General features: G+C 43.2%; 105 protein-coding genes and 6 tRNA genes. 43 read left to right on the plus strand and 68 right to left on the minus strand.

Going from position 1 to position 115,343, the window contains the following annotated elements; translation table 11 throughout:
• Positions 1 to 125: 125 nt before the first annotated feature.
• From fusA to Aso01_RS08490, 4 genes are all read right to left on the minus strand, one after another.
• Positions 126 to 2,264: an elongation factor G gene (fusA, locus tag Aso01_RS08475; RefSeq protein WP_004935414.1), complete on the minus strand. Its 2,139-nt coding sequence runs from the start codon at positions 2,262 to 2,264 to the stop codon at positions 126 to 128.
• Between the two features lie 181 nt (positions 2,265 to 2,445).
• Positions 2,446 to 2,916: a 30S ribosomal protein S7 gene (gene rpsG / locus Aso01_RS08480; protein ID WP_004750610.1), complete on the minus strand. Its 471-nt coding sequence runs from the start codon at positions 2,914 to 2,916 to the stop codon at positions 2,446 to 2,448.
• 160 nt (positions 2,917 to 3,076) lie between these two features.
• Positions 3,077 to 3,451 (minus strand): 30S ribosomal protein S12, encoded by a 375-nt coding sequence (gene rpsL / locus Aso01_RS08485; protein ID WP_004648013.1) that lies wholly within the window; start codon positions 3,449 to 3,451, stop codon positions 3,077 to 3,079.
• Positions 3,452 to 3,635: 184 nt separating this feature from the next.
• Positions 3,636 to 5,030: an EcsC family protein gene (locus tag Aso01_RS08490; protein ID WP_004935412.1), complete on the minus strand. Its 1,395-nt coding sequence runs from the start codon at positions 5,028 to 5,030 to the stop codon at positions 3,636 to 3,638.
• A 298-nt stretch (positions 5,031 to 5,328) separates the two neighbouring features.
• On the opposite strand from Aso01_RS08490, the gene Aso01_RS08495 reads away from it, so the two are divergent.
• Positions 5,329 to 6,555, plus strand: coding sequence for a beta-ketoacyl synthase N-terminal-like domain-containing protein (locus tag Aso01_RS08495; protein ID WP_004935411.1), 1,227 nt, complete (start codon positions 5,329 to 5,331; stop codon positions 6,553 to 6,555).
• Positions 6,556 to 6,861: 306 nt separating this feature from the next.
• The gene (hemJ, locus tag Aso01_RS08500; protein ID WP_004935408.1) at positions 6,862 to 7,314 is read left to right on the plus strand and encodes a protoporphyrinogen oxidase HemJ; all 453 of its coding nucleotides are present in this window, start codon (positions 6,862 to 6,864) and stop codon (positions 7,312 to 7,314) included.
• Positions 7,315 to 7,337: 23 nt separating this feature from the next.
• Here hemJ and Aso01_RS08505 read toward each other — a convergent pair whose 3' ends face one another.
• Positions 7,338 to 8,465, minus strand: a complete 1,128-nt coding sequence (locus Aso01_RS08505) for an acyltransferase family protein (RefSeq protein WP_039909850.1) — start codon at positions 8,463 to 8,465, stop codon at positions 7,338 to 7,340.
• A gap of 244 nt (positions 8,466 to 8,709) precedes the next feature.
• Between Aso01_RS08505 and Aso01_RS08510 the strand changes: the two genes are divergently transcribed.
• The 3 genes from Aso01_RS08510 (at position 8,710) to Aso01_RS08520 (ending at position 11,102) form a co-directional block, all read left to right on the plus strand.
• The gene (locus Aso01_RS08510) at positions 8,710 to 9,414 is read left to right on the plus strand and encodes an IclR family transcriptional regulator (RefSeq protein WP_228127971.1); all 705 of its coding nucleotides are present in this window, start codon (positions 8,710 to 8,712) and stop codon (positions 9,412 to 9,414) included.
• 97 nt (positions 9,415 to 9,511) lie between these two features.
• Positions 9,512 to 9,904: a GlcG/HbpS family heme-binding protein gene (locus Aso01_RS08515; RefSeq protein WP_004935400.1), complete on the plus strand. Its 393-nt coding sequence runs from the start codon at positions 9,512 to 9,514 to the stop codon at positions 9,902 to 9,904.
• A gap of 4 nt (positions 9,905 to 9,908) precedes the next feature.
• Positions 9,909 to 11,102: an MFS transporter gene (locus Aso01_RS08520; protein WP_004935398.1), complete on the plus strand. Its 1,194-nt coding sequence runs from the start codon at positions 9,909 to 9,911 to the stop codon at positions 11,100 to 11,102.
• A gap of 33 nt (positions 11,103 to 11,135) precedes the next feature.
• Here the strand turns inward: Aso01_RS08520 and Aso01_RS08525 are convergent, their stop codons facing one another.
• Entirely contained in the window at positions 11,136 to 11,795 is a 660-nt protein-coding gene (locus Aso01_RS08525) for an HAD-IA family hydrolase (protein ID WP_004935395.1), read from the minus strand.
• A gap of 98 nt (positions 11,796 to 11,893) precedes the next feature.
• Here Aso01_RS08525 and Aso01_RS08530 point away from each other — a divergent pair, with 98 nt between their 5' ends.
• Positions 11,894 to 12,661 carry a hydroxymethylpyrimidine/phosphomethylpyrimidine kinase gene (locus tag Aso01_RS08530; protein ID WP_004935392.1) on the plus strand — a complete coding sequence of 256 codons (768 nt, stop codon included), beginning with the start codon at positions 11,894 to 11,896 and terminating at the stop codon, positions 12,659 to 12,661.
• Between the two features lie 120 nt (positions 12,662 to 12,781).
• Here Aso01_RS08530 and lysM read toward each other — a convergent pair whose 3' ends face one another.
• The 6 genes from lysM to Aso01_RS08560 form a co-directional block, all read right to left on the minus strand.
• Complete coding sequence (gene lysM, locus Aso01_RS08535) at positions 12,782 to 13,258, minus strand: peptidoglycan-binding protein LysM (protein ID WP_004935389.1); 477 nt, start codon at positions 13,256 to 13,258, stop codon at positions 12,782 to 12,784.
• 180 nt (positions 13,259 to 13,438) lie between these two features.
• Complete coding sequence (gene acpP / locus Aso01_RS08540) at positions 13,439 to 13,675, minus strand: acyl carrier protein (protein ID WP_004935385.1); 237 nt, start codon at positions 13,673 to 13,675, stop codon at positions 13,439 to 13,441.
• A gap of 85 nt (positions 13,676 to 13,760) precedes the next feature.
• The gene (gene fabG / locus Aso01_RS08545; protein ID WP_004935382.1) at positions 13,761 to 14,495 is read right to left on the minus strand and encodes a 3-oxoacyl-ACP reductase FabG; all 735 of its coding nucleotides are present in this window, start codon (positions 14,493 to 14,495) and stop codon (positions 13,761 to 13,763) included.
• Positions 14,492 to 15,478, minus strand: coding sequence for an ACP S-malonyltransferase (gene fabD / locus Aso01_RS08550; RefSeq protein WP_004935379.1), 987 nt, complete (start codon positions 15,476 to 15,478; stop codon positions 14,492 to 14,494). Before fabD ends, fabG begins: the two co-directional genes overlap by 4 nt.
• A gap of 154 nt (positions 15,479 to 15,632) precedes the next feature.
• Positions 15,633 to 15,818, minus strand: a complete 186-nt coding sequence (rpmF, locus tag Aso01_RS08555) for a 50S ribosomal protein L32 (RefSeq protein WP_004922151.1) — start codon at positions 15,816 to 15,818, stop codon at positions 15,633 to 15,635.
• Between the two features lie 72 nt (positions 15,819 to 15,890).
• Positions 15,891 to 16,451: a YceD family protein gene (locus Aso01_RS08560; RefSeq protein WP_004935375.1), complete on the minus strand. Its 561-nt coding sequence runs from the start codon at positions 16,449 to 16,451 to the stop codon at positions 15,891 to 15,893.
• Positions 16,452 to 16,547: 96 nt separating this feature from the next.
• Between Aso01_RS08560 and Aso01_RS08565 the strand changes: the two genes are divergently transcribed.
• Positions 16,548 to 17,210 (plus strand): elongation factor P hydroxylase, encoded by a 663-nt coding sequence (locus Aso01_RS08565; protein WP_004935372.1) that lies wholly within the window; start codon positions 16,548 to 16,550, stop codon positions 17,208 to 17,210.
• A 101-nt stretch (positions 17,211 to 17,311) separates the two neighbouring features.
• Positions 17,312 to 17,929, plus strand: a complete 618-nt coding sequence (locus tag Aso01_RS08570; protein ID WP_004935370.1) for an L-threonylcarbamoyladenylate synthase — start codon at positions 17,312 to 17,314, stop codon at positions 17,927 to 17,929.
• A gap of 21 nt (positions 17,930 to 17,950) precedes the next feature.
• On the opposite strand, the gene Aso01_RS08575 is transcribed toward Aso01_RS08570, so the two are convergent.
• Positions 17,951 to 18,661 (minus strand): GNAT family N-acetyltransferase, encoded by a 711-nt coding sequence (locus Aso01_RS08575; RefSeq protein WP_004935367.1) that lies wholly within the window; start codon positions 18,659 to 18,661, stop codon positions 17,951 to 17,953.
• 305 nt (positions 18,662 to 18,966) lie between these two features.
• On the opposite strand from Aso01_RS08575, the gene Aso01_RS08580 reads away from it, so the two are divergent.
• The 3 genes from Aso01_RS08580 to rluB are packed head-to-tail and all read left to right on the plus strand — an operon-like array spanning position 18,967 to position 21,322.
• Complete coding sequence (locus tag Aso01_RS08580; RefSeq protein ID WP_004935364.1) at positions 18,967 to 19,758, plus strand: segregation and condensation protein A; 792 nt, start codon at positions 18,967 to 18,969, stop codon at positions 19,756 to 19,758.
• Positions 19,755 to 20,345 (plus strand): SMC-Scp complex subunit ScpB, encoded by a 591-nt coding sequence (gene scpB / locus Aso01_RS08585; protein WP_004935361.1) that lies wholly within the window; start codon positions 19,755 to 19,757, stop codon positions 20,343 to 20,345. Before Aso01_RS08580 ends, scpB begins: the two co-directional genes overlap by 4 nt.
• Positions 20,346 to 20,386: 41 nt before the next feature.
• Entirely contained in the window at positions 20,387 to 21,322 is a 936-nt protein-coding gene (gene rluB, locus Aso01_RS08590; RefSeq protein ID WP_004935357.1) for a 23S rRNA pseudouridine(2605) synthase RluB, read from the plus strand.
• A 174-nt stretch (positions 21,323 to 21,496) separates the two neighbouring features.
• Here rluB and bioD read toward each other — a convergent pair whose 3' ends face one another.
• The 5 genes from bioD to Aso01_RS08615 form a co-directional block, all read right to left on the minus strand.
• The gene (gene bioD, locus Aso01_RS08595; protein WP_004935354.1) at positions 21,497 to 22,138 is read right to left on the minus strand and encodes a dethiobiotin synthase; all 642 of its coding nucleotides are present in this window, start codon (positions 22,136 to 22,138) and stop codon (positions 21,497 to 21,499) included.
• Positions 22,135 to 22,902 carry a malonyl-ACP O-methyltransferase BioC gene (gene bioC / locus Aso01_RS08600; RefSeq protein ID WP_228127988.1) on the minus strand — a complete coding sequence of 256 codons (768 nt, stop codon included), beginning with the start codon at positions 22,900 to 22,902 and terminating at the stop codon, positions 22,135 to 22,137. Before bioC ends, bioD begins: the two co-directional genes overlap by 4 nt.
• The gene (locus tag Aso01_RS08605; RefSeq protein ID WP_004935349.1) at positions 22,893 to 24,050 is read right to left on the minus strand and encodes an 8-amino-7-oxononanoate synthase; all 1,158 of its coding nucleotides are present in this window, start codon (positions 24,048 to 24,050) and stop codon (positions 22,893 to 22,895) included. The genes bioC and Aso01_RS08605 overlap by 10 nt, the downstream gene beginning before the upstream one ends.
• Positions 24,037 to 25,329 (minus strand): adenosylmethionine--8-amino-7-oxononanoate transaminase, encoded by a 1,293-nt coding sequence (bioA, locus tag Aso01_RS08610; RefSeq protein WP_004935346.1) that lies wholly within the window; start codon positions 25,327 to 25,329, stop codon positions 24,037 to 24,039. The genes Aso01_RS08605 and bioA overlap by 14 nt, the downstream gene beginning before the upstream one ends.
• Before the next feature lie 95 nt (positions 25,330 to 25,424).
• A complete protein-coding gene (locus Aso01_RS08615; protein ID WP_004935343.1) occupies positions 25,425 to 26,144 on the minus strand; it encodes an alpha/beta fold hydrolase in 720 nt (239 codons plus the stop codon).
• A gap of 146 nt (positions 26,145 to 26,290) precedes the next feature.
• Between Aso01_RS08615 and Aso01_RS08620 the strand changes: the two genes are divergently transcribed.
• Positions 26,291 to 26,851 carry a peroxiredoxin gene (locus Aso01_RS08620; protein ID WP_004935340.1) on the plus strand — a complete coding sequence of 187 codons (561 nt, stop codon included), beginning with the start codon at positions 26,291 to 26,293 and terminating at the stop codon, positions 26,849 to 26,851.
• A gap of 46 nt (positions 26,852 to 26,897) precedes the next feature.
• Here Aso01_RS08620 and Aso01_RS08625 read toward each other — a convergent pair whose 3' ends face one another.
• The 3 genes from Aso01_RS08625 to Aso01_RS08640 form a co-directional block, all read right to left on the minus strand.
• Positions 26,898 to 27,659, minus strand: coding sequence for a BapA/Bap/LapF family prefix-like domain-containing protein (locus tag Aso01_RS08625; RefSeq protein WP_004935337.1), 762 nt, complete (start codon positions 27,657 to 27,659; stop codon positions 26,898 to 26,900).
• Positions 27,660 to 27,842: 183 nt separating this feature from the next.
• Positions 27,843 to 28,307 carry a heteropolymeric bacterioferritin subunit Ftn gene (gene ftn / locus Aso01_RS08630; RefSeq protein WP_004935333.1) on the minus strand — a complete coding sequence of 155 codons (465 nt, stop codon included), beginning with the start codon at positions 28,305 to 28,307 and terminating at the stop codon, positions 27,843 to 27,845.
• Positions 28,308 to 28,564: 257 nt separating this feature from the next.
• Complete coding sequence (locus Aso01_RS08640; protein WP_228127970.1) at positions 28,565 to 29,335, minus strand: PDZ domain-containing protein; 771 nt, start codon at positions 29,333 to 29,335, stop codon at positions 28,565 to 28,567.
• Positions 29,336 to 29,474: 139 nt separating this feature from the next.
• On the opposite strand from Aso01_RS08640, the gene Aso01_RS08645 reads away from it, so the two are divergent.
• On the plus strand, positions 29,475 to 30,530 hold the full coding sequence (locus Aso01_RS08645) for an SDR family oxidoreductase (RefSeq protein ID WP_004935329.1): 1,056 nt from the start codon (positions 29,475 to 29,477) through the stop codon (positions 30,528 to 30,530).
• Between the two features lie 145 nt (positions 30,531 to 30,675).
• Here the strand turns inward: Aso01_RS08645 and ligA are convergent, their stop codons facing one another.
• The 5 genes from ligA to Aso01_RS08670 form a co-directional block, all read right to left on the minus strand.
• Positions 30,676 to 32,706 carry an NAD-dependent DNA ligase LigA gene (ligA, locus tag Aso01_RS08650; RefSeq protein ID WP_004935327.1) on the minus strand — a complete coding sequence of 677 codons (2,031 nt, stop codon included), beginning with the start codon at positions 32,704 to 32,706 and terminating at the stop codon, positions 30,676 to 30,678.
• Positions 32,707 to 32,785: 79 nt separating this feature from the next.
• Entirely contained in the window at positions 32,786 to 33,757 is a 972-nt protein-coding gene (locus tag Aso01_RS08655) for a cell division protein ZipA C-terminal FtsZ-binding domain-containing protein (RefSeq protein ID WP_004935325.1), read from the minus strand.
• A gap of 1 nt (position 33,758) precedes the next feature.
• Entirely contained in the window at positions 33,759 to 37,208 is a 3,450-nt protein-coding gene (gene smc / locus Aso01_RS08660) for a chromosome segregation protein SMC (RefSeq protein WP_004935321.1), read from the minus strand.
• Between the two features lie 95 nt (positions 37,209 to 37,303).
• Positions 37,304 to 38,011, minus strand: a complete 708-nt coding sequence (locus Aso01_RS08665) for a GntR family transcriptional regulator (RefSeq protein WP_004935317.1) — start codon at positions 38,009 to 38,011, stop codon at positions 37,304 to 37,306.
• A 210-nt stretch (positions 38,012 to 38,221) separates the two neighbouring features.
• Complete coding sequence (locus Aso01_RS08670; RefSeq protein WP_004935314.1) at positions 38,222 to 39,022, minus strand: sulfite exporter TauE/SafE family protein; 801 nt, start codon at positions 39,020 to 39,022, stop codon at positions 38,222 to 38,224.
• Positions 39,023 to 39,052: 30 nt separating this feature from the next.
• Here Aso01_RS08670 and Aso01_RS08675 point away from each other — a divergent pair, with 30 nt between their 5' ends.
• Both Aso01_RS08675 and Aso01_RS08680 read left to right on the plus strand, forming a co-directional pair.
• On the plus strand, positions 39,053 to 39,823 hold the full coding sequence (locus Aso01_RS08675; protein WP_004935311.1) for a biotin--[acetyl-CoA-carboxylase] ligase: 771 nt from the start codon (positions 39,053 to 39,055) through the stop codon (positions 39,821 to 39,823).
• Entirely contained in the window at positions 39,820 to 40,557 is a 738-nt protein-coding gene (locus Aso01_RS08680; RefSeq protein ID WP_004935308.1) for a pantothenate kinase, read from the plus strand. The genes Aso01_RS08675 and Aso01_RS08680 overlap by 4 nt, the downstream gene beginning before the upstream one ends.
• Before the next feature lie 44 nt (positions 40,558 to 40,601).
• Here the strand turns inward: Aso01_RS08680 and ffh are convergent, their stop codons facing one another.
• Complete coding sequence (ffh, locus tag Aso01_RS08685; protein WP_004935305.1) at positions 40,602 to 42,011, minus strand: signal recognition particle protein; 1,410 nt, start codon at positions 42,009 to 42,011, stop codon at positions 40,602 to 40,604.
• 145 nt (positions 42,012 to 42,156) lie between these two features.
• Between ffh and Aso01_RS08690 the strand changes: the two genes are divergently transcribed.
• The 3 genes from Aso01_RS08690 to Aso01_RS08700 all read left to right on the plus strand — a co-directional run bounded on the left by Aso01_RS08690 (position 42,157) and on the right by Aso01_RS08700 (position 45,731).
• Positions 42,157 to 42,966, plus strand: a complete 810-nt coding sequence (locus Aso01_RS08690) for a cytochrome C assembly family protein (RefSeq protein WP_004935303.1) — start codon at positions 42,157 to 42,159, stop codon at positions 42,964 to 42,966.
• Between the two features lie 94 nt (positions 42,967 to 43,060).
• Positions 43,061 to 43,993 (plus strand): tRNA dihydrouridine synthase, encoded by a 933-nt coding sequence (locus Aso01_RS08695; protein ID WP_039909844.1) that lies wholly within the window; start codon positions 43,061 to 43,063, stop codon positions 43,991 to 43,993.
• A 307-nt stretch (positions 43,994 to 44,300) separates the two neighbouring features.
• Positions 44,301 to 45,731 (plus strand): outer membrane protein transport protein, encoded by a 1,431-nt coding sequence (locus tag Aso01_RS08700; RefSeq protein WP_004935298.1) that lies wholly within the window; start codon positions 44,301 to 44,303, stop codon positions 45,729 to 45,731.
• A 52-nt stretch (positions 45,732 to 45,783) separates the two neighbouring features.
• Here the strand turns inward: Aso01_RS08700 and thrH are convergent, their stop codons facing one another.
• The gene (gene thrH, locus Aso01_RS08705) at positions 45,784 to 46,401 is read right to left on the minus strand and encodes a bifunctional phosphoserine phosphatase/homoserine phosphotransferase ThrH (protein WP_004935295.1); all 618 of its coding nucleotides are present in this window, start codon (positions 46,399 to 46,401) and stop codon (positions 45,784 to 45,786) included.
• Between the two features lie 182 nt (positions 46,402 to 46,583).
• Between thrH and Aso01_RS08710 the strand changes: the two genes are divergently transcribed.
• Together Aso01_RS08710 and Aso01_RS08715 are read left to right on the plus strand one after the other, a co-directional pair.
• Complete coding sequence (locus tag Aso01_RS08710) at positions 46,584 to 47,318, plus strand: phosphoadenylyl-sulfate reductase (RefSeq protein WP_004935291.1); 735 nt, start codon at positions 46,584 to 46,586, stop codon at positions 47,316 to 47,318.
• Between the two features lie 171 nt (positions 47,319 to 47,489).
• Positions 47,490 to 48,896 (plus strand): WS/DGAT/MGAT family O-acyltransferase, encoded by a 1,407-nt coding sequence (locus tag Aso01_RS08715; RefSeq protein ID WP_004935288.1) that lies wholly within the window; start codon positions 47,490 to 47,492, stop codon positions 48,894 to 48,896.
• A 56-nt stretch (positions 48,897 to 48,952) separates the two neighbouring features.
• Here the strand turns inward: Aso01_RS08715 and Aso01_RS15865 are convergent, their stop codons facing one another.
• The 6 genes from Aso01_RS15865 to Aso01_RS08740 form a co-directional block, all read right to left on the minus strand.
• Positions 48,953 to 49,126, minus strand: a complete 174-nt coding sequence (locus tag Aso01_RS15865) for a PA1571 family protein (protein ID WP_004935285.1) — start codon at positions 49,124 to 49,126, stop codon at positions 48,953 to 48,955.
• Between the two features lie 137 nt (positions 49,127 to 49,263).
• A complete protein-coding gene (rng, locus tag Aso01_RS08720) occupies positions 49,264 to 50,718 on the minus strand; it encodes a ribonuclease G (protein ID WP_004935282.1) in 1,455 nt (484 codons plus the stop codon).
• Positions 50,719 to 50,757: 39 nt separating this feature from the next.
• Complete coding sequence (locus Aso01_RS08725; protein WP_004935278.1) at positions 50,758 to 51,324, minus strand: Maf family nucleotide pyrophosphatase; 567 nt, start codon at positions 51,322 to 51,324, stop codon at positions 50,758 to 50,760.
• Complete coding sequence (gene mreD, locus Aso01_RS08730) at positions 51,312 to 51,803, minus strand: rod shape-determining protein MreD (protein WP_004935277.1); 492 nt, start codon at positions 51,801 to 51,803, stop codon at positions 51,312 to 51,314. The genes Aso01_RS08725 and mreD overlap by 13 nt, the downstream gene beginning before the upstream one ends.
• The gene (gene mreC, locus Aso01_RS08735) at positions 51,790 to 52,647 is read right to left on the minus strand and encodes a rod shape-determining protein MreC (RefSeq protein ID WP_004935273.1); all 858 of its coding nucleotides are present in this window, start codon (positions 52,645 to 52,647) and stop codon (positions 51,790 to 51,792) included. Before mreC ends, mreD begins: the two co-directional genes overlap by 14 nt.
• Before the next feature lie 18 nt (positions 52,648 to 52,665).
• The gene (locus Aso01_RS08740; RefSeq protein WP_004935270.1) at positions 52,666 to 53,706 is read right to left on the minus strand and encodes a rod shape-determining protein; all 1,041 of its coding nucleotides are present in this window, start codon (positions 53,704 to 53,706) and stop codon (positions 52,666 to 52,668) included.
• 130 nt (positions 53,707 to 53,836) lie between these two features.
• Between Aso01_RS08740 and gatC the strand changes: the two genes are divergently transcribed.
• Genes gatC through gatB form a run of 3 tightly spaced genes read left to right on the plus strand, consistent with a single transcriptional unit; the run spans position 53,837 to position 57,166 of the window.
• The gene (gatC, locus tag Aso01_RS08745) at positions 53,837 to 54,148 is read left to right on the plus strand and encodes an Asp-tRNA(Asn)/Glu-tRNA(Gln) amidotransferase subunit GatC (RefSeq protein WP_004922268.1); all 312 of its coding nucleotides are present in this window, start codon (positions 53,837 to 53,839) and stop codon (positions 54,146 to 54,148) included.
• 52 nt (positions 54,149 to 54,200) lie between these two features.
• On the plus strand, positions 54,201 to 55,679 hold the full coding sequence (gatA, locus tag Aso01_RS08750) for an Asp-tRNA(Asn)/Glu-tRNA(Gln) amidotransferase subunit GatA (RefSeq protein ID WP_004935268.1): 1,479 nt from the start codon (positions 54,201 to 54,203) through the stop codon (positions 55,677 to 55,679).
• Entirely contained in the window at positions 55,679 to 57,166 is a 1,488-nt protein-coding gene (gene gatB / locus Aso01_RS08755; RefSeq protein WP_004935265.1) for an Asp-tRNA(Asn)/Glu-tRNA(Gln) amidotransferase subunit GatB, read from the plus strand. Before gatA ends, gatB begins: the two co-directional genes overlap by 1 nt.
• Positions 57,167 to 57,194: 28 nt before the next feature.
• Here the strand turns inward: gatB and Aso01_RS08760 are convergent, their stop codons facing one another.
• The 4 genes from Aso01_RS08760 to Aso01_RS08775 all read right to left on the minus strand — a co-directional run bounded on the left by Aso01_RS08760 (position 57,195) and on the right by Aso01_RS08775 (position 61,344).
• A complete protein-coding gene (locus Aso01_RS08760) occupies positions 57,195 to 58,607 on the minus strand; it encodes a hypothetical protein (RefSeq protein ID WP_004935262.1) in 1,413 nt (470 codons plus the stop codon).
• Between the two features lie 249 nt (positions 58,608 to 58,856).
• Positions 58,857 to 59,375: a hypothetical protein gene (locus tag Aso01_RS08765; protein ID WP_004935259.1), complete on the minus strand. Its 519-nt coding sequence runs from the start codon at positions 59,373 to 59,375 to the stop codon at positions 58,857 to 58,859.
• Between the two features lie 81 nt (positions 59,376 to 59,456).
• Positions 59,457 to 60,227: a hypothetical protein gene (locus Aso01_RS08770; protein ID WP_004935256.1), complete on the minus strand. Its 771-nt coding sequence runs from the start codon at positions 60,225 to 60,227 to the stop codon at positions 59,457 to 59,459.
• 37 nt (positions 60,228 to 60,264) lie between these two features.
• Positions 60,265 to 61,344, minus strand: a complete 1,080-nt coding sequence (locus tag Aso01_RS08775) for a DUF1176 domain-containing protein (protein WP_039909839.1) — start codon at positions 61,342 to 61,344, stop codon at positions 60,265 to 60,267.
• Between the two features lie 131 nt (positions 61,345 to 61,475).
• On the opposite strand from Aso01_RS08775, the gene Aso01_RS08780 reads away from it, so the two are divergent.
• Positions 61,476 to 62,231, plus strand: coding sequence for a DUF4850 domain-containing protein (locus tag Aso01_RS08780; protein ID WP_004935249.1), 756 nt, complete (start codon positions 61,476 to 61,478; stop codon positions 62,229 to 62,231).
• Here Aso01_RS08780 and Aso01_RS08785 read toward each other — a convergent pair.
• Positions 62,221 to 63,144 (minus strand): LysR substrate-binding domain-containing protein, encoded by a 924-nt coding sequence (locus tag Aso01_RS08785; RefSeq protein WP_004935244.1) that lies wholly within the window; start codon positions 63,142 to 63,144, stop codon positions 62,221 to 62,223. The genes Aso01_RS08780 and Aso01_RS08785 overlap by 11 nt on opposite strands.
• Before the next feature lie 103 nt (positions 63,145 to 63,247).
• On the opposite strand from Aso01_RS08785, the gene Aso01_RS08790 reads away from it, so the two are divergent.
• The 3 genes from Aso01_RS08790 to Aso01_RS08800 all read left to right on the plus strand — a co-directional run bounded on the left by Aso01_RS08790 (position 63,248) and on the right by Aso01_RS08800 (position 64,677).
• On the plus strand, positions 63,248 to 63,817 hold the full coding sequence (locus Aso01_RS08790) for a chromate transporter (RefSeq protein ID WP_004935240.1): 570 nt from the start codon (positions 63,248 to 63,250) through the stop codon (positions 63,815 to 63,817).
• Positions 63,814 to 64,341, plus strand: coding sequence for a chromate transporter (locus Aso01_RS08795; RefSeq protein WP_004935238.1), 528 nt, complete (start codon positions 63,814 to 63,816; stop codon positions 64,339 to 64,341). The genes Aso01_RS08790 and Aso01_RS08795 overlap by 4 nt, the downstream gene beginning before the upstream one ends.
• A 144-nt stretch (positions 64,342 to 64,485) precedes the next feature.
• Entirely contained in the window at positions 64,486 to 64,677 is a 192-nt protein-coding gene (locus tag Aso01_RS08800) for a hypothetical protein (RefSeq protein WP_004935236.1), read from the plus strand.
• Between the two features lie 63 nt (positions 64,678 to 64,740).
• On the opposite strand, the gene sbmA is transcribed toward Aso01_RS08800, so the two are convergent.
• A complete protein-coding gene (gene sbmA / locus Aso01_RS08805; protein WP_004935232.1) occupies positions 64,741 to 65,943 on the minus strand; it encodes a peptide antibiotic transporter SbmA in 1,203 nt (400 codons plus the stop codon).
• 269 nt (positions 65,944 to 66,212) lie between these two features.
• Here sbmA and Aso01_RS08810 point away from each other — a divergent pair, with 269 nt between their 5' ends.
• The gene (locus tag Aso01_RS08810; RefSeq protein WP_004935223.1) at positions 66,213 to 66,791 is read left to right on the plus strand and encodes a DJ-1/PfpI family protein; all 579 of its coding nucleotides are present in this window, start codon (positions 66,213 to 66,215) and stop codon (positions 66,789 to 66,791) included.
• Positions 66,792 to 66,805: 14 nt separating this feature from the next.
• Here the strand turns inward: Aso01_RS08810 and Aso01_RS08815 are convergent, their stop codons facing one another.
• The 3 genes from Aso01_RS08815 to gltS all read right to left on the minus strand — a co-directional run bounded on the left by Aso01_RS08815 (position 66,806) and on the right by gltS (position 70,743).
• Complete coding sequence (locus tag Aso01_RS08815) at positions 66,806 to 67,756, minus strand: patatin-like phospholipase family protein (protein WP_004935221.1); 951 nt, start codon at positions 67,754 to 67,756, stop codon at positions 66,806 to 66,808.
• A 137-nt stretch (positions 67,757 to 67,893) separates the two neighbouring features.
• Positions 67,894 to 69,369: an alanine/glycine:cation symporter family protein gene (locus Aso01_RS08820; protein ID WP_034440484.1), complete on the minus strand. Its 1,476-nt coding sequence runs from the start codon at positions 69,367 to 69,369 to the stop codon at positions 67,894 to 67,896.
• A gap of 138 nt (positions 69,370 to 69,507) precedes the next feature.
• The gene (gltS, locus tag Aso01_RS08825) at positions 69,508 to 70,743 is read right to left on the minus strand and encodes a sodium/glutamate symporter (protein WP_004935218.1); all 1,236 of its coding nucleotides are present in this window, start codon (positions 70,741 to 70,743) and stop codon (positions 69,508 to 69,510) included.
• Positions 70,744 to 71,117: 374 nt separating this feature from the next.
• On the opposite strand from gltS, the gene Aso01_RS08830 reads away from it, so the two are divergent.
• Positions 71,118 to 71,822, plus strand: coding sequence for a nitroreductase (locus tag Aso01_RS08830; protein ID WP_004935216.1), 705 nt, complete (start codon positions 71,118 to 71,120; stop codon positions 71,820 to 71,822).
• Between the two features lie 60 nt (positions 71,823 to 71,882).
• On the opposite strand, the gene Aso01_RS08835 is transcribed toward Aso01_RS08830, so the two are convergent.
• Positions 71,883 to 73,094, minus strand: coding sequence for a multidrug effflux MFS transporter (locus Aso01_RS08835; RefSeq protein WP_004935214.1), 1,212 nt, complete (start codon positions 73,092 to 73,094; stop codon positions 71,883 to 71,885).
• Positions 73,095 to 73,240: 146 nt separating this feature from the next.
• Here Aso01_RS08835 and yccS point away from each other — a divergent pair, with 146 nt between their 5' ends.
• The 4 genes from yccS to Aso01_RS08855 all read left to right on the plus strand — a co-directional run bounded on the left by yccS (position 73,241) and on the right by Aso01_RS08855 (position 79,765).
• The gene (yccS, locus tag Aso01_RS08840) at positions 73,241 to 75,415 is read left to right on the plus strand and encodes a YccS family putative transporter (protein WP_004935212.1); all 2,175 of its coding nucleotides are present in this window, start codon (positions 73,241 to 73,243) and stop codon (positions 75,413 to 75,415) included.
• A 91-nt stretch (positions 75,416 to 75,506) separates the two neighbouring features.
• Entirely contained in the window at positions 75,507 to 76,067 is a 561-nt protein-coding gene (locus tag Aso01_RS08845; protein WP_004935210.1) for a YcxB family protein, read from the plus strand.
• Positions 76,068 to 76,226: 159 nt separating this feature from the next.
• A complete protein-coding gene (locus tag Aso01_RS08850; RefSeq protein WP_004935207.1) occupies positions 76,227 to 78,848 on the plus strand; it encodes a PepSY domain-containing protein in 2,622 nt (873 codons plus the stop codon).
• Between the two features lie 110 nt (positions 78,849 to 78,958).
• Positions 78,959 to 79,765 carry a YdcF family protein gene (locus tag Aso01_RS08855; protein ID WP_042065369.1) on the plus strand — a complete coding sequence of 269 codons (807 nt, stop codon included), beginning with the start codon at positions 78,959 to 78,961 and terminating at the stop codon, positions 79,763 to 79,765.
• Here Aso01_RS08855 and Aso01_RS08860 read toward each other — a convergent pair.
• The 9 genes from Aso01_RS08860 to Aso01_RS08900 form a co-directional block, all read right to left on the minus strand.
• On the minus strand, positions 79,762 to 80,226 hold the full coding sequence (locus Aso01_RS08860; RefSeq protein ID WP_004935204.1) for a DUF2750 domain-containing protein: 465 nt from the start codon (positions 80,224 to 80,226) through the stop codon (positions 79,762 to 79,764). The two genes, Aso01_RS08855 and Aso01_RS08860, sit on opposite strands and share 4 nt — an antisense overlap.
• An 83-nt stretch (positions 80,227 to 80,309) precedes the next feature.
• A tRNA-Val gene (locus Aso01_RS08865) sits at positions 80,310 to 80,385 on the minus strand.
• Positions 80,386 to 80,483: 98 nt separating this feature from the next.
• Positions 80,484 to 80,560 (minus strand) — tRNA-Asp (locus tag Aso01_RS08870).
• A 38-nt stretch (positions 80,561 to 80,598) separates the two neighbouring features.
• Positions 80,599 to 80,674, minus strand: a tRNA-Val gene (locus Aso01_RS08875).
• A gap of 21 nt (positions 80,675 to 80,695) precedes the next feature.
• Positions 80,696 to 80,772: transfer RNA gene (locus Aso01_RS08880), tRNA-Asp, on the minus strand.
• 46 nt (positions 80,773 to 80,818) lie between these two features.
• Positions 80,819 to 80,895 (minus strand) — tRNA-Asp (locus tag Aso01_RS08885).
• Positions 80,896 to 80,919: 24 nt separating this feature from the next.
• Positions 80,920 to 80,995 (minus strand) — tRNA-Val (locus Aso01_RS08890).
• Between the two features lie 190 nt (positions 80,996 to 81,185).
• Entirely contained in the window at positions 81,186 to 81,695 is a 510-nt protein-coding gene (gene elsL / locus Aso01_RS08895; protein WP_039909836.1) for a cell wall-recycling L,D-carboxypeptidase ElsL, read from the minus strand.
• Complete coding sequence (locus Aso01_RS08900) at positions 81,682 to 82,095, minus strand: YbaN family protein (protein ID WP_004935198.1); 414 nt, start codon at positions 82,093 to 82,095, stop codon at positions 81,682 to 81,684. The genes elsL and Aso01_RS08900 overlap by 14 nt, the downstream gene beginning before the upstream one ends.
• Before the next feature lie 141 nt (positions 82,096 to 82,236).
• On the opposite strand from Aso01_RS08900, the gene Aso01_RS08905 reads away from it, so the two are divergent.
• The 3 genes from Aso01_RS08905 to dapE all read left to right on the plus strand — a co-directional run bounded on the left by Aso01_RS08905 (position 82,237) and on the right by dapE (position 84,633).
• Positions 82,237 to 83,106 carry a DUF1853 family protein gene (locus Aso01_RS08905; protein ID WP_004935195.1) on the plus strand — a complete coding sequence of 290 codons (870 nt, stop codon included), beginning with the start codon at positions 82,237 to 82,239 and terminating at the stop codon, positions 83,104 to 83,106.
• 131 nt (positions 83,107 to 83,237) lie between these two features.
• On the plus strand, positions 83,238 to 83,381 hold the full coding sequence (locus Aso01_RS08910) for an entericidin A/B family lipoprotein (RefSeq protein WP_088459345.1): 144 nt from the start codon (positions 83,238 to 83,240) through the stop codon (positions 83,379 to 83,381).
• Between the two features lie 118 nt (positions 83,382 to 83,499).
• Positions 83,500 to 84,633 carry a succinyl-diaminopimelate desuccinylase gene (dapE, locus tag Aso01_RS08915; protein ID WP_004935190.1) on the plus strand — a complete coding sequence of 378 codons (1,134 nt, stop codon included), beginning with the start codon at positions 83,500 to 83,502 and terminating at the stop codon, positions 84,631 to 84,633.
• A gap of 42 nt (positions 84,634 to 84,675) precedes the next feature.
• Here dapE and Aso01_RS08920 read toward each other — a convergent pair whose 3' ends face one another.
• From Aso01_RS08920 to pilG, 5 genes are all read right to left on the minus strand, one after another.
• Entirely contained in the window at positions 84,676 to 88,965 is a 4,290-nt protein-coding gene (locus Aso01_RS08920) for a hybrid sensor histidine kinase/response regulator (protein ID WP_004935189.1), read from the minus strand.
• A gap of 67 nt (positions 88,966 to 89,032) precedes the next feature.
• Positions 89,033 to 90,487 (minus strand): hypothetical protein, encoded by a 1,455-nt coding sequence (locus Aso01_RS08925; protein ID WP_004935184.1) that lies wholly within the window; start codon positions 90,485 to 90,487, stop codon positions 89,033 to 89,035.
• A gap of 42 nt (positions 90,488 to 90,529) precedes the next feature.
• The gene (locus Aso01_RS08930) at positions 90,530 to 91,060 is read right to left on the minus strand and encodes a chemotaxis protein CheW (RefSeq protein WP_004935181.1); all 531 of its coding nucleotides are present in this window, start codon (positions 91,058 to 91,060) and stop codon (positions 90,530 to 90,532) included.
• 1 nt (position 91,061) lies between these two features.
• On the minus strand, positions 91,062 to 91,433 hold the full coding sequence (locus tag Aso01_RS08935; protein ID WP_004935180.1) for a response regulator: 372 nt from the start codon (positions 91,431 to 91,433) through the stop codon (positions 91,062 to 91,064).
• Between the two features lie 26 nt (positions 91,434 to 91,459).
• A complete protein-coding gene (pilG, locus tag Aso01_RS08940; RefSeq protein WP_004935175.1) occupies positions 91,460 to 91,843 on the minus strand; it encodes a twitching motility response regulator PilG in 384 nt (127 codons plus the stop codon).
• Positions 91,844 to 92,167: 324 nt separating this feature from the next.
• On the opposite strand from pilG, the gene Aso01_RS08945 reads away from it, so the two are divergent.
• The 4 genes from Aso01_RS08945 (at position 92,168) to Aso01_RS08960 (ending at position 98,823) form a co-directional block, all read left to right on the plus strand.
• Positions 92,168 to 92,725 (plus strand): hypothetical protein, encoded by a 558-nt coding sequence (locus tag Aso01_RS08945; protein ID WP_370685103.1) that lies wholly within the window; start codon positions 92,168 to 92,170, stop codon positions 92,723 to 92,725.
• Between the two features lie 58 nt (positions 92,726 to 92,783).
• On the plus strand, positions 92,784 to 93,890 hold the full coding sequence (locus Aso01_RS08950; RefSeq protein ID WP_004935169.1) for an efflux RND transporter periplasmic adaptor subunit: 1,107 nt from the start codon (positions 92,784 to 92,786) through the stop codon (positions 93,888 to 93,890).
• A 16-nt stretch (positions 93,891 to 93,906) separates the two neighbouring features.
• A complete protein-coding gene (locus Aso01_RS08955; protein ID WP_004935165.1) occupies positions 93,907 to 97,008 on the plus strand; it encodes an efflux RND transporter permease subunit in 3,102 nt (1,033 codons plus the stop codon).
• A 102-nt stretch (positions 97,009 to 97,110) separates the two neighbouring features.
• Entirely contained in the window at positions 97,111 to 98,823 is a 1,713-nt protein-coding gene (locus Aso01_RS08960; protein ID WP_004935161.1) for a proline--tRNA ligase, read from the plus strand.
• A gap of 51 nt (positions 98,824 to 98,874) precedes the next feature.
• On the opposite strand, the gene Aso01_RS08965 is transcribed toward Aso01_RS08960, so the two are convergent.
• The 5 genes from Aso01_RS08965 to Aso01_RS08985 all read right to left on the minus strand — a co-directional run bounded on the left by Aso01_RS08965 (position 98,875) and on the right by Aso01_RS08985 (position 105,098).
• The gene (locus tag Aso01_RS08965; protein ID WP_081401048.1) at positions 98,875 to 99,942 is read right to left on the minus strand and encodes a hypothetical protein; all 1,068 of its coding nucleotides are present in this window, start codon (positions 99,940 to 99,942) and stop codon (positions 98,875 to 98,877) included.
• A gap of 15 nt (positions 99,943 to 99,957) precedes the next feature.
• On the minus strand, positions 99,958 to 102,213 hold the full coding sequence (locus Aso01_RS08970) for a DUF6160 family protein (RefSeq protein ID WP_004935155.1): 2,256 nt from the start codon (positions 102,211 to 102,213) through the stop codon (positions 99,958 to 99,960).
• Positions 102,214 to 102,225: 12 nt separating this feature from the next.
• Positions 102,226 to 102,852 carry a hypothetical protein gene (locus tag Aso01_RS08975; protein WP_004935152.1) on the minus strand — a complete coding sequence of 209 codons (627 nt, stop codon included), beginning with the start codon at positions 102,850 to 102,852 and terminating at the stop codon, positions 102,226 to 102,228.
• 14 nt (positions 102,853 to 102,866) lie between these two features.
• Complete coding sequence (locus Aso01_RS08980; protein ID WP_034440477.1) at positions 102,867 to 104,246, minus strand: hypothetical protein; 1,380 nt, start codon at positions 104,244 to 104,246, stop codon at positions 102,867 to 102,869.
• Between the two features lie 258 nt (positions 104,247 to 104,504).
• Entirely contained in the window at positions 104,505 to 105,098 is a 594-nt protein-coding gene (locus Aso01_RS08985; protein ID WP_004935147.1) for a LysE family translocator, read from the minus strand.
• Between the two features lie 422 nt (positions 105,099 to 105,520).
• On the opposite strand from Aso01_RS08985, the gene Aso01_RS08990 reads away from it, so the two are divergent.
• Complete coding sequence (locus tag Aso01_RS08990) at positions 105,521 to 106,075, plus strand: DUF2062 domain-containing protein (RefSeq protein WP_174428798.1); 555 nt, start codon at positions 105,521 to 105,523, stop codon at positions 106,073 to 106,075.
• A gap of 25 nt (positions 106,076 to 106,100) precedes the next feature.
• On the opposite strand, the gene Aso01_RS08995 is transcribed toward Aso01_RS08990, so the two are convergent.
• The 3 genes from Aso01_RS08995 to Aso01_RS09005 all read right to left on the minus strand — a co-directional run bounded on the left by Aso01_RS08995 (position 106,101) and on the right by Aso01_RS09005 (position 108,962).
• A complete protein-coding gene (locus tag Aso01_RS08995; RefSeq protein ID WP_004935140.1) occupies positions 106,101 to 106,970 on the minus strand; it encodes a 5'-methylthioadenosine/S-adenosylhomocysteine nucleosidase in 870 nt (289 codons plus the stop codon).
• Between the two features lie 174 nt (positions 106,971 to 107,144).
• Positions 107,145 to 108,344 carry an iron-sulfur cluster carrier protein ApbC gene (gene apbC, locus Aso01_RS09000; RefSeq protein ID WP_004935137.1) on the minus strand — a complete coding sequence of 400 codons (1,200 nt, stop codon included), beginning with the start codon at positions 108,342 to 108,344 and terminating at the stop codon, positions 107,145 to 107,147.
• A gap of 156 nt (positions 108,345 to 108,500) precedes the next feature.
• Positions 108,501 to 108,962, minus strand: coding sequence for a hypothetical protein (locus Aso01_RS09005; protein ID WP_004935133.1), 462 nt, complete (start codon positions 108,960 to 108,962; stop codon positions 108,501 to 108,503).
• 808 nt (positions 108,963 to 109,770) lie between these two features.
• Between Aso01_RS09005 and tsx the strand changes: the two genes are divergently transcribed.
• Positions 109,771 to 110,616, plus strand: coding sequence for a nucleoside-specific channel-forming protein Tsx (gene tsx, locus Aso01_RS09015; RefSeq protein WP_004935130.1), 846 nt, complete (start codon positions 109,771 to 109,773; stop codon positions 110,614 to 110,616).
• A gap of 181 nt (positions 110,617 to 110,797) precedes the next feature.
• On the plus strand, positions 110,798 to 112,867 hold the full coding sequence (metG, locus tag Aso01_RS09020) for a methionine--tRNA ligase (protein WP_004935127.1): 2,070 nt from the start codon (positions 110,798 to 110,800) through the stop codon (positions 112,865 to 112,867).
• A gap of 59 nt (positions 112,868 to 112,926) precedes the next feature.
• Here metG and Aso01_RS09025 read toward each other — a convergent pair whose 3' ends face one another.
• The gene (locus Aso01_RS09025) at positions 112,927 to 113,802 is read right to left on the minus strand and encodes an alpha/beta hydrolase (protein ID WP_004935124.1); all 876 of its coding nucleotides are present in this window, start codon (positions 113,800 to 113,802) and stop codon (positions 112,927 to 112,929) included.
• Between the two features lie 13 nt (positions 113,803 to 113,815).
• Entirely contained in the window at positions 113,816 to 115,141 is a 1,326-nt protein-coding gene (locus Aso01_RS09030; RefSeq protein ID WP_004935123.1) for an MFS transporter, read from the minus strand.
• Positions 115,142 to 115,343 lie beyond the last annotated feature (202 nt).

Consider the following 115,343-nt stretch of genomic DNA (forward strand, 5'->3'; position numbering starts at 1 on the left):
TGGCTTATTACGTTCAAACTTAGCCTTAGCCATGAGTTTTTCCTTTATAAACTGCTCATGAGGGTCACTCATGAGCGCTTGGTTTTTTAACTAAAAATTAGTTTGGGCTTATAGTAATCGAAAGATTACTCGTCGTCACCTTTTTTACCGCCAGATTGGAATTTCGAAATGATGCCTTCTGCCACGTTGCGTGGAGTTTCAGCATATTTAGCAAATTCCATAGAGTAAGTCGCACGACCTTGAGACATAGAACGCATTTGAGTCGCGTAACCAAACATCTCTGCTAGTGGAACTTCTGCTTTAATTGCTTTTGTTCCGCCAGGAAGATCGTCCATACCCTGAACCATACCACGACGACGGTTTAAGTCACCCATGATATCGCCCATGTAGTCTTCTGGAGTTTCAACTTCAACTTTCATGATTGGTTCAAGAAGGATAGGATCTGCTTTCATGAAACCATCACGGAATGCATAAGAACCTGCCATTTTGAACGACAATTCATCAGAGTCGACGTCGTGGTAAGAACCGTCAAATAGAACCGCTTTAACGCCTACAACTGGGTAACCAGCCAAGACACCGTTCTTCATACGCTCTTGAATACCTTTGTCAACTGCACCGAAGAATTCTTTAGGTACTACACCACCTACAACTTCTTCAGCGAATTCGTATTCTTTACCAGCTTCTTCAACATCAAGCGGCTCAAGACGGACATAGACGTGACCGAATTTACCTTTACCACCTGTTTGACGAACGAATTTACCTTCTTGCTCAACAACTTTTTTGATTGTTTCGCGGTATGCAACCATTGGCTTACCAATGTTTGCTTCAACACCGAATTCACGCTTCATACGGTCAACGATGATGTCAAGGTGAAGCTCACCCATACCCGCAATGATCGTTTGACCAGATTCTTCATCTGTACGAACGCGGAATGATGGATCTTCTTTCGCCAAACGACCTAAAGCAATTGACATTTTTTCTTGGTCAGCTTTAGTTTTTGGTTCAACTGCCAATGAAATTACTGGCTCTGGGAATTCCATACGCTCAAGTGTAATGATGTTTTTCTCATCACACAGTGTATCACCTGTGGTAACGTCTTTAAGACCTACACACGCTGCGATATCACCCGCACGAATTTCGTCAAGATCCTGACGTTCGTTTGCGTGCATCTGTACAATACGACCGATACGCTCACGCTTCGATTTAACCGGGTTGTATACTGGGTCGCCTTGTTTAAGAACGCCTGAGTAAACACGGATAAACGTCAAGTTACCTACGAATTTGTCGTTCATGATTTTGAACGCAAGTGCAGAGAACGGTGCTTCGTCAGATGCTTCACGAGTTGCTTTAGTTTCAGCTTTATCGTCTAGAACACCTTCGATTGCCTTAACTTCTGTAGGAGAAGGTAGGAATTCGATAACTGCGTCCAACATACGTTGAACACCTTTGTTCTTAAACGCAGAACCACAAAGCATCACTTGAATTTCAGATGCCAATGTACGCGCACGTAGACCTGCGATGATGTCTTCTTTAGAAAGATCACCTTCTTCTAGGTACTTGTCCATTAACTCTTCAGACGCTTCAGCCGCAGCTTCAACCATGTTGGTACGCCATTCGTTAGCAGTATCAACGAGGTCAGCAGGGATTTCGCCGTATTCAAACTTCATACCTTGAGAAGCTTCGTCCCAGATGATCGCTTTCATTTCGATCAAATCAACAACACCAGCGAATGTATCTTCTGCACCGATTGGCACAACGATTGGCACTGGGTTACCGCCGAGGCGAGTTTTCATTTGTTCAACAACACGGAAGAAGTTTGCACCTGTACGGTCCATCTTGTTCACGAATGCTAAACGAGGTACTTGGTACTTGTTCGCTTGACGCCAAACAGTTTCAGACTGAGGCTGAACACCACCAACTGCACAGTAAACCATGCACGCACCGTCAAGAACACGCATAGAACGTTCAACTTCGATTGTGAAGTCTACGTGTCCCGGGGTGTCAATTACGTTGATACGGTGTTGGTCAAACTGGCTGCCCATACCAGACCAGAAACAAGTTGTTGCAGCAGAAGTAATGGTAATACCACGTTCTTGCTCTTGTTCCATCCAGTCCATTGTTGCTGCACCGTCGTGTACTTCACCAATTTTGTGAGATACACCTGTGTAGAACAAAATACGTTCAGTCGTTGTAGTTTTACCTGCGTCGATGTGCGCAGAAATACCGATGTTACGGTAGCGAGAAATCGGGGTTTGACGAGCCATGATGACTTACATTCCTAAATATATTGTTTAAAACAGGACGCACCAACATGAAATTGATGCGCTCGAACACTCAAGGTGGGCAACTTAAATACCCGCAAATCCCCCACTTGGGTAAAGTGCGATGTTAAATCGAGATGCAGTACGCATGAGTATTCTCCTGATGAGGGACTGTTTTATCCGCTTAGAAACGGTAATGAGAGAAGGCTTTGTTCGCTTCAGCCATACGGTGCACGTCTTCACGTTTTTTGATCGCAGCACCTTTGCCTTCAGCTGCATCAAGCAACTCGCCAGCAAGACGTAAAGCCATAGTTTTTTCAGAACGCTTAGCAGCAGCATCTACTAACCAACGCATAGCCAAGGCAGTACGACGGGATGGGCGTACTTCCATTGGTACTTGATAAGTAGCACCACCAACACGGCGTGCTTTTACTTCGACCATAGGACGAACTTTTTCAAGCGTCGCTTCAAAAAATTCTACTGGGTCTACTTTATTTTTTTCTTGAACGCGTTCTAAAGCACCGTAAACGATACCTTCAGCAACAGACTTTTTACCGTCTTGCATAACGTGGTTCATGAATTTAGCGATTGTTTGGCTGCTGAATTTAGGATCTGGAAGGATCTCACGAGCAGCGACTACGCGACGTCTTGGCATTTTAAAACTACCTATAAATATGACACTTCAGGATGATCCAGCAGATTGTGCAAGTGTCATGCACGCTACGCTGGCCTTACTATACGTCGCTTGAATTTCAAACATTAAAGAATTCAAACAAGCGAAACGCTAAAGGATTTCGGCTTTATCGAACTAAGAATTACTTCTTAGGACGTTTAGTACCGTATTTAGAACGAGACTGGTTACGATCTTTCACACCAGCACAGTCTAAAGAACCACGAACGGTATGGTAACGTACACCTGGTAAGTCTTTAACACGACCACCACGGATAAGAACAACACTGTGCTCTTGTAGGTTATGGCCTTCACCACCGATGTAGCTAGATACTTCAAAACCAGAAGTTAAGCGAACACGGCAAACCTTACGCATTGCTGAGTTAGGTTTTTTAGGTGTAGTAGTATAAACACGTGTACAAACACCACGACGTTGTGGACAAGCCTTCAACGCAGGAACTTTGGATTTTTCAATCAAAGTTGTGCGACCCTTACGGATCAACTGATTTGTTGTTGCCATATGGCAATTCTCCCGTTAATTGAAAACCTCAAAAAGAAAACACCTCTTTTTGAGGGCATGCAATTGTAAGCCAAGATGTAAAAATGGTCAACATCGGCAGCGTTAGCAAATGTTGACCATCTCTTGACTTGCGCACGTTTTCAGACAGCAGAAAATAAACGCTTTTGTTGACGGTTTAATGACATTAAGGCGTTTTCGGTTTCGGTGTTCTTTTACGTTTAGGTTTTGCAGGTGCTGCTTCTGTCTCATCAAACGCAGCAACCTCAGTACCTTCTTCAACTTCCGTTGTTTTTAATGCGGGTTGTTGTGGCTCACTCTCTTCATGAGGCTCGACATAGTGATCGGCAAGATGTTCAATTTTTTGCTGTACTGCATCGTCAATTTCAGCTTCAGTCTGAGCAGCTTTTGGAGCTTTTCGAGTGACTTTAACTTTGGCCACTACTGGATTTTCAACAGATACTTGTTCAGTCTCAGCAGCTATCTTGGTTTCTTCCGTATTTTGTTGTGCAGCTTGAGGCTCTTTAAGGGGTACTGCTTTAAATAATGACGCCTCAGCATGATATGCCTGTAAAGGGGTTAATTGCTCATCGGGATGTTCGAGCAAGTAATGACGAGCTCCACCAAAAATGGCTTGTGCTTTATTACCTGCATCTTCAATCAGTTTCCAGCTATATATTCCACCTAGCGCAGCACCGGCGACAGGCGTTAATTTCCCGATAGCAGAAAAGCGAGATACCCCATTCAACCAGCTAAATTTTGGTTCGCCTGTCTCATCTACAAACCATTTTTTAATGGCTTCAGCATCATTACTTGAGCCTAAAAGTTGCTGAAACTGACCAATATCATGTGTTTGTAACATCGACTTCAAGGTTTTGAGCGCAAGCAACAAGGTTTGCTTTTCTGCGATCAGACTCAAATCAATTTCTTTAAAAACAAACTCGACGATATCTTGCTGAGTAGAATCACTTAAATTAAACCCGTGCGCATGACCCGTTTGATAGATAGTACGTAGCGCCAGAAGCAGTGATAATGGAACATCGAGAGCCGCTCCAGCAACACCAGTTGCGCCACTGAATGCTCCTTGTGCGATTGCAATCAGTTTATTTTGCTCAATAAAGGCATGACTCAATCGTTGCGAGCGGTCTGGATTGGTGGTCAGATCTTCAATGCGCTTAACCCCAGCCTCTTCAAGTACACGTTCTAGCGAACTGGTTTGCGCCGTAAAGTCATTAAGGCGGTCAAAAAGATAGTCGGCAATCTTGTCTTGGAAATCTGGCGATAGAAAATTTGCAACACTATAGACCCGGCCGTAATGTCGACCTAAAAGCTGATGTGATACTTTCGGCAAGTGCTGACGCAACATCTGCTGAGGATTATCATACTTTTCAATTTCAAACGCGCCCTTGATTTGTGATTTTCCTTCTACGGTACGTGACTGATCCACATTGGAATTCATCTTGGAAATTGTGCCGGGAGCAACATGATTTAAGACATCCAAACCCGAAGAGCTGAGCTTTTTAGCCACTCCAAAGGCTGCCGACAACAGGCTCTGGCTTTGATTATTATTAGAATTGGTCATCAAGTACCTCTATATTCTGTTTCTTTCATTTAATGCTAAATACTAGGTGGAGTACGGATTTATCTCAACTTTAATCTGTTTCTTTTAGTTAATTGCTGTACACCACGATGCCTGATGCTGAAACATAGCACAGTTAGGAATACATATAAGATTTGCCATAAGAATTAAAAAATCATTCTGTTATTATGAATGCAATTTTAAACAATCAGCTATTGCGCCTGACGGTTGCACCCGATTGGTCAAATTTTTTGGCGCACTGAAACAAACTCAAGACTATCACCATATAAGGGATACTTAAATGAAACGTGTTGTAATTACTGGTATGGGTATTAACTCATGTATTGGTAACACTCTAGAAGATGTCACTCATTCACTCCAAAATGGAATCTCAGGCACACGTTTTAACCCAACTTATGCAGAACTCAACTTTAAAAGCCATGTGAGTGCAGCTGCAGAACAAGATTTTGACAATATTGATCGTAAACTCAAACGCTTTATGGGTGTTTGTGCAATGTATGCCTATAACTCAGCAGTTGCTGCGGTTGAGCATGCAGGTTTGACTGCTGCGGACCTTGAAGGCAATCCACGCTACGGTATCGTAGGTGGCAGTGGCGGCGGTTCAACTGCATCTGTTGTTGAAATGCAGGAGTTACTTGAAACTAAAGGCGCACGTAAAGTGGGGCCTTTCTTCGTACCACGTAACATGACCAACACCATTACCGCGAACGTTGGTGTTGCATTCAAACTTCAAGGCGTATCTCACTCGATTGCCAGCGCATGTGCAACATCTGCAGATGCAATTGGTTATGCGTATAACCTCATCCAATTAGGTAAACAAGACCTGATTCTTGCAGGTGGCGGTGAAGAAGATCACTGGTCTCAAAGCTTGTTGTTTGATGCGATGGGCGCGCTTTGCTCAAAGTACAACGACACACCTGAAACTGCTTCTCGTCCATACTCGGCTGACCGTGATGGTTTCGTGATTGCTGGTGGCGGCGGTTTCTTGGTACTTGAATCACTTGAACACGCTCAAGCACGCGGTGCTAACATTTTAGCTGAAGTTGTTGCTTATGCAGCGAACGCAGACGGTGCAGATATGGTTGCTCCAAGCGGTGAAGGTGCAACACGCTGTATCTTGATGGCACTTGATGAAGCCAAGCAACACGGTGTTGAATCGATTGACTATGTCAATACACATGGCACATCAACCCCTGCTGGTGATATTACAGAGCTTAAAGCAATGGAACGTGCCTTCGGTGAAGGTAAAGTTCCTGCATTCAGCTCAACCAAATCTATGACTGGTCATAGCTTGGGTGCAGCAGGTGTTCACGAAGCGATCTACTCAGTCCTAATGCTTCAAAATGAGTTCATTGCACCAAACATCAACGTGACTGAACTCGACGAAGGCGCAAAAGGCTTCGACATCGTACTTGAAAAGCGTGATACCAAGCTTAACTCGGTAATGAGCAACAGCTTCGGTTTTGGCGGTGTGAATGCTTGCTTAATTTTCAAAAAATGGAATTAATGCCATTTTTGCAAAGCCGATTGGCCTTCTTGAAGTAACATATATGTATAAAAAAGCGGAACAATGGTTCCGCTTTTTTATTGAGCCTACTCACAATACGACTACATTAAAATTCAATCATCACGCTTGCTGAACGATATCTCAACGTCGATATAAGCATAAGGCAGGTTGCCATTATCCTCTTGAAAAATTCAATCCAACATTGAATACTGTCCATATTCGCTGGGTGCAAACCTTATGATTTCATTTCGTTTTGTTACGTCAAATCATCAGCTTTCCACCATTGTCTTAATTTAAGGAATTGTAATGGATGCTCCATCAGACGCATTTTTATGGGTCAAAGCATTACACATTATTGCGGTAGTGTGTTGGTTCGCTGCCTTATTTTATCTACCTCGACTCTATGTTTATCATGCCATGAGTGAAGATGAGATTAGTCATCGTCGCTTTGAAATTATGGAACGTAAGCTGTATCGCGGTATCATGTGGCCATCCATGATTGCAACGCTGATCACGGCTCACTTTTTAGTAGATTGGGGCGATGCCACTCGGCATTATCATGAAGCGCTTTGGTTTTATATTAAAGTGGGGTTGGTGGGACTGTTGGTTATTTATCATTTTGTGTGCGGGTATTATCGTAAAAAACTGATTGGAAATGCGCATTACAAATCACACAAATTCTGGCGTTATTTCAATGAAATGCCGACACTGATTTTATTTGCTGTCGTTATACTGGTGGTGGTTAAACCGCAGTTTTAAATAGCAAAAATTACAATAAAGCCTCAGTCGATCTGAGGCTTTTTAATGACCCATTTATCCCGAATCTTTTGGTTTAATGGCGACGAATAATATTTTTCGATTAACCAGCTCAAAATAAAAGTCACAATCAAAAAAACAATAAGTAGCATGATTTTTTGATCTGGCAAGGTTGCTTTTGGAATATACATCACCTTGATTAACCCTAAAACAATCAAGTGAAACAGATACATCTCATAGCTGCGCTGCCCGATCCAAACCAATATTTTAGAAAAAAAGGTTAAGTTTTTAGCTTGCTGCGGTTGGATAGAGCAAAATATTAATACTGCACTTAATAGCGCAAATACACTTATACTCCATGTACTCACCTCTTTGATCGGCGCATAACCATATAAAGCAATCATCAGAGCAATCACAATAAAAATGACAAGCTGAATATTTCTGAATCGAATTGATATTTTTTGTGCCAGCAGCGCAGTAAGACACCCGATTGCAATCCCATCAAAACTTGAGAAATAATGATACAAATATGCACCGCTTTCTTCGCCCGCATGTAAGAAGCGAAAGTATGGGGCATAGACAATGATCAATATAAGAAATAAAACAAAAAATTTAAATTTACTTCTGCCCAGTATCAAACATAAAAGCGGAAAAGCCAGATAAAAAACTTCCTCAACCGAAAGCGACCACAGCACTCCTAGAGCATAATTGACCCAACCATATTCGATAATTAAAAGATTCATCCAAAAGGTCAATGCAGCAAAAACAGTAAGGTGATAAGAAACCTCTATACCAATGGGTGCCTGATTCAGAAAAGGTTGCAATCCGAAACTTCCCAATAGTGTAACCATGGATATCAGCAGAACTAAACAAGGAACAATACGAGCAATACGCCGCAGATAAAAATTCCGAATATTGATTTTGGATAAATGGCCTTCTCGACTCAAAGTATGCTGAGTAATAAGAAAACCTGAGATAACAAAAAAAAGCGTGACGCCATAATTACCGTTTCGAGCAACTAAAGTACTTAAAGGTTCACCCAAAACCGACATACCCAGCCAAGTGTCATGCAGTTTATAGGGAATATTAAAATGATGGAGTAGCACCAACAAGATAGCTACTCCTCTTAATATATCAATCCGATAATTTCTCATTATTCCTCATTAACAACTAAGTAATTTTTATCTCAAGCTAAATTTGAAGATATTTGATGGTAAATCAGAAGAATTTACAACCCAAAGTTTCAAATGAACTCACGATTTACATTCAATTTTAGCGTTCTGGTTTTGCTTGTTTTTCGCTTTTTTAAACGATTGAATTATTAAGTGATACTATGTTTTTATATGAATGATCCCCTATTGACCCATTTTTAGAAATTGCCCAATTGGTCTAATGCTTATGATTAATGAAAGCCGTAGTATTCAATCATTAGAACGCGGTATGCTAATACTTGAGTATATTGCACAACAGCATGGAACAGCTCAATTATCAGATATTTCAAAAGCGCTTAACTTATCAAAAAGCACAGTACATGGTTTACTCAACACCTTGGCTGCTTTAGGTTATATCTCACGCGAAGGTACAGCCTACACATTAGGATTGCGCTTAAATAGCCTATCCAAACAGATTATTCATGTTAGTCAAAACATTAAGGAAAACTATTGGCCTCTTATGCAATGGACCGCTAAGTTAAGTGGACAAACCTGTTATCTTGCTTGCCCTTGTGGATCTAAAGAGTATTTATATTTAGCTGCACTAAATCACAATGAAGAGTTTGATATTAAAAAACAATTTCGTAGCCCTCGAGAAAGCTTAACTGCTTCTGCAATTGGTAAAGTAATTCTGGCCAACTCGCTTGATCTTAGACGAAGCCTAGCTCGCGCAAATTTATTAAATCCCCAAATCGTACTCGAACTAGAGCATATTCAAAAAAACGGTTATGCCATAGATTTTGAAAACGCAGAGGTTGGTTTAAATTGCTTTGCAATTCCACTTTTTCAAAATGGTAAATTGATTGCAGCTTTAGGAATCTCTGGCAAAAGTCAGTACTTTACGCCCGAAAAAATGTTTAAGATTCTTCCTAAACTTCTGCAAAAAATTTGAGATGATCAAACTTTTTCATCTAAATGATCTCTTCCATATTTTCCTAAAAACTGTTCTGTCAGAATCATTTGGTCACTGAAGATCAAAGGAGTTCATCATGATTTTAGAACAGCTATTTCAACAAAAACTAATGAAAGCTTACACCCTTGCTCAGCAACAAGGTTTCGCAGTTTCCATCAGTATTGTCGATGCCTCAGGTTTATTGAGACAATTTATTCGTATGGAGGATGCAGTTGCTGGAAGCATTGATGTATCGATTAAAAAGGCTCGAACAGCAGCACTATTTGGAATGAATAGTCTTGACTTTGGTCAAATGGCTCAACCTGGAGGCCCCATCTACAGCATCGAATCTAGCAATGGTGGTTTAATCAGTTTTGGTGGCGGCGTTGTGATCTATCACGACGATGATCATTCCTTGATAGGTGCTATTGGAGTTGCTGGTGCAACCTTAGAAGCAGATCAGACGATCGCAGCAGCTGCAGCTGCATAAAACCATGAGAACATCAAACATACATGCAGGTATTCGGGCTTTAGCGATTACCTCATTTGCCATTGGACTTGCCGAATTTATCATAGTCGGCGTGTTACCCACTATCGCTCAGGAGTTTAATACTTCAATTAGCACCACAGGAAAGCTAGTCGGATTTTATGCACTCGCGCTCGCAGTAGGTACCCCAATATTAATTTTGTGTTTAAGCCATTTAAATCGAAAAATTGTTTTGCTGAGCTTGGTTGCTTTATTTATTGTAGGTAATTTAATTTCTGTGTTGGCAACTAATTATCTATTTTTATTAGCTGGCAGAATGATCACCGCTGTTGCACATGGTAGTTTTTTTGCATTAGGGGCAAGTATTGCTACACATCTAGTTGCTAAAGAGCAAGCAGGGCGTGCCATCGCCACTATGTTTTCAGGATTGACCCTCGCGATGGTCCTTGGCGTTCCAATAGGTAGTCTGATTGGGAATTTATGGGGTTGGCGTATCCCTTTATATGCGGTCATTATTTTTGCAATAATTGGCTTTATCTTTACTTTAAAAGAGATTCCAAATATCTCTTTGAGTGAGAAATTTAATCTCAGATTGCAACTTTCCACCCTAGCTCAGCCATGCATCTTGTTAATGTTGGCTTTAACCGTTTTTAGTTTTGGTGCAAGTTTTACAACATTTACTTTTATCAATCCTGTTCTTGTCCAAATTACAGGATTTACTCAGGAAACTGCCAGTTTATTATTGATTGTTTTTGGATTTGCTACATTTCTTGGAAATCATGCTGGAGGTCATCTTACAGTTAAAATAGGCTGGCAAAAAAGTTTACTTTGGTTCTGCTGCGTTTTATTTATTACTTTTGCAGCTTTATACGTGTGCATGACCAGCAAGATATTCATGATTGGACTTATCTTCATTTGGGGGATACTGGCCTTTGGTTTATCTCCAGTCTTACAAGCAGGTGTTTTATCGATCGCACAACGATACAGGCCTAGATCTATCGATTTTGCTTCTGCATTAAATATCTCTGCTTTTAACTTAGGTATAACCCTTGGAGAAATATTGGGTAGCTTTATGATTTCTCAAATCAAAATGAATTACACCCCCCTTGCTGGGGTATTGATGATCTGCCTTGCATTCATGTGTTTATGGCAACTCAACACGCTAAATAAAACACAAAGCATAGATCAAAATCTTCATTAAAACCCACAGATGGACGCTTTAAGTTTGATCAGGTTAATTGTTGCTTATCACACTCAAAACCTGATCAAAACGTTGAATACGATATTTTGGCATTGCCAAATCTAGTTCTTGTGCAGATCCATAACCATATTCCACCGCAATGGTCTCAATTCCATTACGACGCGCACCTAAAATATCGTGCTCGCGATCTCCAACCATGACACATTCGGCAGCATCAAGCTGCTCTTGCTGCAAAATATAAGCAATCAGGTCACCTTTATTGGTACGCTCACCTGTTAACTCGCTTCCATAAGGATGCGTGAAATAGCCAAGCAGTCCGAAATACTCCAATATGCGTACTGCATAGACGTGTGGTTTTGCAGTGGCCAAATATAGTCGATAGCCTTCCTCTTTAAGCGCTGCTAGCGTCTGAGCCACATGTGGATAAAGCTCATTTTCAAATAACCCCACCACTGAAAATCGCTCACGATAACCCTGTAAAGCCTGCTCTGCTCGCTCATGCTCTGGCTCAACATTTAAAATTTTTGCCAATGATGCCTTAAGTGGTGGACCAATGATCCAGTCAATATTTTCACTTTCAGGCAACACACAACCTACTTTATTTAGCCCAAAACGTGCTGATGTCGTGATTCCGACTTTTGGATCAGTTAACGTGCCATCAAGGTCGATCAAAATATTTTTAATGCTGCTCACAATTCATACTCAAACAATGTCAGATGAAAAAATAGGGTCGAGAGTTTTTTTAAACTTGCCTATACTACCTCAAATTCAATATTTTAAGGATGATCGTCGTGCGTCCAACCGTTCTTTGTTTTTCTGGTCTTGATCCTTCTGGCGGCGCTGGATTACAGGCCGATATTGAAGCCATTGGTCAAAGTGGCGCACATGCAGCAATCGCCTGTACAGCACTCACCATTCAAAATTCGCAGCAAGTCTTTGGTTTTGAAGCAACATCGAAAGAGTTACTCCTTGCACAAGCAAATGCCGTTGTGGGTGATTTACCCATTCGATGTGTAAAATCGGGTATGCTCGGTACCACTGAAAATATTGCAGCATTGGCTGAGTTTTTACGTGCGCATCCTAACTATCAGTATGTACTTGACCCGGTACTTGTGGCCAACAGCGGCGGCTCGCTGGGCGATCAAGCCACATTGGTGAAAGCCTTTGTTGAACTCATTCCACTGGCAACCGTTATTACACCAAATACTGTCGAACTGCGTGCCCTGACGGGATTAGACAACATTGAAGATGCGACTCAAAAGCTATTTGATTTAGGTGCGCAGGCGATTTTGGTGAAAGGCGGCCATGAAGCAACACCAGATCATATTCGCAATCAGCTCTTTGTAAAAGGTGAACTGGTTGCAGAAAGTACCTGCCCTCGCCTAGAAGGTGAATATCACGGATCAGGATGTTCATTGGCCAGTTTTATAGCAGGACGTCTGGCTTTGGGTGATGAGCTTAAAATCGCGGTTCAACATGCGGAAGTGTGGTTATTTGGTGTGCTTAAAAATGCCGAAACTCCCGTTCCAAATGGGCAAAAGATTCCAAAGCGGTTTTAAGCATTATAATGTGCGCTGTAGATGGAGCTTAAAATTACGTTACAAGCATAGCAAGCTATAGCCATAATGCAAAAAGGGCGCAATTTAATTGCGCCCTTTTACTTAGTTACCTATCACACCTTAAGCAGGAATACGCAGTACCTGTCCTGGAAAAATATCGTCTGCGTCCTTAAGTAATGGTCGATTCGCTTCAAAAATTTTATTGTAGTGATTTGGATCACCATAATATTGTTTTGAGATTTTAGATAAATTATCGCCCGATTTTACCGTATAATATTGGCTTTCTGGTTCTGGCACTTCGACTGTCATTTGATCATCCACTTTCGCCACATGATCGATATTTCCCACAGCCAGTACAATTTTTTCTTTATCGGCCTGACTTTTCACCTTACCCTGAATCGTGGCCAGATCGGTAGTACTGTTATAGTTGATCACCAAGCCCTGCACACCTAGACCAAGTTGCTGTACATGCGCCAGTAACTGATTAGCAATTTGCTGGGCTGTGGGTTCGTGAGGTGTAGCGGCTGGTGTTGATGCTTGTTCGACGTGTGCCTGATTCTTTTTTCCAATTCCTTTAACAAAATCAAAAAGACCCATCATTTTCTCCTGTTGTTTTTTTCATTAAGCAAATAAACGCCTTTCTAGTAAAACTGAAAATCACTCTGATTTAAGTGGTGATTCCCTTACAGCAAGTAATAAAATGTAAATTGCATCACATATCTTAAATCACACACATAAAAAAACCACCTTGCGGTGGCTTTTATCAACATCAATTAATTAACCAAGTTTTTTGGTTACATAATCAATTGCTGATTGAACAGTTGTGATTTCGTTTGAATCTTCATCAGGAATCGTGATGTCGAAGTCATTTTCGAAAGACATAACAAGTTCAACTAGATCTAGAGAGTCAGCGCCCAAATCATCCATGAAAGATGCTTCGTTTTTGATCTCTTCTGCTTTCATACCAAGTTGTTCAGCAACTGCTTGCTTAACACGTTGTTCGATATCGCTCACAGGAATTCTCCTCATTGCTTGTGGCGTTTTAAATGCCGTTAGTGTAATTGAATATTGGATTTTTTGAAAGTTAATACATCAGCACTTAGGCCATGTATAAACCACCATTTACGTGTAATACCGTGCCAGTAATGTAACTTGCCTTATCGGAAGCCAAATAACTTACTGCATTTGCGATATCTTGTGGTTCACCAAGACGACCCAAAGCGACTTGATCACTCATCTTCTTGCGCAAATCTTCACTCAGCGCATCAGTCATTTCAGTCGCAATAAAGCCAGGTGCGATACTGTTCACCGTAATCTGGCGGCTACCCATCTCTTTTGCAAGGCTGCGGCTAAACGCTTCAATACCGGCTTTAGCGGCTGAATAGTTGGCTTGGCCTGGGTTTGCAAAATGTGCAACCACCGAACTGATATTGATAATACGGCCAAAGCGAGCTTTGGTCATACCCTTCAATACGCGCTTAGAAAGACGATAAACCGCTTTCAGATGAATATTTAGAATGTCGTCCCAGTCATCTTCGCTCATACGCAGCAAGAGATTGTCACGCGTAATACCCGCATTGTTGACCAAGACCAAAACTGGACCATAATTTTGTTCGATGTTTGAAACAACTGCTTCAATTTCATCCAAGTTACGTACGTCTAGGGTGAGGCCTGTACCTTGCTCCCCAAAACTTTCAGATAATTTTTGAGCCCCAGATTCGCTGGTTGCTGTACCAACGACAAAGAAACCGTCTTGAATAAGTTGCTGGGCAATCGCTGCACCAATGCCACGGCTCGCGCCTGTTACCAATGCAACTTTACGTTGTTGTGTCATGCAATTTTTCCTTCAGCCACTAAAACTGCATTTAGGGCATCTTCCATGCGACTATTCGTATCGATCGCAAATGCTTTTTCAATATTTGGTAAACGTTTTGCCAGATTGCTTAATACCGTACCCGGGCCACACTCAACAATGTACTGGATGCCTTGATCCTGTAAATATTGCATGGTGCGTGTCCATTGCACAGATTGATACAACTGCGCAGTTAATGCTTGACGTAATTGAGTCACGTCAGAGGCAATTCCTGCGTTTACATTTTGTATTACAGGTAGGCTTGGTAGCTCAATGGCAGTTTGTTCCAATGCTTCAGCAAATTTTTCTGCCGCAGGCTTCATTAATGAACAATGCGAAGGTACCGAAACAGGCAGTGCAATCGCTTTACCCGACTGCTCTTTTGCAAGCGTCATGACTTGATTGACCAATGCTGCCGAACCTGCAATCACTACCTGACCTTGAGCATTGTAGTTTGCTGCCTCGACAGAGCCTTCACCTGCTGCTGTCACTTGCTTACAAAGCTCAATAACTTGATCGTCTGCCAAGCCCAGAATTGCCGCCATAGCGCCCACACCCTGAGGGACTGCGCTTTGCATCAATTTACCACGCAGATTGACCAATTTGGCCGCATCGCCGAGCGACAACGCACCCGCAGCCACCAACGCACTGTATTCGCCAAGTGAATGGCCTGCAAGGTATTTAGGGGCCAAACCGCCTAAATCCAGCCAGACACGCCATAACGCAATACTTGCCGTTAATAGTACCGGCTGAGTGTTTTCGGTTTGATCAAGCCCTTCGCCACTTTGTGCGATATGCCACAAATCAAAACCGACTGCGTCAGAAGCCTCCGCAAAGGTTTCTTTCACACCACTAAACTGCTCTGCAAGTTCAGCGAGCATGCCGACTTTTTGCGAACCTTGACCAGGAAATACAAATGCAGTTTTCGTTGCTTGAGCGACTTGATCGAGTCGTTTAGCAGACATATAAAAATCCTTTATTTCGTCTTTGCTTAATTTCTAAGGCGGAAATTTATCATTATTCTATAGATTTTATAATTGCGAAAAACAACAAAAAAAGGGAGCTTTCGCTCCCATTTTTTCTACATTAAAGCCTTAAGCTCAATGCAAATTCACTAAATTACTCAGCGTCAGCTGCTTTAGCGAATAATTGACGACCACGGTAGATACCATCTTTAGTCACGTGGTGACGGCGATGAGTTTCACCAGTAGTTTGGTCAACTGTTAATGCATTCTCGGTTAAAGCGTCATGTGAACGGCGCATGTCACGGCGAGAGCGACTTTTACGGTTTTGCTGAACGGCCATGATGGCTCCTTACAAAGATCGAAAAAAATGGATCAGAACAAATTCAGTTATCTCAACCAACAAGTATAACACTTATGAGTTAAGTTTACCTTTCAAACTTGCTAAAACATCAAACGGATTATCACGTTTTTCTTCAACAATGTCCTGAACGGTAGGCTGATGTTTATGTTCACAAGCATCATGCTTGGGAGACAAAGGCATCAACAGTAACAGTTCATCTTCTAGTAATGAGAGTAAATCAACAGTCGCAGGAGTGGTAAAATCACCCTTTGTTGACGATTCACTTTCACCTAAAACGATGAAATCAGCATCCTCATCCAAGCGCTCTATCAGTGACTCATCATCGATCAAGGCAAGATGGAAATCTGAAACAAGAGGAATTTCCACTGGCTCCAGACAACGCTGACATTCTAGCGGAACTTTTGTTTCAACATGACCATCAAACCATACAACGCGATAATACGCATCCATTGATAGTTTACAGTCTATATAGATCAATTGATCATTAATTGATCCAACAGCTTCACGAGCAATACGAGCAAAGCGAGACAATGGCAGTGTTCCTGACCATGTAAAGCCTTGTTCAGCCCATTTATACGGCTCAATCTGTGCCGGAAAGGTATTTGCTGACATAATTAAGGCGGCAATTCTACAAATTCATCAGTACTCTGTCAAAGATTAAGATACAATTTTGTACCAAATCTGACAGAACTCGGGGTAAATTAAGCAATGCACCTGTTGCAGCCGCAACCTGAAGTAACAACTTCATCACTTGTTCGCACCCATCTCACGTGTGATTCTGCCTTGTCGATAGACACAGTGCAACTCTCACCATGGAGAAATTTACAAACTGAGCAGGATCAGGTGGACTGGCTTATTTTACACTTTAATCACTGGTTTTCCCATCAAAATGTGACTTTAGTGAAAGGTGAAGCAGAACCTGAGTATTTTCCTGCATCAAATCATACGCCTGCGCGTATTCAGTTTGCGCATGGCTTCTTTAATAGTGCCTTGCATGAAATCAGTCACTGGACGATTGCCGGCGCCAAAAGACGCTTATTGCCAGATTTGGGCTATTGGTATGCTCCTGATGGCCGTACAGCCGAGCAGCAAGCGCTTTTTGAACAGGTCGAAATCAAACCGCAAGCCATTGAATGGTTATTTGCGCAAGCGTTTGGGCGTAAATTTAGAGTATCTCTAGATAACTTAACTGGCGATGGTGGTGACGGCTCGCGATTTAAAGACAATGTCTTTCTTCAGGTGCAAAAGTTTTTTTCAGGCGAGACCAAAATTCCTGCCGATGCATTGCATTTTATTCAATGTATTTGTATGACCACTCGAGACGGTGAGCTTCTTGGCGCACATGAATTTTTACGCAACGCACTGGATTAGATTACATAATCTCTACTTGTGGTCACGCATTCGACGTAGCACATATGCTTAAATGTAAACACTGACTTTAAAACAATAACAGAATCAAGGAGTATCCAGATATGTTGCATTTGCATATACATCCAGACAATCCGCAAGCACGCTTAATTCATCAAGCAGTGGAGCGTATCCGAGCAGGCGATGTGGTGGTCTACCCGACTGATGCAGCGTACTCGATTGGTTGTCAAATTGGAAATAAATCGGCAATGGAGCGAATTGCTCAAATCCGTGGCTTAGGCCCAAAACATCAATATGCCATTATGTGTTGTGATTTATCCGATATTGCCACCTATGCCAAAGTGGATAACGCGATGTATCGTCTACTTAAGACCAACACACCCTCGATCACGACTTTTATTTTACCTGCAACCAGCGAAGTCCCTAAACGCTTGATGCACCCCAAGAAAAAAACCATTGGCTTACGTATTCCAACCAATCCAATCTGTCAGGCCTTACTTCAAGAACTGGGCGAACCGATCTTGACCAGTACCCTGATATTGCCGGGGCAAGACGATCCACTCGATGACCCTTATGATATTGAAAACCAGCTCGCTAAGCGTGTCGATGTCTTCATTGATGGTGGTTTCGGTACGCTCACTACCACCAGTATTGTAGATTTGTCGGGAGAAAATCCGGAAGTTGTACGCCGAGGTGCCGGCGATGTCAGTGCTTTTGAATAAGCACTGACATGCTGATCAGTCTTAAATCTCCTGACTCGCACATTCTTCCAAACGTCTTTTTTGTTTGCCCAATTTGTCGAAGTTCAGCGGATCAAGCCATTGCAAATAGGTGTTTTGACGCTTTGGCCACTCAATATCAATCATTGAAAACCAAGCGGTATCACGATTACGCCCTTTAGTCACCCGATCTTGCCGGAACAACCCCTCATACGTAAATCCGAATCTAAGTGCTGCATTTTTTGAAGGTTGGTTAAGGTCATCACACTTCCATTCCACGCGACGCATACCTTGTTGAAAGCAATCTCTCAACAATAAGAAGATCGCTTCAGTAGCAGCGGGTGTTTGTTTTAATCGGTGCGAAAAGTAAACATTACCAATCTCGACTGCTGCATGCTGAGCGCGTAAATTAAGCAGTGCAACCCAACCAACCGCCTTGCCCTCTACGACAATCCAATAATGATGAGAAGGTTCAAAGCCAAACTTAGACCTCAGATTTTGCTCAAGTTCAGCCTCACTTTGTGGTGCTTCATAAGGCAAATACGTCCAACACCTTGCATCAGGCTCTGAATTCACGCATGTCCAGAGCTGCTTGGCATAATCTAAAGTAAATGTATCTTTTTCAATGGGCAGCAAATCGACATAGTTTCCCGTAAGTGTATGGGCTTTAAATTGAATCGGGACAGCGAGCGCTACCGCATCACCCACGGGCTGACCAAATTGATTCGATTTCATCTTTAGTCCTTGAAATGTGTTTTATATGAATATGTTTTTGCATTGAGGATCAAAAAACTTAAGACCAACATGCTAAATAAGTAGTGTAAGCAGTTAAATCATGTCACCAATTCACAAAGATGGCATCAACAATGTGCCTCTTCATCGATTTAATTTTGGATTTTATTCTTTTAGGCAATGTATTCGATACCAAATTTAGATTAGAATGGCGCATATTTTATTTACTTCTCCTTTTTAAGTAGCGATTATACGTTACTTACGAAACACTTTCATGCCTTTGAAAATTCGCGTGGCCTAATATTGTAATGAATCAAGCTTTACCTTCTTCAGAAGATCACCTTCCCAATATTCGTGTATTGGATGAATGGCAAGCGTCTATTCCTGAAGATCTTTATATTCCGCCTGCTGCATTTGAAATATTACTCGAACATTTCGAGGGCCCACTCGACTTTTTAATTTACCTGATTCAAAAAAACGGTTTCGATTTATTGCAGGTTGATATTGCCCCAATTGCCACGCAATATTTGGCTTACATGGACGCCATGAAATCGCTGGATATCGAACTGACTGCCGACTATATGGTGATGGCGGCATTACTTGCAGATTTAAAATCGCGCCTTTTGCTTCCAAAACCAACGACGCTCTCTATTGAAAAAGACCCTAAACAAGCGCTGATTGATCGTTTAGAAACCTATTTGCGCGTCAAAAAAGCTGCCGAACGTCTTGGACAGTTTCCTGTTTTGGAGCGTGATACCTTTCATCCGAATGTCGGATTAGGTGTGATTGCGCCGATATATGAAGGCTATGATGTACAAAGCCTTCACGATGCATTGTTTTGTATTTTTAATCGTCCCGAACCAGTGACGCATACCGTTGCGCAAGAACCTGTTTTACTTGAAGAGCGTATTGCATATATTGAAGCACAGGTTCAATCGGGTGAGATTTTAAACTTTGTCTCACTGTTAAAGCCACAACAGGGGCGCATGGGCATGGTGGTCACGTTTATGGCCATTTTAGAACTGACGCGCCAGCAAAAAATTAAAATCATCGCTTCTGGTGTAGAGGCACCGCTCGCAATTCAAGGAGCTCAGATATGACCATAGACCAAAGTGCTGCACTGTCTTTTGAAGATATTCATCATGAAGTCTTGTTGCAAATGGAAGCCATTTTGTTTGCAAGTGACGCGCCTGTTTCACTGGCACGTTTAAAAGAAGCATTTAACAATCAATACAGTAAGCAACAGCTTCGGCATTTTCTACAACAACTTGCCGTGTTGCAGCATGGTCGTTCTATTGAATTAATAGAGACTGCTCAGGGTTTTAGGTTTCAGGTTCGCTCAAAATATCGTAATATAATTGCGCAAGTTTGGCCTGAACGTCCAACAAAGTTGTCTCCCTCCCTTCTTGAAACGATTGCGGTGATTGCGTATCACCAGCCTGTGACACGTGCGGATATTGAACAAATACGGGGCGTCTCAAATAACAGTCAGATTTTAAGGCTGCTGTTTGAATGGAACTGGATCAAGGAATCTGGTTTTAGAGACTTGCCCGGAAGACCTGCGTTGTTAATTACAACGCCTCAATTTTTGAATGCGTTTGGCCTAGTCTCACTGGGTCAATTGCCTCCCCTGCAGGATGCCAAGGACGCGTTTATGGGTTTGGATGTACATGCACCCAAATCATAAATCGGTGAACTGTTGACAATTATTTCTAAGGTTATGCTGTCATGAGTGAAAAATTGCAAAAAGTATTAGCGCGAATTGGTTTAGGTTCTCGCAGATATATGGAAGAGGTCATTGCCGCGGGTCGCGTCAGTGTGAATGGCCAAATTGCTCAAGTTGGTGAACGGATTGAACCAGGCGATGAATTAAGGATTGATGGTCGTAAGGTACAATTTCAGATCGAAGACGAAATTCGTCGTCGCGTACTGATCTATTACAAACCAGAAGGTGAAATCTGTTCTCGTAACGATCCAGAACAGCGTCCAACCGTGTTTGATCATTTGCCACAAATCGCCAATGATCGCTGGGTGATGGTGGGACGTCTCGACATCAACAGTACTGGGTTATTATTGTTTACAAACGATGGTGAACTGGCCAACCGCTTGATGCACCCCTCTAATGAAATTGAACGCGAATATGCCGTACGCGTCATGGGTGAAGTGACCCCTCAAATTCGTCAGACCTTACTCAATGGTGTCGTACTTGATGATGGTCCAGCGAAGTTTGAATCTTTTTCTGAGCTCGGTGGTGACGGAATCAACCGTTGGTATCAGGTGGTGGTTAAAGAAGGCCGTAACCGCGAAGTTCGTCGTTTGTTCGAATCTCAAGGGCTTAAAGTCAGCCGCCTGCTTCGTACCCGCTACGGTTCAGTTATTTTACCGCGTGAATTGCGTACTGGCCGCTGGATGGAACTCGACAAAGGCGATATCGATAGCTTAACCAAACTGGTTGAACTCAAACCACGTCAAGGCACTGGCTTATACGGTATGGCAAAACGTCGTACTGAACGTATGGCCGAAAAGCCGATGGCAGCGCGTCGTGGCGGCTATTTACGCCAGCAAAAGCGTGACACCAGCGAAACTGAAAACACACGTGAAGGCGGCATGAAAAATACTCGTCGTCCAGCACCGAACTATCAAAAAGGCTTTAAAAAGATGTAAGTCTTAGTTGCTAGGTTGTGCAATAAACGTTAAAAGCCAATGTAGAACGCTACATTGGCTTTTTTTATAAATCAATCAAACAGAATGGCTAAATATACAGCGCAAATCACTTTTTATATGTCGTCTGTTCTGTAGATATTTTTACGTTTTAAAATATAAGCTATAAGATACAAATTAAAACTTTGGAATATCAATCCACAGCGCCTCTGGGAAATGTTGCTGCAAATAATGTTTTAAATAAACTGCCGTATCTTGTGAAATCAACGGATCTTTGGATTCATCGTTTAGGTTGTACGCCAACGCATAGAGTGTGAGTCCGTGTTGCTTGAGCGCTTCAAGACTCAGTAAGGTATGGTTGATACTCCCCAAGCGCCCAGAACTCACTAAAATAACTGGAAATTTTCTCTTCACAATATAATCAATGGTGAGCAACTGATCGGTTAACGGCACCATCAAACCGCCTGCACCTTCAAGCAAGACCGTATCAAAGCGTTGCATCAACGTTGCTGTAGCGTGTTCGATTTTATCAAAATCGATCTCACGACCATCGATTTTTGTCGCCAGATGTGGCGATGCCGGATAGCTAAAAATCTCGGGCATGGTCAGCTTTTCAAGATCTTCAGGCAACAAGCCGGTTTGCATAATTTCACGATGCTTTTGAATATCTTCAGACAGTTCTTGATTGCCTGTTTGAATGAGCTTTTGCGTGATCACACGCTGGCCTTCGCTGCTCCATTTTTTTGCCAGATAACCCGTGGCAAAGGTTTTACCAATTTCGGTATCGATACCGCTGACAAAATAAACCGATGCTGTCATGTTGTTCTCCGTGCCAAGCAGTAAAGCGGATGATAGGTCAAAGGATATAGACCTTCATTATTTTGAAATTGCTGATAATCCTGATAAAACTTTTGTAAGGTGCCTTTGGTCCAGTGCGGCTGATTACCTTGAGTTGTTCCTGTCACGCCGGTCAGTTTCAGGTGCTTGAGCACTGCCTTGGGGGTATCAAAATACATCTCAAGCAGTTGATCTTCCAGATAGACACACTCAAAGCCAGCATGCTGTAACTGCGTTTGCCAATCTTGACGCGACCAATAGCTTAAACCTTGCCCGGTTAATTGCTTAATTTGGGTGAAATTTAATGGAGCAAAACTTGATAGGCACAGCCAAGCGCCGGGTTGTAAGGCATCATGACAGCGCTGTAGCAGTTGGGGCAAATCATGCACCCATTGCACTGCTGAACTAGAAATCACTGCGTCGAGTGCAGTAGGTAAATCGATATGTTCGATGTCGCCTATGCACCATGTGATCGGCTGTTCATCGAGAAAATGCTGTTGTACATCGGCATACAAATCGTTGAGGTACAACCGACTAATCGCAAAATTGGCCAATACATGGTGCGTGAGATTGCCCGAGCCACAACCAATTTCAAAGACATGTGGCAATGCTACTGGACAATATTGTTGCATCAGCTCAGCCAATTTCTGACTAATCGCTTTTTGAACGACTGCTTGCTCGACATAGCTTTGCCCTGCTTTGGCAAAACGCTGTGCTATGCGTGTTTTATCTAATTTCACAAACAGCTCACCAATCGATCAAGATCGTGTAATTGAATCATTGAGGTTAATGAAATGCGTAAGCGTGCGCTATGCTGCGGCACAGTAGGTGGACGTACAGGCATGGCATAAAAACCACAATCTTGCACACGTTTCGACTGATCAACGGCAGCCTGACTTTCGCCCACAATAATTGGCACAATATGGCTACTCGATGGACTACTATACCCCTTTGCAACCACAGCGCGTTGTAAATGCTCGCTGATTGCGGCCAAATGTGTACGTTGCTGCTGTGCATGTAACATCTTCGACCAGACAAAATGTGTCCAAGCGATGCTAATTGGGGGCAAGGCGGTACTAAAAATCAGTGGTCGCATGGTATTAATCAGATAAGTTCGTAAGATCGGATCACAAATCAGATAACCGCCCACTGAAGCCAGTGCTTTGCCAAAAGTCCCGACCAAGCAATCAATCTCTTGAATCACGCCGTATTGTTCTGCACAGCCTAAACCTAATTCTCCCCGAACTCCTATCGCATGGGCTTCATCTACATAGAGCATGGTTTTGCTAAAGCGTTTTTTGATGCTCACCAGCGCTTTTAGGTCGGTTTCATCACCATCCATACTAAAAATACTTTCAGTGACAATAATAATCCGATCAAACTGATCATCATCATGATATTGAGTCAGCAGCTTTTCTAAATGAGCTAAATCATTATGACGATAACGAACGTACTTGGCTGATGAAAGCCGAATACCGTCAATCATACTGGCATGTACCAGCTTATCGGCTAAAATCAGGGTCTTGGCATCGGCCAAAGCAGGCAAAATACCAATATTCATATGATAGCCACTGTTGAACAAAAGCGCGGCTCTGCCACCAAAGGCCTCACTCAAGGTATGTTCAAATTGCTCATACTCAGCAAAATTTCCAGTCAGTAAACGCGAGGAAGAAGAGCTAAAGTAACAGCGCGCTAACGGCTGTAAATCTAAAAATGCTTCACGCAAGGTCAGATCGGCAGCCAGACCCAAATAATCATTTGAAGATAGATTTAGCATTCGTTGCCCAGCAATCTCGATATAGGCATCTTGCTGCTGATTTGGCTTAAACTGACGCAGATTCCCGCTTTGCTTTAATTGCTCGAGTTGCTGAGCATAATGATCAAGCAACGCCATAATGTACTCCCTGTTCCATTTCACGCACTACCTTGATCATATTTTGGAGCAACTGTTCTAACTCATGCGTTGTAATCACATACGGCGGCATTATGTACACCAATTTACCAAATGGCCGAATCCAGATACCAAGCTCTACAAAGCGCTGCTGTAATTCACGCATGTTGACATTATATTTTAGCTCTACGACACCAATTGCACCCAAAATACGCACACTGGCGACATGGTCTAGCTCCGCAAGCGAGTGAAGCTGCTGCAACTGTGTTTCAATACGGCGAATATTGCTCTGCCAGTCTTGCTCAATCAGCAACTGGGTACTTTTGTACGCCACCGCACACGCCAGTGGATTTCCCATAAATGTAGGCCCATGCATAAATACACCAGCCTCTCCCTGACTGATGACCTCAGCAACATGTTTACTGGTCAAGGTGGCGGCCAGACTCATATAACCACCCGTTAATCCTTTACCTATACACATGATGTCTGGCTCAACTTGAGCATGCTCCCATGCAAAGAGTTTGCCTGTGCGGCCAAATCCTGTCGCAATTTCATCAAAAATGAGTAGTACATGATATTTATCACAGAGCTGTTTGAGCTGGCGCAAATATTCGGGATGATAAAAGCGCATTCCCCCCGCACCTTGAACAATCGGTTCAATGATAAATGCCGCTAACTCTTGATGATGAGCCTCAAGCATCTGTTCGACCACGTGCATTTCTTCTGGATTCCAGTCTGCATCGAAAGGCGTCTGTGGCGCCGGCACGAAGATACGTTTTGCAAGACTGCTACCAAAAATTTGATGCATACCCGTCACGGGGTCACACACCGACATCGCGTTCCATGTGTCACCATGATAACCAGAGCGCGTTGTAATGAAATTGGTTTTTTGCGACAACCCCTGAGCAGTCCAGTATTGCACGGCCATTTTAAGTGCGACTTCTACCGACACCGACCCAGAATCGGAATAAAAGATTTTATCTAAGCTTGGCGGCGTTATTTTTAACAGGATTTTGCCCAGATTGATGGCAGGATCATGGGTAAAACCACCAAACATGATGTGTGACATCTGATCGAGCTGGTCTTTGGCTGCCCGATTCAATTCAGGATGATTATAGCCATGAATGGTGCACCACCAAGATGACATACCGTCTATTAATTGACGCCCGTCATCAAGCTCAATAGTAACACCGTAAGCACGCTTAACCTTAAAAGTTGGCAATGGATTCATCATCGAGGTATACGGATGCCAGATATGTTCCAAATCAAACTGATCCACCACAGATGACTCCTTATTGCTTAAATACTTCAATCGCCACCATGTTAAACCTGCTCGGTTTAGAAATAAATTGCGAGAACCATCATTTCGGCTAAAGCTTAGACCGATGTTTGAATAAATTTTTCAATTTCCTTGCAAGTTCCAATCACTTTCGTAAATGGAAAACTATGTGCAGCATCGTGAAAAGTAATTACTTTAATTTTTTCTGAAGCTAAATACTGCATTTTTTCAACAATTTGGCAAGGAACTAATGCATCTTGCCTTGCAAACACATGAAGTTGATTTCCCGAATAGCTTTTTAGTGTATCGACCAGATTGAGTTGTTCCAGGAGTTTTAATCCTTGTTGAAGCAACGAAATGGGTTGTGCCCGTAATAAACTTTGCATAAAAGTCCAATCTTGTTTTGCACTTGTAACGCCTTTGGTGACCAGCAATCCAAATCGCTTGAGCGTACTTGCCGGATCATGCAGAAATCCAGCTTTAAACGCTGCAAATGTCTCTTGTGGCATAGCACATTCCCAGTTTGGCTGTGCAACAAAACATGGATTGCTCGCGAGTGTGATCACAGGCAACGTGTCTCCTGTCTCTTGTTGTAACGCATGAGCCAAAAGCAAGGCAAGTTGGCCACCTAATGACCAACCTATTATTACATCGGCAGTCTTTGCCTGTTGAACCCGATCTTGCATCACAACAGGATCGAATGCATCAAAGATATTCATTAATGTAACCGTATGACCGCACTGCTGTAATTGCTGTTGAAGCGGCTTAAGTAGCCCTGTTCCACCACCCCAACCTGTAATGAGTAAAATTTGAGCCATTTCAAAACTCTAAGCACAAAATAACAATTTGACCCAGTATAAAAGAGTTATAAACGATGACCATGGCATAATCACATCAACACTACAGCAATCGATCTTCATCACTGCTAAAATACAGGCATTAAAAATAACAATTCTGGTTTATCATGATGAAAACTATCGCTTTATCAATCGCACTGGCACTGGCAGGTACAGTCACAACATCTACGATTGCCGCAAATCCTTTGAGTTCATCCAATCAAGCCGAGAAACAATGGGTCGGCCAGCCTGCCCCTGCATTTAGATTACAGGATCAAAATGGCAAATGGCACAGTTTGAATGACTACAAAGGTAAATGGGTGGTGTTGTATTTCTATCCAAAAGATAATTCTCCGGGCTGTACGCAAGAAGCCAATCAGTTTAAAGCGTTATACCCGCAATTTTTAAAGTCTAATGCTGTGGTGTTAGGCGTGAGCCTAGATGATGTCAAATCACATCAAAAATTTTCGGAAAAATTAGGGCTTAATTTTCCAATTTTAGCCGATAACAATCATGAACTTGCGAGCAAGTTTGGTATTGTACGTAATCTGGGCATTGTAAAAATTGCCAAACGTGAAAGTTTTCTGATCGATCCGAAAGGTACTATTGTATATCACTACACCAGCGTAGATACCCAGACCCATGCCAATGATGTCTTTAATGATCTTAAACGCTTTCAGGCGAAATAACTGTGTTTTCAAGTCATGCGAGGTGGGTACAAAGCCCACCTTGTCTTTATACAATGACAGAGTTGCTACTGATTAGATCTGTATAAAGATCGGTGCTGCTGGTATAAATCTCTAATGATGAAATGCTGGCAGTCGATGTTGTAGAAGAAGCATCGCTTTGATCTAAAATTTCACTGACTAGTGTAGCGACGTCATCACTGCTTGAATCTGTATTTGAAGTTGATGGCTCGCTCTGATCTTGTGCTGAATTGTCAGTTGCTGTTTCATCATCTGATTGAGTCGATGAAGATTCAGATACGACAACGACCGTATTTTCACTGCTATTAGTTGTGTTTGGTGCAGCCTCATTATTATTTTCTTCATGATCTTTATCTTTATGATCATGCGCCCAAAGCGCAATACCCCCTGCGGTTAAAGGAACGACTGCCCAAGACCAAACTGGCTCCATCGCCATTCCACCGCCGTGATACATCAGTGCATCAGTAGATTCAACACGCTCAAATATCAACTGCGGCTGAGAATTGCCTTGTGCCTCAATAAACTGCACCCAAGTGAGTTTCTGTGATTCATCTTGTAATACTAAGCTGTTCTGATTGGTTGAATGCTCGTTAAAAAACTGATCGATAATGATAATTTCACCATCTTTAAGCTTGATAATCATGCTTGTGCCGTCTTTGACGATTTCATCAATTTGATCCGAAGGTAAATTGGCAACAACTACAGAAGCTTGGTCAAGTTTTAATGAATTGTCTGAAAGCTCTTGCAAGACTTTATGATTTTCTTTACCAATCACACGGATTAAAGGCATTGATCTCCCCCCAATTAGAATTAAATGAATTCAAATAGTTAGATAATATAATTTGAGGTCTATTAAATACTGAAAAATAAAAAAAAAGAAAGGGATGGTCGAATAGCGAGATATAGCAATTTAGTTTTGGTTTTTATGAAGAAAAATAAAATAAAAACTCAGCCGGAGCTGAGTTCAAGAGTCTTACATTTGAGACTGAATATAATTTTGAAGGCCCATCAGTTCAATTAAACGAAGCTGTTTTTCAAGCCAATAGGTATGATCTTCTTCGGTATCCGACATTTGCGCACGAAGCATATCACGCGTCACATAATCAGCTTTTTCTTCACAGAGCTTCACGCCATCAGCAAGTTTCTGGCGAACATGATATTCCAAGGCCAAATCGGCTTTCAAACAAGTAACGACATCTGTACCCACCTCAATGTCATCACGATGCATGTTTGGTGTTCCCTCTAGGAACAAAACACGACGAATGATGGCATCGGCATGCGAAGCTTCTTCTTGCATTTCGTGATCGATACGCTCATAAATTTTACTCAAACCCCAGTCTTCATACATTCTGGAGTGAATCAGATATTGATCACGAGCAGCCAGTTCGCCACCGATCAACATGTTGAGATAGTCTATGACTTCTGGATTGCCACGCATTTCAATTCTCCCATATTCTTTGGTTATTATGCGCAAACTGCACATGAATTGCAAAGCTTTTACACCTTAACTCACTGATTTTTATAAAATTAAAATGATAAACATACGCATTTACAGTTCGAGTTATCCTATTTTGTTGATTGAAATGAGTGGTTTGCGATCATTTTCTAGCAAAAATTTAAATGGTAGACCTTGATCTAAGAGCGTTTATCTTTTTGTAACAAAACACAATGCTTCTTATTTCATAATAGTATTTATTAAAGAATGATAATTTCTTTCATTATTTTTTCTCCTTTTCGTAAAATTTCCAGCTGTATATTACCCTTCTTTAAGTAATTTGAGATATCAACAAAATGATTAACATCCCGAACTTCAATATCATTTATTTTTAATATAATGTCATTCTCTACAAGCCGGTTAAATGCTGGAGACGAGTTCTTAATGACTTTTACTTTTATACCCTGTGTATAACCTACTTTTGATTGATCTGTATCTGATAAATCAACTGGATAAATACCTGTAATTGAGTCAAATTTGTAAAAGTAACTCACCTTATATTTTTTTTGAGGATTATATACAGGGACACTTTCTGTTAATCCATTTGAAGTATTACTTCCAAAAAAATGATCATTTGATCTTTGGTTTTGCGAATTCTGTGGTGCAGGATTTAAAAAAGTATAATATCCATACATATTTTCTGATGGCTGATCACTAAATACGACGATTGATGCACCTAACATATCGGCACGTTTTTCCATATCTGAAACGATATATTCATAACCTTTAGCGCTATCTTGTACATCGAACTTTTTAGATTGTATAGGTACAAAACCTTCATTTAATAATTGGAGTGTGGTTGCGTCAAAGTCTTCGGTTTTAAATACTTTGGCTTTGACAAACTTGGAGCGGTCGTGCTTTTTAAAAAATGGAATAGGTATATAAATGTTTGCGAAGCTTCCGTTGGTTAAAGCAACAATAATTAAAGCTGTGATCAGTTTTTGAAAGATCAATCGAAATTTTTTATTCATTTTAGACATTTAAAGTGTAGATTATTATCATCACATAAATTAACAATTGATTGATAGAATGTCTATAAATGATGCAGCAAATATTTTAAGATAATTCTATAAAATTCAATCTTTTCAAAAATATTAATCTGGCGGAAATATGAATAAAAACACACCTATTCTTGTCACAGGTGCGACTGGATATGTCGCTGGTTGGATTATCGAGCGACTATTAGGTCAAGGCTTTACAGTTCATGCCACAGTAAGAGATCCATCCCAGACTCAAAAACTTCAACATCTCGTAGACATTGCAGAAAAATCTTCTGGGCAAATTCATTTTTTTAAAGCAGATCTTCTCGATCAAGGTGCTTTCGATACAGCGATGCAGGGCTGCGAAATCGTGATTCATACCGCATCACCCTTTGTGATCACCAATTACAAAGATGCCGTAAAAGATATTATCGAGCCAGCAGTAAAAGGCACTGAAAATGTGCTTGAGTCGGTCAATCGTACAGCCTCGGTGAAACGCGTCGTGGTGACCTCAAGTATTGCCGCTACCTATGGTGATGCCATCGAAATTAAACAAACGCCACATAACGCATTTGATGAAAGCTGCTGGAATACAACCAGTAGCGAAACCCATCAGCCTTACTCTTATTCTAAAGTTGCTGCCGAACGTAAAGCATGGGAAATGGCTGAGCAACAAGATCGTTGGTCTTTGGTATGTATCAATCCGGCATTGGTGATGGGGCCTTCTCTGACCGCTTCTAGCCAGTCTGGAAGTATTGAGTTACTACAACAGTTTGCTAACGGTGTGACCTTGTTTGGTGTTCCGCCTATGTGGAACGGTATCGTCGATGTACGCGATGTAGCCGATGCACATGTGGCTGCTGCACTCAATGATGATGCACACGGACGATATATTGTTTCTGGCGGAAGTTTAAGCCTTTTGGAAATGGGTAAAGCACTGACGCAATGTTTTGGTTATCGCTTTCCATTTCCGCATTTTACTGTGCCTAAAAAAGCATTTTCGCTGATTGGGCCATTGCTTGGATACTCTCGTGAATTCATCAAACTGAATATGGGCTATCCAATATATTTTGATGCAACACGAAGTCAAAAAGAACTCGGAATTCGCTATCGCAACATAGAAGCAAGTGTCTGTGAACATTTTCAGCAATTACTTGATGATGGTGTCATTAAAAAACGAATCTAATTTTTCGAATAAGCAAAAAGTAGTTGTACCTCGTTTTGGCAAAAAAAGGCAGTCCAAAGACTGCCTTTTTTAATAATGCTTGTTTTAATGATGCTCGAATCAATCATCCAATATAGATTCAAGAGCCATAAGCGGTGAGATACCTTTAAGCGTTGTATTGCGCTAAAAATGCTAAAAACTCATCTTCATTCATCACTCGAACTTGCAGTTTTTCTGCTTTGTCGAGTTTACTACCCGCTTTCTCACCCGCCACAACACATTTGGTTTTACTCGATACACTTCCGCTCACACGCGCACCCAATGCCTGCAAGCGCTGTGTGGCTTCGTCACGCCCCATGGTACTTAACGTCCCCGTAACCACCCAGCTTTCACCATTGAGTGGCTGACGTGTCGGAGCAATCGGTGCATCCCAGTGAATTCCCGCTGCCAGTAGGCGTTCAATAACTTCGACATTGTGCTCTGCCAAAAAGAAATCGTAGATCCATTCTGCGGTAATATCACCGACATCTGGCGTTTTTTTCAGCATGTCGACATCGGCCTGTTTCAAGGCATCCAGTGTCTGGAAGGTATTGGCCAGCATTCGGGCCGTTGTTTCGCCCACACCTCGAATACCGAGTGCATAGATAAAACGTGCCAATGTGGTTTTTTTACTGGCTTCAATCGCATCAATCAAGTTTTGTACAGATTTCTCACCCATTTTTTCAATGGTGAGCAATTTTTCACGGTGCTCGTGTAAATGATAAATGTCTGCAACATCTTTAAGTAAATCAAGATGCAGCAATGACTCCACCCAACGGTCTCCCAAGCCTTCAATGTCCATGGCTTTACGTGATACAAAATGACGAATGGCTTCGATACGCTGTGCGGCGCAGTACAAACCACCCGAACAACGCGCCAGTGCTTCACCTTCAGGCATCACCACAGGGGATGAACATACCGGGCATTGTGTTGGTAAATGCACTTCAACTGCATTTTCAGGGCGAAATTCTGGCCAGACTTTCTCCACCTTTGGAATCACATCTCCACTACGATATACACTGACCCGATCGCCAATACGCACATCTAAACGGTGAATTTCACCGATATTATGCAGTGTCACGTTAGATACCGTCACGCCACCCACCAAAACAGGCGTCAGACGTGCCACTGGCGTCAGTGTTCCAGTACGCCCAACCTGCCAGTCAATATTTTCGACTGTGGTCATGGCAACTTCTGCAGGAAACTTATAGGCGGTGGCCCAGCGCGGCTCACGGCTTAAAAAGCCCAGTTGCTGCTGCTGTTTCAGATCATCGACTTTAATGACCATGCCATCAATTTCAACTGCCAGTTGAGGCCGCTCTTGCTGTATTTGCTCGTAGCGCTGCTGGACTTCCTGAATCGATGAGCACAGAAACTGACGCTCCGCAATCTCAAAACCCAGCGCTGTTAACCATTGCAAGCTTTCATGCATACTGGTCAAGCCATGTGCAGGCTCACACTGTGCAATACCATAGGCATAAAATGCCAAGGGACGCGATGCTGCAATACTCGGATCAAGCTGTCGTAAACTTCCAGCTGCGGCATTACGCGGGTTTGCAAATGTTTTTTCACCCTTGGCCTCGTTGGCCGCATTTAAACGTTCAAAACCGAGCTTTGGCATCAAAACCTCACCACGCACTTCTAAGAAGCGCGGAACAGGCTGTGAACTATGATGTAAATGTTTCGGTAAATTGCGAATGGTTTTCACGTTTTGGGTAATGTCTTCACCTGTTTCACCATCGCCACGTGTGACCCCACGCACCAGTTTTCCATCTTCATACCACAGTGAAATCGCCAGACCATCCAGCTTTAGCTCGACATCATACTGAATCTGTTGATTGGGCAAGCGCTCTTCAATCCGGCGTGCAAAAGCAAATAAATCTTCTTGATTAAATACATTCCCCAGCGACAGCATCGGAACTGTATGCGTTACGGTTTGAAATTTTGTTAATGCCTGCCCACCTACGCGATTGGTGGGTGTATCTGCCTGTACCAGATCAGGATGATCGGCCTCAAGTGCTTTAAGCTGATGAAACAACTGGTCATATTCGTTATCGGTAATGGTGGGTTGATCCATCACGTAATAAGCATGATTGTGTTTTGCGATTAATTGAATCAGCTGCCGCATCTGCGCAACAATATCAGCAGGTTGCATCATAAAATTTCACCATATAAAAGGGCGGAAACATCCGCCCTCAATTTTGTCGTATTGCTTATCAGTATAAAAGATTTTTAGCTTAAACTGATGCCTGTGATGAACGATAGTCAATCACATGGTGACGCCAGTGTTCTTTCAACTGTGGTGTCAGTTCATTGTTGTTTTCATCATACACTTTACCGTCAATTTCTCGGGCAACCAGACCTGCAATACTTGCCATCATGTCAAAGCCAGTGAGCGCATTGTTATGCGGCAGTGCCAAGAAAAAAGCCAAACCTTGTACTTGCTCGACCGATAATGCTTCAAGATCAAAACCTGCCGGACCGTTATCGGTCATGCGAAGTACAGAGAACATGAGCGGGCTTGGTTCATCGGTTTTTTCATAACGATGAAAGCAAGAGAGTTCACCAAAACGTAAACCATATTTCAGCAATACTTTTAGCGTTTTATCGCCCGAAAGCGCACGGCGCGGATTTGGATAAACATTCAGTGCCAAAATTTGTTCCGCTGTAGCTAAAGCACTTTCGTCATCAAACTGTTGTTGCTGAGATAAATGCACATCAAGAAGGCTACTTTCGCCGTCAAATTCTGCAATTTCAACCGTTGCAACATCTGGATTAAGCTTAAGTTCAGCCTCCTTAGGCTCTGGCTGAGTTTCAGGTTTCACCGCAGATTCAGTCACTGGTGTCGTGGCGGTAGATTCTGTATTAAGCGGCTGGAGCACCACGACATCGGACTGTGTGGCAGCTGGAGCAGCAGACGCTGGTTCTGCTGGATTTGCTTCTGTCGCTACAGACGCAGATTTTGGATCATCTTGCTCATCTGGAATCGCCTGCAATGTAGGCTCTCTACGCTCGTTTTGTTCAGGCGCCTGAGCAGGAAGCTGATCTCGCACATGACGCGGAATGATCGGCTGATTACTTTGAGAGTCAATGTGTAATTCACTTTCGAGAGAAGGTTCAGCGGGTGTTGATCTTTTAAGCAGTAGTTTTAACCCAATAATCATGATGATCACGGCTACAACAATACCCACAATCGTGGTGACTTCCATACTATGACTCCGTAACTAACCCGTATTCTTTTGCTTCTTCCAAATTAACGGTAACTAATTTAGAGGTGCCCGGTTCTGGCATGGTGACCCCCAGTAAATCAGTTGCCATTGTCATTGCAAGTTTATTATGTGTAATGTAAATGAATTGCACGTGCTCAGATAGTTCTTTTACCAAATTACAAAAGCGTTGTACATTGGCGTCATCTAGCGGTGCATCCACTTCGTCCAGCACACAAAAAGGCGCCGGATTTAATCGAAAAATTGCAAATACCAATGCCAAAGCGGTTAATGCTTTTTCACCGCCGGAAAGCAGCGCCAGCGAACTGTTACGCTTACCTGGTGGTCGTGCCATTAGTTTTACACCCGATTGCCAGTCATCTTCAAGACTTAATGCAGCCTCACCGCCATTAAATACCTTTGGAAACAGATCTTGCAGTTCGTGATTGACTCGATCAAATGTGGTCATAAACAGTTTACGGGTTTCTAAATCAATGCTTTTCATGGCATCTTTGAGCTGATTGACCGTGTTTTCCAAATCTTGCATCTGATGATTCAATTCATCGAAACGTGCAGAAACCTCTTCATACTCTTGAGAGGCTGCTAAATTGACTGCACCGAGTTTTTCAAACTGCTTGAGGGTTTTATCGAGCCGTTGCTGATGCGACTCAAGATCAATTTTTAGGCCGGTACATGTTTGTGCATTGAGCGCCTCAAGCTGTTCTTGATAGTGCGCCAAATCCGATTTTGTGGCCTGCCATGCCAAACGTTTTTGTTCCAGCGCAGCACGGATCTTCTCATCTTTTTGCTCAGTATCATGGCGCTGCTCAGTCAGTGTCTGCTGTTTTTCCTGAACATGATTCAACTCCAGTTGCCACTCTTTCCACTGCTTTTGCAGGGCTTCAGTTTTTTGAAACTGCTCGGAAAACTCGGTTTCTAACGCGGGCAGCTCCAGTTGTACCGGATCGACAAATTTTTTCGCTTGCTCCATTTGTGCCACAATCTGCTGCATTTGCGTTTTTAAAAACGATAGATCTTTTTCAAGTAGCTCAATTTGCTGCTGGGTCTGTGCCAACTGACGACTGCATAACTCACGTGTTTGCTGATGCTGCTGTAATTGCTCAAATGCCTGCTCTTTTTGCTCGGTGAGCGTTTCCCACTCGAGTTGCTGAATTTTATATTGCGGCAAATGTGCATCTAATTTCAACTGTAGAGCGTGTAAGTCGATCTCCAGATCATCACGCTGCATGGCATCTTCTTCAAGCTGCTGCTCAAGCTGAGTTAGCTGTTGCTGTAGTTGCTGTTGTTGCAGGACATACGCTTGTGCGGAAGCATGTTGGCGTGCAATTTCAAGCTCAGTTTTTTGCACAAGCGGCCGTAGATCTTTGAGCTCACGCTGAATCTGCTGCATATTTTGCTGCTGCATCTCACATTGCTGCTCAAGCGTTTGCCACGCGTTCATCAGCGTTTCACGCTGAGCGATACATTGCGGTAATTCATGGGCTATTTCTTCGAGCCGAATACGGTGACTGAGCATGCCACTGCTCTGACTTTGATGGTCATAATCTAGACCAATCATCCAGTCTCTGGCCACATGATAACCGTCGAGCGTCAATAAACTCTGCCCCACACTCAATGAGGATTGCAAAGCTAATGCAGCATCTAATGTGGCAATGATCCAGATATCATTCCAAAGTGAGAGCTGCGGTGCTTCAATCCAGTCTGCCAAAGCGACTAAGTTGGCAAATGATCTCTGCGGCGCCATAGTTACCGGACGAACCTGACGGGCAATTTCACTTTGAAAGGGTTGATGTTGATCTAAATAATGCGCGTCCATCCAGCGGTTATACAGTTTCTCGATCAAACTAGCGTATGAACGCCCCGCTTCTTTGAGTTGTAATACTTGTAAAAGTTGCGTGCTACCTACCTGAGATTTACTACTTTGCTTGGTTACCAGTTGTTGCAGATTTTTCTGCTCTGTTTGCAACACCTTGATTTGTGTTTCAAGCGGATCGAGCTGGGCTTTTTGCTGCGCCTGTTGCGCGTGCAACTGTGTAAGTACAGCATTTAGCTCATCTCGTTTTTGCTCAAGCGCAAAAACCTCATGCTGCTGCTGTTCAAGTGCATGCTGTAATTCACGTTGTGCGTTATCTTGCACCTGTGATGAGATATGCGCAAGCTGCTGCTGTAAGGTCTGTTTTTGCTGCTGGGTACGATCAATCGATTTTCCCAGTTGCTCCATTTGAGCTGTCATTTGAGACTTTTGCTGTTGATACTTTTCAATCTGGGCTTTGAGTTGCTCAAATTGCGATTGAACCTGTACATGCTGTGTCTGTAAATCGGCATAACGCTGCTCAGCCTGTTGTGTATCGGCTTCAGCTTGATGCCAGTCAGTATTTTGCTGCTCTATCTGTTCATGTAAATGTTCAAGTTGAATATCACTCAGCTGGATACGCTCTTTGGTTTGCGCTTTTTGTTGCTCAAGTTGGCCAAGCGTTACGCTATTTTGCTGAAACAAACTCTGTTTTTGTTCCAGCACCATTTTAAGCTCAGCAGATTTTTTTTCGGCAGATTGCCATTCGGTTTGCAGGGGTGTCGATTGTTGAATTAAGCGCTGAAACAAGGCACTGGTCGATTCAAGATCATGTTCGATAGTATTGAGTTCTGAGCGAATCAGTTTAAATTCTTCGCCTAATGCGTTCATCTGCACGGTATATTCTTGTTGTAGGTGCAGGCTTTGTTCAGATTGAAAGGATAAAATTTCAATTTTGAGCGTTTTGATCTCTTGTTCAAGCGTTTTATATTGAATAGCTGCTTCGGCTTGACGCTTAAGCGTTTTGAGCTGACTTTTTAACTCAAGTGCAATATCGTCCAGCCGTGCCAAGTTCTGCTCGGTATGTTCAAGATGTTGAAGCGTTTCACGGCGGCGTGCCTGATAACGTGAGACACCTGCGGCTTCTTCAATAAATACACGCATTTCTTCGGGTTTGGCATCAATCAGGCGGTTGATCATGCCCTGCTCGATGACAGCATAGGAACGCGGCCCAAGGCCTGTTCCCAAGAAAATATCGGTAATATCACGACGACGACAGCGCGTACCATTTAAAAAGTATTCGGACTTTCCATCGCGATTCACCTGACGGCGTACTGCAAGCTCCGAATAGGCATTGTAGGTGCCGCCTAATTTTCCGTAGGTGTTTTCAAAACGTAATTCGACACTGGCCATTCCCACAGGTTTACGTTTTGCCGTTCCGGTAAAAATCACATCCTGCATGCTGCCGCCACGCAATTGACGGGCATTGGATTCGCCCATCACCCAGCGTATGGCATCGATTACATTGGATTTACCGCAACCATTAGGCCCCACAACCGCTGTACGGTTGGCTTTAAAGTGCAAAGTGGCACTATCAGCAAAAGATTTGAAGCCCGCAAGTTTTAAACTGCTTAAACGCATAGTGTCTCAATCAATCCAGAAATATGATGTCTATTATTTATACATGCCTCAATGCAGGCACATATCTCATCATCTGGTGTGGATACTTGAAACGATTAGCGCGTCGAAGAACGACGTGAACGGCGCGCCCATGCCAGTTCGATCTGTTTCATGCGCGTCAAGGAGTCCAACACCAAGTTACGCAAGTGTCGGCAAAAATCTTCCATAAATAAAGTGGCTTGATGTGATTTTCGGATTAAAATTGCATCAATCACCAGCTTAAACAGCGCAAAAGCCTCCTGTAACTCGCGTCGGGAGGTATTTAAGGTTAAAAAATAACTACGGCGCAACGAGGGCAACAGCTCTTTATAAAATTTCATTAAATAGGGATTTCCCACGATATCATGCTGGGCAGCCAAATAGTCGAAAATGCCATCGTAAAATTTTTCGGTGTCACCTGCTTTAACTTGCTCTTCAAGCTGCACAAGCAAATGTTGTAATTGCTCTGCTTCATGTCCGCGCCAGCTTTCACTCAGGCGCTGCACAATGTGCCCCAGTACCAACACACTGCTGTCAAATAAAGCTTTGACTTGCTGTGAGGACATTTCGGACACGATCGCACCGCGACGCGGAAAGATGTCAATCAGATGCGTACGCTCAAGCAGCAACAAAGCCTCACGCACTGAGCCACGACTCACGTCAAGCTCTTTAGCAATGCGAAGCTCCTGAATACGCTCACCTTCGACCAATTCCCCTACAATAATTTGCTCACCGATCCGTCGTGCAATGTGTTCTGAAAGACTGTCTACGTCATCAAGATTCATGGCTCACCTTTTTTCATTTTTTATTGGACGCACTTGTGCCAATCCTGCATGGTGTTTATTGTTTTTAACTGATTTGAATCTAATATTGCTATGTCTTTGTCTAACAATTTTATTGCATTTTAAGCCAATTGCCGTCTTTTACAGGATGACTGTGCATTTCTGTATGCGCTGCGCCATTTAAAAAAGATCAATCAACTGGCTCAGGTTTAATTAAGATAAGCCTTGATAAATAAAGTAAATGCCTACCGTGGTCAATAAGCAAGCAAAACATTTTTTTAACATGGCAGGCGATAACTGATGTGCCACACGAGCCCCCAATTTGGCAGTGATAAAGCTCATGATACTGATGCCCATAAACGCATAGAGATGAATATAGCCAATTGCATTCGGAACAGAAACGTGCTGTTGATAACCAAACCACATAAAGCCAAGTGCCCCCGCAATGGCAATCGGTAAGCCACAGGCAGCCGAAGTAGCAACTGCCTGCTGCATCACCACGCCATTTTTATTCAAATAAGGTACGGTCAGGCTGCCACCGCCAATTCCGAAAATAGCGGAAGCCACACCGATGCCTCCCCCTGCCAGAATTTGCATGGCGCGTGACGGCAAAGATTGTGTCTGGTCAACCACAGTATGAGCGCCTTTAAACATTTTAAATGCTACCCAAATTGCAAAACTGCCAATAATCATTTGCAGATGCGGACCAGACAATAGATCGGCAATTCCCGCTCCAACCAATGATCCGATCACCAGCCCAGGCGCCATATTTTTAAATACATGCCAGAGTACCGCACCTTTTTTATGATGTGCCATCACAGAGCTGATCGAGGTCACAATAATGGTCGCCAGAGACGTACCCACCGCCATGTGCATGATCACGGTAGGATCATACTGAAGCTGATGAAACACCACGTATAAAATTGGAATAATAATTAACCCACCACCTACACCAAATAAGCCTGCGGCAAATCCAGCGATTGCACCAATAGCCAGATATATGATTAACTCCATAAATAATTTTCCACTTTTCTCAGATTCAACATGGATTTAGAGACACGTATACTCAGACAACGTCTTTTAGACGCACAGCAACTGCCAGAAATTCTTCTTCTCAAAGAAAGCACCACATCGACCAACGATGATGTGCGTGAGCTTGCGCAAAAAAATGTTGCAACTGCATTGGTGTGCAGCCAGATTCAGACCCAAGGACGGGGCCAGCACCAGCGCGAATGGATTTCACCCAAAGGTAACATTTATTTAAGCACACTGGTCAATACTCAAACAACGCTTGATGGCCGTCTGGCACTTGAAATTGCATTAAATATCTTACAAATGCCAGCTTTAAGCGAGCTTAAATTACAGGTGAAGTGGCCGAATGATTTATATAGCCTACAAGGTAAATGGGGAGGTATTCTGGTCGAGCCGTTATCACCTCATCAGGCGATTGTTGGCGTAGGCATGAATCTGGTCACACCCATGCAGTTGCCGACTGATCAGGCAGTTACTTCGCTGAGCGATTTGGGGCTACTTCAGGCAGACCGGACAGAGCTGATTGCGCAGCTCTACCTTGCTATTCAAAATGCCAAGGACTGGTTTGATCATGGCTGCTATAACCTCGACCAGCGATTTAACCATTATGCTGCCTTTATGCACCAGGCCATCCGTTTTGAGCATCATCAGGGTCACATTACGGGTAGTTTTGAAGGTATTAACAGCGAAGGTGCGGTGATGGTGCATGATCAAGAGGGCCTGAAGCATTTTTATCAAGGTCGTATGCGTCTGATTCAGCATGAAGATGGATCGGCGCTATGAAACAGTTATGGCTCGATATCGGCAACACCCGATTAAAATACTGGATCACTCAAAACGGTGAGACGATTGAACATGCTGCCGAGCTGCATTTGCAATCACCTGCGGATTTACTGCTCGGCCTTATCCAGCACTTTAATCATCAGAAAATTCAGCGTGTCGGTGTCTCTTCGGTACTCGATGCAGAAAATAATGCCCGTATCCAGCAAATTCTCGCCCGATTAAATATTCCAATTGTCATGGCTCAAGTGCATGCCGAGTACGCACAACTCAAATGTGGCTACGAGCAACCTGCCCAGCTTGGAATCGATCGTTGGCTACAAGTTCTGGCGGTTGCCCAGCCTGATCGAAATGTATGTGTGATTGGCTGCGGTACCGCTCTGACGATCGATTTGGTTCAAGGCCACCAGCATTTGGGTGGCTATATTCTGCCGAATTTATATTTGCAGCGTGATGCGCTGATTCAAAATACCAAAGGCATTAAAATTCCAGATTCTGCCTTTGATGATCTTGATCCGGGACACAACACCATAGATGCCGTACATCACGGGATTTTACTGGGATTGGTCAGTACAATTGAAGCCATTATGCAGCGTACACCGCAGCAATTGGTTTTAACGGGTGGCGATGCGCCTTTATTTGCTAAATTCTTACAGCATTATTCCCCACAAATCGAATCTGATCTTTTACTCAAAGGCTTACAGCATTATCTACAGCATCAGCCCGCTTGTACCTAAAGCATAAAAAAGGCGCCGTAGCGCCTTTTTTATGCTGTTTAAGCTTATTTCTTGTCGTCTTTTCCGCCAAACAATGGTCCGACACCACCGCCACCGCCAAACTGCTTTTGCAGATTGCCGAATGAACGCATCATTTTGCTCATGCCAGACGGATTGGCAAATTTTTTCATCATTTTTGCCATCTGACTGTGCTGTTTAAGCAATTTATTGATTTCAGAAACATCCATACCACAACCAGCCGCAATACGTTTTTTACGGCTTGGATTGATAATATCTGGATTTTTACGCTCTTTAGGCGTCATCGACTGAATAATGGCTTCCATTTTCTTGACTTGCTTTTCAGGATTGGCCTGCTCAATCGCCTGCTGGATACCTGAATTGCTCATGCCTGGAAGTTTATCCAGAAAGCCCATCATGCCGCCCATTTTTTTCATCTGTTCAAATTGCATTAGCATGTCTTCCAAATTGAAAGTACCGCCCTTTTGCAATTTTTTCGCCATTTTTTCGGCTTTTTCTTTGTCGATTTTGCGCTCGACTTCTTCCACCAGTGACAAAACATCACCCATGCCAAGAATACGCTGTGCGATACGTTCAGGATGGAACGGCTCGAGAGCATCGAGCTTCTCGCCCATACCCAAGAACTTAATCGGTTTACCAGTAATTGCACGAACAGAAAGTGCTGCACCACCGCGTGCATCACCGTCGGTTTTGGTCAAAATCACACCCGTCAATGGTAAAGCATCGTTAAATGCTTTCGCAGTATTGGCAGCATCCTGACCAGTCATGGCATCGACCACAAACAAGGTTTCTGTCGGTTTGATCGAGGCATGTAATGCTTTAATTTCGCCCATCATGTCTTCATCGACATGTAAACGACCTGCGGTATCGACAATCAGTACATCGGCAAACTGAATTTTGGCTTGCTCAATGGCACGGTTGGCAATATCAATCGGCTTCTCATTGGCATTCGATTCAAAAAAGATCGCGCCAACTTCGCCCGCTACCGTCTGTAGCTGCTTGATCGCAGCCGGACGATATACGTCGGCAGATACCATCGCGACTTTTTTCTTTTGGCGTTCTTGTAAAAAACGTGCAAGCTTTGCAGCCGTGGTGGTTTTACCCGCACCTTGCAAACCGGCAAGTAACACCACCACGGGTGGTTTTGCCGCAAGATCGAGGCTTTCATTGGCCTCACCCATCATTTTGGTCAGTTCGTCATGCACAATTTTGACGAATGCCTGCCCAGGGGAAAGCTGAGTCATCACTTCCTGACCCAATGCCTGTTCCTTAACTTTCGCGATAAATTCACGAGTTACAGGTAACGCAACATCAGCTTCAAGAAGTGCCATACGTACTTCACGTAAGGTATCTTTAATATTGTCTTCGGTTAGCTGCCCTGAGCCAGTAACATTTCTTAAACTCTGCGTGAGTCGTTCTGTTAAGGTATCAAACATTGCAAAATCCGCTAAAAATGGCCAGTTGCAAAAAAATCTTTCTCAAAATAGAAAATTTATGCATAAGATGCTATAGGATACTGTAGTTCGCCGCGAATTTATATCTCATCTAGATGAATATTCTAAATCCCGAAAAAGGTTTGACATGATCAGTCTCCCGTTGGTTTATACCATTTTGGCACTTATTGCGTATACGACCTCATTCTGGTATCTGTTTATGCACTTGATGTCAAAACATAATCCCAACTCTTGGCTTATTGGCAGTGTGGTCAGTTTAGGTTTGGCGTTGCATGCAGCTGTTTTATATAACAGTATGCTGACTCCGCTTGGAATCAATTACGACGTATTTAACCTTATTTCATTTACTTCAGGTCTCATGCTACTCATGAGTCTGATTTTTAGTACGTTTCGGCCTATTTTGGCACTGAATCTCATCGGAATTCCCGTGGCAGCCACGGGTCTTATTTTAGGCTATGCGTTTAGTCGACCAGATCAGTTCATTGAAAGGCACAGCCTCGGTCTAGACCTACATATTATCTTGTCTCTATCTGCCTATGCTGTACTGCTGATGGCAACCATTCATGCAATTTTGCTTTGGTTTCAAGATCGCGAACTCAAAAAGAAGCAAAAACATCGCTTCTGGGTGAATCTATTGCCTCCGTTTCAGGCCATGGAATCCTTGTTATTCGATTTGCTGCGTACTGGTTTTGTGCTTTTAACCGTCGCGCTGGCTTTTGGCTTTTTTACCGTTGAAAATTTCTTGGGCCAGCATCTGGCTCACAAGACCGTGTTTAGCATAATTTCATGGATCATCTATGGCGCTCTCTTGATTGGTCATGCCAAATTTGGCTGGCGAGGCCAAAAAGCCATTCGCTTTACCCTGATCGGCTTTATTTTACTTGCCATCGGATTTATTGGCAGCAAAATGATTTTAGAGCTCATTCTGGGTATTTGATGCTTGCTGTTTTAAGCCACATGTCATGACTGGACATCGCCTGTAAAAATGCGTATAACGCTCTGGTTTATTCAAACCAGTCAGGGTATATACGTTGAAACTCATTCTTGCACCAATGGAAGGTTTAACCGATCCGATCATGCGTGATGTGCTCACTCATGTTGGCCGCTTTGACTGGTGCGTAACCGAGTTTATCCGTGTTACCGATAGCGTATTGCCCGACCATGTGTATTACAGCTATTGCCCAGAGCTTAAAAATAACGGTAAAACTGCGGCTGGTACGCCAGTCCATGTGCAGTTTCTGGGGAATAATCCGGATATGCTGGCAGCCAATGCTGAAAAAGTGGTGGCCTTGGGCGCACCTGCCATCGATCTGAATTTTGGCTGCCCAGCCAAAACCGTAAACCGACATCGTGGTGGATCAGTTCTACTCGATGAACCCGATGTGGTACATGAACTGGTCAAGGCGGTGCGCGATGCTGTACCTGCTCATATTCCGGTCTCTGCAAAAATGCGTCTGGGTTACCTCGATGAAAACCACACGATGGACAACGCCTATGCGATACAAGCCGCAGGCGCGAGCTGGCTGACGGTACATGCGCGAACCAAAGCAGATGGCTATACGCCACCAGCTTATTGGGAAAAAATTCAGCCAATTCAGGCCGCACTTGATATTCAAATAATTGCTAATGGTGAGATCTGGAACAACCAAGATGCCAAAGCCTGTCAAGCCCAATCACAGTGTGAGGACTTAATGTTGGGCCGTGGTGCAGTGACAACGCCTGACCTTACCCTATGTATTCGAGAAAACTCAGACCAGCCACTCATGACATGGTCAGATTTGGTGGTGCTGCAACAACGCTTTTTGAGTGGTCAATTCAAAACCGAAGTGGGAATGATTGGCCGCTATAAGCAGTGGTTGGGCATGATGACCAAGGCCTACCCTGAAGCAAAAAGTTTATGGGATGAGGTCAAGCGTATTAAACAGCTTGATGAGATTCTCCTTAAACTTGAGAAAGTCCAATGATTAAGCTCATTGCGATTTGATGGATTGAACTAGCTACACAATTCAATCTACGAAAATCCATAATGATTTCATAGTTCAGCTCTATCTTGCACACAAATTGATCAAATATAAACCATAAACAATGCGTAAAGCGAAAAATTTATACTAATTGGTTCATTTCCAGCATTTACACGCCTGTGAATTGTGTTATTTTTGTACCACGGAGTAACTTTTTGATTTTCGGCATTTAGATCGAAAGGAAAAAGTTTAAACATCAGTTCCATGAAGGAACACCATAATAAAACATTGATGTTCAAGGGAAAATACAATGAAATTAAAACACTTAAGTACGGCTGTATTACTTGCAAGCTTACCAATGACTGGCGCCTTTGCAGCAGCGCTAGACCGTTCGGGTCAGTCTATGTCGGGATTCTTGCAACCAGGAAATTATTTTGAAGCAGGCATTTCTATTCTAGATCCAGATGTTTCGGGTAAAGAAGCAGGAAGCAGCACCACACGTCGTAACATTGGTGACATGGCGGAAGATTATTATTTCCCAAGCGCGGTGCTCAAACTACAAGTGGCCGATCATTTTTCATTTGGTTTACTTTACGATCAACCCTTCGGAGCCAAAGCAGAATATTCTGGCAATAATGTGTTCGTATCGAATCCGGGTACCGACTCTGTTTTATCAGCCAAAGCAATTGATGATATTGTCACCAGCCGAGCTGAGGCAGCATTAAAAGCACAAAACATTCCCATCACAGATCAAACACGCGCAGTAGCTAGAGCGCAAGTTTTAGCTAGCCCTCAGTTTCAACAGCTTGCTGGTGCATTGACTGCAGCAGGTGGATTCTTAGGTCGTGGTGCCACTCAAGTTGAGGTTGACTCACAAAATTTAGCCTTTGTTTTTGGCTTCCAACCTAACCAAAACTGGAATTTCTATGCGGGCCCTGTGTATCAAACAGTTAAGGGGAACGTAAAACTCAGAGGTCAAGCATACAGTCTGTATAATGGCTACGATGCCAATATTAAAGAAACCAGTGGCGTAGGCTGGCTAGCCGGTGTTGCTTACCAAATTCCAGATATTGCCTTAAAGACATCTTTGACCTATCGCTCTGAAATTGATCACGATGTCAATATTGATGAAAATCTATCATTACTTAGCTTTCCAGCCTTAACAACTGTGCTTTCTGGTTTGGGTGTATCTGGTTCACAACTAGCAGCAATCAATAGCAATGGTAAAACCACGATTACTACACCTCAATCGGTGAATCTTGATTTCCAAACCGGAATCATGGCCAATACCGTTGCATTTGCCAATGTACGCTGGGTCAACTGGAAGGATTTTTCAATTCAACCTTACAAATTCGGCAAAGTATCCGAAGCAGTTGGTCCGCTAATTAGTCGCCCAAATGGTTTTAATCTGGTTGAATACTCAGATGATCAGTGGTCTGCTAATGTTGGTGTGGGTCGTAAGCTTAATGAGCAGTGGGCCGGCAACGTTTCTGTCGGCTGGGATTCAGGTGCTGGAAATCCAGTCACTACACTTGGGCCAACCGAAGGCTACTGGAATGTCGGATTGGGTGTGCAATATAGCCCACAACCGAATTACTTTATTGCAGGCGGGGTAAAATACTTCTGGCTGGGTGATGCCAAAGCACAGACGGGTGCACAAGCTGGAAGCAGCGACTATGTAGCAGAGTTCAGTGATAATCATGCTATTGCCTATGGCATGAAAATTGGCTACAAGTTCTAAGTAGGATTCAAATAAAAAAAGGCGCATCTAGCGCCTTTTTTATCGTTCAGTTTTACGCCGGAATATCACGCTGTGATACGGCACGAATCGCTTCTTTCAGCGCATCATAACCATGAATCGCTGGAAATTGAGGAAATTCTGCAATTACATTCTCTGGCGCATCAAACAAGAAACCATGATCGGCTTCACTCAACATCGTCGTGTCATTATAAGAATCACCGGCAGCAATGACACGGAAGTTTAAGCCATGCAACGCTTTGACTGCTTCGCGCTTTTGATCTGGTTGACGAAGTTTGTAGGCACTGATCATCCCCTTTTCATCTGTTTCGAGTTTATGGCAGAAAATAGTTGGCCAGCCCAGTTGCTGCATAAGCGGATGTGCAAACTCGTAAAATGTATCGGACAAAATAATCAATTGGAAATGCGTACGTACCCATTCCACAAACTCTTTAGCGCCCGGTAGTGGCCCCATGTCTGCAATTACGGCTTGAATATCATTTAGGCCTAAACCATGTTGCTTTAAAATATTAAGACGCTGAGTCATTAAAACATCGTAATCCGGAATATCGCGTGTGGTGGCTTCAAGCTCTTTGATTCCTGTTTTTTTTGCAAAATTAATCCAGATTTCCGGAACCAAAACACCCTCAAGATCAAGACATACGATTTCCATGGAAGACTCCAACTGTCAGTTTTAAAAATGGATGTATAATAGCATTAAGCTGATCAAAAATGGGTCATCGTTGAAGATTTGATTGTGTACCCCAAGATCGTTGATTTATTTATTCTAAATTCGGCACTTTAAAGAACGCTGCGCTATATAATACGCATCCAAGCCTGTTGCCAGGAGCCTATATGACCGCCATCCCTACTCTCGATTTGGTTGATGCACTCAATACCGAATATGCAGATAAGTATCCAACTGAAATTTTAGAACTTGCACTGAATCAAGAAGGTGAAATTGCAATTTCATTTTCGGGCGCCGAAGATGTGGTGCTGATTGATATGGCCTCTCGTTTGCGTAAACCGTTTCGCGTTTTTAGCCTCGATACAGGCCGTTTGCATCCTGAAACTTATCAGTTTATCGAAACGGTTCGTAAGCATTACAATATCGAGATCGAAATCTGTTTTCCAGAATCGGATGCGGTACAGCAGTTGGTGAAAGAAAAAGGCTTGTTTAGCTTCTTTGAAGATGGACATACTGAGTGCTGTGGAATACGAAAAGTTCAACCGCTTCGCAAGAAACTGGCCACACTCGATGGCTGGATTACAGGTCAACGAAAAGATCAAAGTCCGGGTACACGGAACGAAATTCCCGTTGTTCAAGCGGATGCTGGATTTTCTGGCCCCGGCAAACAGCTGATCAAATACAATCCGCTGGCTAACTGGTCGAGTGCCGATGTATGGAATTATATTCGCATGATGGAAATTCCATACAATCCGCTGCATGAACGTGGCTTTATCTCGATTGGCTGTGAACCATGTACCCGTCCGGTGTTGCCAAACCAGCACGAGCGTGAGGGGCGCTGGTGGTGGGAAGAAGCCACCAAAAAAGAATGTGGTTTACATGCCGGTAATGTGAATAAATAATTCAAAAAAAACCACTGTTATTACAGTGGTTTTTTTATGAACTCGCTATTCAACATAATTTGTTAGATTTATGTCGGCGAATAACGATATACTAGTTGTACGGTTCTATAATTCTAAAAACATAGCTCATATCAGGGTTATTATTATCATTGCAGTGAGGCAATCCACGCTATGCGCCCATTACATCCGATTGATTTTATCTTCTTGTCATTAGAAAAAAGACAACAGCCCATGCATGTCGGCGGATTATTTTTATTCCAGATTCCAGACAATGCACCAGCCACATTTATACAAGATTTGGTAAATGATATTCGTATTTCAAAGTCGATTCCTGTTCCTCCATTTAACAACAAACTCAACGGTTTGTTTTGGGATGAAGATGAAGAGTTCGATTTAGATCATCACTTTCGTCATGTTGCGCTGCCTCATCCAGCTCGAATTCGTGAACTTCTAGTATATATTTCTCAAGAGCACAGCACTCTGCTTGATCGTGCCAAACCTCTTTGGACCTGTAATATTATTGAAGGGATCGAGGGCAATCGTTTTGCCATGTATTTTAAAATCCATCATGCCATGGTGGATGGCGTGGCAGGTATGCGCCTGATTGAAAAATCTCTGTCTCACGATGTGAATGAAAAAAGTATTGTTCCACCTTGGTGTGTCGAAGGTAAACGTGCCAAACGCCTAAAAGAACCTAAAGTCAGTAAAATCAAAAAAATTATCACGGGGCTCAAAACACAATTACAGGCCACACCAACCGTAGTGCAAGAACTCTCACAGACGCTTTTTAAAGATATTGGTCGTAATCCCGATCATGTTTCAAGCTTTCAGGCTCCTAGCTCGATATTAAATCAGCGCGTGAGTTCATCACGCCGCTTTGCTGCGCAATCATTTGAACTGGATCGCTTTCGAGATATTGCCAAAGCTTTAGGCGTGACCATTAATGATGTGATTTTGGCGGTCTGCTCGGGCGCGCTTCGCGAATATTTACTTAGTCACAACAGCCTGCCTTCAAAGCCGCTCATTGCGATGGTTCCCGCTTCTGTTCGAGATGATGATTCCGACACCAGTAACCGTATCACCATGATTCTGGCCAATTTGGCAACACATAAAAATGATCCGCTTGAACGTTTGCAAATTATTCGTCGTAGCGTACAAAACTCGAAACAGCGTTTTAAGCGTATGACCAGTGATCAGATTCTTAACTATAGTGCGGTGGTTTATGGTCCTGCAGGCTTAAATATCTTGTCGGGGATTATGCCAAAACGTCAGGCATTTAATCTGGTCATCTCCAATGTACCAGGGCCACGAGAACCACTGTACTGGAATGGCGCCAAGCTCGATGCATTGTACCCTGCCTCAATTGTATTAGACGGTCAGGCGCTCAATATCACCATGACCAGCTATTTAGACAAACTTGAAGTCGGTCTGATCGCTTGCCGTAATGCCTTACCGAGTATGCAAAACCTTTTAACACATTTGGAAGATGAAATTCAGCGCTTCGAAGCAGTGATTGCAAACAATGATGCGGATTTAAGCGCTATTACCGACGTTAAAAAAGACGCCGCGGCGTCCTAATCTCTTTATTGTTATTCTGATCATTACAAACAAAACGAAAGGGCTGAAATAGCCCTTTAGTTTTTAATGGTACGACATTGTTTAAGTAATTGATGGCACACATTACGGATCATTGCGGTTGTGATCTGAACTTCTTTACCTTGATCATCTACCATATAACAAGATGCAGCCGTTTTGCTGTCGATCATATGCTTTAAACCTTGAGTTAATATTCTTTCACTAACATTCATGCGAGAGACCCCTTATATTTGCTAAGACTAATATGGGAGAAAAGTCTTTGGCTACGTTGTGTCCCTAGTATTGAAAATTCGCCAATAAAAGTAAAATTTCAGTTGTAACAAGGATTAAGCGAAATCTTGTTACATCTTTAACTCAAAATGATATCGTATTGCTCTTGCGTGTATAAATTTTCAACTTGGAATTTTATGACACGCGTGATGAAATGCTCAAGATCCGCGACGGCTGGCGCTTCTGCCGTAAGTAGCCGATCAATCACTAAAGGATGTGCGACAACAGTAAAGCCACTCTGTGATTCAAAAGCTCTCGCGTAACGTAAAATTTCTCGAAATATCTCGTAACAAACCGTCTCGGCTGTTTTGACATACCCCCGTCCCTGACAGGTCGGACACGATTCACAAAGTAAATGCTCTAACGACTCACGCGTACGTTTTCGGGTCATTTCAACCAAACCGAGCTCAGATACTTGTGTGATCTTAGTTTTGGCATGATCACGTTCGAGCATCTTTTGAAACTGGTTCATGACCTCTTCGCGGTGCGTCGCTTCCTGCATATCAATGAAATCAATGATAATAATTCCACCTAAGTTACGTAACCGTAACTGTCGTGCAATCACTTGCGTTGCTTCCATATTGGTTTTAAACACAGTGTCTTCAAGTGAGCGCCCACCCACATATGAGCCAGTATTGACATCAATCGTGGTCATGGCCTCCGTCTGATCGATCATCAGATAACCGCCAGACTTAAGCGCAACACGTGTTTGTAAGGCTTTTTGAATATCTTCTTCGACATTGTGCAAATCAAAAATCGGACGTTCACCCGGATAGTGAATCAGACGATTTTTAATATTAGGTACAAATTCATCGATAAATTCGCTGAGTTTGGTGTAAACCTCCCGAGAGTCCACATAGACCTTTGCAGTGTCTTCATTGGCCAGATCACGAATCACTCGTTGTGGAAGCGGCAGCTCTTCAAAAATCAAGCTTGGAACTACAGCCTGTTTTTGTTTACGCTGAATAAACTCCCAAAGTTTGGCCAAGTAACGCATATCCTGAACAATCGATTCTTCATCGACTCCTTCGGCTGCTGTGCGTACAATCACACTGCCCGGCAACTTTTGCTCGGCCTGAATGCGCTCAATAATGCCTCTTAAACGGTCGCGCTCTTCTTCTGCTTCGATGCGCTGCGACACACCTATATGATGGCCATACGGCATCATGACCAGATATCGCGAAGGTATAGATAAATCGGTGCTTAGGCGCGCGCCTTTGGTTCCCAGCATATCTTTCATCACTTGAACCGTGAGAACCTGCCCCGGATGTAGCAACTCAAATACATTCGGCGTAGGTTGAGCGCGTGGCCAGACCATATCATTGATATGTAAAAAAGCAGTCCGTGATAAACCGATATCGACAAAGGCAGCCTGCATTCCTGGCAAAACGCGCACAACTTTACCCATGTAAATGTTGCCCACCAAGCCCCGTTTAACAGTACGTTCAACAAATAGTTCGTTTACTGTTCCGTTTTGAATTAATGCCACCCGACACTCCATGGGCGTGACATTAATAAGTAATTCTTCCGACATAAAAAAACTCAAAGCGTTATAAAAATTCTTGTTTCAGAGTTAATTTAAGGCCTTAACTCGTTGTAATAACTGTGTTAGCTCGTGCAAAGGCAAGCCCACTACATTGGTATAACTACCTTCTATACGCGGAATAAACTGCGCAGCAATTCCTTGTATGGCATATCCGCCTGCTTTACCGATGGGTTCGCCTGTAGCCCAGTAGCGCTCCATATCAGTCAGACTGAGCGACTGGAATTCGACGGCGGTGCGCACACAAAGCGACTCGTGCTGATGTAGTGTTGCAACGCAGAGTCCGGTCAAAACCTCATGACGACGTCCTGAGAGTTCAGACCAAATCGCAAATGCATGTTGTTTTGATTCTGGTTTTCCAATGATCTTACCATCAACACTCACACTTGTGTCAGCAGCAATCACAATTGATTCAGGAAATTGACGTAAAATCGTATGGGCTTTTTCGACGGCTAAACGTTCAACATAGTCATGTGCCTGCTCATGATCGAGAACAGACTCATCAATATCTGGTGCATGCACCTCAAAGGTCAACCCCAGTTGACTGAGTAATTCGTGTCGTCTGGGGGAACTGGAAGCCAGTATTAAATGCGCCATCGTTTTAAACAATAGTACACAACAGGCCAAAATAAGATACTGGTCAAAAGCGGTTGCCAGTGTCGTGCCAGTGAAAAGCGCATATCACCTAGCGTTTGTGCAAACCAGATAAACAAAAGATGAGCTAAAATCGCCAATCCAGCAAGCGTCCAGATATTCCAAAAAGTTAAAATCCGGCGTTCACGGGTAAAGTAGCGCACAAAAAAGGTGATCAGTACAAAGCTTAACGCGTTTAAACCCAATGGTGCATCGAGCAGCAAATCGGTAAAAATACCCAACGCAAAGGCAAACCATACTCCACACCATGTAGGCTGGCACAGTACCCAAAACAGCATGATCATCAGCATGATCAGTGGGCGCCATCCTGAAATGTCATACGATAACGGGTACACCATTAGCACCGAGCCAATCACAATCGATAGGACGATCACCAATAATGGATCTTTAGATTTTTTTACACTGAGTTTAGCGATCGGCATACGGTTGCTCCATCGCCAAAGATTCCGAAAACAGTACCACGACATGATGACCGCTGGCCAATTGAGCCGCAGGCGTTACATCGATTTCGGCAAACTCGCCCGAATTGTGACGACGAACTTGAGATACAGTTCCAACCAAATATCCCGCAGGGAAATGCTCACCCAAACCAGAACTGTAAACTTTGTCGCCTACTTGAATATTGGCACTTGTTGCCACATATTCCATTTTCAGACGCCCCAAATCGCCAGTACCAGTGACAATTGCACGCATGCCTGTGCGCTCAAGCCGAACCGATAAGGAATGTTCTTTGTCTGATAGCAGCATGACACGGGAACTATGTGGATAGACATTAATAATTTGTCCCATGATACCTTTGTCATCGAGTACGGTTTGTCCGACTTTTAGATGACTATTTGCACCACGGTTAATAATAATGATATGACGAAGTGGATCTGCATCTGTACCGATCACTTCCGCAATTTCCATACGACCATCGATAATCAACGGCGTATCGAGTAACCCACGTAAACGGGTATTTTCTGCCGACAGCTCGGATAGTTTTTGCAGACGAACCTGTGCCTGAAGCAATTCAGCTTGCATCGCAGTATTTTCACGACGTAATTGAGCTTCAGATTTGGTTTGTTGATTGAGCCACTCTCGCGACAATACCGGATAGCTTGCCAGCGCATAAATTGGATTATACGCTGCATTCAAGACATCCCTTGCAGGCTGAATGACATGTGGCATGCGCCAGTTAAAAAACAGCACCACCACACTTGTAATCACTGCAATAATAAAGGAGCGAAAAGATGGCGGTTGTCTTGAAAAAAGATTCGGTTGCACCGCCTCGTTCCTATTGGATTAGCCTACAAAAAGCATGTCATGGTTTGGATTGTCAAAAAATTCAAGCACTTTGCCACCACCACGGGTTACGCAAGTGAGTGGATCTTCTGCAACCACCACAGGTAAGCCGGTTTCTTGCGCGAGTAATTTGTCAAGATTACGTAGCAACGCACCACCACCAGTCAGCACAATACCGCGCTCTGCGATATCTGAAGACAATTCTGGCGGTGTTTGTTCAAGTGCAGATTTAACCGCGCTGACAATACTTTGTAATGGATCTGCAATGGCTTGCATCACTTCATCAGACGTTACGGTAATTGAACGTGGCACACCTTCTGCCAAATTACGACCACGCACTTCAATTTCAAGTTTAGTGTCGTCGGCAATGGCCATACCCACTTCTTTCTTGATAATTTCAGCGGTGGTTTCACCAATTACACAGCCATGCGCTTTACGTACATAATGAATAATTTGCTCATCAAATACATCGCCGCCAATACGTAACGAATCGGCATAGACACAACCCTGCAATGAAATAATCGCAATTTCAGTGGTTCCACCACCAACATCGACCACCATCGAACCACAGGCTTGCTCGACGGGCATACCCGCACCGATGGCAGCAGCCATTGGCTCTTCAATCAAACGAACATCACGCGCACCTGCATTAAATACCGCTTCACGGATGGCACGGCGCTCGACCAGTGTCGATTTACACGGTACACACACCACAACACGCGGTGCAGGTGGAAATAAACGCTTTTCGTGGACTTTACCAATAAACTGGTTCAGCATGGTCTCGGTCACTTCAAAGTCGGCAATCACACCGTCTTTCATTGGACGAATCGCGGAAATATTGGCTGGTGTACGACCTAACATTTGTTTAGCATCAAGACCTACAGCAGCAACAATTTTCTGTGAGCCACTGTGACGAATGGCCACAACAGTCGGTTCATTTAATATAATGCCTCGGCCTGGTGCATAAATAAGTGTATTTGCTGTACCTAAATCAATGGCTAGATCTGGCGAAAACAAGCCAATTAGTCGTTTTAGAATCACGGGTCGTTCTCAGTTAAACTTTATATGGACGCAAGTTGGCAACTTTAACTAAATGTGATGCTTTGAACAAGTCAATCGCTTATTATAAGCCACATTATTTGCAAATTTTCATACAGACTTAGGTGATGTTATGTCTACATCGGATGCTCAGCATTCAGATTTAAATGCACAAACCGTATCGCAAATCGCCAATCTTGCTCGATTGTCGCTGAATGATACGCAATCTGCCGAATATGCTCAAAGTCTAAATAAAATTTTAGACATGATGGAAAGCTTAAAAAGTATCGATACTGATGGTGTTGAGCCACTAAAGAGTCCGTTTGATACCGCGCAACCGTTGCGCCAAGATGCGGTAACGGAAACTAATCATCGTGAAGAATATCAAGCAGTTGCTCCAGCAACCGAAGCTGGACTGTATCTGGTTCCTCGCGTAATCGAATAATACTCTCGCTACTTAAATTGCTTACAATTTTGAACGTAAAGAATTTTTACTTATGACCGATTTACACCGCTTATCTGTTCGTGAGCTCGCCGAGGGTCTAGGCCAAGCTCAATTTTCTTCCCGCGAACTCACGCAACATTATCTGAACCGCATCGACAAAATCGACGCTCAGGTAAAAAGTTATGTCACTGTGACCCACGAACAGGCACTGGCACAGGCCGATGCTGCCGATGCCTTGCGTCAGGCTGGCAACGCTGGCTTCCTCACTGGCGTTCCATTGGCACACAAAGATATCTTTTGTACCAAAGGCATTAAAACCACTGCCGGTTCTAAAATGCTCGACAACTTTATTTCGCCTTATGACGCCACAGTGGTTGCCAAAGGCAATGCAGCAGGTTTAGTGACCTTGGGCAAACTCAACATGGATGAGTTTGCAATGGGCTCAACTTCAGAAAGCTCCTACTTTGATGCAACGTGTAACCCATGGGCACTCGACCGTGTACCGGGCGGTTCATCGGGTGGTTCGGCAGCTGCCGTGGCCGCAGACCTTGCTCCGTTTGCCACAGGTACAGACACGGGCGGCTCTATTCGTCAGCCGGCATCGTTTTGTGGTTTAACAGGGTTAAAGCCGACCTATGGCCGTGTATCACGCTTTGGTATGATCGCCTATGCATCTTCGCTAGATCAGGGCGGCCCAATGGCACGCTCTGCCGAAGACTGCGCTTACCTTATGAATGTGATGGCAGGTCATGATGCCAAAGATTCAACGTCTGTCAAAAAAGACGTCGATGACTACGTAGCGAACTTAAATGCAACAGCACTAAAAGGCCTGCGTATTGGTATTCCAAAGCAGTACTTCAATGTGGCAGGCTTAGATGCCGAGGTAAAAGCACGCGTAGAAGAATCTCTGAAAAAACTGGAAGAGATGGGCGCGATACTGGTCGAGATTGACCTTAGCATGACTGAAAGCTATGTACCCACTTATTACCTGATTGCACCTGCTGAAGCCTCATCGAACCTATCGCGTTATGACGGTGTACGTTATGGCTATCGCTGTGAAAATCCGGTCGATTTGATGGATTTATACAAGCGTTCACGCTCAGAAGGTTTTGGTGCAGAAGTACAGCGCCGTATCTTGATTGGTACTTATGCCCTTTCGGCTGGCTATTATGATGCCTATTATGTAAAAGCGCAGAAAGTACGCCGCTTAATTCAGCAAGATTTCTTAAAAGCATTTGAAAATGTCGATGTGATTGCTGCGCCGTCTGCACCCACCACAGCTTATAAAATTGGTGCCGATCTCACACCGGTTGAAATGTATTTGGGCGATATTTACACCCTTGCAGTGAACCTTGCGGGCTTACCTGCAATCAATGCGCCTGTGGGCCTCGACAGCAACAATTTACCTGTCGGTTTACAACTGATTGGTAATTACTGGTCTGAGTCGCAATTGCTTTCAATTGTGCATCAGTACCAACAAGACACCACCTTCCACACCCAACGTGCGGCAATTGCTGAGGAGAATGCCTAATGAATAATCCTTCAAAAGCAGCTCAAAAAAAGCCAAAGTCGAACCTGATTGATGGTTGGGAAGTAGTAATCGGGATTGAGATTCATACCCAGCTTGCAACCCAATCTAAAATTTTCTCGGGTTCTTCGACCGAATTTGGACAAGATCCGAATACGCAAGCAAGCTTGGTCGATTTGGCCATGCCGGGTGTATTACCAGTATTAAATGAAGAAGTGGTGAATCTTGCGATCCGCTTTGGCTTGGGCATCGATGCATATATCGATCAGGCTTCTGTATTTGCACGTAAAAACTATTTCTATCCAGATTCGCCAAAAGGCTATCAGATCAGCCAGATGGACAATCCGATTGTGGGCTTGGGTCATATCGACATCCAACTTGAAGATGGCACCGTCAAACGCATCGGCGTAACCCGTGCGCATTTAGAAGAAGATGCCGGTAAATCGATTCATGACCAGTTCGAAGGTATGTCGGGTATCGACTTAAACCGTGCCGGCACACCATTGCTCGAAATCGTATCTGAACCAGATATGCGCTCGGTCGAAGAAGCGGTTGCTTATATTAAATCGATTCACACGCTTGTGCGCTGGTTAGGAATTTCCGACGGTAACATGGCAGAAGGTTCATTCCGTGCCGACTGTAACGTGTCATTGCGCCGTCCGGGTGATGCATTTGGTACCCGCTGTGAGCTGAAAAACCTCAACTCGTTCCGTTTTATCGAGCAAGCGATCAATGTCGAAATTGAGCGCCAGATGGAAATTTTGGAATGGGGCGGCACAATTGATCAGGAAACCCGTTTGTTTGATCCAAACAAAATGGAAACTCGCTCAATGCGTTCTAAAGAAGAAGCGAACGACTATCGCTACTTCCCAGATCCAGATTTGTTGCCTGTGATCATTGCAGATGAGCAAATTGAAGCAATTAAAGCGACCATGCCGGAACTTCCTGCTGCACGCCGTGAACGTTTTATCGCTGAATTTGCAATTACCGAATACGATGCGCATGTACTCACCTTGTCTCGTGAAATGGCCGATTTTTATGAAGCGGTTGTGGCAGCGGCTGGTGGTGCAGCACACGGTAAAATTGCTGCAAACTGGGTGATGGGTGAATTCTCTGGTGCTTTAAATAAAGCTGGCCTAGAGCTTGCAGATTCGCCTGTGTCTGCCGAACAATTGGGTGGCATGATTGCACGTATTGTAGATAACACCATCAGCGGTAAAATTGCAAAACAAGTCTTTGGCTTTATGTGGGATGAAGGCAAATCTGCCGATACGATTATTCAGGAAAAAGGTTTAAAGCAAGAAACCGATACAGGTGCGATTGAAGCCATCATTAAAGACGTACTTGCAGCCAATGAAAAAATGGTTGAAGAGTATAAGTCTGGTAAAGAGAAAGCTTTTAATGGCCTTGTAGGTCAAGTGATGAAAGCTTCAAAAGGCAAAGCCAATCCTGCTCAAGTGAATGAATTGATGAAGAAGTTGATTGGTTAAGCTAATCTATTTTCAAAAGAAAACCCGCTTAAAAGCGGGTTTTCTTATAGGTCGCTGTAAACTCTTCTGCCACCATTTCAGTAATCTGATTTTTTCCTACTAAGTTATATTTTTCATATTCCGCTAGAACATATTTAGCCTGATTATTTTCTTCCTCAGACCAATCAGAAAAATCGATATAACCGAAATCATTACCTTCTTCAAAAAAACTTGTATCTAAAATTGATCCATCTCTTGCAGATGCAAAACCAATCATAACTAGACTCTTAATCTCAGGATGCTTTAATTTTCTAATCACTGCGTATTCATGAAGCATCATTTTTCTGACTTCTCGATATTGCTCCATACTTCCATATTCTACTGCAACTGGTAAGCAAAAAAATAAATATGCTTGTTCTAATCCACTTATTGTAGAAAGTCTTGTGCCTCTTTTATTTTTAAAATCATAATACATACCAACAAATGAATCTCCTAAAATACGCCTTTGAAATCTATTAGCTTTTGCCATATTTCTAATTTTTTCTTCAATTTCATGTATTTCTGTCCAATTAGTGTTATCTACAGATGTACCATTTAAAATATGAAAACTAAATGACTCAATTAAGGCATCCCATACATAACTATTTTTATCTAATTCTTTTCTTAATTTAAAATCCTCTCTATCAATAAATTTATCAAAAGTGGGATAATTTAAATTGACAGAATCTTTATTCATTTCTGAATTAGAAAAAATATTCCTTTTTTTTATATTTTTATCATAACTTGCATACCATAAAGTTATTAAATCACCTTCAGCATTTAAACTGACATCTTTATTCGTAAGAAAAAAAAACTCTCTAAGCTTTAAATATTCTATAAAGTCATTCGCTGTATCAAAATGACCTAATGAATCTTGTAATGTTTTCTCTGTAAAGACATGAAAAAATGGATTACCCTGATTAATTAATCCTATTTTAAAGGGCTGATGATCGCTAAGCTTATGATCATTTGTAAATTGCAAACTTGCATAGCCTAGAGTCTTTTCTAATACATTTTCTAAACCATGAGTAACTAAGATGTGATGAAATTTAGCTTGGGAAATATCAAAATTAATTGGGAAAGCTTCAGTACATCCTTTGTCTACGAAAAGTCGATTTGGAAATTTTCGTATCCATCTTTCTGCACCTAAAGTTTGTGACAGTGATTTAGTGATAGCCTTTTTGTACCATCTCTTCCATTCAATCTCTGGGTCTTTTTCAGTATTAAATTCAATTTTTTTATCACTAATTAATAAAATATCATTTCCAAATACAATAATTAAATCACAAATTTCTTTACCATTTTCTTGATCTCTGAATAAATTTGGCCATGTCCAAAATCTTAGAAAAGATTTAGATCCCAATTCATTTACCAATTTCTCACTTTCGGTAAAGCTTGTTTCTCGATTTATATAAGCTGACATTAAATTCCAATCTATTTTTTACAAATATAACTTAACATGTTATTAAGTTATAAACCTATGATTTTAAATACAATATAACCATCAAGAAGTATCCTCTATTGTAAAACTCAAGAACTTAGGGCTTATCTAATTTTTATACAGGAATGCCATTTGTCCTCACCCTCAAGCATCTTTCTGAAGGAAAAAGATTTTTCTAAGGGTCTATTGAAATCTACTCTCCTTTTATTTGGTAAGAGCTAGAGAGAAATACTATCTCACTACCCCCAACTTACCCAACACGCCTGGTGTCAAAAACGTCATCGCCACTTTGTTTAAATCGATATAACGTAGTGTTCCTTGTAACTGCTGTTTCACTGCCGGATCTTTTACAATCTCTTCACCTGCATTTTGCCCCAATTGCTGAAAACTCTGCCCCACTGCCTGTAAGCCTTCGGTTTGAATTACATTTTTGGTCTGTGCCGAACATTGATCGATAATAATTCGTTGCAACACTTGCGCAAGCTTTTGGTCAAGCTGATCTTTTTGCTCAGCACTCACATTACTAAATGCTTTTAAATCGGGATGCACCGACAATGCCGCATAAGTCCATTGCAACACCGTTGTTTTATCGGCTGCTGTGGTCGATTTCACCAAGCAATCACTCAACTGATCCACCGCAGGGCCAGCATTTGCCATTTGAGTTGCTCCAAACATGGCCGCTACAAGTGTAAATGCACACGCAATGGTAGAACGTTTCTGCCCCAATAATGAATCACGACGCTGTAACATAAGTTTCACTCCAATCTGCAATTGCCTACTTTTAGCATATTTTGTTTTATTTAATCTGTTAGGTGGCTGTAAATATCACACTTAACCCTGACCGGTATAATTCCAATTTTCAGGAATATTGGGCTGCTTTGGTACTCGATTTAAATCGATATTTAAGTCGCGACTACCTTTATAAGATTTTTCACCCGAATCGGATGCTGGTGATACATCTAAATGATAGCGATAACGAAATTGCCATAGCATCGGCTTGAGTGGCCGAATATCCAAACTCAAGCCATCTTCATCATGACAACGCCCTTTTGAAGCTGCATAGTCCTGCTCTGAAAAGCATGCTCGAACCATTCGACTAAAACTAAATGGATAATTTTCAATAAAGCGATGTGCCTGACCTGAATCTTTTAATTCATAAAAACCGGCTTGTTCTATTTTTGCGCCACCACCCGAATACATTTCTGAAAACTGATCGATGACTGCAATCGCATAACGCTGCTGAGTCAGTGGAAAAAGTTTGGGAAATACATATTGTTTTTGATCAATGTCTTCGCTGGCGACTGTCACGATATTCCACTGTCGAATCAATTTATAACCCATCGATGTTGGCTTAAATTGTGCAACATCATTACGATTCGATAAAACCCACAAATTCTGGTCTGGAGTTGTTAGGCTTCTCCATTGCACCCCTTTTTTACATAGGTCTTTGAGTTGTTTACAAAGTTGATCTTGAGTCGTTTGGTTAAGTTGTCCAGTTTTGAAATCGAGAATCTGTAGAGGTGCAGCAAAAACAGAGCCACTCAAGCAGGCAGATGCCCCCATTAAAATTATTCCACCCAAACCAATCTTATGCTGAAGCATGATATTTCCTTTGGCTATTTTTATGTTCACAGTTTAATTATTTCACTACTGCTTCAATCTGATCGAGTTCCCAAACACCACCAGCCGCAATATTTTTACACATTCCTGTCCATCGGTTTTGATTTTGTACAAAGCGTTGTCCATCCCAAATCCATGATTGCTCTAACCAACAATCACCAATTCCTCTGCCCTTAAACGCACTGCTGATTTCACCAGAAGCAATGTCGGTTGCCCATTCGGTCACATACGTGGCCTGCCCTTGCAATGACTGGTCTAATACCCATGCGCCATAGCCTTCGTTGTATGCACCGCGAACGCACAAGGTTGTAGCCAAAACTTTACCATTGGTGAGTTTATACAACTGAATAGGTTGAGGTTTTGCACCTTTGTCGGCGCCGTTATAAATCCCTTCACAAAAATCGGTTTCTTTTGGTTTTGGATTTGCAGCTAACAAGCGTGCATGCAGGCTTTGATATTGTTTGGTGTTGGGTTTTAGGGTGAGATATGGCTGATCGGCTGTTTTTACCTTTTTAATCATTAATTTAGGCTGAGGCATCAATACATTCGATTCATTTGCACTGCCTTTTTTGACGATAGCCCCCGTGGTACCAATACGTTTTTGTAAATCATCCATTTTAAGCAGTACGGCGGTCATACCTGCATCGGAAATATTCCAAACGTAATGCGAATTTTTAAAGCTCATCTTGGTTTTCTGCGAAGCTTGTTTGAGCAATGCATTCACTTGCGCAGCCGAAAGCGTGCCTATCAATGGCGATTCAACTCCTTTCACGGCGACAGCACCCAAATCTTTGTCATTGATATAAAAATGAATATTTTTGACTTGATTGGCAGCAAAGCTATCCTCGCCGCCATTTGCTAGCGCAAATTGTGCGCGTACAGGCTGCTTTGGCCCTGCCGCCCGAGTAAGTAGAATCGATGCTGGATTTTGCTGACCGTCATCACTTTGATAACCCGCGGCACGGCAAGTTCCAGTATTTGAACAATACACCTCCCAGTTTTGATGGGTAAAGGCAGTACCCTGAATATCCTGTGCAAAGGCAAAGTAACTTATTGCCATAAAGCCACAACCTGACACTATTTTTTTTAGTTGGATCATTTGGAATTCTCATCAACTTATTATGAATCTATCCATCATTCTAAAACCTTTTTGAATGGAACAGTCATACACGCTTGTATTAAAAATATGCTAGCTTTAAAACAGCTATTTTATTGGGATCTATCCTTATTATGATAAAATTGATCATCAAAACGATTCTTTCTTTAGGCTCGATACTTTGGCTTCCATTGACACATGCTGAAGTATCCACGTTTAAGCCGTCTTTTCCTCAATTTTCAAATACAGCTAAACAACGCCAAGCAATGAATCAAATATATGCATTGGGTGAAGTCTCCTTTAGCAATGATGTTCGCGTTCCTTTTTATGGTGTTACTGCACCTAATCCCGTCAATGATGGACTGTTAAAAGGCTTTAAATCGTGTACAGCAAAAACCTGTCATTTTGATTTTAAGCTAGGTGCTAATCTAGCAAAGCAACTTAAATTGGTCGGACTACCTGAAATTGGCACGGTACTGGTTCCAAAAGATTGGCAAGATATCGAAGCAAATGCTGGGGCAAATGGTACGGGTTATGCGTTAATCATGAGTCCAGATCAAAAACAGGCCATTCAGCTTTACGATTCTTCACTATGCGTCGGTTGCGGTATGCCCTATGCCAGCCTGTATTTTCCAGAATTATTAAAAGAAAGCATAGAAAATGAATTTGGAGGTTATAAAGACTCACAGAAGTTGTTGAATGTGGTACATCCATCCAAACATAGCGCTTTCTTTAGTTATCAGATTCCGAAGCTGAATAATAAAACGCATGGCGTTGCAAAATATCGTGATGATGGCGACTTTAACTTTCGAGAAATCAAAGTCACGTTAGATAAATCACAGCAACATTTGGTTGGCCCGATTTTAAATTTCTATCAGTTTACTCATTAATATTAACTACATTTTCAAATGACTGGCTGGCTTTCAACAGATTTAAAAAATGCGTCACACGGATATTGTTGTCTTTGGCCCGATAAATTGCATAAATTGGTGCAATACATGGCTTTTTTGCTTCGAGTGACCGATAAACGATTTGTTTATTCCAGAAATCTTGAATGGATGCTGGCACAATTGACAACCCAATGCCTGCGGCAATCAAGTTTAAACTCGATGTAAGCCTTGGCGCTTCCTGAATAATATTTGGACTAAATCCAGCCTGATAGCAATTGGCTAAAATATTGTCGAACAAATCCTGACCAGCAAGACGCCGATATAAAACAAACTCAAAAGGTTCAAGGTCAATTAAACGAATCGTATCAGGATGTTCTACCAAAGGATGGCTGGTTGGCAAAGCCACAATGAGAGGTTCGTTCAGTACATGCACACTGTGTAGTTCGGTTCTTACAGGGGCCGGTTTTCTTAAAAATGCAATGTCTAGTTTCTCGTTCATGACTGAATCGATGAGCGCACCGCTGCTTTCTTCTTCTAGATGAATCGAGACCTGAGCAAACTGATCACGATATCGACGTAATAATGCAGGTAAAAATGGATGTAAGCCGACCGAATTGGTAAAGCCAATATTGAGCTGTCCAGCTTTACCCTGTGCAATGCTCTGTACTCGTCTGGGAATGGCTTGTGCATGTGCCAAAATGGTGAGTGCCTCTTCATACAGTGCTTTGCCGGCTTCAGTTACTTCAACGCCACGAGGCAGTCGCTTAAGCAACTGAATTTCAAGCTCTTCTTCAAGGCTTTTAATCAGTCGTGTAAGAGGCGGTTGCTGCATGTGCAGACGCTGTGCTGCTCTGGAAATATTATTTTCCTCGACCACCGCCACAAAGGCATTGAGTTTATGAATATCAATCATTGCTATACCTTTTTGGTATGTTTAATGGCAAAAATAGCATTTGTAAATATACCATGATCGGCTCATGCTATGTCTATCAAAGATTCAACAGTATGAGGGTTTAATGAAAGTACACGCCATGCCAATAGCCAGTGAACAGACATCTACGCCCAGTTGTAAGGCTTTGTTTATCGGGTTTATGAAACTTGGGCTCATGGGTTTTGGTGGAGTATTACCGCTGGCACATCGCATGATTGTTGAAGACCAGAAATGGCTCGATGAAGCACAATTTACCAATTTACTCGGAGTGTGCCAGCTTCTTCCCGGAGGCAATATTATTAATATGTCTGTTGCCATCGGGATGCAATTTCAAGGCGTAAAAGGTGCGTTCAGTTCAATTTTAGGGCTCATTTCAGCACCCACTTTGATTGTGCTGGGGTTGTATCAAATTTATGAACACTTTCAACATCTTCCAACTGTAAGACACATGATTCAAGGCCTAGCCGCGGCCGCGGCCGGATTACTGTTTGCCACAGGTTTAAAAATGCTACGCCCGATCATGAAAAGTTACTTAACTGCCCTGACCATCGTGCTGACGTTTATATTTATGCTGATCGTGAAAATTCCTTTGGCGCTCACTTTACTGATTTTACTGGTCATCAATTTTGTCATTTTGGGAGCTCGAAAAGCATGATATCGGTTTTGGTGGTTTTAGCAGGTGTTTTCGCACAATTGTCTGTATTGGCCTTTGGTGGAGGTAATGCCATTTTGCCTGAAATGCAGCATCAGGTGGTGAATGTGCATCACTGGATGACGGCTGAGCAATTTAGTTCGCTATTTGCCATGGCACAGGCTGCACCCGGCCCAAATATGATGATTATCCCCTTAATTGGCTGGCATGTTGCAGGCCCAGCTGGCTTGCTGGTGACCTCATTGGCAAAATTTGGCCCCTCATCGATTATCACTGTATATGCATTAAAATTCTGGGATCGATTTAAAGCGCATCCATTACGTGGTCGTTTTGAGCAGGCATTAAAACCCATTACAGTCGGTCTGGTTTTGGTCAGTGCATGGTTGATTGCAGATGCATCAGCACAAAATATGTTTCTGATTGCGATTGTGGTATTTACTGCGGCAATGGGACTGGTCAAAAAAATTCATCCGTTATGGATCATGATTTGTGGGGCAGGCTTAGGGGTTGTCTTTCTTGGCTCATGATTCACTTTTGCCAACAAGAGCAGCATCGCGATATTTTATGTATACAGTGTGAATAGTTCTTCACACAACTCCTCTCATTTCTCCCTACTCTCTGGCTAGGCATGTCGCATCATAGACCTATAAAACAAGGTCAAGGGTGTAAATATGACTAAATTAAAAGCGATACTCGCAAGCGTTCTGGTGACATCAACCGTACTCACAGCAGGCTGTGTAGTCGATCCATTTGGTTATGATGGTCCTCATCATCGAGATGGCCATGGTCGCTATGATCGAGACCATCGTGGATGGGATAACCGTGGACGTTATGATCATCGTGGTTGGGATGACCGCCGCTAAATCAAATATCAAACAACGCTTTAAACATCAAAAAAGCCTTCATTGTACTGAAGGCTTTTTTAATCAGGATGATTGATCCAAAATCGATTCAAATGCTTTTAAACGCTTACGAATAGAAAGCAACTCAATAATCGTTTTCCACGAATTAATTAAATACTGGAATGAATCACGTACTTTATTGAATACTCCACCGATTTGATTGATCAAACCCAAACTTAGTTTACCCGCTGCAATCGATGGAAATAACACAACCAAATTGTAGAGAATATCTAACTGACCATACCAAGTCGCAGTCAAGTTAAAATAAGCATAGTGAAAATAAAGACGAAAGTAATTTGTACGCACACGGCTAAATAATTCTTTCAGTGTTGCGGGTCTGGCACGGTCAGCATGATCTTCACCATAGACCAACTCTTTACGATAGGCCGCTTCCACTTTTTGATTATTAAATTGCAAGCCAGGCAATTTAATCCCGACCACCATCAAAAGTACCGTACCAAATACTGCCCAAACGATGGCGGCCCAAACCAACGAATGATTGAGCTCACCAATAATCGGAACGACGGGTACATATTTGGAAAGCTGAAACAATAACGGTAAAAAGGCAATCAAGGTCATCATGGCCTTGACCAGTTCAACTCCCAAGTCTTCCATAATAGTGGCAAAACGCATGGTGTCTTCTTGCACACGCTGTGAGGCACCTTCGATGTGGCGGAGCTTATCCCAATGCGCTGTATAGAAATCATTCATTGCAGTACGCCAGCGAAAGACGTAATGGCTGGTAAAGAAGGAATTCACGACAGCCAGCGTTACCCCCACCATGGCAATATAAAGAAAAACTAGGGTTTCTTTATACAAATCCATGATGTTACCGCCACCATTGGTCAGCATACTCTGAATGAGATCCCAAAATGGGACATACCACGCATTGACCAAAACACTGATTTGTACGCCAAACCAGATATTAAATAAAATAAATGCACTTCCCCATATCGACCAGCGTTGCCAAGGGTTGTCTGACAGCATTTTCCAGAACCCAGCAAAAAGCGCGGTTGCGATAAAAAACCAGATATAAAACCATATAAATGCGGGAGACCAAAAACGTGCAACACTTACCGCCAGCTCCGCATCGGCATAGCCCTTAGGAAAGCCAACAAATTCGCCCCAGTGTTTTCCACCCGAGTACCACAGCAGCAGATTGATACCAAACCAAAAAATGAGGGATAAAACAAACCACTTCGGTTTTGGAAAAAATGATTTAAACATGGTAAATTTTTATTCCTTCATGACGAATCGTCGCATTTGAATCAAGCCTAAAGCGTGAAACTTAAATTTAACCTAAACGATATTTATCGTCTCGTTGTAGATTGATCCAATTTCCTGTTCTTTTAATCATTTTTTGTAACAAGTGCAAGCACCAAAGCATCTTCATACAATATCGCCATTGAGCCAGCTCAAAAACTCATTTTTTTGCAACGTAAAAAGCGTATGATAAAAGCGAAAATCACAATACATAATCATAACAGGACCCTAAAATGACAAAACAGATTCTCATGCTGGTTGGTGACTATGCAGAAGACTATGAAACCATGGTGCCTTTTCAGTTTTTAACTGCTTTAGGCTATGACGTGCATGCGGTATGTCCCGATAAAATTGAAGGCGATCATATCGCCACAGCCATTCATGACTTTGAAGGTGAACAAACCTACAGTGAAAAGCGCGGTCACAATTTTGCCATCAACTATAATTTTGAAAACGTACAACCCGATCAATATGTCGGCTTGGTCATTCCGGGCGGACGAGCGCCCGAATATCTGCGCATGAATGCACGCGTGATTGCCATTGTGCAGGCCTTCGATCAGGCCAAAAAACCCATTGCGGCGGTGTGTCATGGCGCACAAATTCTGGCGGCAGCAGACGTTTTAAAAGGTAAAACCTGTTCGGCTTATCCCGCTTGTGCTGCCGAAGTTAAACTGGCTGGTGGAACCTTTGCCGATATTTCCGTGACCGATGCCGTGACTGATGGTCATTTGATTACCGCACCCGCATGGCCTGCCCATCCTGAGTGGCTGGCACAATTTATTAAAGCCTTGGGAGCAACCGTTCAGCTTTAATACCATTTTTGTTTTTACGGCTGCTTGGCCTGCGCATCGACATTATGCAGATCAAGTGCCGTTTGAATCGCATCTAATTTTTTTTGTGCAGCATTGATGCCCGCCTGAATGGTGGCCTCACGTTCCTTTACATCAAAGATATGTGCTTTTTCATAAAGTTCTGGCTGAATCACAATATCAGCGTGTTTGAGTTCTTCATCCGCTAAACGGTTTTGCATAATATTAATGTTCTGGTTAAACAGTCCCCAGATGTTGGTGGTTTCTGTATGGATGGGCTGTGCCAGAATATCGACTGCAATAACGACGTCTGCACCGAGTGATCGGGCAACTTCGACCGGTACAGGGCTGACCAGTCCACCATCGACATATTCTTTATTTTGAATTTTAGTAGGTACAAACATACTCGGAATCGAAATTGACGCTCGAACGGCTTGCCCGGTATTGCCCTGATTAAAAATGGTTTGTTTGCCTTGCTTAAGCTCGGTTGCCACCACAAACATCGGAATTTTCATGTGCTCGAGTGGCTGATGATTAACTTGCTGATTGACATAATCCTCAACTTTTTTACCATCAAAAAAGCCTTTTTTATCGAGGGTCAGTTCACGCACATCGCCCACTTTTAAATTAAGCGCGATATCTCGTAACTCACTCGATGTTTTTCCGCTGGCATAAATCGCGCCCACAATACTGCCTGCACTGGTGCCCACGATAAAATCTGGACGGATACCATGCTGTTCAAGTACTTCAATCACGCCAATGTGTGCATAGCCACGCGCACCACCACTGCCCAAGACCAGCGCCACAACCGGGCGTTGCTGCTTGATCGATGCAAAGGAAGCTGCGACCTGATCACGCTGTGTTTCTAGTAAAGGCTGCGCAATTGGTTGATGCTTTTCTACGGGTGCGTGTTGACACCCTGCAAGTATCAGGGAAAATCCAAACAGTAGAATAGACAGACATCTCATTGCAATAAAAAACCTTTATCCTGTTTTTTTTGTTTGGCAAGTTTAGTCGCATGTTACAAGAAAAGCTGTATCGAATTTATATCAGCTCAAAAAAAAGCAGCCTGTGAAACAGACTGCTTTTTTATTTTGAATTTTAATTACCAGATATCGCTATCGACTTTTTTCTTCATCTCAGGATATTGATCAATCTTGAATTCAGGGTTTTTGATTCCCTTTTTCATTTGTTCACGATAATCCTTGAGAAGCTTACGAACAAATGGCGTGAGCAACAAAATCGCAATCAGGTTGATGGTCGCCATAATACCCATAAACAGATCGGCCATCGACCAAACCAACGGAACACTGCTGATTGCGCCAAAGTAAACCATGAACAATACAAAAATACGGAAGATAAACATGACTTTCGGGCTGTTATTGATGAACTGCATATTGCCTTCTGCATAGGCATAGTTGCCCAGCACAGCCGAATAACAGAACAAAAATAGCAATACCGCAAGAAAATCACCGCCCCAGCTACCTAGCTGTGATTCAAGCGCACGCTGGGTCATTTCAACCCCAATGGTGCCACCATCGTGATAAACACCCGAAATCAGGATAATCAATGCCGTTGAGGTACATACAATGAAGGTATCTACAAATACACCGAGCATCTGTACCAAGCCCTGATCGACTGGATGTTTCACTTCAGATGCAGCAGCGGCGTTCGGTGCAGAACCCATCCCCGCTTCATTTGAAAATAGACCGCGCTTGATGCCCTGCATCATGGCCAATGAAATCATTCCACCAAAAAAGCCTCCTGCCGCTGCTTTAAACTCAAATGCTTCGGTGAAGATCAGTTTAAAAACATCAGGCAAAATATCGTAGTTGATGACTGCAATATATAATGCAGCCGCCAAATACAAACCTGCTTTAATTGGAACAAACATTTCAGCAAATTTGGCAATACGTTTGATACCACCAAAAATGGCAATTGCCACCAATACCACCAAAGCCAAGCCAACCCAAGATACTTCGAAGTTGAGGCCGCCAAGAGGCAAGATGATATTGGCTTTATCCCAGCCCCAAGAGTGCGAGGTTGCATTGGCAATCGCATTGATTTGTACTGAGTTAAATACAAAACCATAGGTAAAAATAAGAGAAATGGCAAACACAAAGCCGAATGTTTTACTCTTTAATCCCTGAGTAATGTAGTAGGCAGGTCCACCGCGGAACTGTTTAGTTTGCGTGTCACGAACTTTAAACAACTGAGCCAGTGTAGATTCGGTAAATGCCGAGCTCATACCCAATAATGCAGTTACCCACATCCAAAACACTGCGCCAGGCCCACCTAACGCAATCGCGATCGCCACACCGGCGATATTTCCAACCCCAACACGGCTTGCAAGACCAGTTACAAAGGCCTGAAACGGCGTAATACCGTGTTCATCTTCACCGTCTTTACGGCTTCCCTTCATGACTCGAATACTTTGCCAGAACATACGAATTTGCACCGCTTTGGTTGCGATGGTGTAAAACGTACCTGCTGCCAGCAAGAAAACGACCAGAAAATCCCATAAAGGATCATTAAAAAAGCTGACCCAAGACATCAGGGTTGCAGTTAATTGTTCATTCATATCTGAAACACTTGTGTTTACCATATCACTATGGTGTCTATCTAAATCCCACTAAATAAATAAAAAAGCCTCTACAATCAGAGGCTTTTTTACTTATCGACATTTTGAATCAATGTGCCCTAAATCATTTCTCTAGTTTCACACAAAAAACTTAAGAATTACTTGAATTACGGTCGCATTGATTAAATCAACAAAAAATGCACCACACAGTGGAACAATTAAAAAAGCTTTATGAGATGGCCCATACATATTGGTGATCGCTTGCATATTCGCGACGGCGGTAGGCGTTGCCCCCATCCCAAAACCACAATGCCCGGCTGCAAGAACAGCAGCATCATAATTCTTGCCCATGACCTTGAAGGTCACGAAAGCTGCGTATAATGCCATTGTTAAGGTTTGTGCTGCAAGGATAATCACTAAAGGACCAGCCAAATCGACCAATTGCCAGAGTTTGAGCGATAAAAGTGCCATGGCCAGATACAACGATAACGATGCATTGCCGAATACATCAATCGCGCGATCAAAAATATCGACACGAAAAATGCTTTCCAATACGTTACGTAAAATGACGCCGCCGCCAAGCGCCCACACAAATGTAGGTAGCTCAAACCAGGTGCCTTTACTGTAACCGGTCATGAATTCTGCAAAGGCCAGACACGCTGCAAACATCCCCAATGTGGTAATGGCATTGTCTGCCGTGATGAGACGTACTTGATGCGGATTTTCAAATGGCGCAAGATTTTCAGGATGCTCATCAACATGCGTATCTCGATTACGAATTTGTGCGTCGGTTCGAGCATGCGACAATTGATGGCGTTGAATCAGAAACTTGGCCAAAGGCCCGCCAATAATCCCGCCGATAATCAAGCCAAAGGTCGCACTGGCCATGCCGAGTGCCAAAGCGCCCTGAATACCATGTTGAGTCTCTAGAATTTCTCCCCACGCCCCTGCAGTACCATGCCCACCTGTAAGTGTAATCGAACCTGCGATTAATCCAATTAACGGATCGATACCCAGCAAGGTGGCCAGACTCATGCCAACCAAGTTTTGCACGACAATAAACGAAGCAACGCAGACCAAGAAAATTACCAGCCCAATACCGCCTTCTTTGAGCTTGGCAAAGTGCGCACTTAAACCAATCGAAGCAAAGAAAATCAGCATAAAACTGGTCTGGAGTTCACTACTAAAAGTAATGCTGTAGCCCCAGATCGAATGCACCACCAATGACAACAGCGCAGCAACAAGGCCACCTGCGACTGGTTCAGGAATGTTGTAACGTCTCAGAAAGTCAATTTTATTGACTAAAAATCGCCCTAAAAGTAATACGATGACCGCTGCAATCAACGTATAAAAGGCATTAAATGTAAATTCCATATATTTTCCATTTAACTCTCAAGCATTTAATCGATTTTCATTCTTCTAATATGTGAATGATAAAGATGACTAAACGGAACCTTGAGAACAATTACCCAAAAGAAGTGAAACAGAAAGATGAATTCAGATAAGAACAAACAGTTTGATTTGAAGCAAAGCTAAAAATCATAAGGCGTTCAGTATAGTATACTATTACAGTAGACACCGTATTTTTGCTGTAATTGTGGCGATTTTTTACGCAATATCACTCATTTTTTCATAGTTCCAGTTGCAGTTTATCTACTACAGTCTGTTTTTGATTTTATAAAATCGGTTTAAAAATTGCAGATGAATCCTTTATAGTGGAGGCATTAAAAAACGGATAAGGAACGCCCATGCAGTCCGAGCAAGTTCAATTGGTCGATCAAGCCATTACGTCTCGACATTCGGTTCGTGCTTTTTTACCCACCCCCATTGAACCTCAAATCATTAAAGATATTCTGGCAGTCGCAAGCCGTGCACCGTCGGGGACCAACACCCAGCCATGGAAAGTGTATGTAGTCACTGGCAAAACACGCGACACCATGATTCGTCGAGTATGTGACGCCCAAATCGCACTGACCAATGATCCAAGCCACGCCGAGCAGTATCAGGAAACATTCGCTTATTATCCTGAAAAATGGATTTCACCCTTTATTGATCGCCGCCGTGAAAATGGCTGGGGCCTGTATGGATTACTCAATATTCAAAAGGGCGAAAAAGAAAAAATGGCCCAACAGCAATTACGTAACTTCCAGTTATTTGATGCACCGGTTGGACTGTTTTTTACCGTCAATAAAATGATGGGCGTCGGATCGAAAATGGATATTGCCATGATGATTCAAAACGTCATGACTGCTGCAAAAGCCCGCGGACTAGATACCTGCCCTCAAGCTGCATGGAATCATTTTCATCCGATTGTGCTTGATGTACTTCATGCATCTGAAGATGAAGAGCTGGTCTGTACGGTGGCTTTAGGCTATGCAGACCCAGATCATATTGTGAATACCTTTATTACACCACGTGAAAGCGTCGAGAGCTTTACCCAGTTTTTAGATTAAATCCATCGACTCAACTAAAAAAGACCTGAATATGCAGGTCTTTTTTATTCATTTGGGGACTTAAGCATTTTGCAGCTTAAGCTGACGTGCGACAGCAAAAATCGCGATTACCCCTGCGCCAGAAAATAGCATCATCATGATGCCCATATTTAGTAGGGCATTCCAGACGAGAAAGTTTAAAATTACACCACCCAACAGACCGCAGCCAAACTGCATACTGCCCATAATGGCACTGGCTGTACCTGCACGGGCGCCTTGTCTCGACATTGCCAGCGCCATGGCATTAGGTCCAGTCATTCCTAGCCCTGAAACAGCTAAAAACAAACCTGCCATCACCATTGCAATTGGCGCATCTGAAATCAGACCACTCAAAAGTACTAACGCTGCACCTGTTAGCTGAATGAACCCCCCTATTTTAAGCCGAGTCATGGTGCCAAGTTTGGATACCAGCTTTTTATTGATGGAAGAGACAATCATGATTCCCAAGGCATTAAAGCCAAACGCATAGGCAAACTGCTGCTGCCCCAAACCATATTGATCCATTAAAACAGAAGATGCTGAACTGATATAACTAAACAATACCCCACCGGTTAAACACCCCGCCAACATCGGGAAACGAAAGCTGGTATCTTTAAAAATCGCGGCATACAAAGTCACCACCTGATAAGGGCTAAGTTTTAAGCGTTTTTCAGGTGCCAAAGTTTCATCAAAGAAGAAATGAATGCACAATAAACATAAGCAGCCAATCAGTGCGAGTAACCAAAAAATAGCCTGCCAATGGAAAAACTCCAACACCATTGCACCCAGCGCTGGCGCTGCAATCGGTGCAATCCCCATCACAATCATCATACTTGAGAAGGCCTGTGCCGAACCTTGTACATCGAGCCTGTCACGTATGGCAGCACGTGCAATCACAACACCCACGCAGCCGCCCAGCGCTTGTACCAGTCGGGCTAAAATAAGCGACCATTCATTTTGCGCCAATACACATAATGCACTGGCCACCACATATAAAGTGAGTCCAACATATAACGGCGCTTTACGGCCGATTCGGTCACTGATCGGGCCATAAACAAGTTGACCGATTGCCAAACCCAAGAAATATGCAGGCAGGGTATTGGCCACCATACGCGTGGTGGTTCCAAAATCACTGGCCATTTGTGGTAAGGCTGGCAAGTACATATCAATCGACAGCGGCCCAAGTGCGGTCAAAAGGGCCAGCAGCATAATCCACGCAATTGAATATTGACCGGGTAATCTACTTTCGGACATAGTCACATTTTAATATTAAATACGGAGTGTGAAGACAAGCTTACACTGTCCATAGTATGATTTCACTGAGTAATAATAACGATGATGACTCAACCTGACGTGCATGCAGGGAGGTGTCTTTCACTCAATAGCTTAAAGGAATCCCCTTGAACTCTTGGTTTTCCAAACTCAAACAAGCGACTTACAACACTTCGCTGATGTATAACCTTCGGATGCTGATTGCATTTGCAGGCACTGCCTTTGTGCCTTATTTTCTCGATTATCAACTGGCCACTATTCCGCTCACCCTCGGTGTGGTTGCCGCTGGCTTGAGTGATATCGACGACCGCTTTTCTGTTCGAATCATGAATCTGGTCTATACCTACGTGGGCTTTTTTGCCGCTGCAACTTCGGTACAGCTTTTGTTTCCACATCCGGTGGCATTTGCACTGGGGTTGATTGTGGCCTGTATTTTCTGGATTTTATTGGGCTCTTTAGGGCGCCGATACACCACCATTTCCTATGGATGCTTGGTGGTGTCGGTTTACTCGATGCTGGGCGTACACCTCTTCCCAGAATGGTACATGCAACCTGCTCTTTTAGTGTGCGGTGCAGCTTGGTATGGTTTGATCGCCACGATTAGTTTCTTGTTATTTCCGATTCGCCCCGTACAAGATAAATTATCGGCCTGCTATGCATCGCTGGGTGATTTTTTATTTGCTAAATCCAGTGTTTTCGATGTCGATATGACACCTGAGAGTTATCAACAATCCTTGATTGATCTATCGATGGAAAACGGCAAACTGGTCGGGATTTTTAACGATTTAAAAGCTTCATTGCTCACCCGACTCAAAGGCGATCGCGGACAAAAAGACACCCGACGCAGCCTGCAATATTATTTTGTGGCACAAGATATTCATGAGCGCGCAGACTCGGCACATATCAATTATCAAGAACTGAGTAAAATTTTTCAGCACAGCGACATTTTGTTTCGTTTCCAACGTATTTTGACCATACAAGGCAAAGCCTGCAAGGATTTAAGCGAAAGTATTTTAAAGCGGCAACCCTACAAACATAACAAGCGCTTTAAACACACCTTTGAAAATCTCAAACAGTCTTTGGGGAAATTACGTCACGATCAGGTTTATGATCCGCTTTGGGTCAATGCGCTGTATGCGCTTTATCAAAATTTGAAAGGTATCGATGCACAGTTACGTAATTTAGAAACAGAGCGTAATATTGCTTTAGATAAAGTGAAGCAGATGGATCATCAGCTTAAAGACGACGATCTTAAGGGCTGGAACGATATCATTGTGCGGATTCGTCAAAATCTAACACCAGAGTCGGTGTTATTTCGTCATGCTGTTCGGCTTTCTGTGGTGTTGTTTGTAGGCTACATTTTTGTCCAAACAACCGGTATTCAATACGGCTACTGGATTCTATTGACTGCACTGTTTGTTTGCCAGCCGAATTTTAATGCCACCAAACGCCGACTGCGATTACGAATTGTGGGTACATTGGTCGGCATCATTATTGGTATTGCGATTTTATACTTTGTGCCTTCACTTGAAGGTCAGTTGCTGATTTTGGTGTTGAGTGGCGTGTTGTTTTTTGAACTGCGCAGTAAACAGTATGCACAAGCCACAGCCTTTATTACCATTTTGGCGCTGATTAACTTTAATTTAGATGGCTTCGGTTTTTCTGCGGGATTACCACGCATGATCGATACCCTCATCGGCTGCGCGCTGGCGTGGCTGGGCGTTAGCTTTATCTGGCCAGACTGGAAGTTTCGGCGCTTACCGCGCACCATTCGCCGTGCCATTCAAGCGCAGTGTAATTATCTGGTCGATGTGGTGCAGCAGTATCATCATGGTCGAAATCATGGTCTGAGCTATCGGATTGCGCGCCGTACTGCGCATAACACCGATGCAGATGTGGCATCTTTAATTTCTACCCTTGCGACCGAACCTGATTTTGATCCGATTCAAAAAAATCTGGCATTCGAATTTCTGTGCTTACATCATACTTTTCTTAGTTATATTGCTGCGCTCGGTGCACATCGTGAAAAGATTGATGATCAAGAGATTCTCAATCTACTCGATAAAGCATTAGACGACATTCAAGGGGCTCTGCTCAGAGATGAAATGCCCGGGCTAACCGCACAGAATATGCTGCAAACCATTCGGCAGCGTTTAAAGCAAAATAGTGAGGAAGATCAACTGGCTATTATTATTTTGCAGCAGCTTTCCCTGATGTACAGTATTTTGAATCTGCTCAGTACACTCAAGCAAAGCCTGAGTCATGATCGGGATGATGCCGCCACCGAATTGGCATCACTGTAAATCGCATGAAAATGGCACAATATATTCACGGATTGGCGTGATTTAATGCTAAACTTTGGCGAGTTTAAAATTCACTAATTGCATTTGCACTATGACCGCGAAAACTTTATACGCTTATACGCTACAGCCTGTTAACTACGAAGTGTCTGAAGCTGAACAACGTGATGCTCAGCTTAAGATTTGGCGTAGCACCAATAAAATCAGCACAAAAGCATGGATCATCATGGCAGTGGTTTTACTACTGTCTATCGCAGGGATTATTCTTCTTAAAAACTATTCCACCATTTTTTGCTGGGTTGCCATCATCTGTGTGGTGTTGTACTTCGTACTGCGCAAGTATGGCCTAGAATGGTATGTAAAACGCAAAATGAATGAATTTCCAGTTCAGGAAATTAAAGGTGTTCGTTTGGGCGTGCAGCCACACGGTATTGTGATGCGTCAGCAGATGAATGGTCAAGAAGGTGTTGGCACCATTAGCTGGAAAGACATCTATGAATGGTATAACACTCCAGATTTTATCTTGCTGAATTTTAAAGTAAAAGGACAGCAAGGTGCATATTTGCTTCCAAAGCGTATGGACACCAAGAATTTTTCATTTAATACCATTCGTAAGCACCTGAACGAACAAGTCGGTGATGCAAAATCGTTTTAATTTGAAAACCTAAAAAAAGCCTCCGTACGCGGAGGCTTTTTTTTATCTGTATTATTAAATGATAATGAAAATTAATATTATCTCGAAAATCCATATTATCTAACGAATCTTGAGCTATACTCTAGCAAAATTTAAATCTCTAATTTTGCGTTTACAGCCATGTTAAAAAAAGTCTTTTTCCAGATTCATTGGTTTTTGGGGATCAGTGCGGGTCTTATCCTTGCGTTGATGGGAGTAACGGGTGCGATTTATTCGTACGACCAGCAGATTTTAAAACTCATTAATCAGGACAGTTATGTTGTTCAGGCGCAACATACGCCTAAACTCACACCTGCACAGTTGTATCAGCACTTTGAGCAGCGTCAGCCCGATCTAAAAATCAATAGTATTACTATCGCCAAAGATGCAACCGCCTCCTCCACCGTAAATATTCAAAAAGAAGGTGAACGTCGCGGCTATAACATGATGGTGAACCCTTATACGGCTGAGGTACTGCCTGAAATCAAGGGACGTGGATTCTTTCAATTTGTTCAGCAGTTACACCGCAACCTAACGTTCGGGCCGGTGGGCAAGCAAATTACGGCAGCATGTACCTTAATTTTGATCTTTTTTGTACTCAGTGGACTCTATTTACGCTGGCCAAAACGTCACACATGGCGTCAGTGGTTGTTTGTAAAGCCAAAACTTAAAGGGCGCAATTTTATTTGGGATCTGCATGCCGTTATAGGTACATGGGTGGTGGTGTTTTATTTGTTGATGGCATGTACGGGCTTGTATTGGTCGTATGACTGGTGGCGTGACGGTATGTTTAAGCTGATGGGTGTTGAACGACCACAACCACAAATGCAGGCCGGACCTCGTAATGCACAAGGTCAAGCGACAAATCGGATGCAAGGTCAGCCTCAACAAGGCCATGCAGGACAAGAACATCGTGGTGAAGGCCGCGGTGAATCTCGCGAACAACTCTCTTCTGCACAAATTTATGATGCACTGAACAAGACATGGACTGGTTTTAACACTCAACTTGGCCGCGATTATTCGTCTATTACGCTCAATTTACCTAAAAAAGCCGATCAAACGATTGAGCTCTCTTTCATAGATGCAACACCACAGCATGAACGCGCCCGTAACTCAGCCGTCTATCACTATGGGACGGGTAAAATTGAAAAATTAGAGCTGTATGAAGACAAAAAACTCAATGAAAAAATCATGAGTAGCATGTTGCCAGTCCATCGCGGCAGTTTCTTTGGCCCGGTGTACCACTTTTTTGCAATGCTTGCTTCTTTGGCGATGCCGCTGTTTTTTGTGACGGGTTGGATGCTGTATCTAAAACGCCGTAAGCAGAAAAAATTAACCTTGGCTGCACGCCAGCATCATGTCAGTGATCATTATATCGATCCAAATGCAACGCCTTGGCTCATCACGTATGCCTCTCAAACGGGTGTGGCGGAACAGCTGGCATGGCGCACCGCAACACGACTACAAGAAGCGCATCAACCCGTTCAGGTTCGACCAGTTCAGCAATTAACCGAAAGTGACTTCAAAAATTCACCACAAATTTTGTTTGTACTCAGCACCTATGGCACAGGCGAAGCCCCAGATCTGGCCAGCAACTTTGAGAAAAAATTCTTAAAGTCATCAATGGCTTTGAATCATCTCAACTATGCCATTTTGGCACTGGGGTCAAAAGAATATCCAGACAGCTACTGTGCCTTTGGCCATCGTGTCGATCTATGGCTGAAACAGTCTGGTGCACATGCCCTGTTTGATGTAATTGAAGTTGATAATGCTCATCCTGATGACATTCAAAAATGGAACACGGCACTGGTCAGTGCCACCAAACTTGAACTTCAGTCGATGAACATCGAAAAAATCTTTGATGAATGGAGATTGAGCAAGCGTGAGCTTTTAAACCCCAATAGCCAAGGTGCATCTGCATACAATCTGGAATTTACCACAACCAATGATACTATCTGGCAAGCTGGTGATATTGCAGAGATTCAACCGGGTAACTCGCCTGCACGAGTGAAGGCCTTTCTAGAAAAGCATCAGTTATCCGCACAAACTTATGTAGAGAGCGTTGAAAGTAAGCTGGCTCAAGCACTTTGGAATCGTGATTTAAGCACTGATGTCGAACCATTTGCCAATCCGGAACATTTACTCGAACAACTTGCTGTATTGCCGACTCGCGAATACTCAATTGCCAGTATTCCAAGCCAGCAAGTATTACGATTGACCGTTCGCCAGCAGTTTGACCAAAATGGTCAATTGGGCTTGGGCTCTGGCTGGCTAACCGAACATTTAAGCGTGGGTGAACCTGTAGCCCTGCGTATTCGTACCAATCCCTCGTTTCATCTCATCGATGACAACCGCCCTATTGTTTGCATTGGAAATGGAACTGGAATTGCCGGCTTAATGAGCTTATTACATGCCCGAATTCGTCACGACTATACGGAAAACTGGCTGATTTTTGGTGAGCGCCAGCAAGCATGTGACTTTTTTTACGAAAATACGATTCGCGCATGGCAAAGCACAGGTATGTTGAAACGATTGGATCTGGTGTTCTCACGCGATCAGGCACAAAAATGCTATGTTCAAGATATCTTGAGAGATCAGGCACAGATTTTAAAACAATGGATTGATGCAGATGCTGTCATTTACGTTTGTGGCAGTATCGAGGGCATGGCATCGGGTGTCGATCAGGCACTCACCGATATTTTAGGTGAAATTCAACTCGATGCGCTTAGAGCACAAGGTCGTTATCGACGTGATGTCTACTAAAATAATGTAGCAAATTCAATAATGACCAAAACGAGATGCCAGCGCATAGCGCTGGCATTTTTTTATTTGCTATGATGAGCCGATCTTTTATATTTGACTTTGGCTTGATTATGCAGCATGTGACTTTAGCCAACCATCCATATACGCTGGGGCGTGTATTGGTACTCGGTTTAGGTTTGATTTTACTTATAGACGGATTAGCGCTGATTGCACTAAATAAAAGTCATTTTGGTGTACAAGTCACCTGTGCTACTGGTATCTTTTTAACGCTAAGCAGCCTGTATGGCCCTACTTTATTAAAAAAATTTGCACATCGTCCACGTGTTTTACGCTGGATCTATTTGGGCTGGACTGCATTTTGGCTATGGCTGGCCAGCGTGATCATTTTTTTTATTTTTTTGAGCCTACAATCTTTTAGCACACCTCAAATCTCTACACCCCGTGCCATCATTGTACTGGGGAGTGGCGTCGAAAATGGACAGCCATCGGCCATTTTAGCCGAACGCCTGAACAGTGCGGCATACTATGCTCAACACCATCCTCAAGCATTGATCATTTTAAGTGGCGGACTAGATGCACGTGAGCAAAAAACCGAAGCCGAAGTAATGGCTCAGTATTTACAGCGCAAATATCCGATGCTGAAGAATCCAGTCGCACTTGAAAATCGAAGTACCAGTACCGAACTCAATCTTAAAAACAGTCGGCCTATTCTTGAGCAGCAACATATTTCTTTGCAAGATCCTATTGTACTGACAACCAGCGATTTTCATATCTTGCGTTCAAAGGCCATTGCACATAAACAAGGCTATCAACAACCAATCATGCTCAGTGCGCCCACTCCCCTTTTGAGCCGCTATAACACATGGCTACGCGAATACTTCGCCTTTATTAGTGGCTGGATTTTACGCGAGTACTAATTTAAACGGATCGTTCGAGGTTTTGGCAACTTAATATCTTCAAATAATTGAGGCTGCTGCACGTACAACTGATACAAGTAGTTTTTGATATCGAGCAGCATGGCTTCAGGGCGCACCAGAATATTTTGACCTTCGGGTGTAAGATTTAAGGACAACAGTGTATTTTTTTCACGTAAATACGGAATAATTTCTTGTACAAAATTCAATAAAGGAATTTCACGGGTTTGATAACTTTCCCAAGCCCCTTTAATCATGAGCTGTGCTAGCCCCTTATTTTGCCATATCGCAAACGCTTGCTGACCGTTTGGAGTGCCGCACAGGGCCCAGCCATCATCGTACAATGCCATTAATTGACGCTGCGCCACAATGCTTTCGATAAACTGCTTATAAAGTTCTTTTGGTTGTAATGTGGTGTGCTCGGAAGTCACTGATGCAGCTTTGCGTTGGTACGGATTTCTCATGAAAATTCATCAGTAACAGAAAAAAGATCTACTTGAATTTTATGAAAAATTTATAGATGACGCAATAAGGAGATGAGAAATTATGGTGGGCGCTGACGGGATCGAACCGCCGACATTCTGCTTGTAAGGCAGACGCTCTACCAACTGAGCTAAGCGCCCTGAGAGATAAAAACTGAAGGACTCAATTTTTAACTTTTCAAGTGCTGCGTGATGCAGTCCTTGAATCATACATTTTCTTGATCAGGGAATCAAGGAAATGGCGCAGCGGACGGGGCTCGAACCCGCGACCCCCGGCGTGACAGGCCGGTATTCTAACCAACTGAACTACCGCTGCACTACATTATCTCATACGAGATATATGGTCACTAAACTTGGTGGGCGCTGACGGGATCGAACCGCCGACATTCTGCTTGTAAGGCAGACGCTCTACCAACTGAGCTAAGCGCCCGCAAAGGTGTCTTGTTTAAAGTGGCGCAGCGGACGGGGCTCGAACCCGCGACCCCCGGCGTGACAGGCCGGTATTCTAACCAACTGAACTACCGCTGCACTTCAACAAAGTCACTTTTGTGGCAAACGATGATTAAAACTTAAGTGGCGCAGCGGACGGGGCTCGAACCCGCGACCCCCGGCGTGACAGGCCGGTATTCTAACCAACTGAACTACCGCTGCACTTGAGTCTTAACATGAAGAGCTTGGTGGGCGCTGACGGGATCGAACCGCCGACATTCTGCTTGTAAGGCAGACGCTCTACCAACTGAGCTAAGCGCCCTTCAACGTCTTCATCGTTTGTGAGGTGCATTATAGAGAAACTTCACAGAGTGTCAAACGCTTTTCACCGACTTTTTTAAAAAACTCTATCGAGTGATTAAAAAATAGGTTGTTTTGCTAAAAAACCAGCAAATTCTGTATTTTATTTAAACATTACATGCAAAATCATACAGATGAACCCTAAAAAAATATTACGACATTTCCACTTTTATTTCTGAAATATACACCAGCGCCTGCTCAGGAATGACTTCGAATAGCTCAATCAGATCTGTATTTCGCATTCGAATACAGCCATGCGACATCGGAATCCCCATGGGCTGCGTATCTGGTGTACCGTGGATATAGATATAACGCTGCTTAGAATCACAGCCTTCACCTCGGTTAAAACCCTCTTCTAGCCCATCGAGCCATAAAATGCGACTTAAAATCCAGTCACGATCTGGATGTTCGGCGGCAAGTGTATCGCTGTACACCTCTCCGGTAGGCTGCCGTGCAATAAAAACGGCATTGATTGGTGCAGTATGACCAAATTTTTCTGCAATCCGATGCCATCCACGAGGAGTCTTGCCACTATTTTCCTGTTCTCCAATCCCATTTTTTCCACTGGAGATCGGATAAGTCTTATGCTGTTTGGGTAAATAGAGGGTTTGTGATGCCAGATCAACCACAATATCGGCGGTATTCAAATTAAACATGATCATTTTCTGTGGATGCAGAGTGGACTTTAGAGTTTAACGCTGCTGAAGTGGGTTCAGGTCTTAACCATAACCAAATCGCAACAATCAACATAATGCTATCGGTGAAAATTTTGACCCAAAGCGGTGCGTTGGTAAATAGCATCAGAATGCCACTGATCAGCATCATGATGGAAGCAATCCATTTGGCCTTACGGGGAACTGTGCCGTGAGCACGCCAGTCGCGCAATGTGGGACCATATTTAGGATGATTTAGCAACCAAGCATCCATTTCTGGCCAGCCTTTAGATGCAGCCCAGGCCGCCAAGATAAGAAATACAGTGGTGGGCATACCCGGTAAAATTGCACCAATAATACCAAGTATGATAAATATCACCACTAAGGTACGCCAGAATAGTGTCTTCATTGTTGCAATCCTGCTCTGCAAAATCGTGTCTCTGTGAGTACCTTGCCACTGCGGAGTCAATTGGCCAAAAATATATGGACAGGTTTTATTAAGCTGTGCTCACGAGTATTATAATTCAAGTGATGACGTCAGGATTTATAAATGACTTATTTTTCTTCATGTTTGAATCAACATGAACCTTGGTTTCAGTTCAAACACGATTGTGTACGTCATCTTGCCTTTACGTTGGCGAGTCCAAATATTATCTCGCAGGTGCCCGAAGAACTGCGTTTAGAAACGCCCTTTGAGCTGCATAGCACGTCCTTTTGGTTACAACAGTACGACCATTATGTGCAACGTTTAAAAGCGCTAGATCAAAATCCTAGTCCGTTATTGGAGTTTTTAGGTCAGTTGCGCAGTACCCGTATTGGGCTGCGTTTTGAATATATGCTCTGGTTTTGGTTGCTCGATACTGAATATCACGCATATAAACTCATCGGACACAGCATTCAAAAAATGAAGGGCACGCAAACCATAGGTGAGCTGGATTTTCTGGTCTATAACACGACTGAGCAACGTATTGAACACTGGGAAGTTGCACTCAAATACTATTTAGGTGAAAAAGATTTAAGCTTGCCTTATTGGTATGGTCTGAACCGTGAAGATACCTTATTGAAAAAACTAGCTTATTTCACTGAACGCCAATTTCAATTTGAGGAGGCGCTGGGTCATCGCATTGATCAGCGCTTTGCCGTACTCAAAGGTCAGTTATATAGTCCACAACACATGCAACACCCCAAGCTCCCTAAGTGGCTAAATTCGCATAGGCGCATTGGATACTGGGGCTTTCAGACTCAAGCTGATTTTCGTCGGCTGACACGTCATGAATGGATGTGTCCACAACTACATGGCTCAACCACACCTGCTTTATGGTGGAGCAATGGACTTTATGTGAATACACAAAATCCGGCAGATTGCTATATGTTTCGTCAGGCGCCAGCCGTGCCTTGGGTGCCCGGCATGTTTGAATAAAATAATAATTCTTAAGAATAATTCTTCTTTGAAACATTTATTAACGTTTCTACTATCAAAAAGTAATGTTCTTTTAGACGTTTAGTTTTTAATCTCTAGTTACATCAGAATTAAATCTAAAGTGGAGACAGATGATGAAAAAAATCTTAGCTGCGTCAATTATGGTTGCTTTTGTTTTAACTGGCTGTAACACCTTTAAGGGGTTCGGAAAAGATGTATCAAGCGCTGGTGATGCGGTAACCAACACTGCGCAAAAAACTCAAAATAAAATCTAATTTTATTTGAAGCAAAAAAACCTTATCTTTTTGATAAGGTTTTTTTATTTGAGCATACCCATTAGTTGATGTTTGACCTATGATATTGAGTTAGATTTTTCCAGACTCAAATTTTGGTATGAACCCTTCCGATACTCTCGAACTCAGTTTAGATTTACTTCGCCGCCCCTCTGTGACTCCTGAAGATTATGATTGTCAGGCGCTGATGGCCAAACGTCTTGCGCACGTTGGCTTTCATATTGAAAACATGCGCTTTGGCGAAGTCGACAATTTATGGGCGCGCCGCGGTACTCAAGATCCTGTGTTCTGTTTTGCTGGCCATACCGATGTGGTTCCTACAGGTAACCTTGAGGCATGGAACAGCGATCCGTTTCAACCTGAAATTCGCGACGGTATTTTATATGGGCGCGGTGCTGCCGATATGAAGACCGCACTAGCAGCCATGGTGGTGGCCTCTGAACGCTTTGTAAAAAAACATCCAGATCACAAGGGCTCTATTGCGTTTTTGATTACGTCTGATGAAGAAGGCCCATCAATTAACGGTACGGTAAAAGTGGTTGAAACTCTCGAAGCACGTAACGAAAAAATGACGTGGTGCCTAGTGGGTGAACCATCGAGTACCAGCCAGTTAGGTGACATTATTAAAAATGGCCGTCGTGGCTCATTGAATGCCGTTCTGACAGTGAAAGGCAAACAAGGTCATGTGGCCTATCCTCACCTCGCACGTAATCCGATTCATCTCGCCTCTGCTGCCCTTCACGAACTTTGTGAGACTGTGTGGGATCACGGTAACGAATATTTTCCGGCAACATCTTTTCAGATTTCAAATATTCATGCGGGAACTGGTGCGACCAATGTGGTGCCCGGTACGATGGCTGTTACCTTTAATTTCCGTTATTCGACTGAAGTGACTGCCGAACAGCTTAAAGAACGTGTACTGGAAATTTTACAGCGTCATGGCCTTGAGTATGATATTTCATGGACACACTCAGGATTACCATTTTTGACTCCTGTTGGTGAATTGGTGAATGCCGCGACCACTGCCATTAAAAATGTTACCGGTGTCGATGCCAAACTTTCGACCAGCGGCGGTACATCTGATGGCCGTTTTATTGCACCGACTGGCGCGCAAGTACTTGAGCTGGGTGTTTTAAATGCATCTATTCATCAAATCAACGAACACGTCAATGTCGCCGATCTGGAGCCTTTGGCCGAGATTTATGAGCAGATTCTTGAAAATTTATTGACTTAATATTTAAGGGCTCTTCGGAGCCCTTTTTCATTTCAGCCATGATCATAAAACGGTTTGCCTAGTTGCTTGCATCAGCAGCATCTGGATTTTGGCGAGCAGTTGTTCCTCTTGAAAAGGTTTGCCCAGATAATCGTTCACCTCAAGCTGCTGTGCCATCTCGCGGTATTTTTCGCCCGTACGTGAGCTGATCATGATAATCGGTAAAGCTTGCAGTAAATTGTGCTGACGTAAACGACGGGTAAATTCGAACCCATCCATTCGCGGCATCTCAACGTCGAGTAAAATGACATCTGGACGAATGTGCTCCAGCTTCTCTAGCGCATCTTGGCCATCTTTGGCTGTTACTACATCGTACCCTTGGCGTTCGAGTAAACGTGATGTGACCTTTCGAACCGTCACTGAATCATCAACCACCATGATCATGGCTCGCTCTTCACGTATAGCGCGCTCGTGGTCGGTATCGTGGCGATATTGTCGTGGCTGTTGATCGACTTGTTCTGCAATGGTAATCGGATCTAAGATCAAACAGACTTGCCCATCGCCTAAAATCGATGCGCCCGCCACCACTTTAACCTGACTAAACTGTTGCCCGATTGGTTTCACCACAATCTGACCACGTGATCCGACCACCTGATCAACCAGCAACGCCACCTGCGGCCCTGTGCTGGAATGAATCAGCAACACCTCCAGCTCACCAGTAATGGTTGACCAGTCTGGCTCGACCACATTACTTACAAATTCACCCAGATAACGTAATTTGTAGCGGGTATTATCAAGCTCAAAACGATCTTGCTGGCTATTAAAGTATTGTTCCAAAATCAGCGGCGATAAGCGCACAATACGCTCAATTTTACCCAGTGGTAAGGCATATTGCTGATCAAGCACCTTGACCATCAGCGCGTCACTGACCGCTACTGTGGTGGGCACACGCAGGCTAAATGTGGTTCCCATACCCGCTTGGGCAGTCACGGTGATTTTACCTCCAAGTGCCTTGATTTCGTTATGCACAATATCGAGGCCAACACCACGCCCTGAAATATGGGTAATTGCAGACGCCGTTGAAAACCCCGGGTAAAAGATATACTGGAAGATTTGATCGTCATCTAAAGTATGAAAATGGTCTAAATAGCCCAGTTGCTGCGCCTTGTTTGCAATTGCATTGCTGTCCATGCCTCGACCATCATCTTTTAACTGCAAGACCACATCAGTACCATGACGGCGGATAGAAAGCTCAATGGTCCCGATTGATGGTTTACCTTGGCTCAATCGTGTTTGCTGATCTTCAATACCATGATCGATGGCATTGCGGAGCATATGTTCGAGCGGTACGACCAAACGCTCTAGAATACTCCGATCTAACTCGCCTTCTGTATTGTGAACCAGCAGTTGAGTTGGTCGATTCAGCGCCAGAGCAGTTTGTCGGACGGTGCGTTGTAAGCGTGGTAAAAGATGCGAAAACGGAACCAGGCGAGTACGAATCAGATTTTCTTGCAGATCGGCCTGAATTCGCGATTGCTGGAGCAGTAAACTTTCGGTATCTCGAATTTTTTCGGTCAAACTGGTACGAAAATCGAGTAAATCCGATGCCGATTCTGCCAAGGATTTACTTAAATGATAAAAATTTGAATATTGCTCTGGCTCAAGCGTGGCGGTATGTTCACCAGAAAGTTGTTGTAAAGATTGTGTATCTAACACCCGATCCAGATGTTTAAGCTGACGCGATAAACGCTGAATCGCCAGTTCCATTTCACCCAAAACGGTATCGACCTGCGCAATATCCATCTGAATTCGGGAGCGATTGATGGCGTTTTCACCAGACTGATCAATCATTTTGTCAATCAGATCTGCCGAAACACGGATCATTTCATTGCTTTCATCAACCGCAATGGAAGTGTCCCACTCACCATGCATAGACGGCGGCTCTGTGCCGTCACCCGGACTAACCGCACCCGATTCGGACAATGATGCAGCGATCTGTTCAAACTGTACCGGAAACAAAGGTTGGGTCAGCTCTAACTGCTCAAGTTGATGCTTAAGTTCGTGATAATGATCGTAACGCGTATCAAAAATTGCCAGTCTCAACCACTGTACGGCGTTGAGAAGTAATGGATCGTAGCTGCTCGTTTTAGAATTGTGCAGATTCATCCGCTCAAAGGTAATCTCAAGTCGCGTGGTAATGTCCATGACATATTTGAGTTCGAGCAGCCGTGCACTGCGCGTTAAGCGATGAAAAATACGTTGTAGCTCCAACAGCAAATGACGCTGATGACGCTCCTTGATCCATTGCTGAAGATTGAGTTCGGCCTGTGAAAGCAAATCTTGTGCTTCATCCACAAACATTTTTTCGACCAAGGTTTGCGGAAAAGTCTCAGAGGCGGCGGGTACTGAATTGAACGCCAGTACTTCACCCAAGCTCATCTGATCGTCAAGCTTTAACCCAGCCTGCTCGATTACTTGGTTTTGAGTAAAATCCGCTTCAGCGAATGCGGCCGGCAACCAGTCTTCGATATGTTGAAGCACATCCAAGACATGACTTACCGGAAACTCTACTGCATGCTGATACAGGTTTTGAATCCGTTCGGCCAGATCATCATGCACAATTCGAATGATCTTGATCAGTTCGAATGAAACATCTAATTGCTGATAGATCAGACGTTGATAAATCGATTCCAGCTCATGTGCAATTAAACCGATCTGATTTAGCTGAACCATATTGGCACCCCCTTTTAAGGTGTGCAAAAACCGGATCAGATGTTGCAAGATATCTAAATTATATGGCGCTTCGGCCCAGAGCGTCAGCTCGGTTTCGACGCCTGCCAGTAGTTCTTCACTCTCTTCAAGGAAAATTTCCAGCAAACTGTCATCGACCTGTAACGGCTGTGCCAGCACAAGCTGACGATCTTCTGCCAAATAAGACATCAGTCGCATGTCGAGATTAAGTACTGAATCGGTACTGATGTCACTATGTTGAGTCGTTACACTTTGAGAAGCAAATTCTTCCAAATCAAGCGGTTTAAATGGCTTGATTTCTCGATTGAGCTGATCAAACAGCACCTGATACGGTGTAAAAGAACTAATGTGCTGTGCCGCAGCCAAACTATCAAACAGCCCCACAAATGCGGTATGCACTGGCTGGAATGCATCATATAGGCTTTGAGGAAAATCACTACTCGTGATTCCGATGAGTTCTTGATAAACCGATTGCAAATGCTGGGTAAAAATATGCAAAACACGTGTTCGGTCTGTATCGGTCGCAGCGTATAGGCTTGCGGCCTGTTCCTGTAAAATCACAATATAATCGACCGACTGGTGCCGTATACGATCTTGAAACTCAAATTCGGCATCGAGCAAATCATCAATTTCAAGTGCGAGTAAGGCCGCTACCACACCGCCATTAAGCTGTAACTCATGTGCAGCAGTCGATTCGAGCTGATGCTGATAAAGCTGATACTGATCTAAAAAGATATCCAGTAGTGGTTGAAGCGTCTTGGCCTCTAAGCCATGCTGAATGTTGTGCACCGCCTGTGTAATAAATTCCAGATACTGCCCAAGCAAAGCCTGCTCGGTAGAGAGTAGTGCTCCATGCTGGAGTAATCTCTGCTTGATTGTGCTTTCAAGTGCTGTACTGGCATCAAAAATCGCATCGATACAGGCCATGGATGAGCTACCACGTATGGTATGCAAGGCACGTAACAGTCGGTTAAAGTCATCATCCGAAGGGGCTGAGTTTGCTAAAAAATGATGGATATCTGCAACATAAACCGAGATTTCTTCTAGAAAAATGACAATAGATTCATTTAGTTTGACGCTGTTAGTTGGCGCGAGTTCCAATTCATCAGCTGTCTGAGATGCTCTCATGAGCAGAGTCATCAGCGCAGGTTCAATCTCGAGATTGAGTTGTAACTGTGACCCAATAAACGCGTAGGGCCGTAAATCGACACGATGTGGCTGGCGTTGTTTAAAATCCTCAATCAGTTCATCTCGATAAAGCCGATAAACCTGAGCCACATACTGCTGAATCGGGAGTGTAGTAGGTAAAATTGAGTTGAGAATTCGTGTCAGGGTTTCCTCCACCATCCATGCAATTTCACTCGATGCATTGGCCCCCACCATCCGGCCCGTACCTTTTAAATTATTAAAGTGCCGACAGATTTCTTGCAACAAGGCTTGATCGTCAGGCGTCGTATGCCAAGCCTGAATCAGGCGCTCCAATGCACTAAACACCTCTTCGAGCTCTTCAATAAAAACGTCAAGAATCTCCTGATCCTGATCCAGATATTGATCTTCAGGCAAGGTCAGCGCCGCCAGACGCGTATTTAATGCGGTGTCCATATCCGAATGCTGTGCTCAGCAACCCCAATCTTCATGCGCTGTTTTCATCCCCTTAATCAATTCTTTTTTATTTGGTCATCTCTAGTTGGTAACCAGAAATTGCCAGCTCTAATTCTTTAATGATCGCATTCAACTGCTGAAGATACAATCCGAGCTGCTGCTCTTTGGCATCACAACCACTCATTTCTGTTGTTTCTGTTTGACCGCTGTGTTGCGCGTGATGCGTAAGGTGCGTTGCGATCTGTTCTGCGTGTAGTAAGGTGAGACGTGCCTGATCTAGCTCCGTTACAGACCGTTGTACCGAATCAATTAAATGTCGGTACTGCTGCAACATCATGTTCAGGGCATCTGCAATTGTACCGGTAAAATCCTCTGAAACAGTCGCTGGCCGCCTTAAATCACCCTCGGCGAAATCACTGATCTCATTGAGTAAACGTAAGATTGCGTGCTGATGCTGACTGGTTTCATAAGCACTTTCGAACTGCTGTGCTGTATCAGCAACCTTTCGCATCGGTAAACGCATCAACTGCCAAGTCGCGTAAGCCAATCCGAGTAATGCAATCACAACCACACTGATCAAGAGTATGGCAAACATATTGTTCTGACTTTTTGCCAGGTGATCCAGCGACTGTAATAATTGCTCAGATTGTTTGGGTAACTGCCAATAAGCCTGCCAAAGCTGCTCCACCTGATCAGGTTGCAATAAAACGCGCTCAATTTTAGGGTGTAATGCGCTATCAAATTCAAGTTGAATATCTTGCAGCAAAGCTCGCTGTAGCGGATCTTGCACAGCATTTAAGCCCTGCACGGGATCGCCAAGAAGCTGTCGCAGAATGCCAGCTCTAAACTGCTGGGTATCTTCAATAAAATCATGCACCGTTTGCGGTGTGGCCTGCTCAGGTAAAATGGGAGAATGTCCCCATTTTAAAAGCTGTGATGCGCTCTGCTCTTGTTGCTGGGCCAGTTTTAAATGCCCGATATGAGCAGGCTGATGCTGCATTAACTCGATTAGCTGCGCATAATTCGATTGTATTTCGGGCATCGAAAGCTGCATCGATAAATGTAAAAACTGAACTTGTCTGGCAAGATCAGGATCGGCTTGAATCCGCTCAATACTGTGTGACAAGGCCTGCCAATCGGTCATGACACGCTGATAAGCCGAGGTATCTGATGCAATCTCTGCGAGATCGTTTTGAAACTGTTGATGCGTCGCGCTTAAATTTTTACGGTTTTGCAGTGAATCTGAACGTAAAATTTCCAGTGATTCAGACATAAACTGCTGATTGAGTATGGTCAATACCACCATTTTTTGATCGACATGATGCCGTTTTTGCACATGCTGAATCAGAAAAATGCTCGAAACGAGTAGAATCGTCGTCATCAACAGCATAAGCAGGAGCAAACGCTGTAACTGCTGCGGCGATTCAAACCGATTGGAAAAATGATCTGCTTTAAACCATCCACTCCATCGGTGGTGATCTGACTCAATACGTCTGTTTTTGACGCTTGCGATCCACGTCATATCCCCACCCCTCATGATCACAACACCGTTTAAAATTTATTTTTAATGGTGCTGCGAGGCATTCATAAAATCGTGATTGCCTAATAATTGACTCAATAAAAAAATATGCCAGCGCTGCTGATACTGTTGAAAATAGCCGCGACAATACGGCTGAAACATCATGCCAAGATCATGCTGATGCGAAAAATAATGCGTTTTATTAAAATGCTGTACACCAAATACCTGATCGACAATCAGCCCGATATAATGTTGATTGTGGCTGATACACATCACTTTATGTTGTGTGTGTTCCTGATAATTCTGTTTAGAAATAAACTCAGACAAACTCGATACGGCCAGCAATCGCCCGCGAATATTTGCCAAACCTTTTAGCCAAGGCTGTGTATTGGGAACACGGGTATAACTTGGTGGATGAATGACTTCAGTGACTTCCCCTAATGGCGCAACGAAATAATGCCCCATCAATTCAAATGCGATACCTGTCCAGCGTTCTGCCTGCTCAATCGACTCATGCTGTACACTCAAATCATCTGGCGTATATGCCGCCAAATGTGTATCGCTGCTCTGAGCCATGTTATGAATCTGACAGAATATATTGCTGAATCACGTCGATCAGCTGATTTTCATCAATGGGTTTGGTCAAATACTCTTTGGCGCCCTGACGCTTACCCCAAATTCGGTCTGTGGCCTGATCTTTGGTACTCACAATCACCACTGGAATATGCTTGGTGCTTTCGCCACGGCAGATCTGACGGGTGGCTTGAAAACCATTCACACCCGGCATTACTACATCCATAAGCACCAGATTCGGCTGTTCGGCCTGAGCCAGCGTCACACCATCTGCACCATTGGTGGCTTCAAGCACTTGATAACCGTGTCGGGTCAATATTTCACGAAACCGATACGTCTCGGTGGGTGAATCATCAACGATCAATATACGCGCCATAATGACCTCAAATTTATTTATTGGAATTAAACACTGACATGATTACGAATTGCGCTTAACAATTCATCTTTACTAAATGGCTTGATCAGGTATTCATCGGAGCCCACGATACGCCCTTTGGCCTGATCAAATAATCCATCTTTACTTGAAAGCATAATTACGGGAATATGCTGGTAATTTTGTGAATTTTTAATCAGCGCACAGGTTTGATATCCATCTAGGCGTGGCATCATAATATCCACAAAAATAATATCGGGATTAGTCTGTGCTATTTTTGATAATGCTTCAAAGCCGTCTGTCGCCGTGACCACGGTATAGCCTTCTTTTTGCAGCAGCGTTTCAGCAGTACGACGAATGGTTTTTGAATCATCAATCACCATAATTTTAATTGCTTTGGATGCATCTTCCATTCATTCGTCCTTTTCAAATGCCCAATTCAGGCAAACTAATCTGTTATCAAGTGTCATGGCATTTTTACATAGTTAAAGTCTTGTTTTCAATTCATCCACTGGAACATCTTTTTTTCATTTATCTCAATTTACGCTAAACTAAAACGATAAAACCCGTGGATTTACAGCGTATAAATCCATCTTAATATACCAAGATTATGATTCAAAAAAAATTAATCTAATTTTATTGGGGAGAAGCACATGGTTCAATCCATAGAATTTGCGCCTGCTGTGCGGCGACAGCCCTTTCAGTTGGGTAAACAAGTAACGTTATTCATTTTACTCATGTTCTTCTATCTGCTTGGATGTGCAGGCGAGATTCATGCCAAATGGTATCGCTATTATGATTCGCGTGGCACTGCCAATATCAGCGCCAACGTAACGCCAGCACATATTCGCTATGGATATGAGTCGCTCGATCAAAATATGCAAGTGATTGCGAAGACGCCCGCATGGAATGGCGACCGAGACGCCAAAACTCAAGCCAGATATGAATCACAAGCACGACAACAACAATATGATCTCAAACTCAAACGTGCCTATGGCAACAGTAAAATTGCCACCATGAAACGCGATGAATCTTTAAATAGCATCAAAAAACAGATCGCATTTCAGCAAGAACAGCTCAAACAGCAACAAAATGATCGAGTGATGTATAAAAATCAGGAAAATCAATACATAAGAAAAGGGCAAAACATACCGGTATCGGTGCGCGAACACATGTTACAAAACCAGCAACAGATCCTCGCCAGCAAAGCGATGCTGAAGCAAATGCAAGACAACTATAACAGCACTCAAATCCATTATGCAGATGTGATTGCACGCTTAAAAAAAATGGAATAACCGTTATAATCGGTGGCAAAGTCGACAAACCATCACATTATTTAAAGGATAACACTGCATGCGTAGCACCCTTCTGGTTCTTTCGAAAGCGACCATACTCAGTATGAGTTTAATGGTCGCAGCATGCAGTCAAAAAGATGCCGCCGAAAGCTCACAGCAATCAGCCAATACCGCAGCAATTGAGTTAATTGGTGCCGATCTGGTGGCGGTCAAATCCGGTCAAATCGAACAGAAAACGGCATTTATCGGAACCATTCGGGCAGTCAATCAAAGTTCGGTACAGGCACAAGTGACCGCAACCGCCAGACAGGTCAATGTGAATGTCGGGCAGTCGGTGACTAAAGGGCAGATATTGGTGCGTCTTGACAATCAGGACAATGCGGCACGGCTTTCCCAAGCACGTGCCAATCTTGCGTCGGCTCGGGCACAAGCAGATTTGGCCAAAAATCTGATGCAACGAAAAAAGCGTCTGCTTGATCAAGGTTTTATTTCACGCGTGGAATACGAACAAAGTGAAGTTGATTACAAGGCACAATTAGAGACGGTGAATGCACAGCGTGCCAATGTCGATATCGCCGAAAAAGCCAATTTAGATGGCACCATTCGCAGCCCGCTTTCCGGGGTGATTACCAAGCGTCAAGTAGAACCAGGTCAAACCGTTGCGGCGGGCAGTACGCTGTTTGAAATTGTCGATCCAGCTCAGTTAGAAATTCAAGGAAAATTGCCGATCGAACAACAATCCGCATTGGCAGTAGGGAAAAAAATAAGCTTTAACATTCAAGGTGAGCGCACGGTGCAAGAGGCACGTTTAAGCCGAATTTCGCCTGTGGCCGATCAGGTCAGTCGTCAAATCGAATTTTTTGCACAACCGAGCAGCCCGATTCGCTCACTCAGTATTGGTGCATTTGTAGAAGGTTTTATTTATAGCCAGGATCAGATATCGGGGCAGATTATTCCACTCAATAGTATTCAGAGTATGGATCAACAGCCATATGTCTGGGTGGTTCGTCAGCAAAAGCTGCATAAAGTGGCCATTAAACTTTTAGAAAAACGCTTCACTGATGATGTTGCCATCGTTCAGGGATTACAACCGGGAGATCGCGTGAGCCGAATCGCATTTGAAAATAGCGATGACAACAAGGCCGTGCGCATTTCTGGCAATTAACATCAGGATTGAGTCTATGTGGTTAACCCGAATCAGCGTCAAATATCCCGTCTTTACCATTATGATGATGCTCAGTCTGATGGTATTAGGGCTGGCTTCGTGGCAACGAATGGGAGTAGAAGAATTTCCCGATGTCGATTTCCCGTTTGTGGTGGTATATACCAACTATCCCGGCGCCTCTCCTGAAGCCGTTGAATCTGAAATTACCAAAAAACTTGAAGACCAGATCAATACCATTTCGGGCCTAAAACAGATCACCTCGCAATCGAGTGAGGGATTATCCATGATTGTGGCAGAGTTCAATCTGGATGTGGCATCGAGCGTTGCAGCGCAAGATGTGCGCGATAAAATTGCGGTGGCAAAAGCTAATTTTCGTGACGAAATTGAAGACCCGGTGGTCGAACGCTACGACCCAGCCAGCAGCGCGATTATGTCGGTGGTCTTTGAAACCAACTCAATGTCACTTCGTGATTTTAGCTCTTACATCGATCAGCGGATTTTACCGCAGTTACGTACCATTCCGGGCGTCGGTACAGTCAGTCTGCTGGGCGATGCCAAACGCCAAGTACGTATTGTGGTCAATCCGCAAAAAATGCAAAGCTACGCGATTGGGATTGATCAGGTCATCAACACCCTTAAAAATGAAAATGTAGAAATTCCGGGCGGCAGTTTAAAGCAGCCGAATCAGGAACTGGTCATTGAGATTCAGTCCAAAGTGATTCAGCCCTATGGCTTTGGTAATTTGGTGGTCGCCAATAAAAACGGCGTACCGATTTATTTAAAGCAAATTGCTGAGGTTGAAGACACACAGGCCGAGCTGGAAACGGGCGCCTTTCAAAACGGTAAAACTGCTGTTTCGGTAGATATTTTAAGAAGCTCAGATGCAAACGTGATTCAGGTGGTCGACAACACTTACAAAGTGCTCGATAAAATCAAGGCACAGCTTCCCAAAGGCGCAAGTTTGCATGTGGTTGTCGATACGTCAAAAAGTATCCGCGCCTCAATTAAGGACGTTGCACGTACCATCATCGAAGGTGCCTTACTGGCAGTTTTGATTGTATTGCTGTTTTTAGGTTCTTTTCGCTCCACCGTTATTACAGGTTTAACACTTCCGATTGCCTTACTGGGTACCCTCACCTTTATCTGGGCATTTGGTTTTAGCATCAACATGATGACCTTGCTGGCCTTGTCCTTATGTATTGGCTTGCTGATTGACGATGCCATTGTGGTTCGGGAAAATATTGTACGCCATGCCGAAATGGGTAAAGACCATGTGACCGCGGCATTAGATGGCACAAAAGAAATTGGGCTGGCCGTACTGGCCACCACACTCACGATTGTGGCCGTGTTTTTACCTGTGGCATTTATGGGCGGTATTATCGGACGTTTCTTTTATCAATTTGGCGTGACGGTCAGCACCGCGGTTCTGATCTCGATGTTTGTCAGTTTTACTCTCGATCCGATGCTCTCTGCGCACTGGAAAGAAAAACCGCGTAACCGCCCACCAGGCCGAATCAAACGCTTTTTTAACTGGATTTCTAAAGAACTCGATAAACTTACCCATGTTTATGAGCGTGTTCTCAAGCTCGCACTGCGTTTTCGTCTGATCACCCTCCTGATCGCGATTGTTTCTCTGGTCGGAGCGCTGGGCTTATCCAAGCTGATTGGTACCGAATTTGTACCCACGCCCGATAAAGGTGAAGTGCGAATTAAGTTTGAAACGCCTGTCGATGCCTCTTTAGAATATACACAGGCCAAGCTGGATCAGGTCACAAAAATCGTCAATACGTTTGGCTTTGTAAAATCGACCTACGGCGTGATTAATGGCGTCACCGATCGGGGTAAAAACCATGCGACGCTTCGCGTCACGGTGACGCCACGGCAGCAACGTCAGCAAAGCCTGACCGAAATCAACAACATCTTTCGCAAACGCTTACAGTCGGTCGCAGGCATTACCGTGACCTCCGTGGCTTCTGCCGATGAGACGGTTTCGGGCGGACAAAAGCCCATCATGATTTCAATTAAAGGCCCAGATCTGGACGAGTTACAGCGTATCTCAGATCGGTTTATGGTTGAAATGAAGAAAATCAATGGCGTGGTCGATCTGGAAAGTTCACTTAAAGCACCTAAACCAACGTTGTCTATTCAGATCAATCGGGTACTGGCAAGTGATTTAGGGCTTTCGGTCAATCAGATCGCGAGCGCACTGCGCCCCTTAATTGCAGGTGAGAATGTCACCACATGGGAAGATGAGCGCGGTGAAACTTACGATGTGAATTTACGACTGGCCGAAGCCAATCGTGCACGTCCAAGCGATCTGGAAAATCTGTATTTAAGCTCGAATAAAACCGATGCCAACAATCAGCCTGTGTTAATTCCACTGGCATCTGTTGCTTCGTTTGAGCAAACCCTCGGTGCCGCACAAATTAATCGCCGCGACTTGTCACGTGAAGTACTGGTCGAGGCCAATACCTCAGGACGACCATCGGGAGATATTGGTAAAGATATCCAGCAACTGCAACAGAACTTTAAATTGCCAGCCGGCTATAGCTTCGATACGCAAGGTGCCAATGCCGATATGGCCGAGTCGGCAGGATATGCGCTGACTGCAATTAGCTTGTCGATTATTTTTATTTATATTGTACTCGGCTCGCAGTTCAACAGCTTTATCCATCCGGCGGCCATTATGGCCTCATTGCCACTGTCATTGATTGGGGTCTTTCTTGCGCTGTTTTTATTTAACAGTACCTTAAACCTGTTTTCGATTATCGGAATCATTATGCTGATGGGGCTGGTCACCAAAAATGCGATCTTGCTGATTGATTTCATTAAAAAAGCCATGGAGCGTGGTGAAACTCGTTTTGACGCAATTTTACAGGCAGGCAAGACGCGCTTGCGTCCCATTTTAATGACCACGAGCGCGATGGTGATGGGTATGGTGCCACTGGCATTGGGATTGGGTGAAGGCGGCGAACAAAGTGCTCCTATGGCGCATGCGGTGATTGGTGGCGTGATCACCTCGACCCTACTCACCTTGGTGGTGGTGCCCGTGATTTTCACCTATTTGGATGATTTGAAAAATTTCTTGTTACGCCAAAGCCGCAAATTAATGTCATAATCTGTTTTTTACGAAATGAGATGAAATCTTCATCTCATTTTTTATTATAATCTGGTGTTTTTATCGTGCTCTGTTTAAGAGCCCATTTTTAGGACTGTTTCCATGCGCGCAAGCCGCTTTTTATTTGCAACGTTAAGAGAAACCCCAAACGATGCCGAAGTGATTTCGCATCAGCTCATGCTTCGAGCCGGGATGATTCGTAAATTGGCTTCAGGTTTATATACTTGGTTGCCGATGGGCGTACGCGTATTAAATAAAGTAGAAGCGATTGTGCGTGAAGAAATGAATCGTTCAGGCGCGCTTGAAGTCTTTATGCCCGTCACTCAACCTGCGGGCTTGTGGGAAGAATCAGGCCGTTATGTGCAATACGGCCCCGAGCTTTTACGTTTTAACGATCGTCATGATAATCCCTTTGTACTTGGGCCAACTCATGAAGAAGTCATTACCGACTTGGCTCGCACTGAACTGAAAAGTTATAAGCAATTGCCAATGAACTTTTATCAGATTCAGACCAAATTCCGTGACGAAATTCGTCCACGCTTTGGTGTGATGCGTTCACGCGAATTTATCATGAAAGATGCGTACTCGTTTCATGTCGATCAAGCTTCATTGCAAGAAACCTACGACAACATGTACGATACCTACTGTCGTATCTTTACCCGTTTAGGTTTAGATTTCCGCCCTGTGCAGGCCGATACAGGCTCGATTGGCGGTTCAGGCTCGCATGAGTTCCATGTGCTTGCCGATAGCGGTGAAGACGATATCGTATTTTCGAGCGAATCTGATTATGCAGCCAATGTAGAAAAGGCAGAGGCGATTTTGGTGGGTGAGCGTGCCGCTCCTACTCAAGCCTTGAGCATTGTAGAAACACCAAATCAGAAAACCATTGCTGATGTTTGTGCCTTCTTAAACGCTGATCCGAAACAATCAGTAAAAGCGTTGTTGGTGCAAGGCAATGCCGATGAAAAAGGCGATGTCCCTGTGATCGCGCTATTTTTGCGTGGCGATCACGAACTCAACGAAATCAAGGCAGAGCATCATCCGCTTATTGCAGCACCGCTGACGTTTGCAACTGAGGCACAATTACAACAACTTGGTTTGACCGCAGGTTATGTCGGCCCACAAGGATTGCTTGAAAAAGGCCTGACCGTGATTGTCGATCGCGCAGCGTCAGTCCTGTCAGATTTTATTGCTGGTGCCAACGAAGTCGACAAACATGCCACTGGTGTAAACTGGGAGCGTGATGCAACTTATACCGAGGTTTATGACCTTCGTAATGTCGTGGATGGTGATCCATCTCCAGATGGTCAAGGTGTACTACAAATCAAACGTGGTATTGAAGTCGGGCACATCTTCCAGTTAGGTCAGAAGTATTCTGAAGCGCTGAACTGTACGGTTTTGGGTGATGACGGTAAGCCACTGGTTGTGACCATGGGCTGTTATGGTATTGGTGTCACTCGTGTTGTGGCTTCTGCCATTGAGCAAAATTACGATGAAAAAGGCATTATCTGGCCATCTGCAATTGCGCCTTTTGAGATTGCAATTGTGCCGATGAATGCGCATAAATCACCAAAAACGCTTGAAGCTGCTGAAGCACTTTATGCAGAATTGCAAGCGCAAGGCTATGATGTTTTGCTTGATGACCGTAATGAGCGTCCAGGCGTGAAATTCTCTGATCTGGAGCTAACCGGTATTCCACATCGTATTGTGATTGGTGAAAAAGGCCTAGATGCAGGAACTTTTGAATACAAAGGCCGTACTGATGCTGAGTCTGTTAACTTAACCAAAGACGAGCTCATGGCAAAACTTAAATAAGCGACTCAAATTAAAAAAGCAGGTTTGATACCTGCTTTTTTTATGAATTGACTAACAAAACTTCAAATTTCCATAACAGTTACTAATCGGCATTTGACCCAAATCGACAGGCGCCAAATTCACAGGTGTTCCTAAAAGTGCACCTGGCAAAGCCGATAATACGCTTATATTTACTGTTTGATCGATCGATAAGTTATTGAACTGAGTTTGTGGAATCGAAATCCACCAGCCTTGCTTTGCCGCATTGCTCGCCCATGTTTGATTACTCACATTTTGCCAGAATATATCCTTGCTTTGCGAGGAAATGTAAGCATTACTGGTCGCAATCAAATTCCCATTGGAGTCTGTATCGGCCACCAGTAGCTGGTGTACTGTTCTATAGGGAATATCATTCATATTCACATTGGTTAATTTTAAGTTTAATAAACTTGGCGAAGCTTGTGCCGTCATTTTTGTCAAACTAAATGTTGAGTCACGATTATTTAAAAGTGTAGTAGAATATGAATCAATCGTAGCAGATCCCCTTAATAAACCGAGTCCTAAAACAGTTGCTCTCACATCATTAATTTTTGCATTGGTTACGCGTACACCAATATCTCCGCTTAATGAGTTGATTCCAGTATCATCTGCAAGCGTAGTTAAGTCACCATTTGAGCCAATATTCATAATCCCCAGCGCCGAAAGTGCCCCTAAACGAAATCCTGTAATGGTTCGTGTGGCAGCAGAGTCTGGATTTTGAATCGCAAACTCAATAAACGGATTGGTGAGTTTAAAGTCTGTCCCTACTCCGGCCCCTTGCGCGGTTGAGCTGGTGATTCCGGTCAGTGCGATATTATCAATATCAATATCACATCCAGTTCCTTTTACACCACCACAGCCCAATTGCAATTTCTTAATATTGGCATTGAGTTCAAGTTGAGCTTCTAATCCCAATCGATAAAATCCCATGTTTCCGTTGGGGTTAGATCCGCCAGGTGCAACATAGTTTAAATTAAGCAATGCCTGTCCGGTGACTTCAGACATTTGCTGATCATCTAAAGAAGTCAAACGATCTGCAAATACAGCCTGCGTCAAACATAGTCCCGCGGCTGTCAGTAAGATGGCTTTTAGCTGTTTCATCATGATCTTCCTTGATTACCGTGGTGTAATCCCAATACTGCTACGAATGGTTCCGCCCGTAATCACCATTTGTCCAAGTTGCTGACCTGTGGAGGCAGCCGTCGGATAAAAATTAAGATTGGCTTTGAGCACTTGGGATGGTGTTTGAGATGGATTGAGATCCACTTGATTGGCCACCACAAACGTATCTTTGGTGAGTTTCAGATTCGTATTAAGATTTAAATTTCCCGAGATTTTATCTAGACCCAGCGCCGCATTCGTACTTGGATCAACAATATGGATGTAATTGCGATTTTCGTTACTGGCTGAAGCCAGTAAATTCACATTTCCTTTTAAGGTCAGATCTGAGGCGGCGCCCGGAATGAGCATTAACGAGGCGGTTCCATCCAGACGTAATCCAATTGCAAAAAGCACATCTGAGTTTTGGGTAAAATTATTTGAAGGCACAAAGCAAGCGACCGATGTACTGGTATTACATGCGGCAATATTATAACGGCTACCCGGCAATTGACCTAAAGCCAGTTCGGCATTTAAGGCAATAATAAGTTTCGTTAAATCAAGCGCGATACCATTTTGCTCAAAGCCAATACTTCCGTTGGTATCTAGAAACAAATCAATATTGCGCAAACCAGCATAGTAGTTAACTTCTTCACCACTGTTCGCATTTTTAGCACCATCAATCAACATCACCGATGTGGTTTTACTACCATCAGTATTACGCCCTTGAGTAGATAAAGCTAAACCAAAACCAATGCCTTGCTTATCTTTATTTGTGCCATAAGTAGTGCCATAGATGCCTAAGTTTGCATTTAAGTTATAAATGGGCAAACCTAAGCCCCATGTCGCGGTTTGATTATTGATTTGATTGGCACTGTCGTTGCTATTGTCGGCAATAAAGCGTGCACTGCGCGCGATGGCTTGAAACTCCATACCCCGAATGGCCAAACTTAAGATATTGGGATTCGATGTGACACTTGACTCATACAGATTATGCCGATAAATCCCGGCCTGACGCCCCAACAGCGCCGCTATGGTGGAACTAATCTGAAATTCCATCGATTGGGTTTTCACGGCATTGATATATAAATCACCAAAATTGATTTGTGCCAAATTCTGATTCAGTGCCAAATTGCTCGAACCTGTGGCAATGCCCTGACGGATCTGTAACGGCGTGAGGTTCCCAAATTCGATGGCATAGCTGTTTTTTCCGGTGCCCCCGAGCTCAAGCCGTGTGCCCTGTGCGGTGACTTGTCCGTTACTGTCTTTCACATCTGGCGTAAAACTGGCTTTCATGGCCACATGCACGCCGGTCGATCCGGTCATATCTGAGCTGGCAGTTGCAGCACCAATTTGTGCCCTACCTAAAGTTGGTCGTGCCGCATTGACAGAAATCTCTGCATCACGCAGTGCACCCGATGCCCCCAAACGCAAAATCGGTTTAACTGTGCTGTCATCATTTTGCGCGGCATACGCTGCTGGGTCTGCGCCTACATTGGCTTTATAACGCAAGTCGACGTTGAAACCCGGTTTGGTTTTGCCTGCATTGTCCAAATCGGCTACACGGTCTAGCGTGATCTGATTGGTTGAACCTGTTGTACCTTGCGCGTTGGTTGAAAGCACAAAGCCTTTGACAGGATCGAGATACATATAACCCGAGCCTTTAAAATTAAAATTAAAATCTTTTAAAACCAGTTGGTTCACCGCAGCGCTATTTTTTAAACTATAAAAAATATTGGCATTTTGCAGACCAAATTCCAGATAGCCCAGCTCTTGCGCATTGAACAGCCCATTCGCGGTTTGTAGTAAAAATTTAGTGCCGTCCCGATCTTTAATCGTCAGCGCCCCCAAGCTTTGACTACTGGCATCGGAGCAATTGGCTGTATTGGCAACATCGGAGCAAACTTTGATATCGGCAATATGTATTTGCGATGGATTGAGCGCAGCTTCGAGGCGAATTCCGGCTTTGTTGGTGGAGGTTGTACCTACATCGAATTTGATGGTACCGCCCACAGCCTGACTGCCCAGTTGTGTAATCGCCAAATTATTTAAAGACAAATTTAAGTTGCCAGAACTGCCATCTGCAAACGTGGTATTGTCTTTCCAGTTAATCTGGTTAGCTGTGACTTTATCGGTTTGAAGTTGCACGGTCAGGCCATCTTTACCCGATACCTCTCTGAGGTTTTGATCTGAGAGTGCTTCCATTGCAACGGTATATTGTGCAGTTAAAATACTCAGCATCAGCACAGTTAAACGCGTTTTATTTTTATTCATTTATCTGTCCCTTTAACACCGTGAGGTCGCTGAACCGTTACAGCTAAACACCTTAACTGAACCTGACAATGCCAGATTCGCATTGATGTTCACCCCCACAAAACCACGCTCCAATCCTTGGTCAAAACCAGTATAAGTAGACGGCACAAAGGTACTTAAATACCCTTTTTGGCTGTCTGCTGTTCCTGTATCGGTTTCAATCGAAAGTGCCTCAAAACCCAGATTACGAATCTGGATCGGATATTCGTCTAAAAAAGTCAGTTTGAGCGCAGAGCGATATTGATTGGTATTCACCGTTACCGTTGTGCCATCGAGCTGAAACTTATCGATCGCCAAAGTGCCCTGAATTTTTTTAAAGACCAGCCAATATAAATTGCCGTTTTGATCCTGACGATTATTAAATGCCAAGGCTAAACGACAATACTGATTTGCGCCATTGGCGCAGGCATAGGTATTGGACAAACCGCTACCTGTCGGAACGGCCTGATTGAGTGACAAAGATAGGCTTAAATCGGCCCCGCCTTGGCCCTGAACCTGACTTAGCTCCTGATTGCTCAATGCTTTTAAACCTGATGGATCGGCATATACCATGCTGCTGATCAGTAGTACGCCCATTAAACCGAGACGATGAATTTTCATGCTGATACGCTCCTTCAAAGTCCGGTGGTCGAAATTTTAAAATGCTGAATCATCAGGCCATCAATTGCTGCCGAACCTAAATTCACCGCATTGCCAGATGGATCTTTAAAAGTGACCCCTACAGCCGAGCTGGTATTCACCGCATTTAGTAAGTTGCCACTTCCGATTCCGACTGTTCCAATACTGATACTACTGTGTGTAGCGGTTGTGCCTTGATAATTCACCCCAGCAATGGTGGAGGCCGTGCCACAGCTTTGCACGTTACAGGTCGAACCCTTATAAGCTGAGTTGGTACCCGAGTAATCGGTATAAATTTGCTGATAAATACTGGCCACGTTTGGAATACGGGTCAGCTCCAAAGAAAAATTGGTGCCGTCGGTATTAAAAATAAGCGGCTGATAAACATTACCCAAAACCAGATTGATATTTGGGCTATAAATGTATAAGCCCTCTTGGGCATTAAAACTTGGTGCGCCGCCGCCAGTAATGGCCGGTGTATTTAAGCAAGTTCCGGTACTGGTACAGCTACTGGTATCTGTAGTGGCTTCAGCCGAGCTGATTCTCAGCACACGACTCGCATCTGCTGTGGTACGCGTACCCGCATTGTAATCGGTATTTAAACGAATCAACGCCGCCAAACCGAGTGTTTGATTATATGAAGCTGGCAGCCCTGATGCCTGCGCATTGCCTAAAGTTTGAAACAGCTTAAAGTTCGAGCCATTTAAATTTAGACCATTGAGCACCATTTGCACACGTAAGCGCTGTTCAAGCCCACCTAAAGTGGTTGGCGCGCCAGTTACAGGGTTCACGGTGGTGCTGGTGGTCGAGTTACGCGAAAAGATATCGCCCCATAAGCCCAATTTGGCAGGGTCTGTGCCGACTGTGCCATCTGCCCGCAGTAAAGGAGCCTCAAGGCTTAAGTAACTTAAATTTTGGAGATTCCCCGCAAAATCAAAAGTATTGACAGGCAATACATTTAAAACCCACGGGTTAGATTCAGTACCGAGGTTGAGTCCAGTATTGCTAAAGCGTGAGTTGACATCGCTGTCGCTTTTAGAGAGTGCCAAACCGTAAAGATACAGATCGGCTTTTTTTGCACCTGCGGCAGTGGCCGTTGCAGACAATGGCCCGACAGGAATCACACGAATCAGACCGGTATCAAAACTTCGATCTGCCACACGGGCTTTATTTTGTGCTGTACTTAAATTGTCTTCTGCCTTTTGAAACACCATTTTGACGTTTTCGGGCAAGATCGCAATCCCTTCACCAGTTTGCTGACTCAAGCTTTCATCTGACAATGCTTCCAAGGCAAAAGCTGAATGAGCGAGGCCTAGGCCTAGACTCAAAAGTAGCACTGCGAGTTGAACGTTGACTGTAGAATGTCCTGTCGTCATCATGACCATCCTGTTATACGATGCTCCGCACCATATTTTATTTTTCTTGATTTTATCTGCTGTGAAAAGCGTCCCGCCTGCCACACGGGCTAGCAATTTTGCCAACCCTGACTCACTTTCTATTATGCGTATTGTTTAAACAAATGCAAAAAAAAACATGTAAAAAAAAACATTTCCGACAAGCGTAAGCTAATACGGCTTTTTACGCTTCAATTTACAACACCATAAACGTTGCGGCTTGCAAACACCGAACACGCTTTAAAATTTTAAAAATGCAGAATAACTCAGTGGTATCGAGAAACTCACCAAAATCAGTGATGCAGTGCGTTGTAGGTTAGATGGATTAAACCAGCGTGTCCGATTTTTTGCCAGCAACGCCCCAACGACAATCCAGAAAGTTGCAATCGGGATAATCAGCATGAGAAATACGGCCATATGTAGACCGTACAAATGCATATTGGACCACGCAGCCTGTGGGAAAATGGCAGAGGCAAACAATAAACCTTTCGGATTTAAAATGGTGGCACAAAGGAGTTCGGTAAAACGAATCGTGGGCTGAGACAAATTTTGCTGATGATCGGCTGTACGCCACAGCTTGATGGCCAAGTACAAAATGTAAAATGCACTAAGCAACTTCAAAATGGTCGGCAGTAAAGCAAAATGCTGGGAAATTAAACCAATCAGTAATCCCCAAAACGAGATCGAAATAATATATCCCGTGACTTCAGCAGGAATCAGCTTTAAAGATGCACGCACCCCGACCTGAATACCAGACGATGCCAGCAATGTATTGGTTGGGCCTGGTGTTAGCAAAATGGCAGCAACCAGCCCCACAAAAAACCATGAAATCATCCGATGACCTCACCCTGTATCAAACCAGACGAAAAACACTATAGCACCAGCCAACAAACATATACTGAAACTGCTCAGATTGATATTGGCCGCTCATGGATATTTTCAATACTTTACAGGGGTTTATAAGCTATAAATCAATAAGACGCAGCAGTCACTTTAAAAGTGTATATAATTATGACTTGTGTGATCTATCTCAATCTTTTTATTCAATTTTGCTATCTTGCGCCACAATTTGACACTTCGCTGCAAAAGGCGTACCGTTATATCTCGACACTTGGTTGTTTGTATTGCAATCAATTCTCTCTTTTTCAAAGCTTTAAGTTTTATCTAAGTTTTCCTCAGCACTATAGGTCATGTCCTGATGCACCGGATGATCGCGACAATGCGGCATACCGTGGTATTGCGTATTGAATGATATTATGTCTATGGCAAAGCAGTTCTTCCAATCTTGGCTTCCTTCATCTGAAAAGGTCGCTAATCTGAAATTGATGCGATTTTTTGGTAAACGATCGCTCAATCCTTTGCTGTGGTATATCAATCGAAAATCGATTACCCGTGCTGTATTTATAGGGACATTCTTTGGCCTGCTGCCTATTCCGTTTCACAGCTTGTTTATTGTTGCTGCTGTCCTGATGTTTGAAGTGAATCTTCCGATTGGGCTGGTTTTGGCATGGTTAAGTAATCCACTTACGTTAGTACCGATTCTGTATATCGGCTTCTGGATTGGCACAAAAATTTATCATGTGCAGATGATCAATAAAGAAATGCTGCTCGGTGTCTTACATCAAATTTCGAACTGGGTGAGAAACTTCGGACACGCACATATTGATTTAAGCCTCGCCAAAATTTTACTTTCCGGGCTGGTCATTGAAGCCTTAGTGGTTGCCATTGTTTTATCGGTGGTGACCAATTTATTTTGGCGTTGGAGTGTGATTCATCACTGGAAAAACAGACCAAACAAAAAGCCGAACTAAAGTTCGGCCTTGTTGTGAGCTCGGCTTATTTTGCTTTTAAGCCTTTCATGTATTCTTCGGCCACATGCAAAACGTATTCCTGACACGCCTCACCTGTACCGCCATCATACTTGCCGTTGTTGGTGATGTTGTTTGACACCACGCGAATACCGATAAATGGCACATTAAACTGACTGGCAATTTGTGCTACCGATGCCGCTTCCATTTCCTCTACCGACGTACCGTAACGGGTATTAAAGAATTTGATGCGATCTAGTTCGTTATTCCAAACATCCGCAGAACCAATGGTTCCTTCAACCACCTTACCTTTGTTATAGCTCGATTTCACGCGCTTTGCAGCGGCAAGTAAACCGGCATCGGCTTGAAATTTACGAATTGCAATTGGCTCTGGGTCGGATTCATCTTTTGGCAATACATCAAATGCTTCATTCCATTTGAGTGCATCCGATCCACCACCGACAGGCTGGTGCGGTGTTTTAAATGCACCAATATTGGTGGTGTATTGACCCAGCACAATATCGTAAACATTCAGTTTTGGATCGTGACCGCCTGATGTTCCTTGGTTGATAATCGCAACAGGCTGGAAGCGTTCAATGGCAATCGCTGTTGCTGCTGCAGAGTTACTCATGCCCATACGCGTTTTTGAAATAATGACTGGATAGCCATGATACGTGCCTTTCCAGAATTTCCAGCCACCGATGGTTTCTACACTGACATCACTGAGTTTAGATGCCATTTGCTCAGACTCGACGGGTAAAGCACCCTGAATAATGATTGGTTTCAATGCTGACTTCACTTCAACTGAGGGAGTAGATGCAACATAATGGCTGCTACACGCGGTCAAAAACAAACCTGAGCAAAGACCAAGTGCAGTAAACAACGCTTTAAACTTCATTCGTTATCCTTAAATCCAAAAACAAGTAATTAGCAAATTTTATGCCAATCGTTCAAAAAAACGAATCAATAAAAGTTAAATAATCAGATAGATAGCATGATTATATAGAAAATCTAATAAAAATCATAATAAATAGGCTATATCTCGTGCAGATCTAGTGAACCCGTTTTCAAATTAAAAGATACGCTTGTCATCACGCGCACGTTGCGGCAAATCTGCTACGCGCGACCAAAGCGCCTGTGCAATCAGTTCATAACTTTCAGCAGCAGCATCTTGCGCAACCACACTCGGTTGGCCCTTATCGGCATTTTCACGAATTTGCCCATTAAGAGGCAGGCGCCCAAGCAGTGGAATCTGATACTGTTCAGACAACTGATCGCCCCCACCCGTACCAAAAATCTGCTCTTCAAAACCACAATTTGAACAGATATGGGTCGACATGTTTTCAATCACACCCAATACAGGAATACCCACCCGGTTAAATAGCTCAATACCTTTAGTGGCATCAAGCAATGCGACATTTTGAGGAGTGGTTACAATCACAGCACCCGAAACCGGAATGCGCTGTGCAAGCGTCAGTTGAATATCGCCTGTGCCCGGTGGCATATCGATCACCAGCACATCCAAATCTGGCCAGAGCGTCTGGTTGAAGAGCTGCATCAGCGCACCTGTAGCTTTTGGCCCACGCCATGCCACAGGAGTATTATGGTCGCCAGTCAAATGTCCAATAGAAAGCACTGCTAGCCCATGTGCTTCAAGTGGCACAAAACTTTCATTTTCAATCATTGGGGTCTGACCTGCATTGCCCAGCATGGTCGGAATACTTGGCCCATAGATATCGGCATCTAATACGCCCACCTTTAAACCCTGTTTGTGTAATGCCAAGGCCAAATTGACCGTGGTGGTCGATTTCCCCACACCGCCTTTACCAGAAGACACCAAAATCACATGTTGAATACGCGGGTGAGCAGCAACCTCACTTTGTAGCGGGGCTTTCTTTTGAATTGGTGGATTGTTCGGATCAGGTGTTGGTGATGCAGAGGCATCGACGACAGGAGGCAAAATTGCGGCAGCTTCTTGCGTACGCGGTGCGGTTTTTTGCTGAATTACATGCAAATTTAACTCTTCAATCCCTGCATCTTGTAGCGCACCTGCAAGTTCGTCATGAATTTGCTGTAAATGATCGGCTTCTTCAGGATAGGTTTTGATCGTCAGTTGCAAGACACGACCCTGCACGTTTATTTGCGTAATGCGGTCTTTAAGTTCGAATGAGTGCCCCGTAAGACGATAGGCTTGAAGTATGGCTTGAATGTCTTCTTCTTTCACCTCTTGAGCGGGTGAAAATACAGATTTAAGCGATGAAAGCCACGACATTCGTAATACTCCACAGAAATAATGCGTCTAGTAGAGCGTAGTTTAACAGTATTTTTATAAAAGCTCGTTCACTACACCCATATTAATGTTGCATTTTCTCTACATCAATCATATGCAGTGAACGTACTTGAGTTAGCCAATTTTTAAGGGCAAGACTTATTTATCGTTGCCTTTAAATTTGTTTAAAGTGTCGGTAGCTGTTTTTTTCAATTCGTCGAGTTTAGCCGATGCTTGTGTTTTAAGTTCATCGAGTTTCACCGATGCTTCATGCTTAAGTTCTTGTGCCTTTAACTTGGCTTCTTCAAGCTTATGCCCTGCTTCAGTTTTCAGATGATCGAACTTATCTTGCGCATCACCTTTAGCATCATTCCATTTGGTTTTGGCTTCATCGACCTTGTCATCAAATGCAGCTTTTTTATCTGAATGATCACGCTCTGCATCTTTTTTAAAGTCATCTACAGCTTTTTCACCATTGAGCTTAGCCTCTTGAGCTTTATGCTTGAGGTCATCTAGCGCTTTTTCGCCTTCTAGCTTGGCCTCTTTAGCTTTATGTTTGAGTTCATCGCCTAGGTCAGCCGCTTTATTTTTTAAATCATCTAATTTGTTTTCGCTGGTCATGTCGCAATCCTCTTTGTCTTAGATATTTGAGTAAAATCTGTGATATGGAATCTTGATGGGAGCTTTGATCTATCTTCTTTTATACAATGCTTATGCAGCGAAAGGTTTAAAAACTGCAATTTGCAACAAAGATGATACACATTGTAGCGAAGTGTTTTATCTTAAATTTCAATATACTAATTCCTTTTCATTGACTTTTTTGACCAGCAGCACACAGGCTTTATCATTGAACAATTCTTAATTTACCCACTCAATTGAAAATTGACTGTAGAACTTCTCAAGCTCGCATGACATAGAGCTGCATGTTGTCGAATGTTAGGGATAATTTAACTTCGTTGTTGTGCCACCTTACAGATCAACTTTTGAAAAAATGCACCAAATGGTCAACTTTTCATAGCGAGGAAGCTATATCTTGCTTTCACGATGTAATCGATTGAATCATTGCGACGTTGATTAAAAAAACTAAACGATACACAGCGGATATGCTGAGTCTCAATAAAATTTTTAGACTTTTTAATGATGAATAATAAAATTAAAAACATGAATTATTTAATAATAAATTTAAAATTTATTCTTTAAAAATCATCTTACAGCACCTTTAATTACAAAGTTTAACAACTTTGCATCAAAATAACATAAAATCGCGTCCACCAAGATTACGCAATTCACGGTCAGTGTAGCCGAGCCCATGCCAGTAGAGTGGCATATTCATTGCTTAGGTCTTTTGCGTTCGTTTTTTCTAAAGAATCTTTTGTTTAGACATAGTGCGATATGTCTAAAAATTTATGATGTTGGAGTAGTTCTAATAATGTCTCTTAAATCGTTAAGCACTGTATTTTTAGCTGCAGCAACATTGCTGGGTGTGCAACAGGCCAATGCTGGTGTGAATGCTACACTTTGGGGTATTTATAGCAATGATGTCAAATTTTCGCCAAAAACAGTAGAAAATGCCTATCTTGAGCTTGAGTATTATGGTCAGACTGGTCCAATCGATTGGTATGGCTATTTCGATGCGCCAAAATATTTTGGTGGTAACGACAACATTAAAGGGGTTTGGGACAAAGACGGTTCTAAACTCTTTGCTGAAAACCAGCCAAAAGTTTCGTTCAATCGTTTAACCGGTAAAGATCTCTCCGTTGGGCCATTTAAAGACTGGTTCTTTGCAACTGACTGGATCGTAGACGCTGGTGGTCACTCGAATAACAGCCAAAATACCTTGTACTATGGTTTGGGTACCTCAATTGACACCCACACCAAACTTGGTATGAATGTAAACGTATTTGCAAAACAGCAATGGGAAAACTACGGCGCGCCAAACTCATATACTTCAGATGATGGCGGACGTTTACAGGTTCAGTTTTTCTATCCGCTTTATTCATTTAATAATGGCGCATCACTCAACTATTTCACCTTTACCAACTATGACTTTGGTTCGAAACTTGGCGATAAAGACCCGAACCGCACCAACGAAGCTTTGGTTTCAACGCATGTTTTTTCTTATAACATGAAGCACCTGCGTTTATTCACTGCTGCGCGTTACTTCCACAATGGTGGTCAGTTTAAAGACGGCGCGGTTGCCAACTGGGGTAATGGCGACTTTGTACAAAACAGTACCGGCTGGGGTTACTACGTCGCTGCGGGTTATCAGTTCTAAGTCATTTACCTCTCGATAGATCTCCCTCAAGCCTGCTCGCAGGCTTGAGTTGTTTTAAGCACTTCATCTGAGTGCTCTTTTTTAATTTTCCCTTCTCTGTCAAGCCATGCCTTGCTTTGTTTTCTCGGGTTCATCAGTTAGAATCATCGGTCTTATGAATACGAATGAGAGAATCCAATCCGTGCGTAAAATTTTAGTCACCAACGCCCTCCCTTATGCCAATGGACCCATCCATATGGGCCACTTACTCGGTTATATCCAAGCAGATATTTGGGTTCGTGCCATGCGTGCAATGGGCCATGATGTGACCTACGTATGTGCGGATGATGCTCATGGTACGGCAATCATGTTACGTGCCGAAGCCAATGGAATCTCGCCAGAACAGCAAATTGCCAATGTACAAAAAGAACATATCCGCGATTTTGACGGGTTTGGTGTACATTTCGATCATTACGACTCGACGCACAGCACTGAAAACAAAGCACGTTCTGAAGATATTTATTTAAAAAACCGTGAAGCAGGCAATATTGCCGTTCGCCCGATCACTCAGCTTTTCGATCCTGAAAAACAAATGTTTTTGTCAGATCGTTTTATTAAAGGCACTTGCCCAAAATGTAAAGCAGAAGACCAATATGGTGATGCGTGTGAAGTATGTGGCACCACTTACAATGCCACCGAATTACTTAATCCGCGTTCAACCTTGAGCGGTGCAACCCCCGTTGAAAAATCGTCAGATCATTACTTCTTTAAGCTACCCAACTTTGGTGAATACTTGCAAAAATGGACACGTGACGAAGGTCGTTTGCCAGTATCGATTGCCAACAAACTAGATGAATGGTTTGAAGCAGGTTTGGCAGACTGGGATATTTCACGCGATGCGCCGTATTTTGGTTTTGAAATTCCAGATGCACCTAACAAGTATTTTTATGTGTGGGTCGATGCGCCAATTGGCTATATGTCGAGCTTTGAAAACTACATCAAAGCCAAGCGCCCAGAGCTCAACTTTGATGATTACTGGAAAAAAGACAGCCAAAACGAAGTCTATCACTTCATTGGCAAAGACATTGTTTACTTCCATGCGCTGTTCTGGCCGGCAATGCTTGAAGGTGCCAACTACCGTACTCCAAGTGGTTTATTCGTTAATGGTTTCCTGACGGTCAATGGTCAGAAAATGTCGAAATCACGCGGTACCTTTATTAAAGCAGAAACCTATTTACAGCACCTGAATCCAGAATACCTACGCTACTACTTTGCATCGAAACTTTCGGACAAAGTGGAAGATTCAGATTTGAATCTGGATGATTTTGTACAAAAAGTAAATTCTGATTTGGTCGGTAAAGTGGTCAACATTGCCAGCCGCTGTGCCAAATTTATCAATAGCAGCTTTAACAATACCCTATCTGCAAACTGTGCAGAACCAGAACTGGTACAAAGCTTTATCGATGCTGGCGACTCAATTGCACAAGCCTACGAGGCGCGTGAGTTTAGCGCTGCAATTCGTGAAATTATGGCACTGGCCGACAAAGCCAACCAATATATCGATGAGAAAAAACCGTGGGCACTTGCCAAGCAAGAGGGTCAAGAACAACAAGTTCATGACGTTTGCTCAGTCGGGATTAACTTGTTCCGTCAGCTTGCGATTTACCTGTCTCCTGTTCTTCCAACACTTGCGGCACAAGTTCAGGCTTTCTTACAACTTGAAAGCTTTGATTTTGCATCACGTCAGCAAATCTTGCTTGCACACGAAATTGCACAGTTCCAACCACTCATGCAACGTGTAGATCCGAAAGCTGTGGCTGCGATGGTCGATGCATCTAAAGATTCGTTGGCTGCTACAGCAGAAGCACCAAAAGCGGAAAAGAAAAAAGAGGAGAAAGTCGAGAAGAAATCTGAACCAAAAGTAGGTGAAGCTGCTCTGAATACCAGCACTATCGGTATTGAAGACTTTATGAAAGTTGATCTTCGTGTAGCGCTTGTGCAAGACGCTGCGACAGTTGAAGGCTCAGACAAGCTGCTTCAATTGACTTTAGATGTAGGCGAAGCTGAACCGCGCAATGTCTTTAGCGGAATTCGTGAGTTTTATCAGCCTGAAGAGTTAAAAGGCAAACTGGTGGTGATGGTGGCGAACCTTGCACCACGTAAGATGCGTTTTGGTATTTCTAACGGTATGGTTTTAGCTGCGGGTAATGGCGACGGTGTTTGGGTAATTTCACCAGACAGCGGTGCAAAACCGGGCGATAAAGTGTCTTAATTTTACCAAATAAAAAAAGCTGGAGTTTTCCAGCTTTTTTTATTTGCTTTAAATTTTATTTACGCTTTGGCATTGGTCTGAATCATTTGTTTCACAGCACGAAATAAATCCGAATCTGGCTCAGCCAGTGTGTTCACAATATCAAAATGATTGTGTCCTTTATCTTTCAAATACGCCACTTGAGAATAACCTTGCGTTATGCAAGTCTCATAAAAATTCAAAGTCTGATTTTTAAAACCTTGTGTCTCAAGTTCACCAACTGACAATAACAAAGGCGCTGCTGTTGAAGGATGAGGAAGATCATGAATAGGACTAAGTCGATCGGCTTGTTCAATATTGAGTTTTAACCATTGATTTTGGTCGATATCGCAAAGTGGTTTTAAGTCAAACAATCCACTCAAAGCCACCACGCCTTTAATAACATTCTTAGAGACATCAAAATGCTGCTGCCATTGATCATTCCAAAGCATAGCCACCAAATGCCCCCCCGCTGAACTGCCACAGACATAAATCTGTTCAGCATCGATTCCATACCGATGCGCATTTTTGTATAGCCAAGCTATTGCAGAACGTATTTCTTTCACGATCTCAAACAAAGTAAATGTTGGGCATAAGTTATATTCGACTGTTACCACAGAAATACCATGTTTGACCATATTTTCTGCCATGGAACAAGCATCATCTTTAGACTGAGCCCGCCAGTATCCACCATGAATATAAACAAATACTGGAGCTGGTTGTGAAACACTTGGAAAGATATCCAGTTTCTCCTGCTTAGAAACTCCATATGCAATATCGTATAGTCCTACAACACGTTGTTTGGCCTGCTCGGCCAATTGACGATAGATCTGCATACAGTTTTCAAAATCAGCGACTGAGTTTCTGGCATTATATTGTCGATTACGTTCTTCAATATCTGAGAAATATAAGTCCATATATTTTTCTCCTTTAAGTCACAATTTCAGCTTTATTGTTATGTCGATCACTTTGAAGATTAAGTCCCAAAAAAGCAATAAAGGTAGGTACAGACAAGATCAACAGAATTTCGCCCAATGAAAAACTAAATTGGAAAATTAGCGATCCTGTAAAGGCCCCAAAAATTGCCCCTAATCGTCCGATTCCATGCATCCACGATACACCAACTGCTCTACACTCAGTTGGATATGAAATCGTTGCCAGAGGTAGTAAAGCTGCCTGAGCACCAGCCAACATAGCACCTGTAAGTAAAATGGTGAGGCTAAGTAAAAATAGATTTGAATGAATAAAACTTGCCGTTATAAACAGAATAAAAGCAATCAAATAGGCACTTTTGATGACTCGATGTGGATTTATCTTATCCATATACCAGCCAATAATCGCAGCCCCAATTGCTCCGCCAATTGGAAAAACGGAAGCAATTAGACTAAATTGTTCTGTACTTAAACCCGATGTTTTTAAAATGGTCGGCATCCAACTTGTGAACAGATAAAATACCAGCAGACTCATAAAACATGACAGCCAAAGGCATACGGAAATCTTTAAGTGACGACGAAATAAAAACTGAACAGGACGAATCGATTGTGAGGAAGTCGTATCGACAACATTTGCGAGGCGTGTTAGATCAATTACAGATCCCTGAATTTTTTCTAAAATTTTCTGTGCTGCTATTAATTGATTGTGTTTAATTAAAAAGCGAACTGATTCAGGTAATTTAAAAAACAGGACCATTAGCAGTAAAAGTGGCAAGATACCACAAACTACCATAATCATTCTCCACCCTATCGTTTCAAGAAATACGCTTGAAATGAGTCCACCACTTGAAATACCCAATAAAAAACCGCAACCCGGGATGCTGGTTAGAAAAACTTTGCGATTTGCAGGCATATACTCAGATACAAGCGTACTAATATTTGGCATGACCGCACCTAAACCCAAGCCTGTCATTAAACGGTAGATCATCAGTTGAGTGGTATCGGTTGCAAATCCTGATAAAACAGAAAATAACGCAAATAAAAATGTGCTGACTAAAATCGTACCTTTACGACCAAATCGGTCTGATATCGGTCCGGAAATTATTGCACCGATACACATCCCAACCAAAGCGGCACTTAAAACTGGAGCAAGTGCTGGTTTACTAATGCCCCAGTCGTCTAGTAATGCAGGGGCAATAAATCCAATAATTCCTGTATCTAATCCATCACAGAAAAAAATTAAAAAACTCAAAATCAATACCTGCTTTTGCAAGCGTGATAATCTATTTTGATTAATGATGTCATCCACATGTATCGTCTTCATTCGTTCCTTCACCTTGTTATCGATTTTGATCATGACTTGATTAAATCTATTTCTAAGTGAAAGCTCTATCCGAATTGTCCAATTCTTTATCCAATCAGATGAAAACTGAACCTCGGTGCTACATCAAAATTCCAAATCGGGATTTAGATTCAATTTCCTACGAAGTACAGCTATATGCTTGTTGAAAATTAAATGCAAAATA

Source organism: Acinetobacter soli, from assembly GCF_000760595.1.
Lineage (GTDB): Bacteria > Pseudomonadota > Gammaproteobacteria > Pseudomonadales > Moraxellaceae > Acinetobacter > Acinetobacter soli.

Bases quoted from the DNA above. Each gene is read 5' to 3' on its own strand.
- gatA (WP_004935268.1), top strand. From the start codon at position 54,201: ATGACCGATTTACACCGCTTATCTGTTCGTGAGCTCGCCGAGGGTCTA.
- Aso01_RS08860 (WP_004935204.1), bottom strand. From the start codon at position 80,226: ATGAGAAATCCGTACCAACGCAAAGCTGCATCAGTGACTTCCGAGCAC.
- Aso01_RS08995 (WP_004935140.1), bottom strand. From the start codon at position 106,970: ATGAAGTTTAAAGCGTTGTTTACTGCACTTGGTCTTTGCTCAGGTTTG.
- Aso01_RS08790 (WP_004935240.1), top strand. From the start codon at position 63,248: ATGAAAGTACACGCCATGCCAATAGCCAGTGAACAGACATCTACGCCC.
- ligA (WP_004935327.1), bottom strand. From the start codon at position 32,706: ATGATGCAACCTGCTGATATTGTTGCGCAGATGCGGCAGCTGATTCAA.
- Aso01_RS08715 (WP_004935288.1), top strand. From the start codon at position 47,490: ATGCGCCCATTACATCCGATTGATTTTATCTTCTTGTCATTAGAAAAA.
- rpsG (WP_004750610.1), bottom strand. From the start codon at position 2,916: ATGCCAAGACGTCGCGTAGTCGCTGCTCGTGAGATCCTTCCAGATCCT.
- Aso01_RS08510 (WP_228127971.1), top strand. From the start codon at position 8,710: ATGATTAATGAAAGCCGTAGTATTCAATCATTAGAACGCGGTATGCTA.
- Aso01_RS08920 (WP_004935189.1), bottom strand. From the start codon at position 88,965: ATGGACACCGCATTAAATACGCGTCTGGCGGCGCTGACCTTGCCTGAA.
- Aso01_RS08900 (WP_004935198.1), bottom strand. From the start codon at position 82,095: ATGAAGACACTATTCTGGCGTACCTTAGTGGTGATATTTATCATACTT.
- Aso01_RS08835 (WP_004935214.1), bottom strand. From the start codon at position 73,094: ATGTCCGAAAGTAGATTACCCGGTCAATATTCAATTGCGTGGATTATG.
- Aso01_RS08975 (WP_004935152.1), bottom strand. From the start codon at position 102,852: ATGAAAATTCATCGTCTCGGTTTAATGGGCGTACTACTGATCAGCAGC.
- Aso01_RS08615 (WP_004935343.1), bottom strand. From the start codon at position 26,144: ATGGCTCAAATTTTACTCATTACAGGTTGGGGTGGTGGAACAGGGCTA.
- Aso01_RS08690 (WP_004935303.1), top strand. From the start codon at position 42,157: ATGATCAGTCTCCCGTTGGTTTATACCATTTTGGCACTTATTGCGTAT.
- gatB (WP_004935265.1), top strand. From the start codon at position 55,679: ATGAATAATCCTTCAAAAGCAGCTCAAAAAAAGCCAAAGTCGAACCTG.
- Aso01_RS08925 (WP_004935184.1), bottom strand. From the start codon at position 90,487: ATGACGTGGATCGCAAGCGTCAAAAACAGACGTATTGAGTCAGATCAC.
- Aso01_RS08910 (WP_088459345.1), top strand. From the start codon at position 83,238: ATGATGAAAAAAATCTTAGCTGCGTCAATTATGGTTGCTTTTGTTTTA.
- pilG (WP_004935175.1), bottom strand. From the start codon at position 91,843: ATGGAAGATGCATCCAAAGCAATTAAAATTATGGTGATTGATGATTCA.
- Aso01_RS08800 (WP_004935236.1), top strand. From the start codon at position 64,486: ATGACTAAATTAAAAGCGATACTCGCAAGCGTTCTGGTGACATCAACC.
- Aso01_RS08945 (WP_370685103.1), top strand. From the start codon at position 92,168: ATGTTCTTCTATCTGCTTGGATGTGCAGGCGAGATTCATGCCAAATGG.
- Aso01_RS09025 (WP_004935124.1), bottom strand. From the start codon at position 113,802: ATGGACTTATATTTCTCAGATATTGAAGAACGTAATCGACAATATAAT.
- Aso01_RS08850 (WP_004935207.1), top strand. From the start codon at position 76,227: ATGTTAAAAAAAGTCTTTTTCCAGATTCATTGGTTTTTGGGGATCAGT.
- thrH (WP_004935295.1), bottom strand. From the start codon at position 46,401: ATGGAAATCGTATGTCTTGATCTTGAGGGTGTTTTGGTTCCGGAAATC.
- rng (WP_004935282.1), bottom strand. From the start codon at position 50,718: ATGTCGGAAGAATTACTTATTAATGTCACGCCCATGGAGTGTCGGGTG.
- Aso01_RS08495 (WP_004935411.1), top strand. From the start codon at position 5,329: ATGAAACGTGTTGTAATTACTGGTATGGGTATTAACTCATGTATTGGT.
- dapE (WP_004935190.1), top strand. From the start codon at position 83,500: ATGAACCCTTCCGATACTCTCGAACTCAGTTTAGATTTACTTCGCCGC.
- ffh (WP_004935305.1), bottom strand. From the start codon at position 42,011: ATGTTTGATACCTTAACAGAACGACTCACGCAGAGTTTAAGAAATGTT.
- Aso01_RS08665 (WP_004935317.1), bottom strand. From the start codon at position 38,011: ATGAATCTTGATGACGTAGACAGTCTTTCAGAACACATTGCACGACGG.
- Aso01_RS08820 (WP_034440484.1), bottom strand. From the start codon at position 69,369: ATGAATGAACAATTAACTGCAACCCTGATGTCTTGGGTCAGCTTTTTT.
- Aso01_RS08795 (WP_004935238.1), top strand. From the start codon at position 63,814: ATGATATCGGTTTTGGTGGTTTTAGCAGGTGTTTTCGCACAATTGTCT.
- fusA (WP_004935414.1), bottom strand. From the start codon at position 2,264: ATGGCTCGTCAAACCCCGATTTCTCGCTACCGTAACATCGGTATTTCT.
- Aso01_RS08845 (WP_004935210.1), top strand. From the start codon at position 75,507: ATGACCGCGAAAACTTTATACGCTTATACGCTACAGCCTGTTAACTAC.
- Aso01_RS08625 (WP_004935337.1), bottom strand. From the start codon at position 27,659: ATGCCTTTAATCCGTGTGATTGGTAAAGAAAATCATAAAGTCTTGCAA.
- Aso01_RS08565 (WP_004935372.1), top strand. From the start codon at position 16,548: ATGCACCTGTTGCAGCCGCAACCTGAAGTAACAACTTCATCACTTGTT.
- Aso01_RS08950 (WP_004935169.1), top strand. From the start codon at position 92,784: ATGCGTAGCACCCTTCTGGTTCTTTCGAAAGCGACCATACTCAGTATG.
- Aso01_RS08570 (WP_004935370.1), top strand. From the start codon at position 17,312: ATGTTGCATTTGCATATACATCCAGACAATCCGCAAGCACGCTTAATT.
- Aso01_RS09030 (WP_004935123.1), bottom strand. From the start codon at position 115,141: ATGAAGACGATACATGTGGATGACATCATTAATCAAAATAGATTATCA.
- Aso01_RS08960 (WP_004935161.1), top strand. From the start codon at position 97,111: ATGCGCGCAAGCCGCTTTTTATTTGCAACGTTAAGAGAAACCCCAAAC.
- Aso01_RS08990 (WP_174428798.1), top strand. From the start codon at position 105,521: ATGTCTATGGCAAAGCAGTTCTTCCAATCTTGGCTTCCTTCATCTGAA.
- Aso01_RS08780 (WP_004935249.1), top strand. From the start codon at position 61,476: ATGATAAAATTGATCATCAAAACGATTCTTTCTTTAGGCTCGATACTT.
- rpsL (WP_004648013.1), bottom strand. From the start codon at position 3,451: ATGGCAACAACAAATCAGTTGATCCGTAAGGGTCGCACAACTTTGATT.
- Aso01_RS08620 (WP_004935340.1), top strand. From the start codon at position 26,291: ATGATGAAAACTATCGCTTTATCAATCGCACTGGCACTGGCAGGTACA.
- elsL (WP_039909836.1), bottom strand. From the start codon at position 81,695: ATGATCATGTTTAATTTGAATACCGCCGATATTGTGGTTGATCTGGCA.
- Aso01_RS08560 (WP_004935375.1), bottom strand. From the start codon at position 16,451: ATGTCAGCAAATACCTTTCCGGCACAGATTGAGCCGTATAAATGGGCT.
- Aso01_RS08935 (WP_004935180.1), bottom strand. From the start codon at position 91,433: ATGGCGCGTATATTGATCGTTGATGATTCACCCACCGAGACGTATCGG.
- Aso01_RS08710 (WP_004935291.1), top strand. From the start codon at position 46,584: ATGACCGCCATCCCTACTCTCGATTTGGTTGATGCACTCAATACCGAA.
- Aso01_RS08775 (WP_039909839.1), bottom strand. From the start codon at position 61,344: ATGATCCAACTAAAAAAAATAGTGTCAGGTTGTGGCTTTATGGCAATA.
- Aso01_RS08580 (WP_004935364.1), top strand. From the start codon at position 18,967: ATGAATCAAGCTTTACCTTCTTCAGAAGATCACCTTCCCAATATTCGT.
- Aso01_RS08830 (WP_004935216.1), top strand. From the start codon at position 71,118: ATGCAGTCCGAGCAAGTTCAATTGGTCGATCAAGCCATTACGTCTCGA.
- Aso01_RS08970 (WP_004935155.1), bottom strand. From the start codon at position 102,213: ATGAATAAAAATAAAACGCGTTTAACTGTGCTGATGCTGAGTATTTTA.
- Aso01_RS08810 (WP_004935223.1), top strand. From the start codon at position 66,213: ATGACAAAACAGATTCTCATGCTGGTTGGTGACTATGCAGAAGACTAT.
- fabD (WP_004935379.1), bottom strand. From the start codon at position 15,478: ATGTCTGCTAAACGACTCGATCAAGTCGCTCAAGCAACGAAAACTGCA.
- mreD (WP_004935277.1), bottom strand. From the start codon at position 51,803: ATGCCGATCGCTAAACTCAGTGTAAAAAAATCTAAAGATCCATTATTG.
- Aso01_RS08640 (WP_228127970.1), bottom strand. From the start codon at position 29,335: ATGAATAAAAAATTTCGATTGATCTTTCAAAAACTGATCACAGCTTTA.
- Aso01_RS08855 (WP_042065369.1), top strand. From the start codon at position 78,959: ATGCAGCATGTGACTTTAGCCAACCATCCATATACGCTGGGGCGTGTA.
- Aso01_RS08490 (WP_004935412.1), bottom strand. From the start codon at position 5,030: ATGACCAATTCTAATAATAATCAAAGCCAGAGCCTGTTGTCGGCAGCC.
- Aso01_RS08815 (WP_004935221.1), bottom strand. From the start codon at position 67,756: ATGAGATGTCTGTCTATTCTACTGTTTGGATTTTCCCTGATACTTGCA.
- Aso01_RS08520 (WP_004935398.1), top strand. From the start codon at position 9,909: ATGAGAACATCAAACATACATGCAGGTATTCGGGCTTTAGCGATTACC.
- Aso01_RS08675 (WP_004935311.1), top strand. From the start codon at position 39,053: ATGGATTTAGAGACACGTATACTCAGACAACGTCTTTTAGACGCACAG.
- Aso01_RS08905 (WP_004935195.1), top strand. From the start codon at position 82,237: ATGACTTATTTTTCTTCATGTTTGAATCAACATGAACCTTGGTTTCAG.
- Aso01_RS08700 (WP_004935298.1), top strand. From the start codon at position 44,301: ATGAAATTAAAACACTTAAGTACGGCTGTATTACTTGCAAGCTTACCA.
- Aso01_RS08785 (WP_004935244.1), bottom strand. From the start codon at position 63,144: ATGATTGATATTCATAAACTCAATGCCTTTGTGGCGGTGGTCGAGGAA.
- Aso01_RS08505 (WP_039909850.1), bottom strand. From the start codon at position 8,465: ATGAGAAATTATCGGATTGATATATTAAGAGGAGTAGCTATCTTGTTG.
- fabG (WP_004935382.1), bottom strand. From the start codon at position 14,495: ATGACACAACAACGTAAAGTTGCATTGGTAACAGGCGCGAGCCGTGGC.
- Aso01_RS08930 (WP_004935181.1), bottom strand. From the start codon at position 91,060: ATGGCTCAGAGCAGCGATACACATTTGGCGGCATATACGCCAGATGAT.
- Aso01_RS08515 (WP_004935400.1), top strand. From the start codon at position 9,512: ATGATTTTAGAACAGCTATTTCAACAAAAACTAATGAAAGCTTACACC.
- Aso01_RS08655 (WP_004935325.1), bottom strand. From the start codon at position 33,757: ATGGAAGTCACCACGATTGTGGGTATTGTTGTAGCCGTGATCATCATG.
- Aso01_RS15865 (WP_004935285.1), bottom strand. From the start codon at position 49,126: ATGAATGTTAGTGAAAGAATATTAACTCAAGGTTTAAAGCATATGATC.
- Aso01_RS08985 (WP_004935147.1), bottom strand. From the start codon at position 105,098: ATGATTTCATGGTTTTTTGTGGGGCTGGTTGCTGCCATTTTGCTAACA.
- apbC (WP_004935137.1), bottom strand. From the start codon at position 108,344: ATGTCGTGGCTTTCATCGCTTAAATCTGTATTTTCACCCGCTCAAGAG.
- ftn (WP_004935333.1), bottom strand. From the start codon at position 28,307: ATGCGTGGCAATCCAGAAGTCATAGACTATCTCAACATGTTGATCGGT.
- Aso01_RS08645 (WP_004935329.1), top strand. From the start codon at position 29,475: ATGAATAAAAACACACCTATTCTTGTCACAGGTGCGACTGGATATGTC.
- Aso01_RS08765 (WP_004935259.1), bottom strand. From the start codon at position 59,375: ATGTTACAGCGTCGTGATTCATTATTGGGGCAGAAACGTTCTACCATT.
- tsx (WP_004935130.1), top strand. From the start codon at position 109,771: ATGTCTCTTAAATCGTTAAGCACTGTATTTTTAGCTGCAGCAACATTG.
- Aso01_RS08980 (WP_034440477.1), bottom strand. From the start codon at position 104,246: ATGACGACAGGACATTCTACAGTCAACGTTCAACTCGCAGTGCTACTT.
- gltS (WP_004935218.1), bottom strand. From the start codon at position 70,743: ATGGAATTTACATTTAATGCCTTTTATACGTTGATTGCAGCGGTCATC.
- lysM (WP_004935389.1), bottom strand. From the start codon at position 13,258: ATGGGTCTTTTTGATTTTGTTAAAGGAATTGGAAAAAAGAATCAGGCA.
- rluB (WP_004935357.1), top strand. From the start codon at position 20,387: ATGAGTGAAAAATTGCAAAAAGTATTAGCGCGAATTGGTTTAGGTTCT.
- Aso01_RS09005 (WP_004935133.1), bottom strand. From the start codon at position 108,962: ATGACCAGCGAAAACAAATTAGATGATTTAAAAAATAAAGCGGCTGAC.
- sbmA (WP_004935232.1), bottom strand. From the start codon at position 65,943: ATGTTTAAATCATTTTTTCCAAAACCGAAGTGGTTTGTTTTATCCCTC.
- Aso01_RS08605 (WP_004935349.1), bottom strand. From the start codon at position 24,050: ATGGCGTTGCTTGATCATTATGCTCAGCAACTCGAGCAATTAAAGCAA.
- hemJ (WP_004935408.1), top strand. From the start codon at position 6,862: ATGGATGCTCCATCAGACGCATTTTTATGGGTCAAAGCATTACACATT.
- smc (WP_004935321.1), bottom strand. From the start codon at position 37,208: ATGCGTTTAAGCAGTTTAAAACTTGCGGGCTTCAAATCTTTTGCTGAT.
- Aso01_RS08575 (WP_004935367.1), bottom strand. From the start codon at position 18,661: ATGAAATCGAATCAATTTGGTCAGCCCGTGGGTGATGCGGTAGCGCTC.
- rpmF (WP_004922151.1), bottom strand. From the start codon at position 15,818: ATGGCCGTTCAGCAAAACCGTAAAAGTCGCTCTCGCCGTGACATGCGC.
- Aso01_RS08760 (WP_004935262.1), bottom strand. From the start codon at position 58,607: ATGTCAGCTTATATAAATCGAGAAACAAGCTTTACCGAAAGTGAGAAA.
- Aso01_RS08725 (WP_004935278.1), bottom strand. From the start codon at position 51,324: ATGGCGCATTTAATACTGGCTTCCAGTTCCCCCAGACGACACGAATTA.
- bioD (WP_004935354.1), bottom strand. From the start codon at position 22,138: ATGACAGCATCGGTTTATTTTGTCAGCGGTATCGATACCGAAATTGGT.
- Aso01_RS08670 (WP_004935314.1), bottom strand. From the start codon at position 39,022: ATGGAGTTAATCATATATCTGGCTATTGGTGCAATCGCTGGATTTGCC.
- Aso01_RS08965 (WP_081401048.1), bottom strand. From the start codon at position 99,942: ATGAAACAGCTAAAAGCCATCTTACTGACAGCCGCGGGACTATGTTTG.
- Aso01_RS08680 (WP_004935308.1), top strand. From the start codon at position 39,820: ATGAAACAGTTATGGCTCGATATCGGCAACACCCGATTAAAATACTGG.
- gatC (WP_004922268.1), top strand. From the start codon at position 53,837: ATGTCTACATCGGATGCTCAGCATTCAGATTTAAATGCACAAACCGTA.
- scpB (WP_004935361.1), top strand. From the start codon at position 19,755: ATGACCATAGACCAAAGTGCTGCACTGTCTTTTGAAGATATTCATCAT.
- Aso01_RS08955 (WP_004935165.1), top strand. From the start codon at position 93,907: ATGTGGTTAACCCGAATCAGCGTCAAATATCCCGTCTTTACCATTATG.
- Aso01_RS08770 (WP_004935256.1), bottom strand. From the start codon at position 60,227: ATGCTTCAGCATAAGATTGGTTTGGGTGGAATAATTTTAATGGGGGCA.